The 115,343-nt window shown below is 74.2% G+C and carries 92 protein-coding genes and 1 riboswitch (1 of these 93 running past the window's edge); of the genes, 55 read left to right on the top strand and 37 right to left on the bottom strand.

Translation table 11 applies throughout. The features are described from left to right. Positions 1-531: the beginning of a phenylacetic acid degradation protein PaaN gene (gene paaN / locus ABZ719_RS11730; protein ID WP_366725039.1), read on the bottom strand. It extends 1,161 nt beyond the left edge of the window; only the first 531 of its 1,692 coding nucleotides appear in the window; it begins with the start codon at positions 529-531; the stop codon falls past the left edge of the window. 195 nt (positions 532-726) lie between these two features. Between paaN and ABZ719_RS11725 the strand changes: the two genes are divergently transcribed. The 3 genes from ABZ719_RS11725 (at position 727) to ABZ719_RS11715 (ending at position 3,256) form a co-directional block, all read left to right on the top strand. Continuing rightward, complete coding sequence (locus ABZ719_RS11725; RefSeq protein WP_366725038.1) at positions 727-2,241, top strand: 3-hydroxyacyl-CoA dehydrogenase; 1,515 nt, start codon at positions 727-729, stop codon at positions 2,239-2,241. Continuing rightward, complete coding sequence (locus ABZ719_RS11720) at positions 2,238-2,828, top strand: TetR/AcrR family transcriptional regulator (protein ID WP_366725037.1); 591 nt, start codon at positions 2,238-2,240, stop codon at positions 2,826-2,828. The genes ABZ719_RS11725 and ABZ719_RS11720 overlap by 4 nt, the downstream gene beginning before the upstream one ends. Before the next feature lie 119 nt (positions 2,829-2,947). Next, a complete protein-coding gene (locus tag ABZ719_RS11715; protein WP_366725036.1) occupies positions 2,948-3,256 on the top strand; it encodes a hypothetical protein in 309 nt (102 codons plus the stop codon). A gap of 12 nt (positions 3,257-3,268) precedes the next feature. Here the strand turns inward: ABZ719_RS11715 and ABZ719_RS11710 are convergent, their stop codons facing one another. Further along, entirely contained in the window at positions 3,269-3,862 is a 594-nt protein-coding gene (locus ABZ719_RS11710; protein WP_366725035.1) for an Lrp/AsnC family transcriptional regulator, read from the bottom strand. 176 nt (positions 3,863-4,038) lie between these two features. Here ABZ719_RS11710 and pdhA (ABZ719_RS11705) point away from each other — a divergent pair, with 176 nt between their 5' ends. From pdhA (ABZ719_RS11705) to ABZ719_RS11675, 7 genes are all read left to right on the top strand, one after another. Next, entirely contained in the window at positions 4,039-5,178 is a 1,140-nt protein-coding gene (pdhA, locus tag ABZ719_RS11705; RefSeq protein ID WP_366725034.1) for a pyruvate dehydrogenase (acetyl-transferring) E1 component subunit alpha, read from the top strand. Further along, complete coding sequence (locus tag ABZ719_RS11700; RefSeq protein ID WP_366725033.1) at positions 5,175-6,179, top strand: alpha-ketoacid dehydrogenase subunit beta; 1,005 nt, start codon at positions 5,175-5,177, stop codon at positions 6,177-6,179. The genes pdhA (ABZ719_RS11705) and ABZ719_RS11700 overlap by 4 nt, the downstream gene beginning before the upstream one ends. Next, positions 6,179-7,714, top strand: coding sequence for a dihydrolipoamide acetyltransferase family protein (locus ABZ719_RS11695; RefSeq protein ID WP_366725032.1), 1,536 nt, complete (start codon positions 6,179-6,181; stop codon positions 7,712-7,714). Before ABZ719_RS11700 ends, ABZ719_RS11695 begins: the two co-directional genes overlap by 1 nt. Positions 7,715-7,930: 216 nt before the next feature. Then, entirely contained in the window at positions 7,931-8,797 is an 867-nt protein-coding gene (locus tag ABZ719_RS11690; RefSeq protein ID WP_366725097.1) for an NTP transferase domain-containing protein, read from the top strand. Further along, positions 8,797-10,260 carry a molybdopterin molybdotransferase MoeA gene (locus ABZ719_RS11685; RefSeq protein WP_366725031.1) on the top strand — a complete coding sequence of 488 codons (1,464 nt, stop codon included), beginning with the start codon at positions 8,797-8,799 and terminating at the stop codon, positions 10,258-10,260. The genes ABZ719_RS11690 and ABZ719_RS11685 overlap by 1 nt, the downstream gene beginning before the upstream one ends. Next, a complete protein-coding gene (locus tag ABZ719_RS11680; protein WP_366725030.1) occupies positions 10,257-11,354 on the top strand; it encodes a potassium channel family protein in 1,098 nt (365 codons plus the stop codon). The genes ABZ719_RS11685 and ABZ719_RS11680 overlap by 4 nt, the downstream gene beginning before the upstream one ends. Positions 11,355-11,456: 102 nt before the next feature. After that, positions 11,457-12,437: an NAD(P)H-quinone oxidoreductase gene (locus ABZ719_RS11675; RefSeq protein WP_366725029.1), complete on the top strand. Its 981-nt coding sequence runs from the start codon at positions 11,457-11,459 to the stop codon at positions 12,435-12,437. Between the two features lie 593 nt (positions 12,438-13,030). On the opposite strand, the gene ABZ719_RS11670 is transcribed toward ABZ719_RS11675, so the two are convergent. Next, the gene (locus tag ABZ719_RS11670; RefSeq protein WP_366725028.1) at positions 13,031-13,642 is read right to left on the bottom strand and encodes an NAD(P)H-dependent oxidoreductase; all 612 of its coding nucleotides are present in this window, start codon (positions 13,640-13,642) and stop codon (positions 13,031-13,033) included. A 158-nt stretch (positions 13,643-13,800) separates the two neighbouring features. Between ABZ719_RS11670 and ABZ719_RS11665 the strand changes: the two genes are divergently transcribed. After that, entirely contained in the window at positions 13,801-14,199 is a 399-nt protein-coding gene (locus tag ABZ719_RS11665) for a helix-turn-helix domain-containing protein (RefSeq protein ID WP_366725027.1), read from the top strand. A gap of 41 nt (positions 14,200-14,240) precedes the next feature. Here the strand turns inward: ABZ719_RS11665 and ABZ719_RS11660 are convergent, their stop codons facing one another. Then, entirely contained in the window at positions 14,241-14,915 is a 675-nt protein-coding gene (locus tag ABZ719_RS11660; protein WP_366725026.1) for a hypothetical protein, read from the bottom strand. Positions 14,916-15,052: 137 nt separating this feature from the next. Here ABZ719_RS11660 and ABZ719_RS11655 point away from each other — a divergent pair, with 137 nt between their 5' ends. Together ABZ719_RS11655 and ABZ719_RS11650 are read left to right on the top strand one after the other, a co-directional pair. Next, positions 15,053-15,661: a helix-turn-helix transcriptional regulator gene (locus ABZ719_RS11655; protein WP_366725025.1), complete on the top strand. Its 609-nt coding sequence runs from the start codon at positions 15,053-15,055 to the stop codon at positions 15,659-15,661. A 27-nt stretch (positions 15,662-15,688) separates the two neighbouring features. Further along, entirely contained in the window at positions 15,689-16,228 is a 540-nt protein-coding gene (locus ABZ719_RS11650) for a bacterial proteasome activator family protein (protein WP_037861578.1), read from the top strand. A gap of 138 nt (positions 16,229-16,366) precedes the next feature. Here ABZ719_RS11650 and ABZ719_RS11645 read toward each other — a convergent pair whose 3' ends face one another. Beyond that, positions 16,367-18,040: a protein kinase gene (locus tag ABZ719_RS11645; RefSeq protein ID WP_366725024.1), complete on the bottom strand. Its 1,674-nt coding sequence runs from the start codon at positions 18,038-18,040 to the stop codon at positions 16,367-16,369. 398 nt (positions 18,041-18,438) lie between these two features. Here ABZ719_RS11645 and ABZ719_RS11640 point away from each other — a divergent pair, with 398 nt between their 5' ends. Beyond that, positions 18,439-20,082, top strand: a complete 1,644-nt coding sequence (locus tag ABZ719_RS11640; RefSeq protein ID WP_366725023.1) for a protein kinase — start codon at positions 18,439-18,441, stop codon at positions 20,080-20,082. A 169-nt stretch (positions 20,083-20,251) separates the two neighbouring features. Here ABZ719_RS11640 and ABZ719_RS11635 read toward each other — a convergent pair whose 3' ends face one another. Then, the gene (locus ABZ719_RS11635; RefSeq protein WP_366725022.1) at positions 20,252-21,268 is read right to left on the bottom strand and encodes a phosphotransferase; all 1,017 of its coding nucleotides are present in this window, start codon (positions 21,266-21,268) and stop codon (positions 20,252-20,254) included. 528 nt (positions 21,269-21,796) lie between these two features. On the opposite strand from ABZ719_RS11635, the gene pdhA (ABZ719_RS11630) reads away from it, so the two are divergent. Genes pdhA (ABZ719_RS11630) through ABZ719_RS11620 form a run of 3 tightly spaced genes read left to right on the top strand, consistent with a single transcriptional unit; the run spans position 21,797 to position 25,498 of the window. After that, a complete protein-coding gene (gene pdhA, locus ABZ719_RS11630; protein ID WP_366725021.1) occupies positions 21,797-23,080 on the top strand; it encodes a pyruvate dehydrogenase (acetyl-transferring) E1 component subunit alpha in 1,284 nt (427 codons plus the stop codon). Continuing rightward, positions 23,080-24,057, top strand: a complete 978-nt coding sequence (locus ABZ719_RS11625; protein ID WP_366725020.1) for an alpha-ketoacid dehydrogenase subunit beta — start codon at positions 23,080-23,082, stop codon at positions 24,055-24,057. Before pdhA (ABZ719_RS11630) ends, ABZ719_RS11625 begins: the two co-directional genes overlap by 1 nt. A gap of 10 nt (positions 24,058-24,067) precedes the next feature. Continuing rightward, positions 24,068-25,498 (top strand): dihydrolipoamide acetyltransferase family protein, encoded by a 1,431-nt coding sequence (locus ABZ719_RS11620; RefSeq protein ID WP_366725019.1) that lies wholly within the window; start codon positions 24,068-24,070, stop codon positions 25,496-25,498. A gap of 903 nt (positions 25,499-26,401) precedes the next feature. On the opposite strand, the gene ABZ719_RS11615 is transcribed toward ABZ719_RS11620, so the two are convergent. Beyond that, entirely contained in the window at positions 26,402-27,304 is a 903-nt protein-coding gene (locus tag ABZ719_RS11615; protein WP_366725018.1) for a D-alanyl-D-alanine carboxypeptidase, read from the bottom strand. 198 nt (positions 27,305-27,502) lie between these two features. Between ABZ719_RS11615 and ABZ719_RS11610 the strand changes: the two genes are divergently transcribed. Then, the gene (locus tag ABZ719_RS11610; protein ID WP_366725017.1) at positions 27,503-28,153 is read left to right on the top strand and encodes a GntR family transcriptional regulator; all 651 of its coding nucleotides are present in this window, start codon (positions 27,503-27,505) and stop codon (positions 28,151-28,153) included. After that, positions 28,150-29,466 (top strand): MFS transporter, encoded by a 1,317-nt coding sequence (locus tag ABZ719_RS11605; RefSeq protein ID WP_366725016.1) that lies wholly within the window; start codon positions 28,150-28,152, stop codon positions 29,464-29,466. The genes ABZ719_RS11610 and ABZ719_RS11605 overlap by 4 nt, the downstream gene beginning before the upstream one ends. Before the next feature lie 28 nt (positions 29,467-29,494). Here the strand turns inward: ABZ719_RS11605 and ABZ719_RS11600 are convergent, their stop codons facing one another. After that, on the bottom strand, positions 29,495-30,319 hold the full coding sequence (locus ABZ719_RS11600; protein WP_366725015.1) for a maleylpyruvate isomerase family mycothiol-dependent enzyme: 825 nt from the start codon (positions 30,317-30,319) through the stop codon (positions 29,495-29,497). A 220-nt stretch (positions 30,320-30,539) separates the two neighbouring features. On the opposite strand from ABZ719_RS11600, the gene ABZ719_RS11595 reads away from it, so the two are divergent. Continuing rightward, the gene (locus ABZ719_RS11595) at positions 30,540-31,313 is read left to right on the top strand and encodes a carbon-nitrogen family hydrolase (RefSeq protein WP_366725014.1); all 774 of its coding nucleotides are present in this window, start codon (positions 30,540-30,542) and stop codon (positions 31,311-31,313) included. A gap of 37 nt (positions 31,314-31,350) precedes the next feature. Here ABZ719_RS11595 and ABZ719_RS11590 read toward each other — a convergent pair whose 3' ends face one another. From ABZ719_RS11590 to ABZ719_RS11575, 4 genes are all read right to left on the bottom strand, one after another. Further along, positions 31,351-31,845 carry an LURP-one-related family protein gene (locus tag ABZ719_RS11590; RefSeq protein WP_366725013.1) on the bottom strand — a complete coding sequence of 165 codons (495 nt, stop codon included), beginning with the start codon at positions 31,843-31,845 and terminating at the stop codon, positions 31,351-31,353. A gap of 48 nt (positions 31,846-31,893) precedes the next feature. After that, positions 31,894-32,148, bottom strand: a complete 255-nt coding sequence (locus ABZ719_RS11585) for a DUF6458 family protein (RefSeq protein ID WP_037861605.1) — start codon at positions 32,146-32,148, stop codon at positions 31,894-31,896. A 178-nt stretch (positions 32,149-32,326) separates the two neighbouring features. Further along, a complete protein-coding gene (locus ABZ719_RS11580) occupies positions 32,327-33,625 on the bottom strand; it encodes a M18 family aminopeptidase (RefSeq protein ID WP_366725012.1) in 1,299 nt (432 codons plus the stop codon). Between the two features lie 320 nt (positions 33,626-33,945). Next, a complete protein-coding gene (locus tag ABZ719_RS11575) occupies positions 33,946-35,772 on the bottom strand; it encodes an acyl-CoA dehydrogenase (protein WP_366725011.1) in 1,827 nt (608 codons plus the stop codon). A 144-nt stretch (positions 35,773-35,916) separates the two neighbouring features. On the opposite strand from ABZ719_RS11575, the gene ABZ719_RS11570 reads away from it, so the two are divergent. The 4 genes from ABZ719_RS11570 to ABZ719_RS11555 all read left to right on the top strand — a co-directional run bounded on the left by ABZ719_RS11570 (position 35,917) and on the right by ABZ719_RS11555 (position 39,150). Beyond that, positions 35,917-36,393, top strand: coding sequence for an SseB family protein (locus tag ABZ719_RS11570; protein ID WP_037861608.1), 477 nt, complete (start codon positions 35,917-35,919; stop codon positions 36,391-36,393). A 39-nt stretch (positions 36,394-36,432) separates the two neighbouring features. Next, positions 36,433-36,921: a DUF3592 domain-containing protein gene (locus ABZ719_RS11565; protein WP_366725010.1), complete on the top strand. Its 489-nt coding sequence runs from the start codon at positions 36,433-36,435 to the stop codon at positions 36,919-36,921. A 123-nt stretch (positions 36,922-37,044) separates the two neighbouring features. After that, complete coding sequence (locus ABZ719_RS11560) at positions 37,045-38,022, top strand: pirin family protein (protein WP_366725009.1); 978 nt, start codon at positions 37,045-37,047, stop codon at positions 38,020-38,022. Positions 38,023-38,124: 102 nt separating this feature from the next. Next, a complete protein-coding gene (locus ABZ719_RS11555) occupies positions 38,125-39,150 on the top strand; it encodes an AI-2E family transporter (protein WP_366725008.1) in 1,026 nt (341 codons plus the stop codon). A 169-nt stretch (positions 39,151-39,319) separates the two neighbouring features. Here the strand turns inward: ABZ719_RS11555 and ABZ719_RS11550 are convergent, their stop codons facing one another. Beyond that, positions 39,320-41,476 (bottom strand): SpoIIE family protein phosphatase, encoded by a 2,157-nt coding sequence (locus tag ABZ719_RS11550; RefSeq protein WP_366725007.1) that lies wholly within the window; start codon positions 41,474-41,476, stop codon positions 39,320-39,322. Between the two features lie 229 nt (positions 41,477-41,705). Between ABZ719_RS11550 and aspS the strand changes: the two genes are divergently transcribed. Next, positions 41,706-43,469, top strand: coding sequence for an aspartate--tRNA ligase (aspS, locus tag ABZ719_RS11545; protein WP_366725006.1), 1,764 nt, complete (start codon positions 41,706-41,708; stop codon positions 43,467-43,469). An 87-nt stretch (positions 43,470-43,556) separates the two neighbouring features. On the opposite strand, the gene ABZ719_RS11540 is transcribed toward aspS, so the two are convergent. Next, a complete protein-coding gene (locus ABZ719_RS11540) occupies positions 43,557-44,102 on the bottom strand; it encodes an ATP-binding protein (protein WP_366725005.1) in 546 nt (181 codons plus the stop codon). 156 nt (positions 44,103-44,258) lie between these two features. On the opposite strand from ABZ719_RS11540, the gene ABZ719_RS11535 reads away from it, so the two are divergent. Further along, positions 44,259-45,137, top strand: a complete 879-nt coding sequence (locus ABZ719_RS11535) for a helix-turn-helix transcriptional regulator (protein WP_366725004.1) — start codon at positions 44,259-44,261, stop codon at positions 45,135-45,137. Next, a complete protein-coding gene (locus ABZ719_RS11530; RefSeq protein ID WP_366725003.1) occupies positions 45,134-45,346 on the top strand; it encodes a DUF397 domain-containing protein in 213 nt (70 codons plus the stop codon). The genes ABZ719_RS11535 and ABZ719_RS11530 overlap by 4 nt, the downstream gene beginning before the upstream one ends. Positions 45,347-45,538: 192 nt before the next feature. Here the strand turns inward: ABZ719_RS11530 and metG are convergent, their stop codons facing one another. The 4 genes from metG to ABZ719_RS11510 all read right to left on the bottom strand — a co-directional run bounded on the left by metG (position 45,539) and on the right by ABZ719_RS11510 (position 50,980). Next, on the bottom strand, positions 45,539-47,254 hold the full coding sequence (gene metG / locus ABZ719_RS11525) for a methionine--tRNA ligase (RefSeq protein ID WP_366725002.1): 1,716 nt from the start codon (positions 47,252-47,254) through the stop codon (positions 45,539-45,541). 168 nt (positions 47,255-47,422) lie between these two features. After that, positions 47,423-48,994, bottom strand: coding sequence for a VWA domain-containing protein (locus ABZ719_RS11520; protein ID WP_366725001.1), 1,572 nt, complete (start codon positions 48,992-48,994; stop codon positions 47,423-47,425). A 295-nt stretch (positions 48,995-49,289) separates the two neighbouring features. After that, positions 49,290-50,276, bottom strand: coding sequence for a hypothetical protein (locus ABZ719_RS11515; RefSeq protein ID WP_366725000.1), 987 nt, complete (start codon positions 50,274-50,276; stop codon positions 49,290-49,292). 251 nt (positions 50,277-50,527) lie between these two features. After that, positions 50,528-50,980: a hypothetical protein gene (locus ABZ719_RS11510; RefSeq protein WP_366724999.1), complete on the bottom strand. Its 453-nt coding sequence runs from the start codon at positions 50,978-50,980 to the stop codon at positions 50,528-50,530. A 319-nt stretch (positions 50,981-51,299) separates the two neighbouring features. Here ABZ719_RS11510 and ABZ719_RS11505 point away from each other — a divergent pair, with 319 nt between their 5' ends. The 4 genes from ABZ719_RS11505 to ABZ719_RS11490 all read left to right on the top strand — a co-directional run bounded on the left by ABZ719_RS11505 (position 51,300) and on the right by ABZ719_RS11490 (position 57,213). Beyond that, the gene (locus tag ABZ719_RS11505) at positions 51,300-52,397 is read left to right on the top strand and encodes a hypothetical protein (protein WP_366724998.1); all 1,098 of its coding nucleotides are present in this window, start codon (positions 51,300-51,302) and stop codon (positions 52,395-52,397) included. A gap of 118 nt (positions 52,398-52,515) precedes the next feature. Further along, positions 52,516-52,878 (top strand): hypothetical protein, encoded by a 363-nt coding sequence (locus ABZ719_RS11500; RefSeq protein ID WP_366724997.1) that lies wholly within the window; start codon positions 52,516-52,518, stop codon positions 52,876-52,878. Between the two features lie 4 nt (positions 52,879-52,882). Continuing rightward, on the top strand, positions 52,883-55,759 hold the full coding sequence (locus ABZ719_RS11495; protein WP_366724996.1) for a substrate-binding domain-containing protein: 2,877 nt from the start codon (positions 52,883-52,885) through the stop codon (positions 55,757-55,759). Then, the gene (locus tag ABZ719_RS11490; protein WP_366724995.1) at positions 55,759-57,213 is read left to right on the top strand and encodes an extracellular solute-binding protein; all 1,455 of its coding nucleotides are present in this window, start codon (positions 55,759-55,761) and stop codon (positions 57,211-57,213) included. The genes ABZ719_RS11495 and ABZ719_RS11490 overlap by 1 nt, the downstream gene beginning before the upstream one ends. Before the next feature lie 57 nt (positions 57,214-57,270). Here ABZ719_RS11490 and ABZ719_RS11485 read toward each other — a convergent pair whose 3' ends face one another. Then, the gene (locus tag ABZ719_RS11485; protein ID WP_366724994.1) at positions 57,271-57,453 is read right to left on the bottom strand and encodes a hypothetical protein; all 183 of its coding nucleotides are present in this window, start codon (positions 57,451-57,453) and stop codon (positions 57,271-57,273) included. Between the two features lie 232 nt (positions 57,454-57,685). Here ABZ719_RS11485 and ABZ719_RS11480 point away from each other — a divergent pair, with 232 nt between their 5' ends. Next, entirely contained in the window at positions 57,686-59,029 is a 1,344-nt protein-coding gene (locus ABZ719_RS11480) for a helix-turn-helix transcriptional regulator (RefSeq protein WP_366724993.1), read from the top strand. 34 nt (positions 59,030-59,063) lie between these two features. On the opposite strand, the gene ABZ719_RS11475 is transcribed toward ABZ719_RS11480, so the two are convergent. Next, positions 59,064-59,909, bottom strand: a complete 846-nt coding sequence (locus ABZ719_RS11475; protein WP_366724992.1) for a hypothetical protein — start codon at positions 59,907-59,909, stop codon at positions 59,064-59,066. Positions 59,910-60,087: 178 nt separating this feature from the next. Here ABZ719_RS11475 and ABZ719_RS11470 point away from each other — a divergent pair, with 178 nt between their 5' ends. Then, positions 60,088-61,071, top strand: coding sequence for a nucleoside hydrolase (locus tag ABZ719_RS11470; protein ID WP_366724991.1), 984 nt, complete (start codon positions 60,088-60,090; stop codon positions 61,069-61,071). 71 nt (positions 61,072-61,142) lie between these two features. Here the strand turns inward: ABZ719_RS11470 and ABZ719_RS11465 are convergent, their stop codons facing one another. Beyond that, positions 61,143-62,276 carry a HoxN/HupN/NixA family nickel/cobalt transporter gene (locus ABZ719_RS11465; protein WP_366724990.1) on the bottom strand — a complete coding sequence of 378 codons (1,134 nt, stop codon included), beginning with the start codon at positions 62,274-62,276 and terminating at the stop codon, positions 61,143-61,145. A gap of 29 nt (positions 62,277-62,305) precedes the next feature. Then, positions 62,306-62,490, bottom strand: a riboswitch (cobalamin riboswitch). A gap of 80 nt (positions 62,491-62,570) precedes the next feature. Between ABZ719_RS11465 and ABZ719_RS11460 the strand changes: the two genes are divergently transcribed. From ABZ719_RS11460 to ABZ719_RS11445, 4 genes are all read left to right on the top strand, one after another. Continuing rightward, entirely contained in the window at positions 62,571-62,930 is a 360-nt protein-coding gene (locus ABZ719_RS11460) for a metalloregulator ArsR/SmtB family transcription factor (protein ID WP_366724989.1), read from the top strand. Positions 62,931-63,237: 307 nt separating this feature from the next. Further along, entirely contained in the window at positions 63,238-64,905 is a 1,668-nt protein-coding gene (locus ABZ719_RS11455; protein WP_366724988.1) for a glycoside hydrolase family 13 protein, read from the top strand. A gap of 489 nt (positions 64,906-65,394) precedes the next feature. After that, positions 65,395-65,550 carry a hypothetical protein gene (locus ABZ719_RS11450; RefSeq protein WP_366724987.1) on the top strand — a complete coding sequence of 52 codons (156 nt, stop codon included), beginning with the start codon at positions 65,395-65,397 and terminating at the stop codon, positions 65,548-65,550. Between the two features lie 60 nt (positions 65,551-65,610). Next, positions 65,611-66,519: an NAD(P)-dependent oxidoreductase gene (locus ABZ719_RS11445; protein WP_366724986.1), complete on the top strand. Its 909-nt coding sequence runs from the start codon at positions 65,611-65,613 to the stop codon at positions 66,517-66,519. Positions 66,520-66,526: 7 nt separating this feature from the next. On the opposite strand, the gene ABZ719_RS11440 is transcribed toward ABZ719_RS11445, so the two are convergent. Further along, positions 66,527-67,489: a hypothetical protein gene (locus tag ABZ719_RS11440; RefSeq protein WP_366724985.1), complete on the bottom strand. Its 963-nt coding sequence runs from the start codon at positions 67,487-67,489 to the stop codon at positions 66,527-66,529. Between the two features lie 189 nt (positions 67,490-67,678). Between ABZ719_RS11440 and ABZ719_RS11435 the strand changes: the two genes are divergently transcribed. Both ABZ719_RS11435 and ABZ719_RS11430 read left to right on the top strand, forming a co-directional pair. Continuing rightward, positions 67,679-68,980, top strand: a complete 1,302-nt coding sequence (locus tag ABZ719_RS11435; protein WP_366724984.1) for a serine hydrolase domain-containing protein — start codon at positions 67,679-67,681, stop codon at positions 68,978-68,980. Positions 68,981-69,036: 56 nt separating this feature from the next. Beyond that, positions 69,037-70,272 carry a hypothetical protein gene (locus tag ABZ719_RS11430; RefSeq protein WP_366724983.1) on the top strand — a complete coding sequence of 412 codons (1,236 nt, stop codon included), beginning with the start codon at positions 69,037-69,039 and terminating at the stop codon, positions 70,270-70,272. Here the strand turns inward: ABZ719_RS11430 and ABZ719_RS11425 are convergent. The 9 genes from ABZ719_RS11425 to ABZ719_RS11385 form a co-directional block, all read right to left on the bottom strand. Beyond that, entirely contained in the window at positions 70,245-71,129 is an 885-nt protein-coding gene (locus tag ABZ719_RS11425; protein WP_366724982.1) for a hypothetical protein, read from the bottom strand. The genes ABZ719_RS11430 and ABZ719_RS11425 overlap by 28 nt on opposite strands. A gap of 189 nt (positions 71,130-71,318) precedes the next feature. After that, a complete protein-coding gene (gene narI / locus ABZ719_RS11420) occupies positions 71,319-72,068 on the bottom strand; it encodes a respiratory nitrate reductase subunit gamma (RefSeq protein ID WP_366724981.1) in 750 nt (249 codons plus the stop codon). Next, positions 72,068-72,706 (bottom strand): nitrate reductase molybdenum cofactor assembly chaperone, encoded by a 639-nt coding sequence (gene narJ / locus ABZ719_RS11415; RefSeq protein ID WP_366724980.1) that lies wholly within the window; start codon positions 72,704-72,706, stop codon positions 72,068-72,070. Before narJ ends, narI begins: the two co-directional genes overlap by 1 nt. After that, the gene (gene narH / locus ABZ719_RS11410; protein ID WP_366724979.1) at positions 72,703-74,331 is read right to left on the bottom strand and encodes a nitrate reductase subunit beta; all 1,629 of its coding nucleotides are present in this window, start codon (positions 74,329-74,331) and stop codon (positions 72,703-72,705) included. The genes narJ and narH overlap by 4 nt, the downstream gene beginning before the upstream one ends. A gap of 1 nt (position 74,332) precedes the next feature. Beyond that, positions 74,333-78,007: a nitrate reductase subunit alpha gene (locus ABZ719_RS11405; protein ID WP_366724978.1), complete on the bottom strand. Its 3,675-nt coding sequence runs from the start codon at positions 78,005-78,007 to the stop codon at positions 74,333-74,335. Between the two features lie 227 nt (positions 78,008-78,234). Then, positions 78,235-80,499, bottom strand: a complete 2,265-nt coding sequence (gene secD / locus ABZ719_RS11400; RefSeq protein WP_366724977.1) for a protein translocase subunit SecD — start codon at positions 80,497-80,499, stop codon at positions 78,235-78,237. 43 nt (positions 80,500-80,542) lie between these two features. Further along, entirely contained in the window at positions 80,543-81,103 is a 561-nt protein-coding gene (locus ABZ719_RS11395) for a hypothetical protein (protein WP_366724976.1), read from the bottom strand. Positions 81,104-81,313: 210 nt separating this feature from the next. Further along, a complete protein-coding gene (locus ABZ719_RS11390) occupies positions 81,314-82,081 on the bottom strand; it encodes a response regulator transcription factor (RefSeq protein WP_366724975.1) in 768 nt (255 codons plus the stop codon). Positions 82,082-82,083: 2 nt separating this feature from the next. Then, a complete protein-coding gene (locus ABZ719_RS11385; protein WP_366724974.1) occupies positions 82,084-83,214 on the bottom strand; it encodes a HAMP domain-containing sensor histidine kinase in 1,131 nt (376 codons plus the stop codon). 468 nt (positions 83,215-83,682) lie between these two features. Here ABZ719_RS11385 and ABZ719_RS11380 point away from each other — a divergent pair, with 468 nt between their 5' ends. The 5 genes from ABZ719_RS11380 (at position 83,683) to ABZ719_RS11360 (ending at position 93,517) form a co-directional block, all read left to right on the top strand. After that, positions 83,683-84,009, top strand: coding sequence for a TraR/DksA C4-type zinc finger protein (locus ABZ719_RS11380; RefSeq protein WP_366724973.1), 327 nt, complete (start codon positions 83,683-83,685; stop codon positions 84,007-84,009). A 140-nt stretch (positions 84,010-84,149) separates the two neighbouring features. Next, entirely contained in the window at positions 84,150-84,485 is a 336-nt protein-coding gene (locus tag ABZ719_RS11375; protein WP_366725096.1) for a TraR/DksA C4-type zinc finger protein, read from the top strand. Continuing rightward, the gene (locus ABZ719_RS11370) at positions 84,482-85,306 is read left to right on the top strand and encodes a rod shape-determining protein (protein WP_366724972.1); all 825 of its coding nucleotides are present in this window, start codon (positions 84,482-84,484) and stop codon (positions 85,304-85,306) included. Before ABZ719_RS11375 ends, ABZ719_RS11370 begins: the two co-directional genes overlap by 4 nt. Before the next feature lie 845 nt (positions 85,307-86,151). Then, complete coding sequence (locus ABZ719_RS11365) at positions 86,152-88,257, top strand: flotillin family protein (RefSeq protein ID WP_366724971.1); 2,106 nt, start codon at positions 86,152-86,154, stop codon at positions 88,255-88,257. 97 nt (positions 88,258-88,354) lie between these two features. Continuing rightward, positions 88,355-93,517, top strand: a complete 5,163-nt coding sequence (locus ABZ719_RS11360) for a DNA repair ATPase (RefSeq protein ID WP_366724970.1) — start codon at positions 88,355-88,357, stop codon at positions 93,515-93,517. Here ABZ719_RS11360 and ABZ719_RS11355 read toward each other — a convergent pair. Both ABZ719_RS11355 and ABZ719_RS11350 read right to left on the bottom strand, forming a co-directional pair. Further along, positions 93,505-94,134: a phosphatase PAP2 family protein gene (locus tag ABZ719_RS11355; protein WP_366724969.1), complete on the bottom strand. Its 630-nt coding sequence runs from the start codon at positions 94,132-94,134 to the stop codon at positions 93,505-93,507. The two genes, ABZ719_RS11360 and ABZ719_RS11355, sit on opposite strands and share 13 nt — an antisense overlap. Positions 94,135-94,461: 327 nt before the next feature. Then, positions 94,462-94,848, bottom strand: coding sequence for a MerR family transcriptional regulator (locus tag ABZ719_RS11350; RefSeq protein ID WP_366724968.1), 387 nt, complete (start codon positions 94,846-94,848; stop codon positions 94,462-94,464). Between the two features lie 65 nt (positions 94,849-94,913). Between ABZ719_RS11350 and ABZ719_RS11345 the strand changes: the two genes are divergently transcribed. Then, positions 94,914-96,161 (top strand): MFS transporter, encoded by a 1,248-nt coding sequence (locus ABZ719_RS11345; protein WP_366724967.1) that lies wholly within the window; start codon positions 94,914-94,916, stop codon positions 96,159-96,161. A gap of 68 nt (positions 96,162-96,229) precedes the next feature. On the opposite strand, the gene ABZ719_RS11340 is transcribed toward ABZ719_RS11345, so the two are convergent. Further along, positions 96,230-97,594, bottom strand: coding sequence for an alkaline phosphatase (locus tag ABZ719_RS11340; protein WP_366724966.1), 1,365 nt, complete (start codon positions 97,592-97,594; stop codon positions 96,230-96,232). Positions 97,595-98,014: 420 nt separating this feature from the next. Continuing rightward, on the bottom strand, positions 98,015-99,442 hold the full coding sequence (locus tag ABZ719_RS11335; protein ID WP_366725095.1) for a hypothetical protein: 1,428 nt from the start codon (positions 99,440-99,442) through the stop codon (positions 98,015-98,017). A gap of 123 nt (positions 99,443-99,565) precedes the next feature. Between ABZ719_RS11335 and ABZ719_RS11330 the strand changes: the two genes are divergently transcribed. The 4 genes from ABZ719_RS11330 (at position 99,566) to ABZ719_RS11315 (ending at position 106,785) form a co-directional block, all read left to right on the top strand. Continuing rightward, positions 99,566-102,289, top strand: a complete 2,724-nt coding sequence (locus ABZ719_RS11330) for an ATP-binding protein (RefSeq protein WP_366724965.1) — start codon at positions 99,566-99,568, stop codon at positions 102,287-102,289. Then, positions 102,286-104,649, top strand: coding sequence for a benzoate transporter (locus ABZ719_RS11325; RefSeq protein WP_366724964.1), 2,364 nt, complete (start codon positions 102,286-102,288; stop codon positions 104,647-104,649). Before ABZ719_RS11330 ends, ABZ719_RS11325 begins: the two co-directional genes overlap by 4 nt. Before the next feature lie 501 nt (positions 104,650-105,150). Continuing rightward, positions 105,151-105,789, top strand: a complete 639-nt coding sequence (locus ABZ719_RS11320) for an RES domain-containing protein (RefSeq protein ID WP_051813816.1) — start codon at positions 105,151-105,153, stop codon at positions 105,787-105,789. Positions 105,790-106,383: 594 nt separating this feature from the next. Further along, the gene (locus tag ABZ719_RS11315; protein ID WP_366724962.1) at positions 106,384-106,785 is read left to right on the top strand and encodes an XRE family transcriptional regulator; all 402 of its coding nucleotides are present in this window, start codon (positions 106,384-106,386) and stop codon (positions 106,783-106,785) included. Positions 106,786-106,841: 56 nt separating this feature from the next. On the opposite strand, the gene ABZ719_RS11310 is transcribed toward ABZ719_RS11315, so the two are convergent. Then, the gene (locus tag ABZ719_RS11310) at positions 106,842-108,701 is read right to left on the bottom strand and encodes a glycoside hydrolase family 2 TIM barrel-domain containing protein (RefSeq protein WP_366724961.1); all 1,860 of its coding nucleotides are present in this window, start codon (positions 108,699-108,701) and stop codon (positions 106,842-106,844) included. A 223-nt stretch (positions 108,702-108,924) separates the two neighbouring features. Here ABZ719_RS11310 and ABZ719_RS11305 point away from each other — a divergent pair, with 223 nt between their 5' ends. The 6 genes from ABZ719_RS11305 to ABZ719_RS11280 all read left to right on the top strand — a co-directional run bounded on the left by ABZ719_RS11305 (position 108,925) and on the right by ABZ719_RS11280 (position 114,546). Then, positions 108,925-110,001, top strand: coding sequence for a LacI family DNA-binding transcriptional regulator (locus ABZ719_RS11305; protein WP_366724960.1), 1,077 nt, complete (start codon positions 108,925-108,927; stop codon positions 109,999-110,001). Between the two features lie 63 nt (positions 110,002-110,064). Continuing rightward, a complete protein-coding gene (locus ABZ719_RS11300) occupies positions 110,065-110,499 on the top strand; it encodes an antibiotic biosynthesis monooxygenase (RefSeq protein WP_366724959.1) in 435 nt (144 codons plus the stop codon). Positions 110,500-110,889: 390 nt separating this feature from the next. After that, positions 110,890-112,233 (top strand): extracellular solute-binding protein, encoded by a 1,344-nt coding sequence (locus ABZ719_RS11295; RefSeq protein WP_366724958.1) that lies wholly within the window; start codon positions 110,890-110,892, stop codon positions 112,231-112,233. An 11-nt stretch (positions 112,234-112,244) separates the two neighbouring features. Further along, complete coding sequence (locus tag ABZ719_RS11290) at positions 112,245-113,192, top strand: sugar ABC transporter permease (RefSeq protein WP_366724957.1); 948 nt, start codon at positions 112,245-112,247, stop codon at positions 113,190-113,192. 12 nt (positions 113,193-113,204) lie between these two features. Beyond that, the gene (locus ABZ719_RS11285) at positions 113,205-114,077 is read left to right on the top strand and encodes a carbohydrate ABC transporter permease (RefSeq protein WP_366724956.1); all 873 of its coding nucleotides are present in this window, start codon (positions 113,205-113,207) and stop codon (positions 114,075-114,077) included. A gap of 97 nt (positions 114,078-114,174) precedes the next feature. Beyond that, positions 114,175-114,546: a hypothetical protein gene (locus tag ABZ719_RS11280; protein ID WP_366724955.1), complete on the top strand. Its 372-nt coding sequence runs from the start codon at positions 114,175-114,177 to the stop codon at positions 114,544-114,546. A gap of 224 nt (positions 114,547-114,770) precedes the next feature. On the opposite strand, the gene ABZ719_RS11275 is transcribed toward ABZ719_RS11280, so the two are convergent. Then, positions 114,771-115,343: helicase-related protein (locus ABZ719_RS11275; protein ID WP_366724954.1), on the bottom strand; the 573-nt coding region annotated here is incomplete at its 5' end.

The raw sequence follows: 115,343 nt of genomic DNA, 5'->3' as shown, positions 1-115,343 counted from the left end.
CGGGGTGCGCACCTGCTCCGCGTACGCGTACGCCACCGCTTCCAGGCCGCGGTCCTGGGCGTGCGGGCCGCCCGCCTGGAACGCCATCAGGAAGGCCTGGCCGGAGGTGTGCATCACGGTGTGCGCGAACTCGTGGGTCCGGTCGGAGATCCGCTTGAGGATCTCCAGGCAGACCGCCGCGCGGGCCTCGGCGCCGGCGTCGCGCCAGGCCCGCTGTCCGGCCCTCATGGCGGGCAGCAGGACGTCGATGTCCGCGTGCGGGTAGGTCACGCCCAGGTCGATGCCGTAGGGCGAGACCTCGCCGCCCACCCAGTCGTCGGTGCCGGGCTGGCCGAGGTCGAGGCGGGTGCCCAGCAGGGCGTCGAAGGCGGCTTTGCCCGCGGCGGCGTCCAGGCTGCCGTGCGCGCCGTAGGCCTTGGGGTGCTCGGGGTGGGGCGACCAGTACGCGCGCGTGCGGATCGCCTCCAGCGCCTGGTCGAGAGTGGGCCGGTGGCGGGCGATCAGCTCGTGCGTCGTCGGTTCGGCGGCCATGCGGGACCAACTCCTTGTCTCGAGAGCTCCTCGTCGAGCTCATGACCTGGCGGAAACATGGGCAGGGACAGCCGGTCAGAGTTAGAGTAACCGAACGATCGGTCGGGACAAGGGGATCCGCCGTATCTGTGGAGAAGTCGGGCCAGGGGGGGTCCGCCGCGTCTGTGGAAAACGCCGTGCGGGAGGATCGCGCACATGACAGCACTGGACCTCAGCAGCCCCGTGGCCGTCGTCGGCACCGGCACCATGGGCCAGGGCATCGCCCAGGTCGCGCTGGTCGCGGGTCACGTCGTACGCCTGTACGACGCCGTGCCCGGGCGGGCCGCCCAGGCGGCCGCCGCGATCGGCGCCCGCCTCGACCGGCTCGTCGAGAAGGACCGCCTCACCGGGGCCGGTCGGGACGCGGCCCGCGCCCGCCTGAAGCCGGCCGAAAGCCTCGCCGAGCTGGCCGACTGCTCCCTGGTCGTCGAGGCCGTACTCGAACAGCTGGACGCCAAGCAGGAGCTGCTGAAGGACCTGGAGGGCATCGTCACCGACGACTGCCTGCTCGCCACCAACACCTCCTCCCTGTCGGTCACCGCGATCGGCGGCGCGCTGCGCAACCCCGGCCGCTTCGTCGGCCTGCACTTCTTCAACCCGGCGCCGCTGATGCCGCTGGTGGAGGTCGTCTCCGGGTTCGCCACCGACGTCACCTCCGCCACGCGCGCGTACGAGACGGCCCGTGCCTGGGGCAAGACCCCGGTCGCCTGCGCCGACACCCCGGGCTTCATCGTCAACCGCATCGCCCGCCCCTTCTACGCGGAGGCGTTCGCCGTCCACGAGGGCCAGGCCGCCGATCCGGCCACCATCGACGCGGTGCTGCGCGAGTCCGGCGGGTTCAGGATGGGCGCCTTCGAGCTGACCGACCTCATCGGCCAGGACGTCAACGAGTCCGTGACGCACTCCGTGTGGCGCTCCTTCTTCCAGGACGTGCGCTTCACGCCCTCGCTCGCCCAGCGGCGCCTGGTGGAGTCGGGCCGGCTCGGCCGCAAGAGCGGCCGCGGCTGGTACGACTACGCCGACGGCGCCGAGCGCCCCGAGCCGCACACCGCCGAGCCCGCCCAGCCGCCCGCCCACGTCGTCGCCGAGGGCGACCTGGGCCCGGCGGCGGAGCTGCTCTCCCTCATCCGCGAGGCGGGCATCCCCGTCCGCGAGGAGGACGAGGACCACGGCACCCGCCTGGTGCTGCCGAGCGGTGGCCAGCTGGTCCTCGCCGACGGGCAGACCTCGGTGGAGTTCCGGGACGTCGTCTACTTCGACCTGGCGCTCGACTACCGCCGCGCCACCCGCATCGCCCTGTCCGCCTCCCAGGACACCGCCCCGCAGACCCTCGCGGAGGCCACCGGCCTCTTCCAGGCGCTCGGCAAGGACGTCAGCCTCATCGGCGACGTGCCCGGCATGATCGTCGCCCGCACGGTCGCCAGGATCGTCGACCTGGCGCACGACGCCGTGGCCAAGGGCGTCGCCACCGAGGAGGACATCGACACCGCGATGCGCCTGGGCGTCAACTACCCCCTGGGCCCCTTCGAGTGGAGCCGCCGGCTCGGCCGCACCTGGGCCTACGGCCTCCTGGACGACCTGCACCTGCGCGACCCGTCCGGACGCTACGCCCCCTCGCTCGCGCTGTACCGCCACGCGTACGCCACCGACAAGCGGGAGTCCGCCTCATGACCACCGCCCGACGCGACACGTACACGCCGCAGACGCTGCTCTCGGTGGCCGTGCGGGTCTTCAACGAGCGCGGCTACGACGGCACCTCCATGGAGCACCTGTCCAAGGCGGCCGGCATCTCCAAGTCGTCGATCTACCACCACGTCGCCGGCAAGGAGGAGCTGCTGCGCCGGGCGGTCACCCGGGCACTCGACGGCCTCTTCGGGATCCTCGACGAGGAGCACGCGCGCGCGGGAAGTGCCGCCGCCCGCCTGGAGTACGTCGTGCGGCGCATGGTCGAGGTGCTCATCGCCGAACTCCCCTACGTGACGCTGCTGCTGCGGGTGCGGGGCAACACCGAGACCGAGCGCTGGGCGCTGGAACGGCGCCGCGAGTTCGACCACCGGGTGGCCGCGCTGCTGAAGGCGGCGGCGGCCGAGGGCGACGTGCGCGGCGACGTGGAGGTGCGGCTCGCGACGCGGCTGGTCTTCGGGATGATCAACTCGATCGTGGAGTGGTACCGGCCCGACGTGCGGGGGGCCGGCGAGCGCGAGGTGGGCGACGCGGTCGTCCGGCTGGTCTTCGGCGGGCTGCGGCACTCCGGCTGACCCCTGGGGAGGACGAGTACGGGGGCGGGGCGGGGTGAGTACGGGGGCGGACGGGGTGGCGGGAGGGATGAGCACGGCGTCCGATGTCCCGGCCGGCCGCCCGGTGATGAGCTGGACGCATGCTTCGCGACGAACCGCGGCCGGGAGCCGCGCACCCCACCTGGTGGAAGGCGCCGTTCGCGGCCACCGTGACCGGCCTGCCGTTCCTCGTGTGGGAGTACCACTGGTTCTCCTCGGGTGACGGCGTCGGCTCCTTCGGCGGCATCCTCTACTGGGCGTGCGGCCTGCTGGCCCTCGCCTGGGTGCTGCCGCACCGCCGGTCCGTGCGGACCGCGCGGGTGCTGACCGCCGGTGCGGGACTGGGCTGCGCCCTGCTGCCGGGGGTGATGGCCGTGCTGCTGGTCGGGGCGGCGGTCGCCTCGTCCTGACGTGCCGCACCGTCACCCCTGCGGTTCGAGGTCCTCCTCCTCGAACACCAGCAGTGTGCGGGTGCTGAGCACCTCCGGGATCGCCTGGAGCCGGGTCAGCACCACCTCGCGCAGCGCCCGGTTGTCCGGCGTGTGGACCAGCAGCAGGACGTCGTAGTCTCCCCCGACCAGGGCGATGTGGGAGGCGCCCGGCAGCCGGCGCAGCTGGTCGCGCACGGTGCGCCAGGAGTTCTGCACGATCTTCAGCGTGATGTACGCGGACGTGCTCTGACCCGCGCGCTCGTGGTCGACCCGGGCGCCGAAACCGCGGATGACGCCGTCCTCGACGAGGCGGTTGATACGGGCGTAGGCGTTGGCGCGCGAGACGTGGACCCGTTCGGCGACCGACCGTATCGAGGCCCGGCCGTCCGTCTGGAGCATCCGCAGGATGTCCTGGTCGATGGCGTCCAGCGGGCGCGGCGGCGGGGCGGTGTTGCCGCCGTCCTCCGGACGCTCGGCGCTCTCCGCCCTGCGTTCGCTCTCGGGCCTGCGTTCCGCGTTCTCCGTCCTGCGCTCGTCGTTCTCCGTCCCTCGCCCGGCGTTCTCGGCCATTCGTTCAGACGGCATGTCCCCCCGCCTCTCCACCATGGACGTACTGCATCCATCCCAGGCTGTGGAGAACCGTTTGTCCACAGCCTGGGGCCGCCTGTAGCCAAAATGTGCCGACGACCGAACAATCGGTAGGTGGGGCGCGTCACAGCCGACGCGCCTCCCGTAGCCACTCCCACGAGGAGGTGCCCGCCATGACGGTCATGGAGCAGCGGGGTGCGTACCGGCCATCGCCGCCGCCCGCCTGGCAGCCCCGTACCGACCCCGCGCCGCTGCTGCCCGACGCGGAGCCCTACCGCGTCCTGGGCACGGAGGCGGCCGCGAAGGCCGACCCGGAGCTGCTGCGCCGTCTGTACGCGCACCTGGTGCGCGGACGCCGGTACAACACGCAGGCCACCGCCCTCACCAAGCAGGGCCGTCTGGCCGTCTACCCGTCCAGCACCGGCCAGGAGGCCTGTGAGGTCGCCGCGGCCCTCGTCCTGCAGGAACGCGACTGGCTCTTCCCGAGCTACCGCGACACGCTCGCCGTGGTGACCCGCGGCGTCGATCCCGTCGAGGCCCTGACGCTGCTGCGCGGGGACTGGCACACCGGCTACGACCCGCGCGAGCACCGGACCGCCCCGCTGTCCACCCCCCTGGCCACCCAGCTCCCGCACGCCGTGGGCCTCGCCCACGCCGCCCGGCTCAAGGGCGACGACGTGGTCGCGCTGGCGATGGTGGGCGACGGCGGCACCAGCGAGGGCGACTTCCACGAGGCGCTGAACTTCGCCGCCGTCTGGCAGGCCCCGGTCGTCTTCCTGGTGCAGAACAACGGCTTCGCCATCTCCGTCCCGCTCGCCAAGCAGACGGCGGCGCCCTCCCTGGCCCACAAGGCCGTCGGGTACGGCATGCCCGGCCGCCTGGTCGACGGCAACGACGCCGTCGCCGTCCACGAGGTGCTCACCGACGCCGTACGGCACGCGCGCGCGGGAGGCGGTCCGATGCTGGTCGAGGCGGTGACGTACCGGATCGACGCCCACACCAACGCCGACGACGCCACCCGCTACCGCGGCGACGCCGAGGTCGAGGCCTGGCGCGACCACGACCCGGTGAAGCTGCTGGAACGCGAGCTGTCCGGGCGCGGCCTGCTCGACGAGGACACCGTCACGGCCGTGCGCGAGGACGCCGAGGCGATGGCCGCGCGGCTGCGCGAGCGGATGAACCAGGACGCGCCGCTCGACCCCATGGACCTGTTCGCCCACGTCTACGCCGAGCCGACCCCGCAACTGCGCGAGCAGCAGGCCCTGCTGCGGGCCGAGCTGGCCGCCGAGGCCGAGGAAGGCGGCGCCCGATGACCACCGTCGCGCTCAAGCCGGCCACCATGGCGCAGGCCCTCACGCGCGCGCTGCGCGACGCCATGGCCGCCGACCCCGCCGTGCACGTCCTGGGCGAGGACGTCGGCACGCTCGGCGGTGTCTTCCGCGTCACGGACGGGCTCGCCGAGGAGTTCGGCGAGGACCGCTGCACCGACACACCGCTGGCCGAGGCGGGCATCCTCGGCACCGCGGTCGGCATGGCGATGTACGGGCTGCGCCCGGTCGTCGAGATGCAGTTCGACGCGTTCGCCTACCCGTCGTTCGAGCAGCTCGCCAGCCACGTCGCGAAGATGCGCAACCGCACGCGCGGGAAACTGCCCCTGCCGCTGACCGTCCGCATCCCCTACGGCGGCGGCATCGGCGGCGTCGAGCACCACAGCGACTCCTCCGAGGCGTACTACATGGCGACTCCGGGGCTCCATGTCGTCACGCCCGCGACCGTCGCCGACGCCTACGGGCTGCTGCGCGCCGCCATCGCCTCCGACGACCCCGTGGTCTTCCTCGAACCCAAGCGGCTGTACTGGTCGAAGGACTCCTGGAACCCGCAGGACCCGCGGCCGGTGGAGCCGATCGGCCGCGCGGTGGTGCGGCGCACCGGCCGCAGCGCCACGCTCATCACCTACGGCCCGTCCCTGCCGGTCTGCCTGGAAGCCGCCGAGGCCGCCCGCGCCGAGGGCTGGGACCTGGAGGTCGTCGACCTGCGCTCGCTGGTGCCGTTCGACGACGAGACGGTGTGCGCGTCGGTACGGCGCACCGGGCGCGCGGTCGTCGTCCACGAGTCGGGTTCGTTCGGCGGGCCGGGCGGGGAGATCGCCGCCCGCGTCACCGAACGCTGCTTCCACCACCTCGAGGCGCCGGTGCTGCGGGTGGCCGGGTTCGACGTCCCCTACCCGCCGCCCATGCTGGAGCGGCACCACCTGCCCGGCGTCGACCGGATCCTGGACGCCGTCGCGCGGCTGCAGTGGGAGGCGGAGGGCTGATGGCACAGGTGCTGGAGTTCCGGCTCCCCGACCTCGGGGAGGGGCTCACCGAGGCGGAGATCGTCCGCTGGATGGTCGAGGTGGGCGACGTCGTCGCCGTGGACCAGCCGGTCGTCGAGGTCGAGACGGCCAAGGCGATGGTCGAGGTGCCCTGCCCGTACGGCGGCGTGGTCACCGCCCGCTTCGGCGAGGAGGGGGCCGAGCTTCCGGTGGGCGCACCGCTGCTGACCGTCGCGGTGGGGGAGTCCGCGGGGAGCCCCGGACCGGCCGCCGGGGAAGGCACCGGCGGGAGCGCCGGCGGCTCGGGCGGCGGCAGTGGCGCGGGCGGGGGCGGCGGATCCGGCAACGTCCTGGTGGGATACGGCACGGCGGAGGCCCCGGCGCGCCGCCGCAGGGTCCGGGCTGTGCCCGGCGCCACGTCCGCCGCCGGCGGGCGGTCCGCCGCTGCCGGCGCGTCCGCTGCGGGCGCCCCCGGTGCCTCGCCTGCGGCTTCCGTCCCCGACACGGCCGTGTCCGGCCGGCCGGCCGACGGTCCGGTCCCGGTGATCTCCCCGCTCGTGCGCAGGCTCGCCCGGGAGCACGGACTGGATCTGCGGCAGTTGCCGGGATCCGGCCCCGACGGGCTCATCCTGCGCTCGGACGTCGAAGCAGCCCTCGAACAGGCCTCCAAGGCCCCGGCCGCCGCCCTCACGGGCTCGGTGGCGGACCCCGCGGGCCCGTCCGCGTCCGGTGCCTCCGTGTCCGCTGCCGCGGGGAGCGGTGTCTTCGGGACCGCTGCCTCCGGGACCGGTGCCTCCGCGTCCCCCGCGTACCGGCCCTCCGCGACCGCTCCCGCGCCGGGAGCCGCCGAAACCCGCGTCGCCCTCAAGGGCGTGCGCGGGGCCGTCGCCGACAAGCTCTCCCGGAGCCGCCGCGAGATCCCCGACGCGACCTGCTGGGTGGACGCCGACGCCACGGAACTCCTGCGCGCCCGGGCGGCGATGAACGCCGCGGGCGGTTTGAAGATCTCCCTGCTCGCCCTCCTCGCCAGGATCTGCACCGCCGCGCTCGCCCGCCACCCCGAGCTGAACTCCACGGTCGACACGGAGGCCAGGGAGATCGTCCGGCTCGGCCACGTCCACCTGGGCTTCGCCGCGCAGACCGAACGCGGGCTCGTCGTACCGGTCGTACGGGACGCGCACGCGCGCGGTGCCGAGGCGCTGACGGCCGAGTTCGCCCGGCTCACCGAGGCGGCCCGCGCCGGCACCCTCACCCCGGGGGAACTCACCGGCGGCACCTTCACGTTGAACAACTACGGCGTGTTCGGCGTGGACGGCTCGACACCGATCATCAACCACCCCGAGGCGGCCATGCTCGGCGTCGGCCGGATCGTCCCCAGACCCTGGGTGCACGAGGGCGAACTGGCGGTCCGGCAGGTCGTCCAGCTCTCGCTCACCTTCGACCACCGGGTGTGCGACGGCGGCACGGCGGGCGGATTCCTGCGCTACGTGGCCGACTGCGTGGAACAGCCGGCGGTGCTGCTGCGCACCCTGTGAGCGCGCTCCCCCGGGGCGCTCCCGCCGGGCGAGTCCCTGGGACACGCGTCGGGTGACGCCCCCCTGCGACGGCAGGGCGACGGGCGGGCAGGGGACCGCCCGTGTTCCCCGGCCCGGCGGGGAGGACATACTCGGGGGGTGACCGCCTACGAGCACCCCGGCGACCGGGACACCCCGGCCGGCGACCCGGCGCCGGACCCGGCCCATGACGCCGTCGTGCTCGCCGGGGGAGCCGCGCGGCGGCTGGGCGGCGCGGACAAGCCCGGCGTGCGCGTCGGCGGCCGGGCCCTGCTCGACCGGGTGCTCGGCGCCTGCGCCGACGCGCGCACCACCGTCGTCGTGGCCGACCCGCGGCCCACGGCGCGTCCCGTGCGATGGGCGCGCGAGGAACCGCCCGGCGGCGGCCCCCTCGCCGCGCTCGCCGCGGGGCTGCGGCACACCACGGCGGACCTGGTCCTCGTCCTCTCCGCGGACCTGCCCTTCCTGCGGCCCCGGACGGTACGGCGGCTGCTCACAGACCTGCGCGCGAGCCGAGCCGACGGCGCGCTGCTCACCGACGCCGACGGCCGCGACCAGCCGCTCGTGGCGGCTTACCGCGCACCCGCGCTGCGCCGGCGGCTGGCCGCGCTCACCCGCGAGAACGGCACCCTCACCGGCCTTCCGCTGCGCCGGCTGACCGCGGCGCTCGACCTCACCCGGGTCCCCGACTTCGTCGCCTCTTTCGACTGCGACACCTGGGACGACATCGCCACCGCCAGAGCACGCATCAGGGAGCATGGGCACGTGCTGGATGAATGGATTTCCGCAGTCAAGGACGAACTGGGCATCGACCTGGACGTCGACACCGGCGTACTGCTCGACCTCGCGCGCGACGCCGCCCACGGTGTGGCCCGGCCCGCGGCGCCCCTGACCACCTTCCTCGTCGGCTACGCGGCCGCCCGCGCCGGAGCCGGCCCCGAAGCGGTGGCCGAGGCCGCCCGCAAGGCCGCGGCGCTGGCCCTGCGCTGGGCGGAGGAGGACAGCGCGGGGAAGGAGCCCGACCTGGCTCCCGACGCCACGCCCGACACGCGGCCGGACGCCTGATGACGGCCCGCGGCGTGCAGGCCGGCGAGGACGCCGAGGACCTCGACGTCGAGGAGGCGCTCGCGCTCGTGAACCAGGGCACCGGCCACTTCCCCGGCGACAGCCCCCACTTCCCCGGCACCGGCGCCACCCCGGCCCCCGGCACGCCCGGGCCCGCCACCGGCGGCCGCGTCTCCGGGCAGGGCGGGGACGCCGGACCCGGCTCCGGCGCGGCCCCGCACGGCGGCCCGCACGCCGCGCACACCGGCCCGCAGGGCCACGCGCACGCCACCCCCTGGCCCCGGGCCCGCGACATCGCGGCCCGTGCCGTCCGCCCCGCCGCCCGTGCCACCGCCGTCCCGGTCCCCCTGCACGCCGCCCTCGGCCTGGTCCTGGCCGAGCCCCTCGCCGCCCTCACCGACCTGCCCTCCTTCGACACCTCCGCGATGGACGGCTGGGCGGTCGCCGGGCCCGGCCCCTGGGACGTCCGCGAGGGCGGCTCCCTCGCCGGGCACGCCCAGGCCGCCCCGCTGACCGACGGCGAGGCCGTGGGGATCGCGACCGGCGCGCGCATCCCGCAGGACACCACCGCGGTGCTGCGCACCGAGCACGGCCGGACGGACGCCAAGGGCAAGCTGCACTCCGTCCGCGACCTCGGCCACGGCCAGGACATCCGCCCCCGCGGCCAGGAGTGCCGCAGCGGAGAGCAGCTCCTTCCCGCCGGCACGCTGGTCACACCGGCGGTGCTGGGCCTCGCCGCGGCCGCCGGGTACGACACCCTCACCACCGTGCCCCGGCCACGGGCCGACGTGTTCGTCCTCGGGGACGAACTGCTCACCGAGGGGCTGCCGCACGACGGGCGGATCCGGGACGCGCTCGGCCCGATGCTGCCGCCGTGGCTGCGCGCGCTCGGCGCCGAGGTGGCCTCCGTGCGCCGTGTCGGCGACGACGCCAAGGCCCTGCACCGGGCGCTCACCCGGTCCGAGGCCGACCTCGTCGTCACCACCGGCGGAACCGCTGCCGGCCCCGTCGACCACCTGCGCCCCACCCTGCGCCGTATGGAGGCCGACCTGCTGGTGGACGGCGTCCGGGTCCGCCCCGGCCATCCCATGCTCCTGGCCCGCACCAAGGAGAACCAGCACCTCGTCGGCCTGCCGGGCAACCCCCTCGCCGCCGTCTCCGGTCTGCTCACGCTGGCCGAGCCACTGCTGCGCGCCCTGGCCGCGCGCCCCGCTCCGGAGCCGTACACGATGCCGCTGCGGGACGGGGTGCACGGACATCCGAGCGACACCCGGCTCGTCCCCGTCGTCCTGCGCGGCGACCACGCGGCCCCGCTGCACTACAACGGGCCCGCCATGCTGCGCGGTGTCGCGGCGGCCGACGCCCTGGCCGTCGTACCGCCGGGCGGCCTGCGCGCCGGGCAGGAGGCCGAACTGCTCGATCTGCCGTGGGCCGCCGCCGGAATCGGAGTGTGTTTCACGTGAAACTTCCGGGCCATGACGCGATCGCCCGTCAGGCGGACGAACACCTCGTGACCCAGCGGGTGAAACTCCCGAGGAAACTGGTGGACCGCCCTATACGCCAGGTCGGAAAGCGACTGGCCATGGCGCTGCTGGTACTGGTGGTGACGGTGGTGGTCGTCTACGCCGACCGTGACGGCTACCACGACAACGCCGACAGTTCCGTCGACCTCCTCGACGCGGCCTACTACGCGACGGTGACCCTCTCCACCACCGGGTACGGCGACATCACGCCCGTCAGCGACAGCGCCCGCCTCACCAACATCCTCGTCATCACGCCGCTGCGCGTGCTGTTCCTGATCATCCTCGTCGGCACCACGCTCGAAGTCCTCACCGAGCGCACCCGGGAGGAATGGCGCCTGAGCCGCTGGAGGGCCACCTTGCGCGAACACACCGTCGTCGTCGGGTTCGGTACGAAGGGGCGGTCGGCGATCCAGACCGTGTGCGCGACCGGGCTGAAGAAGCAGCAGGTCGTCGTGGTCGACCCGAGCGCGAAGGTGATCGACGCCGCCACGGCGGAGGGGTACGCGGGCATCGTCGGCGACGCCACCCGCAGCGAGGTGCTCAAACGCGCCGAGGTCCACCGGGCGCGGCAGATCATCATCGCCACGCAACGGGACGACACGGCGGTCCTGGTGACCCTGACGGCCCGGCAGCTCAACCGGGCCGCGAAGATCGTCGCCGCGGTGCGGGAGGAGGAGAACGCCCCGCTGCTCAAGCAGTCCGGCGCGGATGCCGTGATCACCAGCGCGAGCGCGGCGGGAAGGCTGCTGGGACTCTCCGTGCTCAGCCCCGCCGCCGGCATGGTCATGGAGGACCTCATCCAGCAGGGCAGCGGGCTGGACATCGTCGAACGGCCCGTCATAAAGGCCGAGGCTGGCCGCAGTCCGCGGGAGGTCGACGACCTGGTGGTGAGTGTCGTCCGCGGACACCGGGTGCTCGGCTACGACGATCCGGCCGCCGCCGCGCTGCAGCTGACGGACCGCCTGATCACGATCGTCCGGGCCACCCCCGGCTCGCAGGTCGCCCCGGACACCCGTCCCCTGCCGATGGACTGACCGCCGGGCCCCGGGAGCACCGCCTCGCGCGGGCCGGCCCGCGGCACGCGTGTGTGCGGCGGCCCGCGGCCGCGGCGGCGGGTGAGGAGTAGCGTCGGCCCCATGCATGCGATCACGATTCCCGAACCCGGTGGACCCGAGGCGCTGGTGTGGGACGAGGTGCCCGATCCCGTGCCCGGCGAGGGCGAGGTGCTCGTCGAGGTGGTGGCCGGCGCCGTCAACCGGGCCGACATCATGCAGCGGCAGGGGTACTACGAGCCGCCGCCCGGCGCCTCCCGCTACCCCGGCCTGGAGTGCTCCGGCCGGATCACCGCCCTCGGCCCCGGAGTGTCCGGCTGGGCGGTCGGCGACGAGGTGTGCGCGCTCCTCGCGGGCGGCGGCTACGCCGAGAAGGTCGCCGTCCCGGCCGGCCAGCTGCTGCCCGTCCCCCAGGGCGTGGACCTCGTCCAGGCGGCGGCACTGCCCGAGGTGACCTGCACCGTATGGTCGAACGTCTTCATGGTCGCCCACCTCCGCCCCGGTGAGACCCTGCTCGTGCACGGCGGCTCCAGCGGCATCGGCACCATGGCGATCCAGCTGGCCAGGGCCGCGGGCGCCCGGGTCGCGGTCACGGCGGGCACCAAGGAGAAGCTGGACCACTGCGCCGAGCTGGGCGCCGAGATCCTGATCAACTACCGCGAGCAGGACTTCGTCGAGGAGATCCGCCGGGCCACGGACGGGGCCGGCGCCGACGTCATCCTGGACAACATGGGCGCCAAGTACCTGGACCGCAACGTCCGGGCGCTCGCCGTCAACGGCCGGCTCGCGATCATCGGCATGCAGGGCGGCGTCAAGGGCGAGCTGAACATCGGCGCCCTGCTGAGCAAGCGGGGCGCGATCAGCGCGACCTCGCTGCGGGCCCGCCCGCTCGACGAGAAGGCGGCGATCGTCGCGGCCGTCCGCGAGCACGTGTGGCCGCTGCTCGCGGACGGGCACGTCCGGCCGGTCGTCGACCGGCAGGTGCCCCTGCGGGACGCCGCGGACGCCCACCGGCTCGTGGAGGAGAGCACGCACGTCGGCAAGGTGCTGCTGGTGACCTCCTGACCCGTGCCACGCCGTCTGCGGACCGGGTACGGACCCGGCCGCGGGCCGCACGGACCATGGAAGACCCGGCCGCGCCGGGACGACACGGGACGACGTACGTGCCCGGGCGCCCTGGGACGACGTACGGATCCGGCCGCCCGGGGACCACATACGTGCCGGGCGCCCCGGGACCGCGTACGTGCCTGCCGCCCGGGGACCGCGTACGTGCCGGCCGCGCCGGGACGAGCCACGGACCCGGCCGCCCCCGAGCCGGGCGCCGGGTCCGTGCCGCCGGGGCGCGGGGGCACCGCAGGGGGAGGTTCTCCAGGGTGGCCACGGGGGCACCGCAGGGGGAGGAACTCCAGGGTGACCACGGAGTTCGTCCGCGGAACGCCGTACAGGAACGTGTCGAACCGGGGGTCGGTCACCGGCAGCCGGCCCTGGCTCACGGCGGGACCGGTGGATGTGCCGGCCCCCGGGCAGGTGCGTCCGGAGACGAGGGCGGCCCGTGGCGGCGTCGCCGAGGGGCCGCGCAGGGGTGATCTCGTTCTCCTCCCCCGTGTGGCCCCCGGGCCGGTCCCCCGTGTCGCCCCGGGGCCGGCCGGGACCGCGTGTCAGGACACGAGCGCGGCGTGCTCCCGCGCGGACTCGGCGGCCCGCAGCAGCGACTGCCGTGCCGATTCCTCCGCCTGCGGTATCAGGGCGGCCATGGCCGGGGTGACCGGGGCCAGCGTCAGCTCGCGCGTGATGACCTCGACCCGCAGGCCGAGCGCGTCGCCCAGGACCTTCTCCAGGTAGTTGGTGTCGAACTCGAAGCCGGCCCGGGGCGTGCCGGGACGGTAGGAGCCGCCGCGCGAGGACGCGACCACGACGCGCTTGCCGGACGCGGGCACGCCCTCACCGAAGGTCCGCCCCGCCAGGATGATCTGGTCCAGCCACGCCTTCAGGGTGGACGGCACGGTGAAGTTGTACATGGGGGCGCCGATGAGGACGACATCGGCCTTCTCGAACTCGGCGATGAGCTGCCGGCGTAGCGGCGGCAGGGTGTCGGCGGCGACGGTGGCGGCGTCCAGGTGCGGCACGCGGTCGGCGGCCAGGTCCCGGTAGATGACGCTGCCCTGCGGGTGCGCTTCCTGCCAGGTCCTGCGGAAGGCGTCGGTGAGCTGACGGGAACCGGAGTTCTCCAGGGGGAAGAGGGACGAGTCGAGGTGCAGCAGGACGGCCACGGAGGAACTCCTCGGAACGGGCACGCCGGGGCGTGCGGAGGGGCGGCGGGCGGGCATGCGGAAGCACCGCCGCCGTACGTCAGTTTCATAAGTGACTTACAGAGTCACAGTAACTTACTTTTCAGAAGCGACTCAGGGGCGGACGGTAGCATGGGCGCATGGATCAGGGGCGGCACGACGCGGGGCAGTGCACGGCGGTGGGCGGCGCGGTCGAACGCGTCTTCGTCCTTCTGGGCAAGCGCTGGAACGGCGTCATCCTGGCCAGCCTGATGGGCGGTCCCGGCCGGTTCGCCGAACTGCGCCGCGCCGTCAGCGGGATCAGCGAACGCATGCTCTCCGACCGTCTCGCCGAACTCGGCGAGGCCGGCCTGGTCAGCCGCGAGGTGGACGCGGGGCCGCCCCTGCGCGTCTCCTACCGGCTCACTCCCGCGGGTGAGGCCCTCCGGCCGGCCCTCGATGAGCTGGGCACCTGGGCCGAGAAGTTCCTGGGGGTGTCCGGGCAGGACGGCTGCCCCTCCCTGCGGCAGGCGGAAGCGGCGGATTCCCGCAACGGCTGAAACCCGGCCCGGTCCGCGCCGGCGGGAGGTGACGGCAGGGCTCAGACCCGGCGCACCCGCAGCGCGATGAACGCCAGCCCCAGGCCGAGACCGATCAGGACCAGTCCGCTGCCGAGCGGCAGCAGCTCCAGCACCGGTCCGGTCGCGGGACCGTCGCCTGCCGCGGGCCGGGGGACCGGTGGCGTGTCAGGCGCCGAGGGTGAGGGGGAGGCGGTCGCCGGTTCCTCGGCGGCAGCCGTCGGCGGGCCGGTCATGTCCGAGTCCGGGCCGCCGTGCCGGTCGTGCCGCGGCCGGCCCCGGTCGTCGCCCTCCCCCTCGCCCCCGTGCCGGTGGGGGTGGCCCGGCCGCTGCCGTCCCTCCCCCGCCGGGCTGCCGGCCCCGGACGGCTTCTTGGGGAGGAGGAGGGCGGCCGGGGGCGCGACGGCGGCGGCCACCGGGGAACGGGACGAGGCGGGGGACGCGGAGGCGGGCGGCGCGGGCGGCGCCTGCGAGGAGGTGCGCGACGGACCGGACGGGTGCGGCGGGGCCGGCGAGGAACCGGTGCCCGGGCGGACCGCCGTGGCGGAGGGTGACGACGTGGGGGCGTACGGCGACGCGGACGCGGAGGGCCCCTGCGCGGCGGCGCACGCCGCGGCGGGGCCGCCCGGCAGGGCGAGCGCGCCCAGCAGGAGCAGCGGTCCCGCGGTACGCGGCAGGGCGCGCAGCCATGGAGTCACCCGGGGACCCCCTCACGGTGGCCGATCAGTGGTGCGGTGCGGGGAAGCGGTCGTCTGGTGCAACAACAGTCACATCAACGGACCCATCCGGCATTCCGGGTTCGTCCGCCAGGCCGAATCCGCTGCACAATCCGGGTATGGCGCTACCGCACGGGCTGCTGGCACTCCTGGAGGCCGGTCCCCGCTCCGTCTCCGGGCTGCGGGCCGAGTTCGAGGCCCGCACCTCGGCGGCGTGGGCGCCGGACCTCGGCGCGGTCTGCGCGGCACTCGGCCGGCTGGAACGGGACGGCCTGGTCGTCCGCGAGGCGGGGGACGCGGCCGGACGGGCGCTCTACGCGCTGACCGGGGCGGGCCGCGCCGAACTGCGGTCCTGGTACACGCGGCCCGTGCGGCCCGGGCCCGCCGCGCCGGGCGGGCAGCCGCCGGACGAACTGGTCACCAAGCTGGTGCTGGCCCTGGGAGCGCCCGGCGTCGACGTACGCGACATCGTCGACCGGCAGCGCCGGTACGTGTCCGAGGCGCTGCAGGACTGCGTACGGCAGCGGGCGGAGGTCCTGGCGCGGCTGCCCGAGCACGCCCGGGAGGTGGCCCGGCTGCTGGTCCTGGAGCGGTCGATCTGCCGGGCGGAGGCCGAGTCCCGCTGGCTGGACCACTGCGCGGCCCGCCTGGAACGCCTGGGCCGTCCGGGGGACACCCCGGCCGCGCACACGGTGGATCACTCTCCACGGGGGGCACCAAGGAGATGACACGTACGGGTACGAGAGAATGGCGGCATGGAGATGCCGAGGAACGAACGGTCGCCGGAGAATCCGCAGATCCTGGTCGTGGGCCAGGACGGCATGGCGCTCGGGGGCGGCGGGGACGACGACTCGCGCGAGACCCCGGTCACCGAACAGGTGGAGCAGCCGGCCAAGGTCATGCGGATCGGCAGCATGATCAAGCAACTGCTCGAAGAGGTGCGTGCCGCTCCTCTCGACGAGGCCAGCCGGGCCCGGCTCAAGGAGATCCACGCCAGCTCGGTCAAGGAGCTGGAGGACGGTCTCGCGCCGGAGCTGGTCGAGGAACTGGAGCGGCTCTCGCTGCCGTTCACCGACGAGGGGACTCCCAGCGACGCGGAACTGCGCATCGCGCAGGCGCAGTTGGTGGGCTGGCTGGAAGGACTCTTCCACGGGATCCAGACGACGCTGTTCGCGCAGCAGATGGCCGCCCGAGCCCAGTTGGAGCAGATGCGCCGCGCCCTGCCGCCCGGGGTCGGCATCGAGGGCGGCGACGACCCCCGCACGGGCGGGCGCTCCGGGGGGCCGTACCTGTAGGGCGTACCTCAAGGCCGCACACGCGGAAGGTGACACGAGGGCCCGGCAGCAGTGCTGCCGGGCCCTCACCCGTCACAAGACCGCGGCCGGGCCGGCCGGACCTGTCCGCCGGTGATCAGGTCGCCCGGGGCCGTCCGGTCAGGACGAGACCGGGTCGCCCGTGGACACGTTGAGCTGGATCACCGGCATCTTGTGCGGGTCGACGTCCGTGTCGGCCGCGGGGAACTGGCTCATGACCGTGTCCTGGCCGTACGTGTTCTCGTCCACGTAGTCGACCTTCAGCTGCCAGCCCGCCGCCTGGAGGCACTCCTTGACCGAACCCAGGTACTTGAACTGGAAGTTCGGCACCTTGATCAGCTTCGGGTCGTTGTACGACTCCTGCGGTTCCTTGCACTCGCTCTGGCTGATCGTCTTGGAGGTGTCCGGACCGCGGTGGCCCTCGACGGCGGCCGGGGAGGAGCCGCGGCTCGGGCCGGTGCTGGTGCCCCCGCCTCCGGCGGTGTCGTCCCCGCCCTTGTTCAGCAGGAGCGCGGCGATCAGGCCGACGACCGCGATCACGGCGACGGCCGCCGACGCGATGATCACCGTCTTGTTGTTCCTGCCACCGCCGGACGCACCCCCCGCCGCGGCGGTGCCGGACGACTGCGGGGAGACGCCGTACGGGGGCGGGGTCGAGGCCTGCTGCGGGGCGGCGTACGGGGAGGGGGCGGGCGGGGTCTGGTACCCGGCCTGCTGCTGCGGGTAGCCGTACGCCGGTGAGGGGGCGGCCGGGGCCGGGGTGCCGTAGGGGTTCGGCGCCGGGGCCGGCTGGTACGGCGTCTGCACGCTGCCCGCCACCGGCGGTGTGGCGTCGACCGGCGGGAACACCGCGGAGCCGACGCCCGCGCCGCTCGGCGTCTGGGCGCCCGGCACGATGCTGGGCGGCGCCGCCTGGAAGGAGGCCGCCACCCGCAGGCACTCGTCGCGCATGGACTCGGCGCTCGGGAAACGCTCGTTGGGGTTCTTCTTCAGCGCGCGGGCGACCAGCGCGTCCACCGCCGGGGGCAGCGCGCGGTTGACCGCGGACGGCGCGACCGGCTCCTCCTGCACATGCGCGTACGCGATGGCCAGCGGCGAGTCGGCGTCGAACGGCAGCCGCCCGGTGACGAGCTGGAACAGCATGATGCCGACGGAGTACAGGTCGGAGCGCGCGTCCACGCCCCGGCCGAGCGCCTGTTCGGGCGAGAGGTACTGGGGGGTGCCGACGACCATGCCGGTCTGCGTCATCGAGGTGACCCCGGACTGCATGGCGCGGGCGATGCCGAAGTCCATGACCTTGACGACGCCGCGCTTGGTCACCATCACGTTGCCCGGCTTGATGTCGCGGTGGACCAGGCCCATCTCGTGGCTGATCTCCAGCGCGGCGAGCACGTCCGCGGTGACCTTCAGGGCCTTGTCGGCGGGCATCGCGCCGTGCTGCCGCACGTCCTCGTCGAGCACGGAACCCAGCGGCCGGCCCTCGATGTACTCCATGACGATGTACGGCGTCGTCATGCCGTCGACGTCGTCCTCGCCGGTGTCGAAGACGGAGACGATGTTCGTGTGCGTGAGCTTCGCCACTGCCTGGGCCTCGCGGCGGAACCGCTCGCGGAACGCGGGCTCCCGGCCCAGCTCGGTGTGGAGCGTCTTGATCGCGACGTGGCGGTCGAGCACGGAGTCGTGGGCGAGGTGCACCGAGGCCATGCCGCCCTCGCCGAGCAAGTCACGCAGCTGGTAGCGGCCGCCGGCCAGCGACCGCCCCGCGAACCGGCTGTGCGCGCCGTCCTGGCTCATCTTCTGCGTCCCCCATGTGCGCGGCGCCGGCGGCTGCTGCGCCCGCGCGATCGGCTGTCCTCGACGGTCCCGGGACCGGACCTGACCTGACCGCGTGTCCGGATCTCGATGATCGAAAGTGTCATTCCCGGCCAAGTCTGCCCCAGGGCACTGACACGTCAAGCTCGGTGCCCGTTCCGTGACCGTACGCGAAGGAAGCGTCGCGCAAGCGTTACAGCCGGCGTACGGCCGGCCCACGGGATTTGCACGACGACGGCCGCTCGCGGTTTGATGGCCGGTCCGTCCCGGACCGGTGCCCGCGACGAACCGGGACCGGCGGCCCCCGCCGAACCTGTAGCGTGGCCGACGGAGACCGTGACAACACCGCGCACCGCGGGCAGAAACGACGGCGAGGACTGATGGCACAGACGCAGCGCGCCCAGGGCCCGTCCGACCCCGAGGCGTCTGGCGGCGGCATGTCGGACGCGCCGGAGCTGTGGGGCAACGGCGGCCTGGTCGGCGACGGCCGCTACCGGCTGACGCACCGGCTCGGCCGGGGCGGCATGGCCGAGGTGTTCGCGGCCGAGGACGTGCGCCTGGGGCGCACCGTCGCGGTCAAGCTGCTCCGCGCCGATCTGGCCGAGGACCCGGTCTCCAAGGCCCGCTTCACCCGCGAGGCCCAGTCGGTCGCCGGCCTCAACCACCATGCCATCGTGGCCGTGTACGACTCCGGCGAGGACGTCGTCGGCGGTCAGTCCGTGCCGTACATCGTCATGGAGCTGGTCGAGGGCCGCACCATCCGTGACCTGCTGCTCAACGCCGAGGCGCCGGGCCCCGAGCAGGCGCTGATCATCGTCTCCGGTGTCCTGGAGGCCCTCGCCTACTCGCACCAGCACGGCATCGTGCACCGCGACATCAAGCCCGCCAACGTCATCATCACCGACAACGGTGCCGTGAAGGTGATGGACTTCGGCATCGCGCGCGCCCTGCACGGCGCGTCCACGACGATGACGCAGACCGGCATGGTCATGGGCACCCCCCAGTACCTCTCCCCCGAGCAGGCCCTGGGCAAGGCCGTCGACCACCGTTCCGACCTGTACGCAACCGGCTGCCTGCTGTACGAACTCCTCGCGCTGCGGCCCCCGTTCACCGGCGAGACCCCGCTGTCGGTGGTCTACCAGCACGTCCAGGACCTGCCGGTGCCGCCGTCGACGACCTCTCAGGGCGCCTGCCCGCCCGAACTCGACGGCCTGGTCATGCGGTCGCTCGCCAAGGAGCCCGACGACCGTTTCCAGACGGCCGAAGAGATGCGCGGCATGGTCCAGTACGCGCTGCAGATGCTCTACGACCAGGGCGGCCACACCGGCACCTGGCACACCGGCCCGGTGGCCGCGCCCCACGGACGGCACACCCCGGCGGCCGGTTTCGCCGGCACGACGGTGATGCCGCACCACGGCGACGGCCAGGCCGGCACCACGCAGATCCCGCAGCCGATCCTGCCCGCCGGGTACGGCAACGGCGACGACGGCGGCTTCGAGGGACACGGCAACCAGGGCAGCGGCCGGGGCAAGCTGTGGATCCTCGCCGTGCTGGCCGTGATCGCCATCGCGGCGGGCGTGGCGCTGGCCCTGCACGAGACCAGCGGCAAGAGCGGTGGCGGGGACACCGGCACCACCCAGTCGCCGTCGGCCACCCAGTCCACCCAGGACGAGCAGCCCACGTCCTCGCCGACCGACGAGTCGACCGGCCGGCCCTCGGACACGTCCACGGAGACGGGCTCGGGTTCGGGCGGCTCCGGCTGGCAGGACCCGCCCTCGCACCGGCCGTCGTGGACGCCGTCCCAGTCGCCGACGGACGACACGTCCGACGAACCGTCGGGGGAGCCCAGCTCGCACGAGGTGTCCAGCCCGCCGGCGCAGACGCAGTCCCCGGGCACGGGCGGCGGTCCGGGCGGCGGCGGCTCCCCGACCCAGGGGACGAACGAGGGCACCAGCAGCGGCACCGGCGACACCACCGGTACCGCGGCCGGTGCGGCCGGTGCCGGTGACGGCGGCGGCAACTGATCGCCCTCCCGATCACCCTTCACGCGCGCGTGGAGCCCGTCCGGGCACCACGCGCGCGTGCGTGTGTCCGCCCGCTCCCGCCGGACGGCGCACGGCTTCCCGGGCCGTCCCGCCCCGCCTCACGGCCCCCTGCTGCCCTGCCTGCTCCTGCTCCGCCCGCCGGCCCGTCCTACTCCGCGAACGCCCCGCACACCGCGTCGTACTCGCGGGTCCACCACACCACCAGGGCCGAGGCGGCCGGGAACTGGGGATCGGCGCGGGTGTCGCCGCGCTCGTAGTGCCAGCGCAGCATCCAGAAGTCGTTCAGGCGTTCCCACCACACCCGGTGCACCGCGGCGGCCAGCTCCGAGGACGTGACCCCCGCGGCGCGCCGGTACGCGCGCGCGTACGCCGTGATCTTCGGCAGGTCCAGGGTGCCGCCGGGCCGGAGGAAGAAGATCGCGGCGGCCCGCACGGCCTCCTCCGCCCGCGGCTGGACGCCGAGCCGGTCCCAGTCGACGATCGCGGCGGGCACGTCCCCCTGGTAGAGCACGTTGTAGGGGTGGAAGTCGCCGTGCACCCAGCCGACCGGGCCGCCGGGCGGCGGCCGGCGGCCGGCGTGCTGCTCCAGGAGGGTGCGGCGCTCCAGGAGCCGGTGCCGGGCCAGCTCGTCGAAGGCGTCCGGCGGGTGGTGACGGCGGACGTGGCCGAGCAGGTCGTCGATCAGGGCGAGCGTGTCGGCCGGGTCCGCGCTGCGCACGGGATGCGGACTCGTGGCCGGGCGGGTGCGCCCCTTCGGGGGCATCACGCGCTCCAGGCAGGCGTGCACGGCGCCCAGGAGGGCGCCGAGCCGGGCGCACTGCCCGGTGGTGAGCTGGCCGCCGTGCCGGTGCCGGCCGTCGATCCACGGGTAGAGGGCGTAGGCGTGCCCGCCGACGACGGCGACCGTGCGCCCGTCCCGGCCCGCGAGCGCCGGCGCCACGGGGACCCCGAGGTCGGCGAGGCGCTGGGTGGCGCGGTGCCGGCGGGCGATCGAGGCCGGGTCGGCCGTGTCGGGGTCGAAGTGGTGCTTGAGGAAATAGCGGCCGCGGGTGGTGCACAGCCGGTAGCCGCGGTTGAGCAGCCCCTGATCGACCGGCTCGCAGGTGACGGCGGAACCGGCGGCGAACTGGCGCAACAGGGCACCCAGAGGGGGCGCGTGGGGCACAGAGGGTGGTACACATGAGCGCGGCACGCGCCAGATGTTAGGGCACCGGCCGAGCCTGTGAGCTGGGGCTTGTCACAGACAGTCGTCGGCAGTCGCTTTCGGTCACACAAGATCACCGTGCCGTTCTCCCTTCGTCCCGGTTTCGGGGCCCTCGGCCGCCCGGGGGAGGACGTGGTCAAGAGCGGTTCCGGCCAGTCGTGAACTCTTCCCGACCAAGGGGTGACCGGGATAACGTGCCGGTGTTCCGGCCCCCTGCAAGGCTGTGACCAGCGGCTGCCCCGAACGCCCGGCGAGGTACTTGGACGTCCAAGCGAAAATACTTGGAAATCCAAGGAAACACGCAGGTCAGGAGGGGTTTCCCAGAAATGTGGAGCACTGGGTAACGTGGCTGTTGCAGGGCGCTCGCCGGGGCACCTGTCACGCCTGTTCCCGGCCGAGTGGCACCCACCCCGTGCCCGGTGGTCCAAAACAGGTGAGCCGCACTGGCCTACCGGCAACCCCGGGGGCCGGACCGACGGAGGAGCACACGTGACCGAGGAGAGCACTGCCGCGCGCACACCGCGACGCAGCGCCGGGAGCAAGGCCGGGACGTCCGGCACGAAGGCGGCCGGCAGCAAGACGGCCGCCGGCAAGGCGGCCGGCACCAGGACGGCCCGCACGAAGGCGGCCGGCACCAAGCGCACCACCGGCACCACCGCGCAGAAGGCCGCGGCAGCCGCCGCGAACGGCGCCGAGCCCGGCCTCGTACAGCTGCTGACGCCCGAGGGCGAGCGCGTCGTGAACGCCGAGTACGACCGGTACGTCGCCGGCATCACCGCCGACGAGCTGCGCGGCCTGTACCGCGACATGGTGCTCACCCGGCGCTTCGACGCCGAGGCGACCGCCCTGCAGCGCCAGGGCGAGCTGGGCCTGTGGGCCTCGCTGCTCGGCCAGGAGGCCGCCCAGATCGGCTCCGGCCGTGCCCTGAACGACGACGACTACGTCTTCCCGACCTACCGCGAGCACGGCGTCGCCTGGTGCCGCGGCGTCGACCCGGCCAACCTGCTCGGCATGTTCCGCGGCGTGAACAACGGCGGCTGGGACCCCAACGGCAACAACTTCCACCTGTACACGATCGTCATCGGCTCCCAGACGCTGCACGCCACGGGCTACGCGATGGGCATCGCCAAGGACGGCGCGGACTCGGCGGTCATCGCCTACTTCGGCGACGGCGCCTCCAGCCAGGGCGACGTCGCGGAGTCCTTCACCTTCTCCGCCGTCTACAACGCCCCCGTGGTGTTCTTCTGCCAGAACAACCAGTGGGCGATCTCCGAGCCGACCGAGAAGCAGACCCGGGTGCCGCTCTACCAGCGCGCCCAGGGCTACGGCTTCCCCGGCGTCCGCGTCGACGGCAACGACGTGCTCGCCTGCCTCGCGGTCACCAAGTGGGCGCTGGAGCGCGCCCGCGCCGGAGAGGGCCCGACCCTGGTCGAGGCGTACACGTACCGGATGGGCGCCCACACCACCTCCGACGACCCCACCCGCTACCGCCACGACGACGAGCGGGCCGCCTGGGAGGCGAAGGACCCGATCCTGCGCCTTCGCCGCCACCTGGAGGCCGCAAACCACGCGGACGAGGGATTCTTCGCGGAACTCGAGGCCGAGAGCGAGGCGTTGGGAAGGCGAGTGCGCGAAGCGGTCCGCGGCATGCCCGACCCGGACCACTTCGCCATCTTCGAGAACGTGTACGCGGACGGGCACGCGCTCGTCGACGAGGAGCGCGCTCAGTTCGCCGCCTACCAGGCGTCGTTCGCGGATGAAGGGGGTCACTGATGGCCGAGAAGATGGCGATGGCCAAGGCCATCAACGAGTCGCTGCGCCACGCCCTGGAGGCGGACCCCAAGGTCCTGGTCATGGGCGAGGACGTCGGCAAGCTCGGCGGCGTGTTCCGGGTGACGGACGGCCTGCAGAAGGACTTCGGCGAGAGCCGCGTCATCGACACCCCGCTGGCCGAGGCCGGCATCGTCGGCACCGCGATCGGCCTGGCCCTGCGCGGCTACCGCCCGGTGGTCGAAATCCAGTTCGACGGCTTCGTCTTCCCGGCCTACGACCAGATCGTCACCCAGCTGGCGAAGATGCACGCCCGCTCGCTGGGCAAGGTCAAGATGCCGGTCGTCGTCCGCATCCCCTACGGCGGCGGCATCGGCGCGGTCGAACACCACTCGGAGTCCCCCGAGGCCCTCTTCGCGCACGTGGCGGGCCTGAAGATCGTCTCCCCGTCCAACGCGTCGGACGCCTACTGGATGATGCAGCAGGCCATCCAGAGCGACGACCCGGTGATCTACTTCGAGCCCAAGCGGCGCTACTGGGACAAGGCCGAGGTCGACACCGAGGCCATCCCCGCCCCGCTGCACAAGGCGCAGGTCGTCCGCGAGGGCACCGACCTCACCCTGGCGGCCTACGGGCCGATGGTGAAGCTGTGCCAGGAGGTCGCCGCCGCGGCGGCCGAGGAGGGCAGGTCCCTGGAGGTCCTGGACCTGCGCTCGGTCTCCCCGCTGGACTTCGACTCGGTCCAGGCGTCGGTGGAGAAGACCCGCCGCCTGGTCGTGGTCCACGAGGCCCCGGTGTTCTTCGGCTCCGGCGCGGAGATCGCCGCCCGCATCACCGAGCGCTGCTTCTACCACCTGGAGGCCCCCGTCCTGCGGGTCGGCGGCTACCACGCGCCGTACCCGCCGGCGCGCCTGGAGGAGTCCTACCTGCCGGACCTGGACCGCGTGCTCGACGCCGTCGACCGCTCGCTGGCGTACTGAGGGAGAGGTCGTGACGACGATGACGGATGTTGCGTCCGTACGCGAGTTCAAGATGCCGGATGTCGGCGAGGGCCTGACCGAGGCCGAGATCCTCAAGTGGTACGTCCAGCCCGGCGACACGGTCACCGACGGACAGGTGGTGTGCGAGGTCGAGACGGCCAAGGCGGCCGTGGAACTGCCCATCCCCTACGACGGCGTGGTCAGTGAGCTGCACTTCCCGGAGGGCACCACGGTCGACGTGGGCACGGCCATCATCGCGGTGGCCGTCGCGGGTGCGGCCCCCGCCGCCCCGGCCGAGGTCCCGGCCCAGGCCGCACCGGCGGCCGCGGCGCAGCCCGCCGAGGAGGAGCAGGAGCCGCAGGGCCGTCAGCCGGTCCTGGTGGGTTACGGCGTCTCGACGTCCGCCACCAAGCGCCGCCCGCGCAAGGGCGCCGGGGCGCCGGCGGACCAGGCGGCCGACGCGCTCCGCCCCGAGCTGAACGGGCACGCGGCAGCGCCCGCCCCCGCCGTGCAGGACCGCCCGCTGGCCAAGCCGCCGGTGCGCAAGCTGGCCAAGGACCTCGGGGTCGACCTGACCACGGTGGTCCCGTCCGGCCCGGACGGCATCGTCACGCGCGAGGACGTCCACGCGGCGGCGGCACCGGCTGCCGCACCGGAACCGGTGACCGCACCCGCCCCGGCGGCCGCGCAGACCCCGGCGGTCCGGGCGGCCCCGGCGCCGGTGGCGTCCTACGACACGGCCCGCGAGACCCGCACCCCCGTCAAGGGTGTCCGCAAGGCCACGGCGGCGGCGATGGTCGGCTCCGCGTTCACCGCCCCGCACGTCACGGAGTTCGTGACGGTGGACGTCACGCGCACCATGCGGCTGGTGGAGGAGCTGAAGCAGGACAAGGAGTTCGCGGGCCTGCGCGTCAACCCGCTCCTGCTGATCGCCAAGGCCCTCCTGGTCGCCGTCAAGCGTCACCCGGACATCAACGCGTCCTGGGACGAGGCGAACCAGGAGATCGTCCTCAAGCACTACGTCAACCTGGGCATCGCCGCGGCCACCCCGCGCGGCCTGATCGTCCCCAACATCAAGGACGCCCACGCCCAGACGCTCCCGCAGCTGGCCGCGTCCCTGGGCGAGCTGGTCTCCACGGCCCGCGAGGGGAAGACCTCCCCGGCGGCGATGCAGGGCGGCACGATCACGATCACCAACGTCGGTGTCTTCGGCGTCGACACCGGCACGCCGATCCTGAACCCCGGCGAGTCCGCGATCCTGGCGGTCGGTGCGATCAAGCTCCAGCCCTGGGTCCACAAGGGCAAGGTCAAGCCCCGCCAGGTCACCACCCTCGCCCTCTCCTTCGACCACCGCCTGGTCGACGGCGAACTGGGCTCCAAGGTCCTGGCGGACGTGGCCGCGATCCTGGAACAGCCCAAGCGGCTGATCACCTGGGCCTGACGGCCACGACTCGCCGTTCGCCGCGCCTGGGAGGGGCCGGCCGCGACTTCGCGCCGCGACCGGCCCCTGCGCGCGTGCCCGGCGCGCCCCCGGCCGAGCCCGCACACGGGGCGCCGTCCTGCACCGCGCGGGCGCGGACGGGTGCGGGTGTCCTCGTACGGCACGCTCCGGCCCGGCGCACCGGCAGGCCCGTGCCGCGCCGCGCTCGATGCGAGCGGCCGGCGCGGTCCGCCCTCCTCGACGAGCACCGGGGCGATCACCACGGCCACCCCCCCGGCACGTCCCCTGGGTGCTGGCGCGTGTAGGGCTGAGGCGATCGGGGAACGTCCCGCCGCTCCCGCCCCTCCGGTGCCTTCCGGGCCGGGGGAAGGCGTCGGCCCCCTGGAGGAACAGGGTGAAGCGGCCACGTCACCGCCGATGACGGGCCTGTCCGGCAGGCAGCCGACGACGGTGTCGTGGGCGAGACCTCGAAGTCGGACCACCAGCCGGCCCCGGTGGTGTCACGGTGTCCGGTCCCCTTCCCCGGGGCCGTGGCCGGCCCGCGGAAGGGTGAGCCGTTCAGCCACCCGCGCGATCCAGCCGCTGGTGGACCAGGGGGCCGGCGGATCGACCTCCATGCCCAGTTCGGCGACGGCCAGGGCGTAGTCTGGTCAGATCCTCACCGGACACCCGCAGGTCAGGCCCGTCGGTCTGCCCGGCACCGTGTTTGCGCGCCTCCATGCTGTTCCCCCCGGGTCGCCTCGGCATCGCACGCCCGCTGTGCGGAAGGGTCATACGACCGGCGGTTCCCCACCCGCAGGAGCCGAGGTCGCCGCAAGTGCCTCGGTGTCGGCGGTGTCCGGGACGCGCGAGGGGCCTGCCGCTGTACCGCAGCGGCAGGCCCCTCGGCTTCGTGGGTTCCTGTCAGTGCAGGCGCGAGAAGCCGTAGTTCAGGATGCGCGTGGCGTCCGTGGCGCGCTGGTTGACGGAGGTGGAGGCCAGGACCGTGCCGATGACGGTCTTGTTGCCCTTGGTGGCGGCGAAGACGAGGCAGTACTTGGCCTCGGGGCCGGAGCCGGTCTTCACGCCGATGGCGCCGCGGTAGCTGCCGAGCAGCGTGTTGGTGTTCGTCCACGTCGCCATCGTGCGGGTGCTGCCCGTGCGGGTGACGGTCTTGGCGCGGTACGACTTCGTCTTCACGATCGAGCGGAACGTGGAGTTCCGCATCGCGCTGCTCGCGATCTTCGTCAGGTCGCGCGGCGTCGAGTAGTTGTTGCCCCGGCCGATGCCGTCGAACGAGTCGAAGTGCGTGTTCTTCAGCTTGAGGTCCTTCGCGGCGGCGTTCATCTTGCCGACGAAGGACTTCACGCGGGCGTCCCGGGTCTTGCCCGAGCCGAACTTGTCGGCCAGCGCGTAGGCGGCGTCGCAGCCCGAGGGGAGCATCAGCCCGTACAGCAGCTGACGCACGGTCACCTTGTCACCCACGATGAGGTGGGCCTGGGAGGCGTTGTTGCGCACGACGTAGTCGCTGTACGCCTTCTGGATGGTGACCTTGGCGTCTAGGTTCAGGTTCCGCTGGGCCAGGACGACCTTGGCGGTCATGATCTTCGTGGTGGAGCCCGTGGACAGCCGGGTGTCCGCCTTCTTCGCGAACAGCGTCGAGCCGTTCGCGTTGTTCATCGCGTAACCGCCCTTCGCCGCGATCGACGGCGTGGCGAGGGCCTGGGCGGGCGCCGCGGTCAAAGCTCCCGCGGCGAGCACGGCCCCGGTGGTCAGGGCGACGGCTGCGGCTCTGCGGAGGCGATTGGCCTGGATGCCGGTTTTCAAGTGAGATACCCCGATTATGTCGAATGCCCCTATGGTGCGGCCGAGTTGATAACCCGCGAAAGGGGGGCCGCGTCTATAGGACACGTAAGTAGCACAGTTGGTTGTCCACGGGGTGCGGGAATTGCGTGGAGGCCGGGGCGCCGTCCGCATACTGGACAGGGACGCGTCATGCGTACGTGTTGTATCTATGCTGTGGCCATGAGCCTGGCAGTGAAGCAGCCCCCCGCCGCCGACCGCGTGTACACGCACGTCAAGCAAGCGGTCCTGGACCGTCGTTACGAAGGCGGCACCCTCCTGACCGAGGGGGAGCTGGCCGAGGCCGTCGGCGTGTCGCGCACCCCGGTGCGCGAGGCGCTGCTGCGGCTGGAGGTCGAGGGGCTCCTCAAGCTCTACCCGAAGAAGGGAGCCCTCGTCCTGCCGGTCTCCGCCCAGGAGATCGCGGACGTCGTGGAGACCCGTCAGCTCGTGGAGGAGCACGCCGCGCGCAAGGCCGTACCCGCCCCGCCCGCGCTGATCGCCCGGCTGGAGGAACTGCTGGAGCAGCAGAAGGAGCAGGTGGCGGCCGGCGACCTGACCGCGGCCTCCGTCACCGACCGCTGCTTCCACGCCGAGATCGTCCGCAGCGGCGGCAACGAGATCCTCTCCCGCCTCTACGACCAGTTGCGCGACCGTCAGCTGCGCATGGGCGTCGCCGTCATGCACGCTCACCCCGACCGGGTCGCCAAGACGCTCACCGAGCACGAGGAGATCCTCCAGGCGCTGCGGTCCGGGGACGCCGAGGCGGCCGTCGGACTCGTCCACCGGCACGTCAGCTGGTTCTCCCACCTGGCACGGGGTGAGGTGCGATGAGTTCCTCCTCCACCTCGACCGCACCCGTGACGCTGCCCGGGGATCCCCCCGGCGGACGGCGGGCCGTCGCCGTCTGGAGCATCGGCGTCGCCGTCTACTTCGTCGCCGTCATCTTCCGTACGTCACTGGGCGTCGCCGGGCTCGACGCCGCCGAGCGCTTCCATGTGGGCGCCTCCGCGCTGTCCACGTTCTCGATCCTCCAGCTCCTCGTCTACGCCGGCATGCAGATACCCGTCGGCCTGCTCGTCGACCGGCTCGGCACCAAGAAGGTGCTGGGCATCGGCGTCGTGCTGTTCACGGCCGGTCAGCTCGGCTTCGCCTTCTCGCCGTCGTACGGCACCGCCCTCGCCTCCCGGGCGCTGCTCGGCTGCGGGGACGCCATGACCTTCATCAGCGTGCTGCGGCTGGGCACCCGGTGGTTCCCCGCCCGGCGCGGACCGCTGGTCGCGCAGCTCGCCGGGCTCGTCGGCATGGCCGGCAACCTGGTCTCCACGCTGGTGCTGGCCCGGCTGCTGCACGGGCTGGGCTGGACGCGGGCGTTCGCGGGCAGCGCGCTGGCCGGCGTGGTGGTGGCCGTCCTGCTGGTCCTCTTCCTGAAGGACCACCCCGAGGGCCACGCGCCGGCGCCCGTGCGGCACCGGGGCGCCGCCTCCGTGCGCGGGCAGATCGCCGCCTCCTGGCGCGAGCCGGGGACCCGGCTCGGCATGTGGGTGCACTTCACCACCCAGTTCCCGGCGATGGTGTTCCTGCTGCTGTGGGGGCTGCCGTTCCTGGTGGAGGCGCAGGGCCTGTCGCGCGGGACGGCGGGGGAGCTGCTCACGCTCGTCGTCCTGTCGAACATGGCCGTCGGCCTCGTCTACGGGCAGATCGTCGCCCGGCACCACGCGGCCCGGCTGCCGCTGGCGCTCGGCACGGTCGCGGCGACGGCGGTGACGTGGGCGGCGACGCTGCTCTGCCCCGGCGAGCGGGCGCCGATGTGGCTGCTCCTGGTGCTGTGCGTGGTGCTCGGCGCCTGCGGGCCCGCCTCGATGATCGGCTTCGACTTCGCCCGCCCGGCGAACCCGGCCGAGCGGCAGGGGACCGCCTCCGGCATCACCAACATGGGCGGTTTCGTCGCCTCGATGACGACGCTCCTCGCGATCGGTGTGCTGCTGGACGCCACGGGGGACGACTACACGGTCGCCTTCTCCGCCGTGTTCGTGCTCCAGGCGCTCGGCGTCAGCCAGATCCTGCGGCTGCGCGGGCGGGCCGCCCGCAGGGAACGGGAGCGGCTGGTGGCCAGCCGGGTGGAGGCGGTGCACGTGCCCGCGTGAGGCGCGGCCCGGCCCGGGCGGCGGATCCTCAGCGCGTCACCGTGAAGTTCCGCAGGATCGCCGCCGTCAGCTCCGGGTCGCCCTCCGTCTTCACCCGGTCGGCCACCGCCTCCGGGGAGACTCGGCCGCACGCCAGGCGGACGTACGTCTCCCAGTCGAGGGTGAGGGCCGCCGCCGGGCCCAGGGCGGGCGCCGTCTCCAGGGTGCCGCGGCCCTGGATGTCGACGCGGATCGTGCGCAGGAACTCCACGGGCCCGTGCACGTCGAAGACGATCGCCGAACTGCGCGGGGCGTCCGCCCGCACCGCCACGACCTCCGGCAGCGCGTCGAGCAGGTGGTCGCGGGCGACGTACGCGCCGGGCGAGTCGAGGTTGCCGGGGCGGCCCAGGGCGGCCCGCAGGTCCTGCTCGTGCACCCAGATGTCGAACGCCCGGTAGCGCATCGACTCCTCCAGGGTGATCTCCGCGCCGAGCGGGCCGCGCACCTTGGTGCCCGGGTCCCTCGACTCGTTGCGCAACTGGCGGTTGCGGCGGATGACCGTGTACTCCAGCTCGGACGTCATCTCCGGCGCCGTGTGGTGGCGGCGGACGTCGACCTGCATCTCCATGTAGCGCTGGTGTTCGTCGGTGACGTGGAACAGGTCGCGCGGCAGGGAGTGGATGGGGCGCGGGTCGCCGAGCGCCTCGCAGTCCATCCCGATGACGTGCGAGACGACGTCGCGCACGGACCAGCCGGGGCACGGGGTCCGCCGGTTCCACTCGCCCTCCACGAGCGGCTGCACCAGCTCGGTTATCGCCTCGACGGAGTGGGTCCAGGCATCGGCGTAGGGCTGGAGGGTGGGATGCAGACTCACGGAACGGGACCCCTCGGCGGTCGGTACACGGTCAGGTTGTGGCGGCATTGCCAGTGGGGAGTGGCGGCGGTCGGCGGCGGCTTGGGACTCCCCCCGGACTCTCGCTCCGCTTCGAGCAGGGGGGATCCCCAAGTTACGCTGCTGTGAGGCACCCCGGCAGTGCTTTCGTGTGACGATCGTAGGCCCGCCGGGACAACTCGATTGCCAGGACGGTGGTAGTGTGCGCGCCTCGCTGATCCAGATCGCCGTGGACGAGGGCGAATCGGTCGTGTCGCGGCGGCGGCGGGCGGCCGCTCTGGTGCGCGAACAGGCCGCTGCCGACCTCGTCGTCCTGCCGGAGCTGTGGACCACCGGGGCCTTCGCCTTCGAGCGGTTCGCCGGTGACGCCGAGCCGCTGGAGGGGCCGACGTACGAGGTGATGGCCGAGGCGGCGAGCGAGGCGGGCGTGTGGCTGCACGCGGGCTCGATCCCGGAGCGGGACGCCGACGGCACCCTCTACAACACCTCTCTGGTCTTCTCCCCCTCCGGCGGCCTGGCCGCCGCCTACCGCAAGATCCACCGCTTCGGCTTCGACAGGGGCGAGGCGGTGCTGATGGGCGCGGGACGCGATCTGGTGACGGTCCGGCTGCCGGACACGGTGCTGGGCGTGGCCACCTGTTACGACCTCCGTTTCCCCGAGCTGTTCCGCGGTCTCGTCGACGCGGGCGCCGAGACCCTGGTGATCCCGGCGGGCTGGCCGGAGCGCCGCCGGGCGCACTGGACGCTGCTGGCCCGCGCGCGGGCGGTGGAGAACCAGGCGTTCGTGCTCGCCTGTGGAACGGCCGGGACGCACGCGGGAGTTCCGCAGGCGGGTCACTCGATCGTGGTGGATCCGTGGGGCGAGGTGCTGGCGGAGGCCGGGCCGGGCGAGGAGGTCCTGAGCGTCGCGATCGACCCCGGCAGGGTCGCGGCGACCCGGGAGCAGTTCCCCGCCCTCAAGGACCGGGTTCTCTGAACCGCCCCGGCCCGGGGCGCGGGGTTCTGACCGGGGCTCAGGCCTCGTCCCGTTCCTTCTCCGCCAGGTGGATCACGCACACCGCCACCGCGATCAGCAGCGCCGGGTCCGCGTCGTCCCGTACGACGTCGACGCCGTAGGTGTCCACCAGGCTCAGCCACCGCCGGGAGATCACCGCCAGCAGTTCGCCGTCGTACTCGACGGCGAACTCCCGGTCGAGGATCTTGCCGCTGACGTCCAGCTCGGTGCCGTCGACCAGGGACACCCGGTAGTGGTTGCGCAGCAGCGACAGCCGTTTGCGCCGGATCTTCGCCAGCGCCTGCCCGTCCCGCTCGATCACCATCGTCTCCCGCAGGGAGAGCATCTTCTGGTGGATGTCGATCAGGACCCGGCCCTGGGCGTCCTTCAGCTCGAAGGTGTCCCGCAGCCGCATCGCCTTGCCGTCGACGAGGAAGACCTTGGTTCCGTGCTCGTCCTCGATCCAGTAGTCGTCACCGATGCCGAGGATCCGGTCGCGTACGAGGAATCTCATGCCCTTACCGCTTCCCCGGGCGAGCCCGCGCGTACCGCGTCCGGCCGATCACACGCCGTAGCCGTCGGTGTACCCGTCGCGGGGCCCGTGGTGATGGCGCTCCTCCTCGACGACGGTCGTCGAGGGCGGCACCATGACGCGCCGGCGCCGGGCGATGCTGCTGAACGTCGTGACGCCGATCAGTCCGACGATCATCAGGATGACGCCGACCATGTGCAGGTTGACCCCCTGCATGTGCCAGTCGGTCGCGAACGTGAGGATGGCTCCCACGGCGATGAGGATGATGCACCCGCCGAGGCCCATGAGTGTCGCCTCCCAATCCGGTGTCAGGTCCGGTGGTTCCGGCCTGTCCGGTCCCTTCCGGTCAACTCCGGGTACCCGCAAGCCGGGTGGACATGCGGGGGGCGGCTCGCACGGGGTGTTCGCGCGGGCTCGGCGGCGGCGCGGATCGCCGGGCCCCGCGGCCGGGGCCCGGGTCGCCTCAGCCCTCCAGGAACGCCACCAGCGCGTTGGCCAGCAGGAACGGGTCGTCGGCGGCGCACAGTTCGCGGGCGCTGTGCATGGACAGGATGGCCACGCCGATGTCGACGGTCCTGATGCCGTGCCGGGCCGCGGTGATCGGGCCGATCGTGGTGCCGCACGGCATGGAGTTGTTGGAGACGAAGGACTGGAAGGGGACGCCCGCCTTCTCGCAGGCCGCCGCGAACACCGCCCGGCCCGTACCGTCCGTGGCGTAGCGGTTGTTGACGTTGACCTTCAGGATCGGACCGCCGCCCGCGCGCGGGTGGTGCGTCGGGTCGTGCCGCTCGGCGTAGTTGGGGTGCACGGCGTGGCCCGTGTCGGAGGACAGGCAGACGGTGCCCGCGAAGGCACGCGCCCGGTCCTCGTACGACCCGCCGCGCGCGAACACCGAACGCTCCAGGACGCCGCCGAGCAGCGGGCCGTCCGCGCCGGTGTCGGACTGGGAGCCGTTCTCCTCGTGGTCGAAGGCGGCCAGGACCGGGATGTACGGCAGCTCCTGGCCCGAGGTCGCCACGGCGGCCAGGGCGGCCGTGCCCGCGTGCACGGAGAGCAGGTTGTCCATGCGCGGCCCGGCCACCAGCTCGCGGTCGCGGCCCAGGAAGGCGGGCGGCTCCACGGAGTGCGTCATCAGGTCCCAGCCGGTGACCTCGCCGGCCGGCAGGCCCGCCTCCTGCTCCAGGAAGGCGATGAGGTCGCCGTCGCGGACGTCGTCGCCGAGGCCCCACACCGGCTGGAGGTGCCGCTGCTTGTCCAGCTTGAGTCCCTCGGTGGAGACCGAGCGGTCCAGGTGGATGGCGAGCTGGGGGACGCGCAGCAGCGGGCGGTCGACGTTCACCAGGCGGGTGGAGCCGTCGCGCAGCGAGAGCCGCCCGGCCAGGCCGAGGTCCCGGTCGAGCCAGGAGTTCATCAGCGGCCCGCCGTAGATCTCCACGGCGACCTGGCGCCAGCCGTGCGCCCCGGTGTCGGGCCGCGGCTTGACGCGCAGGTTGGGCGAGTCGGTGTGGGCGCCGACGATACGGAAGGGGGTGTGCGGGGCGGCGTCCTCGGGGACGTACCAGGCGATGATCGCGCCGCCGCGCAGCACGAACCTGCCGCCGGCCGTGCCGTCCCAGGCGTCCGTCTCGGCGACCTGCCGGAAGCCGGCCTTCTCCAGGCGCTCGGCGGCGTTCGCCACGGCGTGGTACGGCGACGGGCTCGCCGCCAGGAAGGACATCAGGTCGTCGGTGTGGCCGCGGTCGAAGGGCCGGTTCGTACTCATGGCTTCACCTTAGAGCGGCGGACGGGAGCGGGCCCCGGGGGGCGGCGCCCGGCGCGCGCCCTCGCCGCGGTGCCGGAAGGCCCTGGCAGGGGAGCTGCCAGGGCCTTCCGGCACCTTGCGATCGCCCGCACCGGACACCGCCCGCCGATCGGGACCCCCTTCTGTCCGCGGCTCTCAACGACGCCGAAGGGTCCGCTCCCGGCGGCGGGAGCGGACCCTGGTACGGACGGACGGCGGGACGGCCGGGCGGAGGGCCGCGAGGGCGGAGTGCCGGTCGCAGGCCGGGCCGCCGACGGGCGGAATGCCGGCCGGGGGCCGGGCTAGAACGCGGCCTCGTCCAGCTCCATCAGGTCCAGGTCGACGTTCTGGGCCAGCTTGCGGGCCAGGGTGACGCCGGGCAGGACGTTGGCCGCGAAGAACTTCGCCGCCGCGATCTTGCCGGTGTAGAAGGCCCGGTCCCTGGCGGAGGCGGTCTGGAGCTTCTCGGCGGCGACCGCCGCGCCCTTGAGCAGCAGGTAACCGACGACCACGTCACCGGAGGCCATCAGCAGGCGGGTCGTGTTCAGGCCCACCTTGTAGATGTTCTTGACGTCCTGCTCGGTGGCGGCGAGGTCGGTCAGCAGCAGGCCGACGACGGCCTCCAGTTCGACGGCGGCCTTGGCCAGGTGCTCGCGGGCGCCGGCCAGCTCCTCGCCGCCGGTGCCGAGCGCCAGGAACTTCTTGATGTCCTCGGCGAGGGAGTTCAGCGCGGCGCCCTGGTTGCGGACGATCTTCCGGAAGAAGAAGTCCTGGCCCTGGATCGCGGTGGTGCCCTCGTACAGGGTGTCGATCTTGGAGTCCCGGATGTACTGCTCGACCGGGTACTCCTGGAGGAAGCCGGAGCCGCCGAAGGTCTGCAGCGACTGGGCGAGCTGCTCGTAGCCCTTCTCCGAGCCGTAGCCCTTGACGATCGGCAGGAGCAGGTCGTTCAGCGCGATCTCCGCGGAGGCGTCCTCGTCGTTCGCCTCCTTGATCTGGATGGCGTCCTGGATCGAGGCGGTGTAGAGCACCAGGGCGCGCATGCCCTCGGCGTACGCCTTCTGCGTCATCAGCGAGCGGCGCACGTCGGGGTGGTGGGTGATGGTGACCTTCGGCGCGGTCTTGTCCATGAAGTTGGCCAGGTCCGGGCCCTGGACGCGCTCCTTGGCGTACTCCAGGGCGTTGAGGTAGCCCGTGGAGAGGGTGGAGATCGCCTTCGTGCCGACCATCATGCGGGCGAACTCGATGATGCGGAACATCTGGCGGATGCCGTCGTGCTTGTCGCCGATCAGCCAGCCCTTGGCGGGGTGGCGGTCGCCGAAGGTCATCTCGCAGGTGTTGGAGGCCTTCAGGCCCATCTTGTGCTCGACGTTGGTGGCGTAGACGCCGTTGCGCTCGCCCAGCTCGCCGGTCTCGAAGTCGAACTCGTACTTCGGGACGAGGAAGAGGGACAGGCCCTTGGTGCCGGGGCCGGCGCCCTCGGGACGGGCGAGCACGTAGTGGAGGATGTTCTCCGACATGTCGTGCTCACCGGAGGTGATGAAGCGCTTCACGCCCTCGATGTGCCAGGAGCCGTCCTCCTGCTGCACGGCCTTGGTGCGGCCGGCGCCCACGTCCGAGCCGGCGTCCGGCTCGGTGAGGACCATGGTGGAGCCCCACTGCTTCTCGACGGCGATCTTGGCGATGTGCTTCTGGACCTCGTTGCCCTCCTCGAAGAGGATGCCGGCGAACGCGGGGCCCGAGGAGTACATCCACACGGCCGGGTTGGCGCCCAGGACCAGCTCGGCGTAGGCCCAGATCAGGGAGCGCGGCGCGGTGGTGCCGCCGATCTCCTCGGGCAGGCCGAGGCGCCAGTACTCGGAGTCCATGAACGCCTGGTAGCTGTTCTTGAAGGACGCCGGGACGGGCGCGGTGTGGGTCTCCGGGTCGAAGACCGGCGGGTTGCGGTCGGCGTCGGCGAAGGACGCGGCCAGCTCGTTCTCGGAGAGGCGGGTCAGCTCCTCCAGGACGCTCTTGGCGGTGTCGAGGTCCATCTCCTCGAACGGGCCGGTGCCGTACACCTTGTCGCGCCCGAGCACCTCGAAGAGGTTGAACTCGATGTCACGCAGATTCGACTTGTAGTGCCCCATGGCGACGGCTCCCGTTGAGGACTCGGCGAGGCACTGGCTCCTCGCATCCGGTTCACGTACCAACTAGTAACTCCGATGATGCTACCCGTCGGTAATAAGAAGCAACCCCGGGCGGGCCATCTGTGACTCAGTAGTCTTTAGCCCATGTACGGCTACGACCAGAGCGCGGGCGCGGGTGCACAGCAGGGATACGTCCCGCCGCAGCAGCAGATGCCCACAGGCGGCGGGTACGGCCAGCAGCCGCCGCTGTACCCGGAGCCGTCCCCGCCGTCGCTGGCCGACGCGGTGCGTGCCTTCACCACCGGGCAGATGGCCGCCGAGGACTTCCAGCAGATCTTCGCCACCTCCAAGGTGTACTGCCCGCGCGGCGACACCCCCGGCTTCCTCGCGCTGCACAACACCCAGCAGCCGGTGATCCCCATGTTCACCTCGCTGAAGGAACTGCGCCGGTACGCGGGCAAGGAGTCGAAGTACTTCGTGATCACCGGCGCGGAGGTGATCGACCTGCTGCCCACCGGGTACGGCTTCGTGCTCGACATGGAGGGCGAGCACCGGATGGTCTTCGACGCGAAGGCGGTCGAGCAGATGGTCGACTTCGCGATGCGCCGGATGTACGGCTGAACCCCTCCTTCCGCCCGGGGGCGCTTCCAAGGTGCCCCCGTGACCTCCTCCGAGACCGCGCCGCCGGCCCTGTACGGACGGCGGCGCAGCGCCGCCCGGCTGTGCGCCGGTGAGCTGCTGCTGGACGCGCGCCTGCTGCGCCGCCGGATCCCCCTCGCGGTGATCGGCCGGGTGGCCGTCGGCGGGGCGGGCGGGCGCACGCTGACGGTGGTGCGGGCGCGCGGGGTCGCGGCACCGGCCCGGCTCAGGCGCTCCTGCGCCGGGCACGGCTCCGACGAGCCCTCCGGGCACCACGTGTACACCTACGTCGACGCCGACGGGCTGACCCGGGAGTGGCGCGGGGCCCGGAGCGGGGCGGAACGGGCGGAGATCCTCTACGACCCGGCGGACCCGGAGGTCGCGGTCTTCGGCCGGGACACCGCCGGCCGTCTGGCCGGCGGGTTCGCCTTCGCGCTGGGTCTCGGGGGCGCCCTGCTGTTCATCGCGGCGATGCTGCTCGCGCCCGCCGTGCGGGCGCTGGCCGGGTGAGCGGCCGGCCGGTGCCCGCGCCGGGGTGCTCCGGCGGTCGGGGAATGTCCTCGCGCCCTCCTCCGTTGTGGCTGGCAGAAAGTTGAATGCTCAACTAGAGTGAGCGCACAAGGAGGTACCGACATGCCTGCAGTGACCGTCGAGAACCCGCTCACGCTGCCCCGTGTGGCCGCGCCGGCCGACGCCGTGGCACGTCCCGTGCTCACCGTCACGACCGCGCCGAGCGGTTTCGAGGGCGAGGGCTTCCCGGTGCGCCGGGCGTTCGCCGGGATCAACTACCGCCATCTCGACCCGTTCATCATGATGGACCAGATGGGCGAGGTGGAGTACGCGCCGGGCGAGCCGAAGGGCACGCCCTGGCACCCGCACCGCGGCTTCGAGACCGTCACCTACATCATCGACGGGGTCTTCGACCACCAGGACTCCAACGGCGGTGGCGGCACCATCACCAACGGCGACACCCAGTGGATGACGGCGGGCTCGGGCCTGCTGCACATCGAGGCGCCGCCGGAGTCCCTCGTCATGTCCGGCGGCCTCTTCCACGGCCTCCAGCTGTGGGTGAACCTGCCGGCCGAGGACAAGATGATGGCCCCGCGCTACCAGGACATCCGCAGTGGCAGCGTCCAGCTGCTCACCTCCCCCGACGGCGGCGCGCTGCTGCGCGTCATCGCCGGTGAGCTGGACGGCCACGAGGGCCCCGGCATCACGCACACGCCGATCACGATGGTCCACGCGACGCTGGCTCCGGGCGCGGAGGTCACCCTGCCCTGGCGGGAGGACTTCAACGGCCTGGCCTACGTCCTCGCGGGCCGCGGCAGTGCCGGCGCGGAGCGCCGGCCGATCCGCCTCGGCCAGAGCGCGGTCTTCGGCGCGGGTGGCTCGCTGACCGTCCGCGCGGACGAGAAGCAGGACTCGCACACCCCGGACCTGGAGGTCGTCCTGCTGGGCGGGCGGCCGATCCGGGAGCCGATGGTCCACTACGGGCCGTTCGTCATGAACACCAAGGACGAACTCATGCAGGCGTTCGAGGACTTCCAGAAGGGCCGTCTCGGCTCCGTCCCGGCCGTCCACGGCATGACCGGCAGCGGCCCGCAGGACTGAGCCGCCACCCGGCACCGGCACCCGGCCGCCACCCCGGCAGCGGGTCACCCGGGCGGGCCGTCCGTGCAGGACAGCCCGCCCGGCGCGTGGTCCGCTGGTGGGGTGCGACTGCTGCCCGAGCCCGTCCGGCGCCTTGCCGCCTGGTGTGCCGTCGTGCTGCTCGTCTCCGGTGTGGTGTGGATCGTGGTGCGGCTGTGCGTGGCGTTCCGTACGACGGTCACGCCGGTGCTGCTCGCGCTGCTCGGGGCCGCGCTGCTGCGGCCGCTGTTCCTGCGGCTGGCGCGGGCCGGGGTCAACCGGTCGCTGGCGGCCGGGATCACCTGTGCCGCCGTCCTGGTCGTCGTCGGCGGCGTCGGCTACATCGTGGCCCTCGCGCTGATCGACAGCGGGCCGCAGATCCTCTCCTCGCTGCAGAACGCGGCGAAGTCGCTGACCGCCCACTTCGGCGCGGCCGGCACCTCGCTGCAGGACCTGGCCGCCCACGGCAGACAACTGCTGTCGAAGTTCGGCGGGACGGCGGTCTCCAACGTCATCAGCGGGGTCAGCGTGGTCGCCGAGTACCTGGCGATGGCGGTGCTGGCGCTGCTGCTCGTCTTCTTCTTCCTGCGCGACTCGGGGCGGGCGCTGCGGGGCCTGCGGTCGATGGCTCCGGGCAGCAGCGCCGACCTGGCCGAGGCCATGGCGCGGCGGGCGTTCTCCGCCGTCGAGGGCTTCATGCGCGGGACCACGCTCATCGCGCTCATCGACGCCGCCTGCATCACGGTCGGGCTGCTGCTGCTCGATGTGCCGGGCGCCGTCGGACTCGGTGCGCTGGTCTTCGTCGGCGCCTACATCCCCTACCTGGGGGCGTTCATCTCGGGCGCGGTGTCCGTGCTGGTCGCGCTCGCCGACCGGGGGTTCGTGGTCGCCCTGTGGGCGCTGGGAGTGGTGCTGGCCGTGCAGGTGCTGGAGGGGCACGTGCTGCAGCCGGTGATCCAGAGCCGGACCGTGCAGCTGCATCCGGCGGCGGTGCTGCTGGCCATCACCGCGGGCGCGTCGGCCGCCGGGATCGTCGGGATGCTGCTGGCGGTGCCGCTGACGGCGGCGGCGTCCGGGGTCGCGCACGAACTGCGGCAGCGGTACCCGTGACCGAGCCGCGGGCCGGCCCGCGGCTTCCGGTGCGTCTTTGCCCGCCTCCGTCACGGCCCGCACAACGGCCCGTCCGGCGCGGCCCGTCCGCGCCCGGCCCGGACGTCATGGCTCGTCCGGCCCGGACGTCATGGCCCGGACGTCATGGCTCGTCCGGCGCGGCCCCGCGTCACGGTCTGCCGCGCGGTGGCTCGTACAGCTCGAACCAGATGCTCTTGCCCACCCCCCGCGGCTCCACCCCCCAGGCGTCCGCGAGCAGCTCGATCAGCACCAGGCCCCGTCCGGAGGAGGCCAGCTCGCCCGGCCTGCGCTTGTGCGGCAGGTCGTCGCCGGCGTCGGTGACCTCCACCCGCATCCGCCGCTCGCCCGGCTCGCCGCTGACCTCGGCGAGCAGCAGGGCGTCGGTGTCGGTGTGCACGAGCACGTTGGTCAGCATCTCCGACAGCAGCAGCACCGCCGAGTCCACCTGGTCGGCGGAGGCCCAGTCGTGCAGCAGCTCCCGCAGTTGCTGGCGGGCCACCGCGATCCGCTCCGGTTCGGCCTGGGCGACCGTCAGCAGGGTGCGCCGCATCTCCGGACGGGCGGTGACGGCGCCGCCGTCGCCGTCGCAGAGGCGGTTCAGCAGCAGGACGGCGATGTCGTCCTCGCGGCGGTCGGCGAGCGGGCCGGTGGTGTGGTGCGAGGACGGTCCGTGCACGGCCTGGACGAGCGCGTCGGCCAGCTCCTCGGCGTCGCCCTCGTGCCGCTCCAGGATGGTGCGGATGCGCTGCCAGCCGGTGTCCAGGTCGTGGCCGCCGGTCTCGATGAGGCCGTCCGTGCAGAGCATCATGGTCTCGCCGGGCTCCAGGACGAACCGGGTGGTGGGGTAGTCGGCGTCCGGGTCGACGCCCAGCGGCAGCCCGCCCGCGGTCGGGCGCAGCAGCACCGTGCCGTCGGCCATGCGGATGACCGGGTCGGGGTGTCCGGCGCGGGCGACCTCCAGGGCGCCGGTGCTGGGGTCCACCTCGGCGTACAGGCAGGTCGCGAAGCGCAGGTCGGCGAGGTCGTCGTCGGCGCTGTCGTCGACGATGCCGTGCAGGAACCGGGAGGCGCGGGTCAGGACCGCGTCCGGGGGGTGGCCCTCGGAGGCGTAGGCGCGCAGGGCGATGCGCAGCTGGCCCATCAGGCCCGCGGCGCGCACGTCGTGGCCCTGGACGTCGCCCATGACCAGGGCGAAGCGGCCCGCGCCGGGTTTCGCGGGGCTCCGGGAGGGACCGCCGGGCAGCGGGATGACGTCGTACCAGTCGCCGCCGACCTGGAGACCGCCGCCGGTGGGGACGTAGCGGGCGGCGACGTCCATGCCGGGTACGGCGGGGCCGGTCGTGGGCATCATGGAGCGCTGCAGGCCCTCGCTCAGCTCCCGCTCGGTCTCGGCGGTCCCGGCCCGCGACAGGGCCTGGGCGAGCATGCGGGCCACCGTGGTCAGCACCGAGCGCTCGTCGGGGGTGAAGGCGACCGGATAGGTGAAGGCGGCCATCCAGGCGCCCATGGTGTGGCCCGAGGCGGTCAGCGGCAGGAACGCCCAGGAGCGGCGGTTGAAGCGCTGGGCCAGTTTCCAGGTGAGGGGGTAGCGGGCGCGGTAGTCCTCCGGCGAGGAGAGGTAGACGGCCCGCCCGGTGCGGATCACCTCGGCGGCCGGGTAGTCCGTGTCCAGGGACATGTGCACGAAAGGGACCTCGTCGCCCTGCTGCTGCCCGTGGTGGCCGATGATCGTCAGGTGGTCGGCCTCCACGCCGAAGACGGCCAGGCCGTCGGGCGAGAAGCCGGGCATCGACAGGCCGGCCGCGACCCGCAGCACCTCCGCGGTGGAGCGCGCCTCGGCCAGGGCGCGGCCGGCGTCCAGCAGGAACGCCTCCCGTGAGCGCCGCCAGTCGCCGGTGACCGCGCTGCGCCCGGCCGGGGAGCCGGGGGTCGGTTCGGTGACCTCCTGGAGGGTCCCGATCAGCTCGTAGGCCTTCTTGCGGGAGTCGTAGGCGGGCCGGGAGCGGCTGCGGACCACCCGGATGATGCGGCCCCGCTCGTCCATGATCCGGATGCGCACCTCGGCGAGGGTGCCCTCGGCGGCGGCGAGCCGCACCACGCCGGTGATCTCGTTCCAGTCGACCGGGTGCAGCCGGGCGCGCACCTGCGCCTCGGTGAGGGTGACGTCCTGGGCGGGCAGCCCGAGCAGCCGTGCCGCCTCGGCGTCGACCGCGACCAGCCCGGTGGAGGTGTCCCAGTGCCACAGCCCGGTCGCGAGGGCGGCCAGGACGTCCCCCACGGCGGGCAGGGGCTCACCAGTGCGCATTGCCCCACTGTAAGAAGAGGCTCTCGGACACTGCCACCGAAGGCGGACGGGCGTGCGGACCTCACGGCGGTGGGGCGGGCCGGGGCCGCGCCGCGGACGCGGTCGCCGCGTCCCGGGTGTTTCCCGGCGTGATATGGGGAGAGGCGATCTCCCGGTGGCCGGTAGGCTGGGTGGGTCCGGGCCGTGCCCGCCCGGTGATCCCCGATCCGCGAAGACTGGATGAACGACGATGCATCGGTACAGGTCCCACACCTGCGGCGAGCTCCGCGCCTCTGACGTCGGCACCGACGTCCGGCTGAGTGGCTGGCTGCACAATCGGCGCGACCTGGGCGGCATCCTCTTCATCGATCTGCGCGACCACTACGGCATCACGCAGCTCGTCGCCCGTCCCGGCACCCCCGCGTACGAGGCGCTGGACAAGCTCTCCAAGGAGACGGTCGTCCGGATCGACGGCGGCGTCGTTTCACGTGGAACCGAGAACGTGAACGCCGACCTGCCCACCGGCGAGATCGAGGTCGAGGTGGGCGAGGTCGAGGTGCTCGGCGCCGCCGCCCCGCTGCCCTTCACGATCAACGCGGAGGACGGCGTCAACGAGGAGCGGCGCCTGGAGTACCGCTTCCTGGACCTGCGCCGCGAGCGCATGCACCGCAACATCATGCTGCGCACGGCCGTGATCTCCGCGATCCGGCAGAAGATGGTCGCGCTCGGCTTCAACGAGATGGCGACGCCGATCCTGTCCGCCACCTCCCCCGAGGGCGCCCGCGACTACGTCGTCCCCTCCCGGGTGCACCCCGGCCGGTTCTACGCGCTGCCGCAGGCGCCGCAGCAGTTCAAGCAGCTGCTGATGATCTCCGGCTTCGACCGGTACTTCCAGATCGCGCCCTGCTTCCGTGACGAGGACGCGCGCGCGGACCGTTCGCCGGGCGAGTTCTACCAGCTCGACGTCGAGATGAGCTTCGTCGAGCAGGAGGACGTGTTCCGTCCCATCGAGCAGCTGATGACCGAGCTGTTCGAGGAGTTCGGCGGCGGCCGGCACGTCACCTCGCCCTTCCCGCGCATCCCGTTCCGCGAGGCGATGCTCAAGTACGGCTCCGACAAGCCGGACCTGCGCGCCAAGCTGGAACTGGTGGACATCACGGATGTCTTCGCGGGCTCGGAGTTCAAGGCGTTCGCCGGCAAGCACGTGCGGGCGCTGCCGGTGCCGGCGGTCCAGGACCAGCCGCGCAAGTTCTTCGACCAGCTGGGTGACTACGCGGTCTCGCTGGGCGCGAAGGGCCTGGCCTGGGTGCGGGTGGCCGAGGACGGTTCGCTGACCGGCCCCATCGCGAAGTTCCTCACCGAGGAGAACGTCGCCGAGCTGACCAAGCGGCTGTCCCTGGCCGCCGGGCACGCGGTGTTCTTCGGTGCGGGCGAGTTCGACGAGGTCTCGAAGATCATGGGCGCGGTGCGGGTCGAGGCCGCCAGGCGCGCCGGGCACTTCGAGGAGGACGTCTTCCGCTTCTGCTGGATCGTCGACTTCCCGATGTACGAGAAGGACGAGGAGACCGGGAAGATCGACTTCTCGCACAACCCGTTCTCGATGCCGCAGGGCGGCCTGGAGGCCCTGGAGTCCCAGGACCCCCTGGACATTCTGGGCTGGCAGTACGACATCGTCTGCAACGGCGTCGAGCTGTCCAGCGGTGCCATCCGGAACCACGAGCCGGACATCATGCTCAAGGCGTTCGAGATCGCGGGTTACGACCGCGAGACCGTCGAGGACAAGTTCGCCGGCATGCTCCGCGCGTTCCGCTTCGGCGCCCCGCCGCACGGCGGCATCGCCCCGGGTGTGGACCGCATCGTGATGCTCCTCGCGGACGAGCCCAACATCCGCGAGACGATCGCCTTCCCGCTCAACGGCAACGCCCAGGACCTCATGATGGGCGCTCCGACCGAGCTGGACGAGTCCCGTCTGCGCGAACTGCACCTGACGGTGCGCAAGCCGCAGCCGAAGTAGGCGGCACACGGATCGCGACGGCGCCCGGGACCGAGGAGGTCCCGGGCGCCGTCCGTCGTTTCGTCACCGACCTTCACTTGGGCATATTCACTCGCTGGGGTGAGTTCGCCCGGCGGGAGGGAGGGGTGGGGCCTGGCGGGGTTCTTTCTCCTCAGTGGGCAGTGCACGGGGAGCGCGGGCCGGACCGGGGCGTGGGCGTTCGGACTCCGGTGACTGCGGGGCGGCGAATGTCAGTTCGGCCCAGACCGTCTTGCGGGGCGGCAGCCCGGGGATCACTCCCCAGCGGTCGGCAAGAGCGGCGACGAGGGCGAGTCCGCGGCCGGACTCGGCGGTCGGATCGGCGGGGTGCCGGTGCGGGAGCCGCTCACCGCGCGTGTCCGTGACCTCGATGCGGAGGGTCCGGCCGACCACGTACAGCAGGAGCTGGAAGTTCCGGCCGGGGACGCGGCCGTGGGTGGCCGCGTTGTTCGCCAGCTCGGCCACGACGAGCCGCGCCGGGTCCAGGGGCAGTCCCCAGGTGCGCAGTTGCTCCGTGGCCAGCAGACGGGCGAGGCGCGCGCCGCGCGGGGTGGGGGACAGCAGGACGTCGAAGTGGCGCAGGGGGCTGCCGGGGCGGGGGAGTTTCTGGTTCACGTCACTCAGCGTGGCCTGATGCGCCTACCGTGGGGAGTGACGTCGTGGTTGCGTACGGTGACTGTCCGGTCGTTGTCCGGTGGTGTCCGGGCCTGTCGGGGCCGCGTGTACGGGCAGGGCGTCGCTGGCACGAGGCGGTACGACGGAGGGGCGCGCATGTCGGTGGACGGCGAGGTTCGGCAGCAGCTGAGGACCGAGGCTGACGAGCCGGGCTGGGAGGTGGACCCGGACGACGAGTGGGGCGTGGCCGTGGTCGCCACCGTGGGGCGGCAGGTGAAGCTGCGGCGCGAGGCGGTGGGGATGCGGGCCGGCGAGTTCGGCAAGGCGGTGGGGTACGGCGAGGACCTCGTCTACAAGATCGAGAGCGGCAAGCGGATTCCCCGGCCTGAGTTTCTGGACAGGGCGGACGAGGTGCTGGGGGCGGGTGGGCTGCTCGCCGCGATGAAGGAGGACGTGGCCAAGGTCCGGTATCCGAAGAAGGTGCGGGACCTGGCGGACATGGAGGCGCGGGCCGTCGAGATCGGGGTGTACGAGAACAGCAACATCGCCGGTCTGTTGCAGACCGAGGAGCACATGCGGGCGCTCTTCGGCGCGTGGCTTCCCGCTTACTCGGACGAGGAGACGGAGCGCATGGTGGCCGCGCGCATGGCTCGTCGTTCGATCTTCGAGCGGTCTCCCGCGCCGACGCTCAGCTTCGTCCAGGAAGAGGTGACGCTCCGGAGGCCGGTCGGGGGCAAAATGGTGTGGCGTCAACAACTCGAACACCTGCTTGAGCTGGGGGAGTTGCGGAACGTGTCGATCCAAGTGATGCCGACAGACATCGAGGATCACTTCGGCACGGGCGGGACGATCGAAGTGCTGAAGTTCCCGGACGGTACGGCGGTGGGGCGTTCCGAGGGGGCGTTCAACGGCCGGCCCGTGACCGATCCGAAGCAGATCCGCATCCTTGACCTTCGCTATAGCATGATCCGGGCCCAGGCGCTCACGCCCCGAGAGTCGCGGGCTTTCATCGAGCAGATGCTTGGAGAAGCATGAGCGGCAATCCCACCACCAGTGACGACTCCACGCTGGCGTGGTTCAAGAGCAGCTACAGCAGCAGTGGCGACGGCAACTCCTGCGTCGAGGTCGCCACCACCCCCGGCACCATCCACGTCCGTGACTCCAAGCACCGGGACGTCGGCCCCCGCCTCGCCCTCGCGCCGCAGGCGTGGGGGGACTTCGTGGCGTACGCGTCCGGGAGCTGACCCCGCAACCGGCATGCCCCGCGCCTGGTCGTCACCGGGCGCGGGGCATCGCCGTACGGCTCGGAAGAGCGCGTCGCGGTGGTACGCGGCCTGAGCGGCCGAGCGGAACGGGCGAGGCCCGGAACCCGCCCCGAAGGGGGCCGGTTCCGGGCCTCGTCGCCGGCTCGGGCGCTCGGCGTCACGCGGGCCGCGTCACGCCGGTTCGCCGCCGAAGCGCTCCTTGTAGGCGGCCAGGTCGTCCTCGGTGAGCTTGGCGAACAGGACCGGCGGGACCGTGAAGGGGGTGCCCGCGGGCAGGGCCGTCAGGGACTTCGCCTCGTCGGGGGTGACCCACGTCGCCGTGTCGTCGGCGAGGGCGAACGCGGCGCGCATCGCCTTGGCCGTCGTCGGGATGAGGGGCTCGGAGACCACCGCGTACAGGTGGATCAGGTTCATCGCCGTGCGCAGCGTCAGGGCCGCGCCGTCCTGGTCGGTCTTGATCTCCAGCCAGGGGGCCTTCTCCTCCAGGTAGGAGTTGCCGGCCGACCACAGGGCGCGCAGGGCCGCGGCGGCCTTGCGGAACTGGAGCGCCTCCATGTGCTCCTCGTACTCGGCGAGCAGCCGGGCGATCTCCTCGCCCAGACGCGCCTCCGCCTCACCCGGCTCGCCGCCGGCCGGGACCTCGGCGCCGAAGCGCTTCTTGGAGAAGGACAGCACGCGGTTGACGAAGTTGCCCAGGGTGTCGGCCAGGTCCTTGTTCACCGTGGCCGTGAAGTGCTCCCAGGTGAAGGAGGAGTCGTCCGACTCGGGCGCGTTGGCGATGAGGAAGTAGCGCCAGTAGTCCGCCGGGAGGATCTCCAGGGCCTGGTCGGTGAAGACGCCCCGCTTCTGCGAGGTGGAGAACTTCCCGCCGTAGTACGTCAGCCAGTTGAAGGCCTTGACGTAGTCGACCTTCTTCCACGGCTCGCGCACGCCGAGTTCGGTCGCCGGGAACATCACCGTGTGGAAGGGGACGTTGTCCTTCGCCATGAACTCCGTGTAGCGGACGGTGTCGTCGGCCTCGTACCACCACGACTTCCAGTCGTGGCCCGCCGGGTCCTTGTCCGCCCACTCCTTCGTCGCGCCGATGTACTCGATGGGCGCGTCGAACCAGACGTAGAAGACCTTGCCCTCGGCCGCCAGCTCCGGCCAGGTGTCCGCCGGGACCGGGACGCCCCAGTCCAGGTCGCGAGTGATCGCGCGGTCGTGCAGGCCCTCGGTCAGCCACTTGCGGGCGATGGAGGACGCCAGCTGCGGCCAGTCGGCCTCGTGCCGGGCGACCCACTCCTCGACCTCGTGCTGGAGCTTGGACTGGAGCAGGAAGAGGTGCTTGGTCTCGCGGACCTCCAGGTCCGTCGAGCCGGAGATGGCGCTGCGCGGGTTGATCAGGTCCGTCGGGTCCAGGACGCGGGTGCAGTTCTCGCACTGGTCGCCGCGCGCCTTGTCGTAGCCGCAGTGCGGGCAGGTGCCCTCCACGTACCGGTCCGGCAGGAAGCGGCCGTCGGCCGGGCTGTACACCTGGCGGATCGCGCGCTCCTCGATGAAGCCGTTCTCGTTCAGCCGGCGCGCGAAGTGCTGGGTGATCTCCACGTTCTCCGGGGAGGAACTGCGCCCGAAGTAGTCGAAGGCGAGCGCGAAACCGTCGTACACCGCCTTCTGCGCGTCGTGCGCCTGCGCGCAGAACTCGGCGACCGGCAGGCCCTGTTCCTTGGCGGCCAGCTCGGCGGGCGTGCCGTGCTCGTCGGTGGCGCAGATGTACAGCACCTCGTGGCCGCGTCGGCGCAGATAGCGTGCGTAGACGTCCGCCGGGAGCATGGACCCCACCATGTTGCCCAGGTGCTTGATCCCGTTGATGTACGGAAGGGCGCTGGTGATGAGGTGACGAGCCATCGCGGGCTGCTCCCAAGTCGCTACGTGGGGTGACGGTGGGCGGCCTCCGGGGCCGTCCGATTCGTCTACGAACCTTGAAATCGTAGCCGACACCACCGCGCCGCCCGCTTCCCGTTTTACTGGCTGGGAAGCGGGCGGCGCGGGGGGTCGTGCCGTGGCTGCGGTGCGTTACGGGCGCCAGGACGCCAGGACGCCTTCGTACAGTTCCTTGTCCGTCAGCTCGCGGGGGGCGGGGCCGGCGTGGAAGAAGGCCGCGTTGCCGGTCTTGAGCCTGCGCAGGTAGTCGAACGCCTTGTTGTCGTGCTCGCCGAAGGCGACGAAGGAGAAGAAGACGCCGGGGTGGGTCTCGGCCGCCTCGGTGAGGGAGCGGGTGGCGGGGGTCTTGGCGTCCGGGGCGCCGTCCGTCTGGAAGATCACCAGGACGGGGGGCCGGGGCCCGGCGTCCGGCGTGGCCTCGGGTGACGTGCGGTGCTCGTCGAGGTGGGCCAGGACCGCTTCCACCGCCGCGTGGTAGCTCGTGCGGCCCATGCGGCCGAGGGTGGCGTGCACCTCGTCGATCCTGCCCTCGTGGTCGGTGAGGGTGAGGTCGGTGGTGCCGTCCACGTCCGTGGAGAAGAACGTCACGTGGACCGTGGCCTCGGGGTCGAGGTGCGCCGCGAGCGCGAGGGCCTGGTCGGCGAGGGCCTGGGCGGAGCCGTCCTTGTAGTACGGGCGCATGGAGGCGGAGCGGTCCAGGACGAGGTGGACCTGGGCGCGGGTGCCGGTGAGGTCGTTCTTCTTGAGGGCGGCGGTGGCGGCCTTGTAGGCCGTGGCGAGGCCGGGGGCGCGGGATTTGAGACGGGCGAGGGGGGTGGCGGGTTTGCCCTCCGGGCGGGGGGTGGGGGTGGTGGCCTCGGGGCGGGGATCGGCCTCGGGGTGGGGGGTGGTGCCGGTCGTGGGGGTGGGTGCGGCCTCGGCTTCGCCTTCGGCCGGGGATTCGTTCCCACCCGCACCACTCGTGCGGCTTTCGTCGTCGGGTGCGGGTGGCCCCTGTGGGGCTTGCTCGCCGTCGGCGGGCTGCGCAGACGTCGGGGTTTCCCGGGCTTCGCCGGTCTCCGGAGCCTCGGCAGCCTCAGTGGGCTCCCCCGGCTCGTCAGCCTCAGCTGTCTCAGAGGTCTCGCTGGGCTCGACCGCCTCGGCGGGCTCAGAGGTCTCGCTGGACTTCATGGCCTCGGCAGGCTCAGAGGTCTCGCCGGACTCCGCGGCCTCAGCGGGCTCGGTGGCCTGCTGCCGCTCGTCGGCCTCCCTGGCCTGTGATGGCTCTGAGTCGGCCCGGGCCTCCCCGTTGTCCCGGCTCTCCGAAACCTCCGCGGGTTCGGTGGCCCCCGGAGCCTGCGGGGACTGGGCCGGGGTGGGCTCCGCCGCTGACCGCAGGTCCTCCGGGTGGTCCCGTTCCTCCGGTTCCCCCGGCCGCTCGTTCCTCGGCCTCGGCGGGACCGTGACGTTGTCGAAGGCCGCCGCGACCAGTTCGTGTTCGTCGCCGGCGGGAGTGCGCTGGTCGGGGACCTGGGCGGCGGGGGCGGGCTCCGGTTCCGCGGCCGGGGCCGGGATCTTCGGCGCCGGCTGCTGCGCGTCGGCCGGGGCGGGGTCCGCGGATTGCGGGGTCGCCGGAACCCGCTCGTGCTCCGCACCCTCTGCTTCGGCCGCACGCCCCTTGCGTGACCGGCCGAACGCGTTCCGCAGGCGAGTGAGAATGCCCATGTGCGCAACCCTTCGCGTGAGTTGATCCCGTCGATCCCTGGCCAGGACGGACACGTAAGGTTAGCGGCCCCTGGTGGCGCTCCAGGCCGGGGGAGAGGGACCCGGGCCGGGCCGTGTCAAGACGGGGCCGGGCGTGGCCCGCGGCGCGTGCGGCCACACGGCCCGAGAGCCCGAGCCCCCGGTGAGCACCGAGCGCCCGAGACTTCGGTGAGCACCGAGCGCCCCGGAACTCCAGAAGCCCCGACAGCCCCGGTCCGCCCGCAGGCGTGGACGGGACCCGGTCGGGTCCGTCCGTTCAGGCCTCCACCCGGGTCGGTTCCTGCGGCGGTGCCGGGGGCGGCGTCTCGGGGGAGCGTCCGCGCCGGAGGGGGCGCAGCCGCGGGAGGCGGCCGCGGGGGCGCGGACCGGCGCCGGGCCCGGGGCGGTCGCGGCCCGCGCGGCGCCGGGTGAGCCAGGTCAGGGCGGCCACGGTCAGACCCAGCGCGACCAGCAGCCAGGACGTCGTGCGCAGCGGGGCCGTGAGCGCGTCGTAGACGGCGCCCACGGCGGGCTGGGAGACCTCCGGGGGCAGGTCGGACAGGGTCAGGCCGCGGCCCACGGCCAGGGCGAGGGCGAGCAGCGCGCCGCCGAGCGCGGTGCCGAGCGCGGTGGCGGTGACCGCGCGACGGCGACGGGCGGCCAGGCCGATGCCGGCGACGGCGAACGCGACGGCCGAGACGGGCAGCCAGAAGCCGGCGACTTCGAGCACGTGGAACCCCTTCCGCATGCGGCCCAGGTCCTGGGCCGGGAGCAGGGCGACCTCGGTGTGCTCGACGGGGATGCGGTCGGCGAGCGGCACGTGGTCCTGGGCGAGCTGGGCCTTGACCTGGGCGGTGACCGGGGCGAGGTCGACGGTGACCGGGCGGCCGCCGTCGTCGTTCCCGTCGCGCAGGGCGCGCAGGACGGCGTCGTGGGCGACCCGGTTGCCCTCGTTCCAGGCGGTGCGGAAGGCCGCGGTCTGCGTGAACGAGCGGACCGCGTCGTGCACGAAGGGCGCCACGGTCGCGCGCAGCACCCGGGAGTCCGTCTCCTGCCCGATCGCGTCCACGATGCCGTTGCCGACCGTGTCCACGATCGCGTCGCGCACGTCCGGGTCGCCGGCGAGCGGCGCCATCGTGGTGACGTAGTGGCCGGTGTCGGCGAGCCCGTACGCCGCCCAGGCCGTCAGCGCGCCGAACGGCACGAGCAGGCACGAGAGGGTGATCAGCACGGCCGACAGGCCGCTGCGCAGGCGTCGGGTCACCCTCCCCAGCGAAGTCTCCCGGGGACGGCCGCGCGAGTGGACGCACGGCATTCGGGTGACCGCGCCGCGTACGCGGGGAGGGGCGGGTGAGCGGCAGGAGCCGGGCGAGGCGCGGCGCGGGGGAGGGCACGGCGGGAGCGGCCTCCCCCGCGCGGTGGGCGCCGGAGGGGAAGCGGAACGGCACGGCTGCGGCCGCGGGTCCCGGTGTGCTGCCGGGGCCCGCGGCCGGGGTGCCTGCCCGGGCGGCCGGGTCAGCCGATGCGGTGGCCCCTGGCGTCCTCGTGCGTGTAGACCCAGTAGAAGCAGATCAGCCCCACGGCCACGCCGAAGGCCAGCGACAGGCCGATGGTCAGCAGGACCGATTCGCCGGACTGGACGTAGAGGAACCCGAAGGCCGCGCCGGCGAAGAGGAACCACAAGAAGGCGTGGAGTTCGCGCGGCAGCCGCGAGGCCAGGGTCAGCACGCCCGCCGTGACCAGCGTGAACACCACGGCGGTCACGAAGCCGAACACCAGGTTCCCCACGGTGATCGGGCCGCCGGCCCGCCGGTTGGCGGCGGCCCAGTAGCCGTAGACGAGGCCGATCGCGAACGGGGCCGCCCACCGGGCGATGCGGTGGGTCCGGGCGCTGAAGATGTCGGGTGACCGGGGATGCCGGGCGCGGGGGTCCGCGGTGCGGCCGGACACGGGTGCCGCGTGAGCCATGAGAGCGCTCCTCTCTGTCCTCGCCCCCGCCTCCAGAGCACACCTGGGCGACGGCCCTGGCAAGTCGGCGGCCACGGACGTGCCCGGGACCCGCACGCCGGGCCCGTACCCGAGGGCCTCCGGGCCCGTACCTCGGCCCCCCGGGGCCGCACCCTGACCCGCACTCCGGGCCCCGGGCCCGCACTTCGGACGCCCGGGGCCGCACCCGCTCCCCGCTCCCCCGGCCCCGGATGTTCCACGGTCCGGCACCCGCACGCGCACCAGCAGCGGTTACGGTGCTGAGGTACGCGAACGACGACCGGATCACCGCGGGGGGACCATGCCCGGAACCGTGCTGCTGCTCGCGGCCTCGCCCGTGGGCAAGGGCCGTCTGGTCGACGCGGCGTCCGTGCTGCCGGTGCTGGCGGCCGTGGAGCCCGCCGTGCTGTCCGGCACCCGCACCGCGAGCGTGGTCGAACTCGCCGACCCGCTGGAGCCGCAGGCCGTCCTCAGCCGGCTGCGCGCCGCCGCGGCCGCCCCGGGACCGCTGACCGTCTTCGTCACCGGCCAGCTCCAGTTCGACCGCCGCCAGAACCTGCCGCACCTGGCGCTCGCCCGCACCACCCCGGCGACCGTCCGCTACACCGCCCTGCCCTGGCACTGGCTGCGCGAGGAGCTGCGGCTGCGCCCGGACGGCACGACCACCGTCGTGGCCGACCTCTACGCGGACCAGGAGAGCTGGCGGCGACTGGGCGAGCGCCCCCTGGACACCGGGCCCAACATCGCCGTGTACGGCCGTGTCGCCCCGCCGCCCGCCCGGCGCGCGGTGGCCGCGCCCGCCTACATGAAGGCGGTGGCGACGATCCTGCGCAGCGGGCACCGGCCGCCGGTGGACGAGCTGCACGAGCAGGCGCTGGCCCGGCTGGCCGTGGAGGAGGGTGACGGGGGGCGCGGGGCGTACGGCGGCCCGGGCATCGTGCTCGCCGCCGGGCGGCCGGCGGCGGCCGACCCGCACGCGTCCATCGCGGCCTGGGTGGAGTCCGGGCGGCACGGTGACGCGGACGTGCTCGCCGCGCGCTGGGAGCAGGCCGCCGTGCGCGAGCACGGAGCGGCGTCCGAGGAAGCCCTGCACTGGACCGAGGTCCGGGCCGACCTCGCGATGTTCGCGGGGGACCCGGCCCGCAGCTGTCGTGCCTGGCTGTCCGTCGCCGCGACCCGGCTCGCCCTGGGGCAGAGCGCCGGCGCCCCGCAGGTGGAGGCGGCCGTGGACCGGGCGCACCACCAGTGGGGACAGATCCGCGAACCGGAGCGCGCCCGGGAACTGGGCCCGCTGCTGGCCGAGTTGCGCGGCCGGGTACCAGGCCGCCGGCAGGGTGCGCTGGATCATCTGCGGCGGCAGTTGCGGCAGTTGGAGGACGCGGGGCTGACGGCGGGCTGACGGCGCGCCGCGCCTGACGGGCGGTCGGCGGGCGAGGTGGCGGGCGCGGGCAGGGGATCGTGGCCTGTTGTGTCCGCCCCCTCCCCAGGGCGTGCGCCCGGTGCCAGAATGGTGAGTTATGGCTGAGGGGGAGGGCGTGGCCGGCCGAGGTATCCGGGTCCGGCTGGACGGAAATGCGAGCAACCGGGACATCGACGCGCTGAAGGCGTGGCTGGAACGGGAGAACCCGCTGGAGGAGCTGGTCGCCGACGGGCGGCTGCGGATCCTCGAACGGCCGCGGTCCGACGCGCCGCCCGGCCACATGGGCGCGGGCATGGAGATCCTGCTGGTCCTGGCCGGCGCGGGCGCGGAGGTGCTGTTCGGCGAGCTGCTGGAGCAGACCAGGCGGGCGGTGGCGGCCTGGCGCGAGAACCGCCGCCGGGTGGAGCCCGGCCCGCCCCCCGAGGAGAGCGTCGATCCGGTGAACACCGGCGGGGAATAGTGCCGTGAGCCGTTTCGACCCGCGGGGGCGGGTGAACCGGGCACTGCTGGTCGGCGTATCGGAGTACGAGCACACGCAGCCGGCCGCCTGGGACGGGGTGGCCGGTCAGCTGCCCGCCGTCCGGCACAACGTCAGCCGGCTGCGGCAGGCCCTGCGGGGCGGGGTGTTCGAGGACCGGGAGATCACCGAGCGCCGCTCGCCCTCCCACGACGACTTCGGCGAGGACCTGCGCAAGGCCGCCCACGAGGCCGAGGGGCTGCTGCTGTGCTACTTCGCCGGGCACGGTGCCGTGCCCAGCGCGGGCAACGAGCTGTTCCTCCAGATGCGCAACGCGCGCGTGGTCGCCGGCGCCCAGGCGGTCTTCCCGAACGCGACCTCCTTCACGGAGGTGCTGACCGTGCTCGCCGGAAGCGGCGCGGAGCGGATCGTGGTGATCCTCGACTGCTGCTACGCGGGCAACGCCGCCAAGGTGTGGCACGACTTCCCCGGCCGGCAGAAGATCCTGCTGCTGATGAGCGTCCAGGCCAACCGGCTGATCGACTCCGGTGACGGCACGGGGCCGACCCCGTTCACCGACGCGCTCGTACGGCTCCTGGGGACGGACGACGGGGAGCTGTCGCTGCTGGAGGCCTTCGCGCACCTGCGGGGACGGATGCTGGCGGCGGGTCTCACGACCGCCTTCGGGGACCCGTGGGAGCCGCAGCTCGCCGCCGCGCCGGACACGGACGTACTGCTGGCGGGGGGCCGCCCGGCCGAACCCGACCCGGTGCCCGGTCCGTCCCGCCCGGTGCCGTCCGATCCGCCCCGGCCGCCCCGTCCGGTCACGCAGGATCCGCCCCCTCCGGTCACGGTCACGCAGGATCCGCCCGTGCCGGTCCCACCCGAGCCGACGGTCACGTCCAGCCCGGCGGTCACGTCCATCCCGCCGGTCACCTTCATCCCGCCGGTCGTCCCCGACCCGCCGGACACACAGGGACCGCTGGACCCGCCCGGGCCGCCCGGGCCGCCGGGCCCGCACCCCGGGTCCTCGCCCGGTCCGGGTCCAGGCCCGTCCGGCGAGCAGGAGGGCGGGGAGCCGCCGGAACCCTGGGTCCGGCGCGCGCTCGCGGCCCTGGCCGGGGCGGCCGGGGCGGCCGGAGCGCTGCCCGGCGCGCTGGTGCGGTGGGCCCGGCGCCTCCGGTTACCGGGCCGCGTCGCCGTGGCCACCGCCCTCGTCCTGGCGCTCGCCGGTGTCGGCTACGCCGGGCACCGGTTCCTCACCACCGGCGGCGGAGCCGAGTGCGGGCCGGCGCTGGAACTGCGGGTGCTGACCGACCCCGACCTGGAGCCGGTGGTCCGCACGGCCGCGGACACCTACCTCACCTCGGACGCGAACACCGACGGGCACGGCTGCCGCCGCACCGGCATCACCGTCTACAGCGCGGGCGCCGGCGCGGCGCTCACCGCGCTGCGCGAGCAGACCGACGCCTGGCAGGAGCCCCACGAGGAGGACACCAACCCGCAGCGGGACGTCGGTCCGCAGCCGGACGTCTGGATCCCCGCCTCCGCCACGGACGTGGCCCGCGTCACCACCGACCCGGGCGGGCGCTCCTTCGTCGAACTGCATCCGGACACCCGGCCGTTCGCGTACTCGCCGGTGGTCCTGGCCGTGCCGCGGGACATCGCCGGCGAGCGGGCGCAGCAGCGCTCCGGGCTGCCGCTGGCCCGGCTGGTGGCGGACCTGCGCGAGCGGGACGCGGGCGCGGGCGTGCTGCGCGCCGACCCGGAGGTCACCGACTCCGCGCTGCTGGCGACCATCGGCCTCTACGGCGGCGGCGCCGACCCGCGCGGCGCCGAGCAGAGCGTGCGCGGCACCGGACCGCCCGCCGCGACGGCGGCCGCGCTGCTGTGCTCGCTGCCGGCCGACCCCGCCGCCGACCGCCGTACGGCCGTCCTCGTCCCCGAGTTCCTGCTCGACAGCGGGGTGGGCTGCGCGCAGCGCACCCGGGTGCCGCGGACCGGGGAGTACCCCTCCGACGTGCCGGCCCTGACGCCCACCTTCGTGCGGGTCGGCTGGGACGGCGGGGACCGGGACGCCGCGGCGCGGCAGGACGCCGTGGAACGCTTCCGCGCGTGGCTGACCGGCGGGGACGGGCTCGCCGCGTTCGCCGGCGCCGGTTTCCGCTCCGCCGCGGGCGCCGGGCACCCGCTGCTGGATCCCGGTCCCGCGGCCACCGGTGTGCTGCGCGAGGCCGGGCCGCTGCCGGAGGCCGCCGGGCGGGCGGCGATGGACACGGCACTCGCCCGCTACCGCAGCGCCGACGGCCCCGGCCGGGTCCTCTACCTCCTGGACAGTTCCGGCTCGATGCACAAGTGGTGGCCCGGGCCCAGCGGCGGCCCCGGCATCCTGAAGCAGTCCCTGGGCGGGCTCGGCACCCAGGACGAGTACGGCGTGTGGGGCGTCTACGAGGGCTCCGGCGGGCAGCACCACGACGAGGTGCTGGACTTCGGCCCCCACCGCCGCGCGGACGCCGAGCGGCGGGTCGGCGCGGCGGCGCGGGTGCGGGACGCCGAGTCCGATCCGCACGCGGCGCTGCTGGCCGCGCTCGACTTCATGGCGCAGCGCGGCGCCGACGACAAGCGGCCGCAGCTGATCGTGTACATCACCGACGACGAGGACGACAACCGGCTGACCGGGAAGAACCTCTCCCAGGTGCTGGACCGGGCCCGGCACCGGGGGGTGCCGGTGGACATGGTGTCCCTGGTCGGCGGCTCCTGCGACCAGGGCCGTCCGGCGGCGACGGTCGCCGCGGCGAGTCACGGCCGCTGCCTGGACGTCGGCGACGACCTCGGCACCGTCCTGCACGACGAGGTCGCCCGGGTGGGGACGGGGGAGGACTGATGCGGCGAGGGACCGACCGGCGCGCGCGGCGGCCGGGACGCCTGCCCGGCACGCGTCCGCGGGGCCGGTGCGGGGTGTTCGGGCGGGCCGGTGCGCTCGCGGGGGCGGTGCTGTTGCTCGGTGCCGCCGCCTGTACCGGCGGGGACCGCGACCCGGACGCGGCGCAGTCGTCCGCCGCCGACGTGCCCGGGGAGATCGTCGTGGCCAGCGGCCGGGACGTGACCGGCAAGAACGGCATCCGGCAGCAGCTCATCGACGCCTGGAACCGGCAGCAGGACAAGGAGAACACGGGCTACCACGCCCGCCTCGTCGAGCTGCCCGGCTCCGCCGACGAGCAGCGCAGCCAGCTGCTGGGCGCCCTGCAGTCGGGCAGCGCCGACTACGACGTGGTCAACCTGGACGTGACCTGGGTCCCGGAGTTCGCCGAGGCGGGACTGATCGCACCGCTGCCGCAGGACACCCTCGACGGTGACGTCATCGGGCCGGTCGCCGCCACGGCGTACTGGAAGGACCAGGTCTACGCGGTGCCGTTCAACACGGACGTGGGGCTGCTGTACTACCGGCGCGACTACCTGCGGGCGGCGGGGATCCAGCAGACCACGCTGGAGGCGGGCACCACCTGGACGGACCTGCGCGACCTCGCCGACACCCTGGACGCGCACCCGCCCAAGGGCTTCGAGAAGGCCTGGACGACCCAGCTCGCCGCCTACGAGGGCCGCACGGTCAACGCGGTGGAGGCGTTCGCGTCCGCCACCAAGGACTTCGCGCTCACCGACGGCTCCGGTCACTACACCGCCAGCCGCCAGGAACTGGCCGACGGCATCGCGGAACTGCGCCGGCGCACGGAGAAGCCGTACACCCTGGACCACGCGTTCACCTCCGACGAGGCCGCCTCGCTCAGTGACTTCGCGAGCGGGCGCACCGCCTTCCTGCGGCAGTGGCCGTACGCCTACGGCACTCTCCACCAGACCTTCTCGGCCGACCAGGTGGGCGTGGCGCCGCTGCCCGGCCGGGCGGTGCTCGGCGGGCAGAACCTGGCGGTGGCCCGCTCCTCGAACCGGGCCGGGAAGGCCGCCCAGCTCATCGCCTACCTCACCGACGCGCAGAGCGAACGGTGCCTGCTGGACGCCGGGTTCGCCGCGACCCGCACGTCGGCGTACACCGACGACCATGTGAGGTGCGCGGTGGGCGGGGGCGCGCCGGCGGCACCCACCGGGGAGAGCACCGACCGGACACCGCGCGACGCGGCCGGCCGGCCGGACTACGCCCGCCGCATCCTCTACCCCGCCCTCACGCACGCGGTCCCGCGCCCGCGCACCCCCCTGTACGGCGCCTTCACCCAGACCTTCACCACCGAACTGGGCCGGCTCTTCACCGCCGACCCGCCGAGCGACGCGGCCCTGGCCGGCAGCCTGGACGAGGCCCTGCGCAAGGTGCTGCCGGGCCGTTCCTAGCAGTGCCCGGTCAGGGCGGCGGACCCCGTCGTCCGCTCCCGGCGGCCTGCCTCGCCACTAGCGGTCCTGGACGGCGGCCTGCTGGACGGGGGCGGGGGCGGGGGCGGGGTCGGTGGCGGCCGGGGCGGGGTTCGCGTTGGCCGCCGCGACCAGGGCGGCGACGGCGACGAGGGCCGCGCCGAAGCCCCTGACGTGACGTCCACGGATGTGACCAGGGCGCGCGACAGGGCGTCCGAGCACGGCGACCGACCTCACAGCGACAGGGAACGACAGTGGGGGGTTAAGCAGGTTTAACGTACTCCCCAACCTAGGGGGTGGGAGCGCTCGGCCGGAAGAGGGGCAGGGCCGGAACGAAGGGCGGAACAGGACCATGGGCAGCGGGAGTTGAGGCCAGACGGGCGGATCGTCCCGGTGGCGGGGAGGAGGCGGTGCCGGCCGCTCGGCAAGCCCGCTTACTGGCATGATGAACCGCATGGCGAAGCGGGACGACCCGGAGACCATCGGGCGCAGGGTGCAGCGGCTGCGGCGCGAACGGGGCATGACACAGCGGCAGTTGGCCGAGCCCGCGTACACGCCCGCCTACGTCTCCACCCTGGAGGCCGGCCGGGTGCGCCCCTCCGAGGCCGCGCTGCGCCACCTCGCCGAACGGCTCGGCGTCGCCTTCGAGGAACTGGCCACCGGCCGCCCCGCCCACCTCGCCACCGACCTGCGCCTGCGGCTGACCGAGGCGCAGCGGACCCTGGCCACCGGGGAGACCGGCAAGGCGGCCGGCCTGTACGCCCGGCTGCTCGCCGAGGCCGAGGACCACGAACTCACCGACATCCAGGCCGACGCGCTCCTCGGACTCGGCGAGTGCGCCCTGGAGACCGGGGAGCTGGAGAGCGGGCGGCAGTACTTCGAACGGTCGGAACGGGTGCTGGCCGACGCCCCGCTGACCGCGCGCGTCCCGGCCCTGCGCGGCCGTGCCGTCTCCCACTACCTCACCGGCGAACTGCGGTACGCCGTCTACCTCTTCGAGTCCACGCTCGACGAACTCAACCGCGCCGGGCTGCACGATCCCGACGCCCTGCTGCTGCTCTACGCGAGCGTCATCGGGCCGTACATGGACATGGGCGCGCACGCGCGGGCCGCGCAGGCCGCCGAGTTCGCCCTCGCGCTGGCCCCGCAGGCGGGCGATCCCGCGCTGGTGGCCCGTATGCACCGGTCGGTGGCCCGCACCCTGCTCGCCGAGGGCCGGATCGCCGAGGCGGACGCCTCGCTCGCCAAGGCCGCCGAACTGTACCGGCACCTCCAGCTGCGCACCGAACTCGCCAACTGCCACTGGATGCGCGGCTACGTCTGCGCGCAGAACGGCGAACTGGAGCGGGCCGAGAGCGAGTTGCGGGCAGCGCTGGACATGCTGACCGCCAAGCGGGCCGCGCTCTACACCCGGCAGGTCGCCGTCGAGCTGGCCGACGTCCTGCACCGGCGCGGCCGGTCGCGGGAGGCCGCGGACCTGCTGCGGGACGTGCTCGGCGACCTCTCCTCGGAACGGGGCGCGATGCACGCCGCCGCCGCGCACCGCCTGCTCGGCATCATCGCCGAGGATGCCCGCGACGCGGAGGCCGCCGAGGAGCACTACGTCCGCGCGCTGAGCCTGCTGGAGCGGGCCGGCGCCGCCGGTGACCTGGCCGACCTCTGCCGTCTCCTCGGTGACCTGCTGCGCCGCACCGGCCGGGTGGAGGCGGCCCTGGACGCCTACCGCACCGGTCTGGGCCACCGGACGGCACCGGGCACGACCACCCTGGGCCCGGCACCGGCGCAGCCGCTGCTGTGACCCCGGGGGCGCCGGCCCCCTCCCTGGCCGGTGCTCAGGCCTGGGCGCGGCCGGCGCGGCGGACGGCCTTCAGACGCTCGACGCCCTTCTGGACCGCCTGGACGGTGGCGTCGGAGGCGAGGGCGCCGGGGGCGCCGTCGGTGAGGGTGAGCGCGTCGCCGCCGACGCGCACGGCGACGATGTCCAGCGTGAGCGTGGTGACGTCCGCCCCGTCGGAGCCGTCCGAGCCGTTGCCGTCCGTCTCGTCCGTGCCCTCCGCGCCGTCCGCCCCGTCCGGCGGTCCGGTGAAGGTGACCCGCAGTCCCTGCCGGGCGTCGCCGGCGGCGGGCAGGGCCAGGTCGCCGACCCGCACGGTCTGCTCGCCCGCCCGGGGGGTCGTCGCCGTGAACCGGGCGCACGTCCTCGGCAGCGTCCGCAGCCACGCCAGCGCGCGGTCCACGTCCGCCGGGCGCGGTGAGAGGACCTGGTGGCGCAGTTGGGCGCCGTCGTCGCCGTCGTCGAAACCGGTCACCGCGTACGTCCCGGTGGGAGCGCCGAGCGGCTGGTCGGCGTAGAGCGCGTCGAGCAGCCGCCGGCAGTCCGCCGGTGCCGCCTCGGCCCGCGCCTTGAGGATGCCGTCCCGCCAGGTCGCGGCGCCGTCGGTCGGCTCCCAGGGGACACCGAGGTCGGCCACGGTGAGCAGCGCGGCCTGCGCCTGGGCGGCGGTGAGCGCGGCGGCGGACGGCGAGGCGGGGGCGGCGGGCCGGGTGGCCGCGGCGGCGGACGGCGAGGCACCGGCGGCCCGCTCCGCCGGTCCGGAGCCGCAGGCGGAGACCGCCGGCAGGGCGCCCGCGCAGAGCACGGCGGCGGCAAGGGCACGGACGGCCGGGGGACGGGGCATGGGCGGATCCTCCACGGGAACGGGCACGACGTGAACCGGACGGTCCTCCCACGGCACCACCGAGCCGGGCTCCCCACCACCGCGCCGGTCCGTCCGGGTGAGGCCCGCCCGCCGCACAGGCATAGGGTCGGTACGAAGGAGCGCACGCACGTTTCCGACGTTTCCGAGGGAGCCCGCCGTGACCGAGCAGTCCGCCTCCGACGCCACGCCCGTGATCATCGACTGCGACACCGGTGTCGACGACGCGCTCGCCCTGCTGTTCGCCGTGCGCCACCCGGGGCTCGACCTGCGCGCGGTGACCTGCGTGGCCGGGAACACGGACGTGGACCAGGTGGTGCGCAACACGCTGACCGTGCTGGAGCAGGCGGGCGCGCCCCGGATCCCCGTCGCGCGGGGCGCCGAACGCCCGCTGATCGAGCCCCTGCGCACCGCCCACCACGTGCACGGCCGGGACGGCATGGGCGACCTCCGCCTGCCCGCTCCGGTCCGCCGGCCCGCCGACGTGGACGCGGTGACGCTGCTGCGGCGCGAGATCCTCGGCTCGCCCCGCCCGGTCACCCTGATCCCCACCGCGCCGCTGACCAACATCGCCCTGCTGCTGCGCACCCACCCCGAGGTGACGCGCAACATCGAGCGGATCGTGTTCATGGGCGGCGCGGTGGCCACCGGGAACGCCACGGCGGTCGCCGAGTTCAACGTCTGGCACGACCCGGAGGCCGCCGCGGTCCTGCTCACCGCCGGGGTGCCGGTCACGATGTACGGACTCGACGTGTTCGAGCGGGTGATCGTCCCGGCCGCTGACGTGCGGCGGCTGAGCGGCAGCGGCGAGGCGGGCGCGCGGCTGGCCGGCCGGCTGCTGTCCCACCGCGACCCGGTGACGAGCGAGGAGGACCCGGCGGGCGGTCTCGGTGACGCGGGAGCGGTCTGCGCGGTCGCCGACCCGGCGGGCCTGACCACGCGCCGGCTGCCGGTCGAGGTGAACCTCGCACCCGGCCCGGCGCGCGGGCAGACGGTCGTCGACCGCCGCGCGCGCCCCGGCGAGGCGGAACTGCACGGCGAGGCGCGCGAACAGCAACTGGTGGACGTCGCCCTGGACATCGACGTGGAGCGGTACGTGAAGCTGTACCTGGCCACCGTCGAAGCGGGCGGCGCGGGAGCCTAGCCCGGCCCCGCCGGGCGGGCCCGGCCCCGGCCCCGCCCGGCGGGTCCTCGCCCGGTCCGGCCGGGCGGGTCCTAGTCGGTCTCCGCGGTCCCGACCCGCACCGCCCAGCGCTGTTCGACGCGGGCCACCTTCCAGTACGCCAGCGCGGCCGCCCACACCACCACGAACAGTCCGACGATGACGTACCCCACGTGGTCGAGGTCGAGGCCGGCGATCCAGCCGGTGACCGTGTCGCTCAGGTCGAGCTTGTCGTGCAGGACGCCGACCAGCTCGATCGTGCCGATGAAGAAGGCGACCGCGATGGACAGGCCGGTGATGGTCAGGTTGTAGAACACCTTGCGGACGGGGTTCGAGAACGCCCACTGGTAGGCGAAGTTCATGAACGTGCCGTCCAGGGTGTCGAACAGGCTCATGCCGGCCGCGAACAGCAGCGGCAGGCAGAGGATCGCGTACCAGGGCAGTCCGGCCGCCGCGCCCGAACCGGCCATCACCATCAGCGTGACCTCGGTGGCGGTGTCGAAGCCGAGGCCGAAGAGGAAGCCGAGCGGGTACATCTGGCCGGGCCGGGACACCGACTTGGTGAGGCGGCCCAGGATCCGGTTCATGAACCCCCGTGAATCCAGGTGGGCCTCCAGCTCCCGCTCGTCGTACGTGCCCGCGCGCATCGCCCGGAAGACCTTGAGGATGCCGACGAGGGCGACCAGGTTGAGGGCGGCGATGAGGTAGAGGAAGGAGCCCGAGACGGTGGTGCCGACGATGCCGAGCGTCTGGTGCGTACGGGAGTCGTCGTTCATCAGCGTGCCGGCGAGCTGGGCGCCGCCCGCCACCAGCGCGGCCATGGCCACCACCACGCTGGAGTGGCCCAGCGCGAACCAGAAGCCCACCGACACCGGCCGCTTGCCGTCGGCCATCAGCTTGCGGGTGGTGTTGTCGATGGCGGCGATGTGGTCGGCGTCGAAGGCGTGCCGCATGCCGAGGGTGTAGGCGGTGACGCCGAGGCCGATGCCGAAGGCCTTGGTGCCGACCTGGTAGTGCTCGGGGACGACGAGCAGGAACAGGATGCCGAAGGCGACGATGTGCAGGGCGGCTATCACCGCCAGCAGGCCCGCGGTCTTGAGGGTGTCCTCACGGCGCCAGCGGAAGGACGCCCGCGGGGGCCCCGTGGGGGCGGACGTCGGCGTCGGGACAGGCTCGGGCAGGGTCATCCGGTATCACGCTCCAGCACCTCGTGGATCACTTCGTGAGCTGCCGTGGCCGGTCTCCTGGCTTAGGGTCCGTACGTTCTCCCCTCCTGCCTTCCCGGTCGTGCGACCAGTGGCCCGGCGGATGCCGGACGGAAGGGGAACTCCCCGATCACAGTGGCGAGGGCCGCGTCGGCTTCGCACCGACTTCCCGAGCACCACGGCCCGCCCACGGTAGAGGGACGGACCGTCGCCTGCATAGCTGCATACCTGCGCAGGTGCCGAAGATCACCCGCGGGTGCCTGCGAGGATGGGGGCATGCATCTCGTCCCTGCCGACCGCGCGGAGCGTCGCACCATCGACGGCCACCGGGTGTGCGACGCCATCGCGGCGATCGGGGAGCCCGGTCACGTCCGCGCGTGGGCGCAGCGCTTCTCGCTGCTGGCCGACCCCAAGCGGCTCGCCCTGCTGCTGGCCCTGCACCGCACCGGCCCACTGGCCGTCTCCGACCTCGCCGTCGCCACCGGCATGAAGGACCCGGCGGTCTCCCAGGCCCTGCGGCTGCTGCGCGCGGCGGGCACCGTGGAGGGCGAGAAGGAGGGCCGCGTGGTGCGCTACCGGCTGGTGGACGAGGACGTACGGCACCTGCTGGAGCACTGCGCGGCGGACACGGACTGACACCGCGGCGCCGGCCCGGCGGCCGGAGGGGCGCCGGGCCCGGGCACACGGCGCCCTCACCCGGTGCGACGGTGCCCCGCCCGGTGCGACGGCGTCCCCGCCCGGTGCCGCGCCCGTTCGGTGTCACGGTGCTCCCGCCTGGTGCGGGGCCCGTTGGGGGGCAGGGCGCCCCCGCCAGGCGCGCGCCACGCCGTCACCCCACCCCGCCCGGTCGTTCCCCTGTGCGCCGGTACGGCACGGCGTGTTGGCTTTTCCGGTGATCTGGACAGATTCTCTGTGTCGCTCCGCCGCACACAGAGGAGACCGCGTGACCGACCGCACCGACGACACGCCGCCCGACCTGTCCTCCCGAAGTCCCGACTGGTGGCGGCAGGCCGTCGTCTACCAGGTCTACCCCCGCAGCTTCGCCGACGCCGACGGCGACGGTCTCGGCGACCTGCGGGGCATCACCCAGCGGCTGACGCACCTCGCCGCCCTCGGCGTGGACGCCGTGTGGCTCAGCCCGTTCTACCCGTCCGAACTGGCCGACGGCGGCTACGACGTCGCCGACCACCGGGACGTCGACCCCCGCCTCGGCACCCTCGACGACTTCGACGCGCTGGTCACCGAGGCGCACCGCCTGGGTCTGAAGGTGATCGCCGACATCGTCCCCAACCACAGTTCGCACCGGCACCGCTGGTTCCAGGAGGCGCTGCGGGCCGGGCCGGGCTCGGCCGCCCGCGACCGGTACGTCTTCCGGGACGGGCGCGGCGCCCACGGCGAACTGCCGCCCACCGACTGGCAGTCCGTCTTCGGCGGCAGCGCCTGGCAGCGGGTGCCCGACGGACAGTGGTACCTGCACCTGTTCGCGCCCGAGCAGCCCGACTTCAACTGGGCCCACGAGGAGGTCCGCGCCGACTTCCGCACCACCCTGCGCTTCTGGTCCGACCGGGGTGTGGACGGCTTCCGCGTCGACGTGGCGCACGCCCTGGTCAAGGACCTCGACGAGCCGCTGCGCGACGTCGGGAACCTCGGCGCCACCGGCGAGGACGCGCTGCCGCGCGTCGAGCCGGGCAGCCACCCGTACTGGGACCGCGACGAGGTCCACGAGATCTACCGTGACTGGCGCAAGATCTTCGACGCCTACACACCGCCCCGCACGGCCGTCGCCGAGGCCTGGGTGCCCGACGCGCGGCGCGCCCTGTACGCGCGCCCGGACGAACTGGGCCAGGCCTTCAACTTCGAGTACCTGCAGACCGGCTGGGACGCGGACGCGCTGCGCCGGACCATCGCCGCCTCCCTGGACACCGCCCGGGCCGCCGGAGCCTCGGCCACCTGGGTGCTGTCCAACCACGACGTGGTCCGCCACGCCTCCCGGCTGATGCTGCCGCCGGGCACGGACGAGAACGCCTGGCTGCTGTCCGGCGGCCGCGCGCCCGCCCTCGACGCGGAGGCCGGACTGCGCCGCGCCCGCGCGGCGACCCTGCTGATGCTGGCGCTGCCCGGTTCGGCCTACCTCTACCAGGGTGAGGAACTGGGCCTGCCCGAGGTGGCCGACCTGCCCGCCGAGGTGCTCCAGGACCCGGTCTGGGAGCAGACCGGCCACGTCCGCAAGGGCAGGGACGGCTGCCGTGTGCCGCTGCCGTGGACGACGACCGGGCCGTCGTACGGCTTCGGTCCGGCCGGGGCCTGGCTGCCGCAGCCCGCGCACTTCGCGGCGTACGCCGTCCAGGCGCAGGACGGCGTGGCGGGCTCGACGCTGGAGCTGTACCGCACGGCCCTGCGGCTGCGCCGCAAACTGCTCGCGGGCGAGTCGCTGACCTGGGCGGAGGACACCCCGGCGGGTGTGCTGGCGTTCGCCCGCCGTGACGGCTGGCGGTGTGTCACCAACCTGTCGGACACGGAGGTCGCGCTGCCGCCCGGTGAGGTGCTGCTGAGCAGCGCGCCGCTGAGCGGACGCCGGCTCGCCCCGGACACCACCGTGTGGCTCGCCTAGCCCCGGCCCACGCACCGCCCGCGCGGGCCGGCCTCCGCCCGGCCCCCTCGTGTCCGGTCGGTCTCCGCCTGGTCCGCTCGTGACGGGCCGGTCTCTGCCTGGCCGTCCGCGCGGGGCGGTCTCCGCCCGGTCCGCTCACCCTGCCAAGGGGCCGGGGTCGGGCGCCGGTCCGCCGCCGTGCGGCGGGGCCCGGACGCCGGTGTGCTGTCGGGGGCTGGGCGCACGAGGTGGTGTCCGGCGGCGGGGGCCGGGGGCACGAGGTGGTGTCCGGCGGCGGGGGCCGGGGGCACGAGGTGGTGTCCGGCGGCGGGGGCTGGGGGCGTGGGGTGGTGTCCGGCGGCGGGCAGGGTGATGCCGCGCACCCGGGGCGGTCCCGCGGCGGCTCGCGTCCGGCGCGGGCGGTGGCCGAAGCGGCCCCCGGCTCCGGGCCGCCGGCCGCGGTGAGGACAATGTGCGGGCAAGCAGGTCCTCCGGCTGCCGCACGGCCTCGTGAGCACGCAGACGATCCCCTTCACCGTGGTCGTCGACCCGGAGGGCAGGGCCGCGGCCGTCCGGATCGGCACGACGTCCCAGGCGCGGACGGCGGAGATCCTCACGCCGCTGCTGCCGGGCACGGCGAAGGCGGCGGGCGGGCCGGAACACTGAACCGGGCGGACAATGACCGGGTGCACGGCATCCGTCCACAGGCCTCGTGAAGGGAACGACATGGCTGACCTGACCACCGGGACCCGGACCGTCGGTGTGCTGGGCACCGGCATCATGGGCGCCGCGATGGCCCGCAACCTCCTGCGTGCCGGACACACCGTCCGGGTCTGGAACCGCACCCCCGCCAAGGCCGGCCCCCTGGCCGCCGACGGCGCGCAGGTCGCCGGCTCCGCCGCCGACGCGGTCCGCGACGCCGACGTGATCCTGACGATGCTGTACGACGGCGGCACGGTGCTGGAGGTGATGCGCGAGGCCGCGCCGGCGGCCCGCGCGGGCGCCGTCTGGGCGCAGTCGACCACCGCCGCGGTGGAGTCGGCCGGCGAACTCGCGGACCTGGCCCGCCGGTACGGCCTGCTCTTCTACGACGCCCCCGTGCTCGGCACCAGGCAGCCCGCCGAGGCGGGGCAGCTCACCGTGCTGGCCGCCGGACCCGCCGAGGGCCGCGAGGCGGTGACGCCCGTGTTCGACGCGGTCGGCGCGCGCACCGTGTGGACCGGCGAGGACGGCGCTGCGGCCGGTGCGACCCGGCTGAAACTGGTGGCCAACAGCTGGGTCGTCGCGGTCACCGCGGCCGCCGGCGAGACCCTGGCGCTGGCCAAGGGGCTCGGCGTGGACCCGGCGGGTTTCTTCGACCTGATCTCCGGCGGCCCGCTCGACATGGGCTACCTGCACGCCAAGGCCGGGCTCATCCTCGACGGCGGGCTGCTGCCGCCGAGCTTCGCCGTGAGCACCGCGGAGAAGGACGCCCGTCTGATCGTCGAGGCCGGTGAGCGGCACGGTGTGCGCCTCGACGTGGCCGCCGCGAGCGCGGAGCGCCTGGCCCGCGCGGCCGCCCAGGGGCACGGCGGCGAGGACATGGCCGCGGCCTACTTCGCCAGCTTCGACGAGCCGGGGCCCGCCGCCGGCTGACCGGGTGTCAGCCCAGGCAGAGGACCAGCAGGCAGAGCTGCGGGGACGAGGGGGAGGACGGGGACGCCGGGTCCGTGGCGGCGGGGCCGGCCGGCGCGGTGCCGGAGGAGGAGCCGCCCGCCGTGCCGGAACCGGACGACGGATGCTGCGCCGTCGTGCCCGAGGAACCGGCCGGGGCCGCACCGCCGGTGCCCGAAGCGGAGGACGATCCGGAGGAACCGGAACCGGAACCGGAACCCGAGCCCGAGCCCGAGCCGGGGGCCGTGGCCGTGGACGTGCCCGCCCGGTGGTCCTGGCCGGTCGCCGGGTGCGTGGAGGGCGGCCCGGCCGGGTCCGCCGCCGCGTGCGGGGCGGCGGTGTAGGGGCGGACGCCCTGCTGCGCGGTGGCGTCGCGGGAGGTCCCGGCGGACGCGGACCGGGTGGGCGCGGGGCCGGCCGCGGAGGTCCGGGCGGAGGATGCGGGCTTCGCGTGCCGGGCGCCGGGGGAAGGGACCGTCCCGTCCGGCCGGGCGGGCTGCACGGCCAGGCTGTCCGGGTGCAGGTCCTTGGGCGCGGGGGCCGCCTGGGCGCGGTCGGCGGTGTGCCGGTCCATCGAGGCGACGGTCAGACCGCCGCCGACCAGGGCCACCGCGGTGGCGACCAGAGCCCGGCGCTGGGTCTTCTTCCAGCGGGCCCGCTGCCGGCGCCGCGCCGCCCGTCCCGGCCGCTCCCGCACCGGCGCCGGCGACAGGTCCTCCGTCACCGGCAGGTCCAGGGAATCAGGGCCGCCATGAGCGGCCGGGCCCTTGGCGGCGAGGGGCGCGCCGGGCTCCGCGAACGGCTCGTGAGCCGGGTCCGCCGCCGGGCCCGGGGCGAACGGGACCGCCGCGTCGGCGGTGGCGTTCGGGGCTATGTCCGGCGCGTACGCCCCGCAACCGGGGCAGACCAGAGCACCGTTGAGGTGCCGTCGGCATGTGGAGCAGTAGTCCATGCGGGTCTTCCTGGGTCGGCTGCCGGGCGGCCAGTCACGCTAACAAGCGTCCCGGGGCCCTGTGTGGAGCCTGTGTGACACTCCTGCGCGGATTCGGCGCCCGGTCTCGTCCGCCGGAAGGATGTGACACCCCCTCATGATCCCCGAGGATGACGGGGACATGCTCGGACCCGAGGGAAGGGAAGCCCCTTGCGCATCCGCAGGATCGCCGCAACCGCCGTCGCCGCCACCGTCCTGTCACTGACCCCCGCCGCCGCCCCCGCGGCCTTCGCCCACACCTTTGCCGCCGCGCCCGCCGCCTCGGCACCGGCCGCCTCCGCTCTGGACCCCGCCGCTCTGGGCGGCGCGCTCGGCGCCGTGCACGACGCGGGCATGTACGGCATCTACTCCTCCGTCCGCGACGGCGGCCGGCGCTGGGCCGGCGCGTCCGGCGTCGCCGACGTGGACACCGGCCGCCCGGTCCGGCCGGACATGCGGCACCGGGTGGGCAGCATCAGCAAGTCCTTCGCCGCCGTCGCCCTGCTCCAGCAGGCCGAACGCGGCCGGATCCGGCTGGACGCGCCCGTCGGGGACTACCTCCCCGGCCTGATACCGGGCGAGCGCGGGCGGCGGATCACCGTCCGCATGCTGCTGAACCACACCAGCGGCATCGGCGACTACGTCGTGGGGGCCTTCCCGTCCCTGGCCAAGGGCTCGACGGCCAGCCTCGACGAGGAGCGGTTCCGCTCGATCAGCCCCCGGGAACTGGTCCGCCTGGGCCTCGCCGCGCCCGCCACCGGAGCGCCCGGCTCGCTGCCCGGCCACTACTCCAACACCAACTACGTCATCGCCGGACTGCTCCTGGCCAAGGTCACCGGCCAGGACCCGGAGGCGTACATCACCCGCCACGTCATCGACCGGGCCGGCCTGCGCCACACCTCCTACCCGCGCACCCCCGCGCTGCGGGGCCCGCACGCGCGGATGTACGAGAACTTCTACGGGCTGATCGACCCGCCCCGCGACTACAGCGTCTACGACATGTCCTGGGCGTACACGGCGGGCGCGGTGGTCTCCACCACCGACGACCTGAACCGCTTCTACCGCGCCCTGCTCACCGGCCGTCTGATCGGGCCGGCCGCGCTCAAGGAGATGCAGCGCACGGTCCCGGTGGACGGCATGGCCTACGGCCTCGGTCTCTACGCCGTCGACATCCCCGGCTGCGGACGCTTCTGGGGCCACGACGGGGCGGTGTTCGGCGCCGGGACCATCGCGCTGTCCAGCCCGGACGGCCGGCGGCAGGTCGCGGCCGGCTGGAACCTGATGAAGTACGAGCGCCTGAACGCCGACGGCACCGGCTTCGAACCGAGCCCCGTCGACGACGCCCTCAACCGTTACGTCATCGGCGCCCTGTGCGGGCCGTCCGCGTCCGCGCCGCAGGTGAGGGCCGCCGCCCGCACCGTCCTCGACGGCGCCGACCTCTCTTCACCCGCCTGGGCTAGGGTGCTGCGCTGAACCGCACCCGGCCGATCCGCATCTGACGGGGCGGGCAGGTGACGGAAGGACGGAACGTGCGGAACGGCGAGAGAGCGGCGAGCACGGCCGGCGGCGGTGGGCGGCTCGGCCGCTTCGGCCGCTACCCCCTGCGCCGGCACACCGCTCTGCTGACCGGGTGGACGGTCTTGTGGTTCCTGGTGGCCGAACGGCACGGGGCCGTGTCCTGGCACTATCTGAGGAGCGGTGAGGAACTGCTCTTCAACCAGGTGCCGGGCGGCGGCCTCGCGCTGTACGCCCACCACCCGGAACTCCAGATCGGCCCGGTCTCCTTCCTCGTCGCCGCGCTGTTCGGGCCGTTCCCGCCCGCCCTGGGCGAGAACCTCGCCGAGGCGTTCATGTCCGGCCTGGGCCTGTACATGCTGGTGCTGATCGGCCGGACGGCCGCCGACTACGGCCTGGGCACCGGGACCAACCACAAGCGCCTCCAGCAGCGCGTCCTGGTCGCCGGTGCCGCCTTCATCCCCATGTGGGTGGAGGTCTCGGTGCGGTTCGCGCACCTGGACGACGTACTGGCGCTGTTCTTCACCACCCTGGCGGTCCGCGCCCTGGTGCGCGGCAACGCCACCGCCGTCGGGGTGTTCCTCGCGCTGGCCGTGGACTCCAAGCCGTGGGCGGTGGGCTTCCTGCCGCTGCTGCTCGCCCTGCCCCGGCCCGCGCGGCTGCGCGCGGCGGCCTGGACGGTGGGTCTGGTGGCCGCCGCCTGGCTGCCGTTCTACCTGACCCACCTGGAGACGTTCGCCGCCGCCCGGTTCACCATCCCCAACCAGCCGGCCTCCGCGCTGCGCTGGTTCGGGGTGAACGACCCGGCCACGCCCTGGTGGGACCGGCCCGCCCAGATGGGCCTCGGGATCGCGCTCGGCGCGCTGGCGGTGCGCCGGGGCCGCTGGGCGGCCGTGGTGGTGCTGGCCGCCGACGCGCGGATCGTGCTGGACCCGAGCGTGTACACGTACTACAACGCCTCCGTGCTGCTCGGCACGCTCATCTGGGACTCGGTGGGGCAGCGGCGGCTGGTGCCGTGGGTCAGCTGGATAGCGCTGATCTCGCTGTACGGCAGCGCCCTGCTGGTGCCCTCGGACTCCGCGCAGGGCCTGATCCGGCTGGCGTTCGCGGCCGGTTCCGCGCTGTACGTGCTGTTCTGGCCGCAGCGCAGGCCGCGCCGGGGGCAGGGGTCCGCGGCCCGCCCCCCGCACCTGCCGGGCCAGCGCCGCGCCCCGGACGGCTCTCAGGCCCGGTCGGTCAGCTCCTCCTGAACGGGACGGGCACCCGCCGCGTCCCGTTCGTCCCTCACCCGGCCTCCCCCGGCGCGGCCGCCCGGCACCCGCTCGCCGTGGAGTGCCGGTGCCGTGTCCGCGTACCGCGGCACGGGCCCGGGACGGACGACGGCGGCCCGCGGGGCGGCGGGCGCGGCGGGGGCGGCGGCGCGCAGGCCGCGCGGCGACCGCAGGCGGCGCCAGGCGCGTTCGTGGACCAGGGCCAGGACGATCGCGGCGGCCACGGCGATGAGGTGCTCGCGGCCGGCCAGGTTGGGGCGGACGACCGACTCGACGACCATCGAGCCGCCGGTGAGGAAGAAGACGACCGGGGCGCGGCGGACCACGGAGAGGTAGGTGAACAGGCCCACGACGGCCGCCGACGGGCCGGTGTCGAGGACGTGGCCGGTCTCCGGGGGCAGGCCGAACCCCCACCAGCCCGGCCCGATCGCGATCATCACGCGCACGGTGAAGGTGCCGGCGAGGGTGGCGGCGTAGGAGATGAACAGGGTGCGGGCGCGGCCCAGGGTGAGTTCGGCGAGGGCGAAGGCGAGGAAGAGCTGGGTGATGCCCGCCCAGACCGGCAGGTCCAGGGCGGGCACGTAGAGGGAGACGGGGGTGCGGGCCAGGGCCAGCCACAGCGGCAGGTCGGCCTGGACGCCGCCGGCCGCCCGGACCGCCGCCTCACCGGCCGGGTGCTGGGCGACCGCGTGGAAGAAGATCACGCCGAAGGCGGCCACGAAGGCGAGCACCAGGCCGGACAGGCCGCGGCGCAGCAGCTGCCGCACCGGGTCGACGACCATGGCGTGCCACTCGCCGCGCAGGGTGCGTACGACGAACAGCGCGAGCCGGGACACCGTGTCCCGCCCGCGCCGTCGGGCGTCCGGCCCGCCGGGTCTCACATCATCGCCCTGTCCGGCTCCACCGGGCTTCCGTTCCGTTGCACCACCGCTCGGCTCCTCGAAGCAGTTCCCACGCAAACGTGCGCACAACCGTATGGACCGGAATCCGGCCCCGCGCGTTGCCCGGCGCCGGGGTGATGTGTCTCAGCGCACGGGCGCCCGGCCCGGCCGGCGCCCGGCCAGTGTGCCCCGGCCGGCCCCGCCCCGGGAGCGGTACACGACGTAGGGGCGGGCCAGATAGCCGAGCGGGGCGGCGAAGGCGTGCACCAGACGGCTGAACGGCCACAGCGCGAACAGGGCCATGGCCAGCAGCGCGTGGATCTTGTAGACGAGCGGGGCGTGGGCCATGGCGGTGACGTCGGGGTCGAGGGTGAACAGGCTGCGGAACCAGACGGAGACGCCGAGCCGGTAGTCGTAGGGGTTGGCCGCCGAGGAGACGGTGGCGGTCAGCCCGGCGAGCAGGACGAGGGTCAGCAGCGGGTAGGTCAGGCGGTCGCCGCGGCTGGTGGCCTGCCGCACGGGACGTACGCGCAGCCGCCGGTACAGCAGCAGGCCGAGTCCGGCCACGGCGGCGACGCCCGCGGTGCCGCCCATGGCCAGGGCGACCGCGTGGTACTGCTCCTCGCTGACCCGCAGCCGCCGGGTCAGCGCCTCGGGGACGAGCAGGCCCATGACGTGGCCGCCGATGACCAGGAAGAGGGCGTAGTGGAAGAGCGGTCCGCCGACCTTGAGCATGCGGGACTCGTGGAGCTGGCTGGAGCGGGTGGTGAAGCCGAAGCGGTCGTAGCGGTAGCGCCAGGCGGTCCCGGCGACCAGCACGACCAGGGCGAGGTAGGGCAGCACGCCCCACAGGGCGATGTCCAGGTGCTGCGCGTGCAGGCGGGGAGGGTTCATCAGCGGCGTACTCCTTCGTCGCCCGGCGCGTGCCGGACGGGGTACGGCACGGGCAGGAGCGGGGAGTCGGGCGGGGGGAAGGGCAGCAGGTGCGGCCCGGCGGCCGGGTGCGCGGGGCGCGCCGGCGCGGGCGCGCCGGCGGGCAGGGTGGTCAGGACCGCGCGGACCACGTCGGCGTAGGGGCTGTGGTGGGTCTCCAGGCCGTGGGCGAGCAGGGCGATGGCCGGGCGGTGCTCCCGGAGGAGGCCGGTGCCGGGGTCGGGGCAGCGGGCGGCGAACTCCAGCAGGGAGGGCAGGTGGTCGGGGAGTTCGCCGGGCGGCGGCTCCCAGCCGTGCTCGCGGTAGACGGCCTTGAGCGCGGCGAGGGCGGCGCCCCGGCGGCGGGTGTCGCCGTCGGTGTAGTGGGTCAGGTGCAGGGTGCGGCGGCGGGTGCGGTCGAAGGTGGCGACGTAGCCGGCGGCCAGGTCCATCGGTGCGGTGCCGGCCGCCCACCGGCAGAAGCGCAGCAGCAGGGCCGGGGCCTCGCCGGGCAGCGGGCCGATCGCGCCGGCCACCGTCTCGCGCCGGTGCGGCCAGTCCTCGCCGGGGTGGTCCAGGAGCAGGGCGGCGGCCTGGTGGACCGCGCGGTGCAGGTTCATCCCTCGGCGCTCCCGGTGGCGGACCGGTCGGGGAAGAGGCCGCGGGGCCTGCCGCGCCCGTTCCAGTTGAGCAGGTTGACCCGGCCGCGCAGCGCGGACCGCTCGGCCGGGGCGGCGGCCGGGACGGGGGAGGCGTGGAAGGCCCCGGCGCCGTCGGTGCCGTACATGCCGGGTCCGCCGTCGCCCTCCAGGCTGCAGCCCGCCTCGTGCGGGCCGCCGGCGCCGCCGTCGGCGACGTACGTGGTGGGGATGACGTACCGCTCCTCGTACTTGGCCAGCGCGAGCAGCCGGTACATGGCCTCCAGACCGCGTTCGTCCATGCCGACGCCGCGGGCGATCGCCGGGTCGCGGTCCTCGCCGAGGTTGACGCGGCGCATGTGGGCGCGCATCGCGGCCAGCCGGCACAGGGCGGCCTCCACGGGGGCGGTGTCGCCCGCGGTGAACAGCCCGGCCAGGTACTCCAGCGGGATGCGCAGCGCGTCGATGGCGCCGAACAGGGGGGCCGGGTGCTCGCCGTCGTGGCCGCTGCGGGTGAGCGCGTCGACCACCGGGGAGAGCGGCGGGACGTACCAGACCATGGGCATGGTGCGGTACTCCGGGTGCAGGGGCAGGGCGATGCGGTACGTCGTGATGAGGTCGCGCACGGGGGAGCGGCGGGCCGCGGTGATCCAGTCGTGCGGGATGCCGGAGTCCTCGGCGGCGCGCACCACCTCGGGGTCGTGCGGGTCGAGGAAGCAGCCGAGCTGGGCCTCGTAGAGGTCCTTCTCGTCGGCGACGGAGGCGGCCTCGCCCACCTTGTCGGCGTCGTACAGCATCACGCCGAGGTAGCGCAGCCGGCCCACGCAGGTCTCCGAGCAGACGGTCGGCTCGCCGGCCTCGATGCGCGGGTAGCAGAAGGTGCACTTCTCGGCCTTGCCGGTGCTGTGGTTGAAGTACACCTTCTTGTACGGGCAGCCGCTCACGCACATCCGCCAGCCGCGGCAGCGGTCCTGGTCGACGAGGACGATGCCGTCCTCGATGCGCTTGTACAGCGCGCCGGAGGGGCAGACGGCCACGCAGCTCGGGTTGAGGCAGTGCTCGCAGATGCGCGGCAGGTGGAACATGAACGCCTGCTCGTACTCCAGCCTGACCCGTTCGTTCATCGACTTGAGCACGGGGTCGGCGGACAGGTGCTCGGGGCCGCCGCCGAGGTCGTCGTCCCAGTTGGGACCCCAGGTGACGTCGGTGGGGCGGCCGTCGATCAGGGAGCGGGGGCGGGCGGTGGGCAGGTCGTCGCCGAGCGGGGCGGAGATGAGGGTGTCGTAGTCGTAGGTCCAGGGCTCGTAGTAGTCCTTCAGGGAGGGGAGTTCGGGGTTGGCGAAGAGGCGGGCGAGGCGGCGGGCGCGGCCCCCGGAGCGCGGGACCAGCCGGCCCCGCCCGTCCAGCCGCCAGCCGCCCTTCCACCTGTCCTGGTCCTCGTGGCCGCGGGGGTAGCCCTGGCCGGGGCGGGTCTCGACGTTGTTGAACCAGGCGTACTCGGTGCCGGTGCGGTTGGTCCAGGTCTGCTTGCAGGTGACCGAGCAGGTGTGGCAGCCGATGCACTTGTCGAGGTTCATGACCATGGCGACCTGACTCAAGACGCGCATGTCAGTACTGCACCTCCTGGGCGCGGCGGCGGATGACGGTGCGGGCGTCGCGCTGGTTGCCGGTGGGCCCGTAGTAGTTGGGGGCGAAGGAGAGCTGGGCGTAGCCGCCGATGAGGTGGGTGGGTTTGACGAGGATGCGGGTCAGCGCGTTGTGCACGCCGCCGCGCCGGCCGGTGGCCTCCGAGCGCGGCACGTTCACCAGGCGTTCCTGCACGTGGTACATGAACACCGTGCCGGCCGGCATGCGGTGGGAGACGACGGCGCGGGCGACGACGACACCGTTGGGGTTGACCGCCTCCACCCAGTCGTTGTCGGCGGCGCCGATCGCCTCGGCGTCGGCGACGCTCATCCAGATCACCGGGCCGCCGCGGGCCAGGGTCTGCATGAGCAGGTTCTCCTGGTACTCGGAGTGGATGGACCACTTGGAGTGCGGGGTGAGGTAGCGGACGCCGACCTCGCGCTCGCCCGCGACCGATTCGGCGCTCAGGTCCAGCGGCGGCCGGTAGACGGGCAGTTGCTCGCCCAGTTCGGCCATCCAGTCGTGGTCCAGGTAGAAGTGCTGGCGGCCGGTGAGGGTGTGCCAGGGCTTCTTGTGCTCGGTGTTGACGGTGAAGGGCGCGTAGCGCCGGTCGGGTGCCTCCTTGCCGGACCACTCGTAGCTGGTGCCGACCTGGACGGGCCGCTGCTGGGTGTCGGAGAAGACCACGCGCCGCTCGTGCACGGACTCGGCGAGCGTCTCGAACCCGGCCTCGGGCCCGCAGCGTTCGGCGAGGCGTTCGAAGCCCTCCGCAGCGATCCGGCCGTTGGTGGTGCCGGACAGGGCGAGGATCGCCTCGCACAGCTTCACGTCCGTGTCGAGCAGCGGGCGCCCCCCGGCCGGCCCGGGGCCCGCGGCGGTGCCGCAGCGGGCGCCGAGCCAGCGCACCTCGGGACCCGGCCGGACGGTGACGCCCTTCACGGTGACGCCCTGCTCCTCGCACAGCGGTCCGAGCGCGGCCAGCCGGTCGGCCACGGCGGTGTAGTCCCGCTCCACCACGGTGAACTGCGGCAGGTCGCGGCCGGGCACGGGGGAGCGCCCTTCCTCGCGCCAGTCCCGCACGGTGCCGCCGGGCTGGGCGGTCTCGCCGGGGGTGTCGTGCTGCTGCGGGGTGGCCACCAGGTCGTAGGCCACGCCGAGGCGGCCGGCGGCCAGTTCGCTGAACCTCTGGGCCAGGGCGTGGAAGATCTCGAAGTCGGTGCGGGCCTGCCAGGGCGGACTGATCGCGGGCGAGAAGGCGTGCACGAAGGGGTGCATGTCCGTGCTGGACAGGTCGTGCTTCTCGTACCACGTGGCGGCGGGCAGGACGAGGTCGGCCATCAGCGTGGTCGAGGTCATCCGGAAGTCGAGGGCGAGCAGCAGGTCGAGCTTGCCGCGCGGCGCCTCCTCGTGCCAGGTCAGGTCCCGGGGCCGGGCCTGCGGCGGTGCCTCGGCCGCGTGCGCGTTGTCGCTCGCGCCGAGCAGGTGGCGCAGGAAGAACTCGTTGCCCTTGGCGGAGGATCCGATGAGGTTGGCCCGCCACACGGTGAGCACGCGCGGCCAGTTCTCCGGGGCGTCCGGGTCCTCGCAGGCGAACGACAGCTCCCCGGCGGCCAGCCGGGACGCCACCCACTCGCCGGGCTCGTGCCCGCTCTCGCGCACCGCGCGGCCCAGGTCGAGCGGGTTCGCGGAGAAGGCGGGCGCGGACGGCATCCAGCCCAGCCGCGCCGACTGCGCCACCAGGTCGGCGGTGTGCCGGCCGGCGAACAGGCCCTTGCCGGTGGACGCGGCGAGCGTGTCGGCGCCGTGGCCGTCGTAGCGCCACTGGTCGGTGTGCAGGTACCAGTACGGGGTGCCCGCGACCTGCCGGGAGGGGCGGACCCAGTCGGCGGCGGACTGGAGCTGCTGCCAGCCCGCGTAGGGCCGCACCTTCTCCTGGCCGACGTAGTGCGCCCAGCCGCCGCCGTTGACGCCCTGGCAGCCGGTGAGCAGCAGCAGGGTGAGGAAGGAGCGGTAGATCGTGTCGGAGTGGAACCAGTGGTTGGTGCCCGCGCCCATGACGATCGTGCAGCGGCCCCGGGACTGCTCCGCCGTGCGGGCGAACTCCCGAGCCACCCGCACCACCGCCGCGGCCGGCACCGACGTGATGGCCTCCTGCCAGGCGGGCGTGTGCGGCTGGGAGGCGTCGTCGTAGCCGTCGGGCCACTCGCCGGGCAGTGACTCGCGGGCGACGCCGTACTGGGCGAGGAGCAGGTCGAAGACGGTCGTCACCCGGCGTCCGCCCACCTCCCGCACCGGCACGCCGCGCACCGAGCAGCCACCGGACCCCTGGCCGTCGAAGCGCGGCAGCAGCACGCGGGCGCTGTCGCCGCCGCCCCCCGGCCGGTGGAGGGTCAGTTCGGGCTCGACGTCCCCGAGGTCCAGGTTCCAGCGGCCCTCGCCCAGCTTGGACCAGCGGTCGCCGAGGGTGCCATGGGGGACGACGGGCCGTCCGGAGACCGCGTCGAGGAGCACCGGCTTCCACCGGGCGTCCTCCCCCGACTCCTCGTCGAGGCCGAGCATCGCCGCGGTGACGAACTTGCCCGGCACGAAGGACCCCGGCCGGCGCGGGTCCTCCTCCAGCTCGATCAGGAAGGGCAGGTCGGTGAAGCGGCGGACGTAGTCGGTGAAGTACGGGACCCGGCGGCGCACGAAGAACTCGGTGAGGATCACGTGCCCCATGGCCATCGCCAGCGCCCCGTCGGTGCCGGGGTGCGGGTGCAGCCACTCGTCGGCGAACTTGGTGGCGTCCGCGTAGTCCGGCGAGACCACGACGACCTTCTGGCCGCGGTAGCGGGCCTCGGTCATCCAGTGCGCGTCCGGGGTCCGCGTCACCGGCACGTTCGATCCCCACAGCATCAGGTACGCGGCGTCCCACCAGTCCCCGGACTCCGGTACGTCCGTCTGGTCGCCGAAGACCTGCGGGGAGGCGATCGGCAGGTCCGCGTACCAGTCGTAGAACGACACCATGGGCGCGCCGATCAGCGACATGAACCGGGCGCCGACCGCGTGCGAGGCCATCGACATCGCCGGGATCGGGGAGAACCCGGCGATCCGGTCCGGCCCGTGCGCGGCGATGGTGTGCACATGGGCGGCGGCGGCGATCTCCAGGGCCTCGTCCCAGCCCACGCGCACCAGGCCGCCCTTGCCGCGCGCCGCCTGGTAGCGGCGCCGCTTGTCCGGGTCCGAGGTGATCTCGGCCCAGGCGGCCACGGGGTCGCCCAGCCGCTCGCGGGCCTCGCGGTACATCTCCAGGAGCACACCGCGGGCGTGCGGGTAGCGCACCCGGGTCGGCGAGTACGTGTACCAGGAGAACGAGGCGCCGCGCGGGCAGCCGCGCGGCTCGTACTCGGGCCGGTCGGGGCCGGTGGAGGGGTAGTCGGTCTCCTGGGTCTCCCAGGTGATCAGCCCGTCCTTGACGTACACCTTCCACGAGCAGGAGCCGGTGCAGTTCACGCCGTGCGTGGAGCGCACCACCTTGTCGTGCGCCCAGCGCTCCCGGTAGGGGGCGTCGTTGACGCCCTGGTCGGTGCGGAAGACCGCCCGCAGGTCGGGAGTGGTCACGGAGCGTCGCAGTATGCGCCCCGCCTGAAGCAACTGATCGGCGGCCAGGGCCGCCATTCGTTCCGCTTCCTTTCGTGCCGCGCGCCGTCCCACTGCGCTCACATCCCCTATGAAGTCGGCGGCACACCGGCCGCGGGTGGTCATGCCCGGACGACCGGTGCTGGTGGGGCCAGCCTTACGCATCGGAACGGTGCGTTCCCATAGGGCTACGCAGAGTTGAGCATAGCTATACAGGGGCTTTCTTTGCCTTTTGCAATAGTTGCACCCAGCAAGGGTCCGGAAAGCTATGTTTCGGATCGCTTCCGGCCGGGCATGCTCCGCCGACCACGGCCGTGCAGCGCGACCGCGGCGGGGACGGCGGTGAACACCGAGGAGTACGTCCCGACGGTGAGCCCGACGAGCAGCGCGAGCGCGAAATCGGCCAGGGAGTCCCCGCCCAGGACGGCCAGAGAGCAAAGAATGAGCAGGGCGCCCGTCCCGGTGTTCACGGTCCGGGGCAGCGTCTGCACGACCGCCAGATCGGCGAGGCGGTCCAGCGGCGCCCGGGGCTCGCGCCGCAGCAGTTCCCGCAGCCGGTCGAAGACCACGACCGAGTCGTTCACCGAGTAGCCGATCACGGTGAGCAGCGCCGCCAGGAACACCGCGTCCAGCGGCTTGCCCAGCCAGGCGAAGACCCCCACGAGGACGACCACGTCGTGCGCGAGGGCCACGACCGCCGCCGTGCCGAACCGCCACCGGAAGCGGACCCCGAGGTACAGCAACTGGGCGCCCAGGGCCACCGCGAGCGCGATCAGGGCGCCCCGGCGCAGCTCCTCGCCCAGGCTCGGCCCGATCAGCTCGTCGCGCACGGGCACCGCGCCCCCGCCCAGCGAGGCGAGGGTCCGCTGCACCCCGGCCGCCTCGGTGTCGGTCAGCTCCCCGGTGCGCACGGTCAGCCCCCGCTCCCCCAAGGACTGCACGACCGCCCCGCCGAGTCCCGCGCCGGCCAGCGCGGCACGGGCGCGCTCGGGATCCACGGCCCGCACGGTCTCGTACGCGATCATCCGGCCGCCGGTGAACTCGACGCCGAGCTGCGGGCCGCGCACCAGGACGCCCGACCCGGCGAGCACCAGCACCACGGCGGACACGGCCAGCCGGCGGCACGGCCGGCGCGTCAGCCGCGGCGCCCGCCGCACCAGCGCGTCGCGCACCCGCCCGGTGGTGGCCAGCCCGGTGGCCGAGGGGCGGCGGCGCACCCACCGGCGGCCGACGGTGAGGTCGGCGAGCGCCCGGGTCACCACCAGCGCGCTCACCATGGACGCCAGGACACCGATGCCGAGCGTGACCCCGAAGCCGCGCACCGGACCCGAGGCCAGGAAGAACAGCAGGCCGGCCGCGATCAGCGTGGTCACGTTGGAGTCGGCGACGGCGCTGAAGGCGTTGCGGAACCCGGCGCTCAGTGCCGAGCGGACGGTGGGCCGCTGCCGGGCGGCGTACTCCTCCCGGGCACGTTCGAAGACCAGCACGTTGGCGTCCACCGCCATGCCGATCGCCAGGACGAAGCCGGCCAGGCCCGGCAGGGTCAGCGTGGCACCGAGCATCGCCAGGGCGGCGTAGGAGATCAACCCGTAGGAGAGCAGGGCCACCGCCGCCAGGACGCCCATCAGCCGGTACGTCACGACGATGAACAGCGCGGTCAGCGCGGTGCCGACGGCCGCGGCCCAGGCGCTCGCCGTGATGGCCCGCGCGCCGAGGGCCGGGCCGACGGTGTGCTGCTCCACCGTCTCGACCGGCACGGGCAGGGCGCCGCCGCTGACCAGCAGGGCCAGTTCGCGGGCCTCGCGGTCGCCGAAGGAGCCGGTGATCTGCGTGGAGCCGCCCGTGATGCCCGTGCCGCAGCCGACCGGGGGACCGACCTGGGGTGAGGAGATGATCCGGCCGTCCAGCACGATCGCGACCCGGCGCGCGGGGTCGCCCGCCGGCCGGCACGCGGCCCGGCCGGTCAGCTCCGCCCAGCGGCCCCGGCCCGCCCGGTCGAAGTCGACGGTGACGTGCCATCCGGCGCCGCTGTCCGCGTCGAACCGGGCGTCGGCGCCCCGTACGTCCTTGCCGGTCAGGGCGGGCGCGGCGAGCCGCAGCCGCTGCCCGGACTCGTCGGGCAGGACCTGTTCGCCGGCGGGGGCCGCGGCGGAGGGGGGCGCGCCGGCGCCGGCGCCGGCCGGGCCGAGGACCGGGTGGAAGGCCAGCTGGGCGGTGCGGCCCACCACACCCGCCGCCTCCTTCGGGTCCTGCACGCCCGGCAGCTCGACGATGATCCGGTGCGCGCCCGAGCGGACGAGGGTCGGTTCGGCGACACCGAGCGCGTCGACCCGGCCGCGCAGCACCTCCAGGGTGCGGTCGGTGGCCGCGCGGCCGGCCTCGGCGGCCGGTGTGGACCGGGTCTCCAGCACGATCTGGGTGCCGCCGCGCAGATCGAGTCCGAGACGGACGGGCACGGTCAGGGTGATGTACAGGGACACGGCGACGACGGCGAGGGCGAACAGCGCCCTCACCCGGGCGGAGCGGATCAACGGATGCCTCCGGCGGCACGGAAGGGGTGAGTGGAGCGAGGGGTCAGGTGCCGGAGGATGCGGGCGGGGCGCGGTCCCGGCCGGGGACCGCGGGGGCGGGGCAGACGGCGGCGGGAGCACGGGACGGCGGGGCGCGTCCCGGGCCCGGCGCGGGGACCGCGGTGACGGGGGCGGCGATGGCCGGGTGGCCGGGTGCGGCGGGACGTTCGCGCTGCGGCTCGGGCCGCGGCCCGGCGTGCGGGACGCAGGCGGTGGGGCAGGGGGTGGTGACGCGGGGGGAGGTGTCGCCGCGGGGGCCGCCGGTGCGCGGGGCGGGGGCGGCGGTGCCGCGAGGGTCGCCGGTGCGCGGGGCGGGGATGTCGCGGGGGGCACCGGTTTGTGGGGCGGGGGCCGGGACGGAGACGGAGCGGGGGGCGGTCGTGCCGTTCGCCGCGCCGAGCGGGACGGAGACGGACACGGAGGGGTGCGCGGTCGTGGCGGCCGGCCGGTCCGCCGTGGCCGGCGCGTCCGCCGCGAAGGCCCGGAGCACGGACGGCAGGAGCAGCAGGGCGGCCGCCAGCAGGACGAGGAGCGCCGGGGCGGCGCTGCGTGCCACGCGGTGCATGCGCCGTTCCCCTTCCTGCGGGCCGGTCGGTGGCGGTCGTACCCGCTTCCGCGGGCGGGGCCGGTGGCGGTCGTTCGTACCCGTTCCCGGGGGCGGGTCGGTGGCGGTCGTACCCGGGACCCCGGCCGGGGAGTGGCGGCCGGGGTCCCGGGTGGTCGTGGGGGTGGCGGCACCCGGCCGTACCGGGACGGGTGCGCACCGGTGCGGCGGTCAGGGTTCGACGAGTCCGGCGCGGATGGCGTACCGCGTGAGTTCGAGGCGGTCGCGCAGGCCCAGCTTGTGCAGCAGGTTGGCGCGGTGCCGCTGGACCGTCTTGACGCTGATGAACAGGATCGCGGCGATCTCCTTGGAGGAGTGGCCCTCCGCCACCAGCTTGAGGACCTCCTCCTCGCGGGGGGTCAGGACCTGGTCGGGGGTCTCCTCGCCGTGCCGGACCCGGTCCAGGTAGTTGCGGATCAGCGCGGTCACCGCGCCCGGGTACAGGAACGGTTCGTCGCGCATCGCGGCCCGGCAGGCGGCGACCAGATCGCGGTCGGCGACCGACTTCAGCACGTAGCCGCAGGCGCCGGCCTTCAGCGCCTGGAAGAAGTACTGCTCGTTGTCGTGCATCGTGAGCATGAGGATGCGCAGGTCCGGCTTGAGGGAGGCCAGTTCACGGGTGGCCTGGAGACCGGTCAGCCGGGGCATGGCGATGTCCAGGACCGCGAGGTCGACGTCGTGCGTGCGGGCCATCTCGATGGCCTCCGCCCCGTCGCCGGCCTCGGCGACCACTTCGAGGTCCGGTTCCTGGTCGAGGATGAGCCGCACGCCGCGCCGGACCAGCGCGTGGTCGTCGGCGAGCAGGATGCGGACGGGCGCCGGGGCCGTCGCCGGGGCGCGGCCGTCGCCGGTGCCGGTACGGGGGCGGGCGGGCCGGTCGCCGGGCACGGGCGCGGACGCGGGCGCGGGAAACCGGTCGTCGGGCAGGGGCACGGGCATGGTCAGGGTCGCTTTCCGGGGACGGGCGCGGTGAGCCGGACACGGGTGCCGGGACCGCTCGCGGGGCCGGCGGCAGGCGCCGGACCGAGGGCGTCCACCGGGCTCGGGAGACCGGCCGGGCGTGCGGCGTCCGCAGTCCCGGCGGTGTTCGCGGGGCGGCGTGCGGTGTCCGCCGGGCGGGCGGTGGCGCCGGCTGCCGGGTCGGCCGCCGGGCCCGCCCCGCTCACCGGGCCGGGGGCGTCGCCGATGTCCAGGGCGGCCCCGATGAGCAGGGCCCGCTCGCGCATCCCGCGGATGCCGGCCCCCTCGCAGGCCGTCCTGATGCCGCGGCCGTCGTCGGTGACGGCCAGCACCACGGCGCCCTCGGTGCGGCGAAGGCTCACCTCGACGCGCTCGGCCTCCGCGTGGCGGGCGGCGTTGGTCAGGCTCTCCTGGGCGACCCGGTAGAGGACCAGTTCCGTCTCGGGCTCCAGGGCGGGCAGGCCGGGGTCGAAGCGGCGTACGACCTCCAGGCCGGTGTGGGTGGCGAAGTCCGAGGTGAGCGAGGTCAGCGCGCTGATCAGGCCGAGGTCGTCCAGGACACCGGGCCGCAGCCGGCGCACCAGCCGGCGCACCTCGTCCAGGCTCTCCCGGGTGATCTCCCGGGCCTGGTGCAGCTCGTCGCGCAGCGGCGGACCGGCCTGGTCGGCCGCCCGCTTGAGCGCCAGCAGGGTCGCGGTCATGCTCTGTCCCACCTCGTCGTGCAGTTCCTGCGCGATACGGCGCCGCTCGGCCTCCTGGGCGAGCAGGACCCGGGCGCTGCTGGTGGCGCGCTCCTGTTCCAGCCGGTCGAGCATGGCGTTGAACGTGCGGATCAGCTCGGCGACCTCGCCGCCGCCCGCGGCGGGCAGCCGCTGGCCCGGCCGCAGCAGGTCGACGGTGGTCATCAGCTTCGTCAGCCGGTCCAGCGGGGCCAGGCCCCAGCGCAGCAGTGCCGCGTTGGCGACGAGCATGACGACGAGTCCGCCGACCAGGATGACGGCCTCGGTCAGCACGACCGGTACGGAGACGGTCACCGGAGCCCACAGCAGCAGCGCGGTCGCCGAACCGAGCACCACGGCGTTGAGCCCGAAGATCCGCCAGAACAGCGACACCGGGGTCGTTCCTCCTCACCTGACGCGGCCCGCGCACCTGACGCGACCGACGTGGCCTGTACTCCTCCACTGTCGGCCATCGCACGTCGCGGTCGGGCCGCGGCCCTGTCCCGGTCGCCCTGCCCTGCCGTACGCCCTGGGCAGGGGCGTACGCCTTCCGTGGTGCCGCACGCCCGTCGTGGTGACGCACGCCCGTCATGGTGACGCGGTGCCGTGGTGCCGTACGCCGTCGAGCCTGCCGCCTCCCGGGCGGGCGCGTCGATGGGTCGTGGCGCCCATTTCGCGGGGCACGCCCCACCCATGTCCGCCCGACCGCCGGTCCGGTCCGACCGGTCCGCCCGGTGTGGATCCCGCGACCCCGCGCAAATGGGTTCCGGGACCGATGGCCGCGGGCCGCCGCAGGCGCCAGGCTGATGAATGCGCGCCCCGTCCCCGCCCCCACCTCCTCCTCCGGAGAAAGGATCCGCCATGCCCTCCGACGCCACCCGGACCGCACCCCGCCTCGAACGCCTCACCGCCGAGGAGGCCCGCCGGCGGCTCGAACACGCCCGGGGCACCCGGCTGGTCCAGCTCCAGGCGCTCACCGACAGCGGGCAGAGCGCGGACGACCACCTGATGTCCGCCCAGCGCGACGCCATCGGGCGGGTGCTCAAGGAGATCGACGCCGCCTTCGCCCGCATCGAGGACGGCACCTACGGCACCTGCGTGGCCTGCGCCGCACCGGTCCCCGCCGAGCGCCTGGAGATCCTCCCGTACACCAGCCACTGCGTCGCCTGCCGGCGCGGGGCGGTCTGACCGCCCGTCGGCAGGCCCTGCCCGCACTCGTCTCCCGCCCTGCCCGAGGGGGGCAACCGGTGAACCACCAGACCATCGCCGACCACGGCACACGACCGCCGCGCCGGACCCCGTCCTCCGGCGCGCCGCACTCCGGCGCGCTGACCGCCGAGGACCTCGCCGCGCTCCGCGAGAACCTGCACGAGCAGCGCCTGTTCCGGCGGGAGCAGTTGCAGCAGATCACGGCCGCAGCGGTCTCCCGCGCGGACGCCCTGCTCGAGCAGCGGGCCGCCGCACAGGTCGAGGTCCGCGTCCAGCTCGCCGCCTCCGCCCGGATGGTCCTGGCCGACGTGGAGGCGGCCCTCGCGCGCATGGACGACGGCAGCTACGGCGCCTGCCACCTGTGCCGGGGGCCGATCGCGCGCGAGCGCCTGGAGATAGTGCCGCAGGCGCGCTACTGCGCCCGCTGCCAGCAGGTCAGGGAGGCGGACCGGTGACGCTGTCCCGCAGGCCGTGGCCGGTGCGCCTCCCGTGGCCGGTACCCCGTCCCTGCTTCGGCGTCGCCCTCGACCTGGGCAGTGCCCGCACCCGGGTCTGGGTGGCCGGCCGGGGCCTGGTCCTGGACGTGCCGACGGTGACCTTCCCCGGTGCCGGGGCCGCGTACCCGATCCAGCGGGGCACGATCGTCGACACCCCGGGCACCGCCCGCATGCTGTCCCGCCTGCTCGCCCACCGGCTGCCCCGCTTCGGCCGCCCGCTGGTCGTGATCACCGCGCCCGTGCTGGACGGCGTCGCCTTCCGTGCCCAGGCCCGTACCGCCGTGCAGGTGCTGCGCCCGCGCGGTGTCCTGACCGTCCCCGGCGCCCGCGCGGTCGCCCTGGGAGCGGGCGCCGACCTGTCCCGGCCGCTGCTCGTCGTAGACGTCGGCGCCCAGCTCACCGAGGTGGTGCTGCTGGCGGACGGCGCGGTCGTCGACGCGCGCCGCACCGCGCTCGGCACCGGTGACCTGGACACCGTCGCCCCGGCGGAGATCGGCGAGGCGGTGGCCGCCATGGTGAGCGCGATGGAACGCCAGGACCGGACCACGCTCACCGCGGACGCCCTGCGCCGGGGCGCGCTGCTGGCCGGCGGCGGCGCCCTGCGCCCCGAGATCGTCCACCGGCTCACCGGCCGCCTGCACACCCCCCTCGTCCCCGTGGCGGCCCCGCACACGGCGGCCGTCCGGGGCGCGGCCACCCTCCTGCGAGCGGCCCGCACCCATCCGTCGGCGGGCGGCCCCGTCCCTCTTCGCACCCCTCTCCGCCGGCTCCCTCGGTGACGTCCCTCGCGGGGGCCCGAGGGGCGGAGCGCCGGCGGTGTCCTCCCGGCCGCCGCCGGCCGCATCGCCCGACGCCCTCACCGGGCCGCGCCCCGGCACCGCTCCCCGAGATCTGGCGGGCAGGGGGTGCCTCCCAGCCGCGTCGTCGCATCGGCCGAGTACGTGCAGTACGAGGGCGGTGCTCCGCCCGGCCACGGGTGCGGTTCCGGCATGGAGGCAGGGGCGAAGACTGCCGGGAACCGGCAATGCGCGACGCGCCTGTACGCGGGCATGATGGCGCCAGGGGAGCACTACGGACGGTTTCCGATGCCGGGACCCGGCAGCGTCGGACCGCGCCGGGAACCGTACGGGGGAGAGGAACGGGGGAGAGGGGGATTCACCTGCGCGGCCGTCACGGCCGCCGGGGGGCCGCGCAGGTGAGGGCCGTCCGGGACCGCACCGCCGGGACAGCCGGCCGCCAGCCGCCCGCAACCGGCCGAGCCGGGCGCGGGAACGGCCACCGGAACCGGTCTTCGTACGCGGGGGACCGGAGCCGGGACCGGTCTTCGTACGCGGGTGCCGGAGCCGGGACCGGTCTTCGCGCTTCGTGCGGGGAACGGACCCCGGAACCGGCCGCCGTACGGGGGGACGTACACCGGAACCGGCCGCCGTACGCGAGGACGTACACCGCAACCGGTGGCGCGGGCGGGCGCCGCGGGAACGGACGCGGAAAGCGGTGCGCGCGGAGCAGGAACCGGGACCGGCGGCCGGGCGTCGATAGCTGACACCGAGACACCGGGCCCGCCGACCGGGTCCGAAGTCGCCGCCCGCACGCCACAACTTCGTTACTCCAGGGGACGTTTGCCATGGTTGTCATCGGCGCGCTCGTCGCGGCCATCCTGATTCTCGTACTGCTCGCGCTGTTCGCCTTCTCCCGGCTGTTCCGCAAGGTGGAGCAGGGCAAGGCGCTCATCGTCTCCAAGACCCGCAAGGTCGACGTGACCTTCACCGGGCAGGTCGTGCTGCCGGTGCTGCACAAGGCCGAGGTGATGGACATCTCGGTGAAGGCCATCGAGATCACCCGCTCGGGGCGCGACGGGCTCATCTGCCGGGACAACATCCGCGCCGACATCCGCATCTCGTTCTTCGTGAAGGTCAACAAGACCGCCGAGGACGTCATCAAGGTCGCCCAGGCCGTCGGCACCGCGCGCGCCAGCCACCAGGACACCCTGCAGGAGCTGTTCCACGCGAAGTTCTCCGAGGCGCTGAAGACCGTCGGCAAGCAGATGGACTTCACCGACCTCTACACCAAGCGCGAGGAACTGCGGTACCACATCATCGAGTTGATCGGTGTCGACCTCAACGGCTACCACCTGGAGGACGCGGCGATCGACTACCTGGAGCAGACGCCGCTGTCCCAGCTCGACCCGGCCAACGTCCTCGACGCGCAGGGCATCCGGAAGATCACCGAGCTGACGGCCGTCGAGCACGTGCGCACCAACGAGGCGCAGCGCACCGAGGAGAAGGAGATCACCCGGCAGAACGTCGACGCGCGCGAGACCATCCTGGAGCTGGAGCGCCGGCAGGCGGACGCCGAGATCAAGCAGAAGCGGGAGATCGAGACCTCCCGGGCCCGCGAGGAGGCCGAGACCGCCCGGGTCGTCGAGGAGGAGCGGCTGCGCGCCCAGAGCGCCTTCCTGCGCACCGAGGAACAGCTCGGGGTGCAGCGAGAGAACCAGGCCCGCGAGGTCGCCGTCGCCGCGAAGAACCGCGAGCGGGTCATCGCCGTCGAGAACGAGCGCATCGAGAAGGACCGCATGCTGGAGGTCATCGCCCGCGAGCGCGAGACCCAGCTGACGAAGATCTCCGCCGACAAGGAGGTCGAGGCGGAGAAGCGGGAGATCGCCGAGGTCGTGCGCGAGCGGGTCGCGGTGGACCGCACCGTCGCCGAGCAGGAGGAGTCCATCAAGAAGCTGCGCGCGGTCGAGGAGGCGGAGCGCGAGCGGCAGGCGGTCATCATCGCGGCCGAGGCGGAGGCGCAGGAGAAGCTGGTCAAGGACATCAAGGCCGCGGAGGCCGCCGAGCAGGCCGCGACGCACCGCGCCGCCGAGTCGCTGACCCTGGCCGAGGCCCGGCTGAAGTCCGCCGACCTGGAGGCCCGCGCCAAGCTGCGGATGGCCGAGGGCATCCAGGCGGAGGCCGCCGCCGAGGGGCTGGCCGCGGTGCAGGTCCGCGACAAGGAGGCCGAGGTCATCGAGAAGGCCGGGCGCGCGGAGGCCGAGGCCACGCAGGCCCGGATGCTCGCGGAGGCCGAGGGCACCCAGGCCCGGATGCGGGCCGAGGCCCAGGGCACCGAGGCGCGGCTGCGGGCCGAGGCCGAGGGCGCGCAGGCCAAGGCGCTGGCCGAGGCGACCGCGATCGGCGAGAAGCTGAAGGCGGAGGCGGCGGGCCTGACCGAGAAGGCTGCGGCGATGGCCGCCCTGGACGAGGCCTCGCGCGGTCACGAGGAGTACCGGCTGCGCCTCCAGGCGGAGAAGGAGATCCGGCTCGCCGGGCTCGACGTGCAGCGCCAGGTCGCCGAGGCGCAGGCCACGGTGCTGGCGACCGGCCTGGAGAACGCCGACATCGACATCGTCGGCGGCGACTCGGTCTTCTTCGACCGGCTGGTGAACGCGATCTCGCTCGGCAAGGGCGTCGACGGGTTCGTCGAGCACTCGGGGACGGCGCAGGCGCTGGCCGGGCCCTACCTGGACGGTTCGGCGAGCCTCGCCGACGACCTGGGCCGGATCCTCGGCTCGGTCTCCACGGCCGACGTGCAGAACCTGACCGTGTCCGCACTGCTGATGAAGCTGATGAACTCCGGCGGCACGCACGCCGGCCGGTTCCAGCAGCTCCTGGACCGCGCGGGCGAACTGGGCCTGGCCGACACCCCGGTCACCGCCCTCGCCGTCAACGGCACCACCCGGGTCTGACGGTCCAGGGGGCCCGGCTCAGCCGCCGTACGGGGGGCGGCGGCTGCGCCGGGCCCGCGCTCCCCACCATCCCGAGCCTTCGAAGGGACGCACGTCCATGGCAACCGCCCAGCAGCCGGGTCCGTACGGCGCCGTGGACAGCGGCACCTACGAGGTGCTGCGCGACCGGCTGGCCGCGCAGGCCGCGGAGCTGGCCCGCGGCGCCGAAGCGCTCAACGCCCGCCGGGCCGCGGAGTTCGGCGCCACCCGGCTCGACCTGACCGGCACCGGGCGGCTGCGCACCGAGCACCCGAGCGTCCCCCGGGACGTCGTCGCCGTCGGGGACCGGCTGCTGTTCGGGTACAACGGCGCGCACGCCGGCCCGGACGACGGCACCCGGCCCGAGCCCCGCGTCGGCGACGTCCTCGCCCTGTACGACCGGGACCTGGAACCGCTGCCCGAGGACGCCGTCCCCGGCCTGCTCGACGACCCGGCGTTCGTACGGGAGTTCGCGGCCCTGCACCGCTACTACCGGCAGGCCCGGCTGCTGCGGCTGCACCGGGTGGAGGGGCGGCTGCTGGCCGTCTTCCGCACCGGTGAGAAGGCCGGTGACATCCGCGTCCTGCGCTGGAACCTGACCGGTGACGGGCGGGCCGCCTTCCTCGACGCGCGCGGCGAACGCGACCACGTGCTGCCGCCCGCCCACGACTTCACCTGGACCGAGGCGACCCGCGAGGACCAGCGCCTCGGCCGCCACCCGCACGTCGCGGTCGCCGGCGAGATCTACGTCTCCACCGTCGGCGGCACCCTCACCGTCAAGACCGAGGACGACACCGAGAGCGGCGAGGGCGTCCACAGCGAGCCGGTGGACGAGCCGCTGCAGGCGCTCGCCGACGCCGAGATCGCGCACGCGCGCGTCGGCGCGCTGATCCTGCTGCGCGTCCGCCCCTACAAGGAGGACGCCCACCGCCACCTGGTCTTCAACACCCTCACCCGCTCGGTCGTCCGCCTCGACGGCATCGGCCGGGCCTGCCGCCGCCTGCCCGAGGACCAGGGCATCGTCTTCCCCGGCGGCTACTGCCTGGCCACCGGGGCGCACAAGACGTACGAACTGGACACGAGCGGCCTGGAGTTCGAGCGCGAGGTGCGCTCGCCCTACGGCGAGGACGTGCTGTACGCCTTCCACGCGCCCGCCGAGGGGCGCGCCCTGCTGCTGTCGTACAACACCATCCGCGAGGAGGCCGCGACCCCGCTGACCTGCCACGGCTGGGCGCTGTTCGAGGACGGCGCGCTGCTCGCGCTGCGCGCGGAGGCGGCGGGCACGGCCCCGGAGCCGGCCCGGGTGCACCCGGCCCAGCGGTGGACCTCCCCGTACGTCTCCGACACGCACGCCGCCGCCACCGCGGGCACCGGCCCCCTGGCCCGCGTCGGCAACGCCGACCTGGTGCGCGGCATCTCCGACTGCCTGTCCATCAGCCGCGCCGTCGCCGAGACCACACCGACCGTGGAGGTCTACGAGGCGCTGGCCGCCGCCTGCGTGCGCGCCGCCGACACCCACCACTGGCTGGGCGAGGCCGGCCTCGGGGACCTGCGCACCCCCCTGGAGGCCGTACGGGCCACCGCCGAGCAGGTGCTGGGCGAGTTCCGCACCGTGCGGGAGCTGACCCGGCGGGCGGCCGAGGCGCTCGAGGAGGCCGCCGAACGGCTCGCCGCCGTGGTGCGGCGGCTGCGCGGCGAGGCACCGCGCGGCGCCGCCGCCTGGGTGAGCGGCCTGACCGAACTGCGCCGGGCCCAGGGGCACCTGCTCACCCTGAAGGAGATGCGCTACGCCGACACCGCCCGCATCGACGAACTCGCCGCCGGGGCCGAGAGCGACCTCGCCGCCTTCGGCAAGCGCGCCGTGGCCTTCCTCGCCCGCGAGGACGCCTTCGCCGACCACCTCCGGGAGGTCGGACAGCTCGCCGCGGACGCCGGGGCGATCGAGTCCGTGGCCGCGGCGCGGCCGGTCGCCGCCCGGCTCGACGACCTGGCCGGCACGCTGCGCACGGTCACCGAGGTCGTCGCGGGCCTCGACATCGGCGACGCCACCGTGCGCACCTCGGTCCTCCAGCACGTCGCCGGGGTGCTCGGCGGGGTCAACCGTGCCCGCGCCCTCCTCGACGCCCGCCGCCGGGAACTGGGCGAACGCGAGGGCCGCGCCGAGTTCGCCGCCGAGTTCGCGCTGCTCGGACAGGCCGTCACCGGCGCGCTGGCCGCCGCCGGCAGCCCCGAGGCGTGCGACGAGCAGCTGTCGGGCGCGCTGGCGCGGCTGGAGGACCTGGAGTCCCGCTTCGCCGAGTACGACGACTTCCTCGGCGAGCTGACCACCAAGCGCACCGAGGTCCACGACGCGTTCTCCGCCCGCAAGCAGGCACTCCTGGACGCCCGCGCCCGCCGTGCCGGACAGCTCGCCGAGGCCGCCGGCCGCATCCTGCTGACGGTCGCCCGGCGCGCGGCCGGCCTCGCCGACGCCGACGCGGTCAGCACCTACTTCGCCTCCGACCCGATGGTCGCCAAGGTCCGCCGCACCGCCGCCGAACTGCGCGAGATCGGCGATCCGGTGCGGGCGGAGGAGCTGGACGGCCGGCTCAAGGCCGCCCGCCAGGAGGCCGGCCGGGCGCTGCGCGACCGCACCGACCTGTACGACGACGGCGGCCGGACCATCCGCCTGGGCAGCCACCGCTTCGCCGTCACGACCCAGCCCCTCGACCTCACCCTGGTCCCCGACGGCGACGGCCTCGCCTTCGCGCTGGCCGGCACCGACTACCGCTCCCCGGTCACCGGCCCGGGCGCCGCCGCGCTGCGCGCGTACGCGGACCGGCAGCTGCCATCGGAGTCGCCGGAGGTCTACCGCGGCGAGTACCTGGCCGCCCGGCTGCTGCGCGAGCACGGGCCGGCCGCGCTCGCGGCCGCCGACGACCTGCCGGGACTGGTCCGCCGGGCCGCCGAGGAGGCCTACGACGAGGGGTACGAGCGGGGTGTCCACGACCACGACGCCACGGCCGTCCTCACCGCCCTGCTCCCGCTGTACGAACGGGTGGGCGTGCTGCGCCACGAACCCGCCGCCCGCGCCGCCGCCCAGTTGTTCTGGGCGCACGGCACCGCGCCGGACGCCCGCGCCGCCTGGACCCGGCGGGCCCGCTCCCTGGCCCGGGCCCGAGACACGTTCGGCCCGGCGGCGGCGGGCGCCGTGACCGAACTGGAGGAGGAACTCGCGGAGGCGATCGTGGGATGGACGGCCGGGGCCGCCGCCCGCACGGACGGGTGGGGGCCCGTCCCGGGCGAGGGCGCCGGGACCGGTGGCGCCCAGGACCGGGGGGCCGGGCTTGCGCGGGCGGCCGGCGGGGGGCCGGGGGCGTCCGGCGGGGGCGGCCCGGAGGCCGCCGGCGAGCGGCCGGACGCGCACCCCGCCGGGGACACGGACGGCGCTCGGGAGGCGGCGCGCGCCGCCGCCGCGTACCTCTTCGAGGAGCTGACGACCGGTCCCGACGGCTTCGCCGTCGCCGCCGCCACCCGCACCCTGCTGGACAAGTTCCGCCGGACCGTGGGCGGGTCGGCCTACGACGAGGACCTGGCCGCGCTCGGTGACCTGGCCGCGCGCCGCCAGCTCGCCGGGGCGTGGCTGTCGGCGTACGCCGACTCCACCGGCAGCGAGGTCACGGCCGGGGACCTGGCCGAGGCGGTGGCCGCCGAGCTGTGCGCGGACCTGCCGCGCTACGAGTGCGACGCCTCCCCGGTGACCGTGGCCGAGGGGCTGCTCGGCACCCACCCGCGCATCCACGGCCGCTCCCTTGCGCTGCGGCTCGACGAGTTCCTGGCCCGCACGGACCGCTTCGCGCGCCGTGACGTCCCCGCCTTCCGGGCGCACCAGCGCCGGCGCGCCGAACTGGTGGCGGCCGAGCGCGCGCGGCTCCGGCTGGACGAGCACCGCCCGCGTTCCCTGGCGGCCTTCGTCCGCAACCGCCTCATCGACGAGGTGTACCTGCCGCTCGTCGGCGACAGCCTGGCCCGCCAGATCGGCACCGCGGGGCAGGACAAGCGGACCGACACCGGTGGTCTGCTGCTGCTCGTCTCCCCGCCCGGCTACGGCAAGACGACGCTGATGGAGTACGTCGCCGACCGGCTGGGACTGATGATGGTGCGGGTCAGCGGCCCGGCCCTCGGCCACGCGGTCACCTCGCTCGACCCGGCCGAGGCCCCGAACGCCACCGCCCGCCAGGAGGTCGAGAAGATCAACTTCGCGCTGGCGGCGGGCAACAACACGCTGCTGCACCTGGACGACATCCAGCACACCTCACCCGAGCTGCTGCAGAAGTTCATCCCGCTGTGCGACGCCACCCGCCGCGTCGAGGGCGTGCGCGACGGCGAGCCGCGCACCTACGACCTGCGCGGCAAGCGCTTCGCGGTCTGCATGACCGGCAACCCGTACACCGAGTCCGGCGAGCGCTTCCGCGTGCCCGACATGCTCGCCGACCGCGCCGACGTGTGGAACCTCGGTGACGTGCTCACCGGCAAGGAGGACGTCTTCGCGCTGAGCTTCCTGGAGAACGCGCTCACCGCCAACCCGGTGCTCGCGCCGCTGGCCGGCCGCGACCGCCAGGACCTCCAGCTGCTGGTCCGGCTGGCGCAGGGGGACCCCGCGGCCCGCGCGGACCGGCTCGCGCACCCCTGCGCCCCGGCCGAGCTGGAGCAGATCACGGGCGTGCTGCGCCACCTGCTCACCGCGCGGGAGACGGTCCTCGCGGTGAACGCCGCGTACATCGCCTCCGCCGCCCGCTCGCAGGAGACGCGCACCGAGCCGCCGTTCCGGCTCCAGGGTTCGTACCGCACCATGAACAAGATCGCGCAGCGGCTGCGGCCGGTCATGAACGAGGCCGAGGCGGCCGCCGTCGTCGTGGACCACTTCACGGCCGAGGCGCAGACCCTCGCCACCGGGGCGGAGGCCAACCTGCTGAAGCTGGCCGAGCTGCGCGGCACGCTCACCGCGGAGCAGGCGGAGCGCTGGGCGGCCCTGAAGGCCGCGTACGCCCGCGGCCGGGCGCTGGGCGGCCCCGCCGAGGACCCGCTGGTCCGCGCGACCGCCGCCCTCGCCCTGCTGGCCGACCGCCTGGCCGCCGTCGAAGCGGCCCTCACGGGCGGGACGGCTCGGCCCGGCGGTGCGGCGCACCCCCGGCACGCGGCGGCCCCGGCCGCGGGGGCCGGGGCCGGGAACGCGGCCGGGGAGGACGCTCAGGGCGTCTGAGCGGCGAGCAGCGGGCGCAGCGCCCCCGCCCGCAGGCGCTGCACCAGCGGGGTGCAGAACCGGAAGGCCAGCAGCACGACGAGGACGGAGACGAGGCTGCCGACCACGGCGCCGACGGCGACGTCGTGCGGGTAGTGGGCGCCGACGTAGACCCGCGAGGCGCCCATCGCCACGGCGGCGAGCAGCGCGATCGAGCCCAGCCACCGGCTGACGATCAGCAGCGCGACCGCGAAGGCGAAGGCGACCGTGGTGTGGTTGCTGGGGAAGGCGTAGTCGTCCACCGGGGGGCACGCCTCGATGAGGAAGTCGTGCGGCAGGGCCCGGCAGGGGCGGGGCTCCTCGAAGACGTCCTTGATGCCGGTGTTGGCGACGTAGGAGATGACGACGGCGAACGGCGTCGCCAGTACGGCGGTCATCACCGAGTTCCCCTGCCGCCGGGCGCCCCACCAGGCCGCCAGCAGCAGGACCACGAAGACGCCCATGCCGACGGAGGAGTAGGCGGCGGCCGTCCCGTTCAGCCAGTGCGTGTGGCGGGCGAAGTCGGTGACGTCGGTGTAGAGGCCGCCGTCGATGGACGCGCCGTCGAGCGCAAGGGCGGTCGGGGAGGAAGTCGTCATCAGGTGGATCTCCGGGCCAGGTTCTCTAGGGCGGGAGCGCCGCGGTGAACGCTCGTGGGTGCAGGAGTGGAATCCTCGTGAAGTCGGGTTGTCCGACAGATGAACGTCTACAGGTTGGTAGACGTTAGCAGCCGGAGGTGTGGTTGCCCGGACGGCCGGGTCGGTGCCGTGAGCCGGGGCACGCTCCGGGGCGGGGAGCGCCGCGGGTGGCCGGGGGCGCGCGGGCCGCGGTCGTGCGCGGGGGGCGCGGAAGAGCGCGGCGGGCGAGGCCGTACGGCGCCCGCACGTGCCGGACGGCGGTGACCCGCTGCGCGGCGGACGAGACCGTCAGGCGGGGGACGGGGCGGCGCCCCGCTGCTCGGCGAGGACGGCGTCCACGTACACGGCGATGGCGTCCCGGCTGCGCACCAGGCACTCGATCCGCCGCGTCATCCGGTCGCGCTCGCGCTCCAGTGTGGCGATCGTCTCCGGGGTGGCGTCGGCGACCTGGATGGACCGGGGCTTCTTCAGGCAGGGCAGGATCTGCTTGATGACCCGGGTGGGCAGCCCGGAGTCCAGCAGCCCCCTGATCTGGAGCACGCGGTCCACGCTGCGCTCGTCGTAGTCGCGGTAGCCGTTCGGGCAGCGTTCGGAGGTGAGCAGCCCCTGCTCCTCGTAGTAGCGCAGCAGCCGGCGCGGGGTTCCCGTGCGGTCGGACAGCTCCCCGATGCGCATGTGACCCACCTCACACCATGTCGCGTTGACCCTCACATACATGTGAAGGTTGAACTCTAACAGGCATGTCGATGTCGCAGATGTCCGAGCCCGGACGCCCGACGGACGTCCCTGCTGCCGGACCCTCCACCGCGCCCCCGCCCGGCCAAGAACGCGGCGGGCTCCCGCTCTCCCCGCTGCTCGCCCTGGCCACGGCGGCCTTCATGGCCATTGTCACCGAGGCCCTGCCGGCCGGTGTGCTGCCCGAGATGGCCCGCGGCCTCTCCGTCGGCGAGTCCGCCGCCGGGCAGACCCTGACGGTCTACGCCGTCGCCACCGGCCTGACGGCGCTGCCCGTGACCGCGGCCACGGCTGCCTGGCGCCGCAAGCGGCTGGTCCTGGCGGCCGTCGTCACCTTCGCCGTGGCCAACACGGTGACCGCGCTCTCCTCCGACTACCTGCTGACCATGGCGGTCCGCGCCGCCGCCGGGGTCGCCGCCGCCGTGGTGTGGGCCGAACTCGTCGGGTACGCCCGCCGGTTGGCGCCCCCGCACCTGGTGGGCCGGGCCATCGCGATCACCATGGCCGGAGTTCCGCTGGCGCTCTCCCTGGGCATCCCCCTCGGCACCCTGCTGGGCGGCCTGGTCGGCTGGCGGGCGACGTTCGTCCTGGTGAGCGCGGTCTCGGCGGGGCTCGCCGGGTGGATCGCCGTGTCGGTCCCGGACCACCCCGGCCGGCGGTCCCGGACCAGGGAGCCGGTGCTGGGGGCGCTGCGGCTGCCCGGAGTGGTCCCGGTGCTGTTCGTCGTCGCCGCCTACGTCCTGGCGCACAACATCCTCTACACCTACGTCGCCGCGTTCCTGGACGCGCGCGGCATGGGCGGCGCCCGGGACACGGTCCTGCTGGTGCTCGGCGTCGCCTCGGTGGCGGGCATCGCCGTCACCGGCGCCCTGGTCGACCGCCTGCTGCGGCCGCTGACGCTGGCGAGCACCGCGGCCTTCCTGACGGCCGCCGCGCTGCTGGCCGTGCCCGGCGGCGGCGCCGCCCTGGTGTACCCGGCGGTGGTGCTGTGGGGCCTGGGCTGGGGCGGGGTGTCCACCCTGCTGCAGACGGCGGTGACCGGGGCCGGCGGCGACCGGGCGCAGCCCCTGCTGGTGACCACCTGGAACTCGTTCATGGCCGTCGGCGGAGCGGCGGGCGGCCTCCTGCTCGACGCGGCCGGGCCGGGCTCCTTCCCGTGGACGGTGCTGGCCCTGCTGGTGCCGGTGCTGCTCGTCGTGGCCGGGGCGCGCAGGCACGGCTTCCCCGCCCTGCGCGCCCCGGAAAAGCGCTGAGGGGTGCGGGGAGAGGAGGTGTCGCTCCTCTCCCCGCACCCGCTCGGGCGGCCGACGGGCCGCGGGACTCAGCGCAGGCGCAGGGCCTCGCGCACGGTGGTGAACAGGTCGGTCTGGTCGGTGACGCCGAGGACGCGGTAGGCCTGCGGTCCCTGGGCGGCGATACGGACCTCGGTGCCGGTGTGCTCCTGGGACTGGCCCGGCGTGTTGGTCGAGTAGTTGACCTTCAGCTGCCGGCCCTCGTCGGTGACCAGGGTGGAGGACAGCCCGGGCGGGGTGGCGTCCACCGGGACGATCTGGCTGCTGTGGCCGTGGTCGGCGGTGGTCACCACGAGCGTGTCGGGGTGCTTGGCGGCGTAGTCGCGGGCCACCTCGACCGCCCGGTCGAAGGCCGCGGTCTCACCGATCTGGCCGCACGGGTCGGCGGCGTGGTCCTGCTTGTCGATCGAGGCGCCCTCGATCTGCAGGAAGAAGCCCTGCTGGGAGTGGCCGTGCCGCTGCTTGGCCTCCAGGAGCTGGATCGCCTTGGTGGCGGAGTCGGCCAGGCTCGGCGTGCTCGCCGGGCGCTGCGGGTTGGAGGTCACGCACCGCTGCGGGGCGGTGCCGCCGACGGCGGCCGCCTTGCCGGTCCACTCCACCGGCACGTTGCCCTGGGCGAACAGGCCGAGGACCGGCCGGCCCGGCTTCGCCGCCTTCATCGACGCGGCGTCGGTGACGACCTGGTAGCCGAGCTTCTGCGCCTGCTGGGTGACGGTCAGTCCCTTGTACTTCCCGTCGGTGACCTTCTGGTCGAAGCGCTGCCTGCCGCCGCCGAAGAGGACGTCCACCTTGTGGTTGACGGACTGCTCGGCGATGGAGCCGGGGCCGCCGGCCCGGAGGGTGTCCGTGGGGCACTTGGCCATGTCGGCCGGTCCCTGGCAGGAACGGTCGGTGGCGTGCGAGGCGAGCACCGCCGGGGTGGCGTCGGTGAGTTCCGCGGTGGTGACGCTGCCGGTCGCGTAGCCGTTCTTCTGCGCCAGCTCCAGGATCGTGGGGACGGCCTTGTCCGTGTCCGGCGTCTTGGAGATGCGGCCGTTGACCGTCTTGCGGCCGGTGGCCCAGCCGGTGCCGCTGGCGGCGGAGTCGGTGACGTAGTCGGGGGTGCCGTCGGCGTGCACCGCGTACGTCGTGTAGGCGCCGGTGAGCGGGAACCGGTCCATGTTCAGACGGCCGGCCGCGCCCACCGTGTAGTCCCGGGCGAGGGTGATCTCGGAGTCACCCATACCGTCGCCGATCAGCAGGATGACGTTCTTCGCCTTGCCGCCCTGGACGGCGTGCCGGGCGTGCTGCGCGGTGTCCGAGGCGCCGGCCACGGTGGTGGCGGTCAGGGCGGCCGCGGTGGCGGCGGCCAGCGCGGTGGCGATCGTGAGCTGGCGACGGGTGGGTCTGTGCATGGGAGCGACTCCTTGGAACGGCCGTACGACGGGTGTGGCGTACGGATGCCTTGCGGCTGCCGACGGAGTGCAGCCCACCAGTCCTTGGTGAACCACGGGGAAAGACCTGACCCGGCCTTGGTTGCGCGGGCATGACGGCCGCCGTGCCCGCAGGGGCGGGACGGTGGCCGTGTCCGTACGGGCGGGACGGCCGCGGTCGCGCGGGCGGGGCGCCTGTTCCTCGGCCGTGAGGTTCTCGGCGAGCGTGACCGGCTGCGGATGCGCGGGTGTGACGACTGCCGGATGTGCGGGTGGACCGGCCGCCGGGGGCGCGTCGGGTGGGCAGGGCGACAGCCGGTCGGGCGGGTGCGAGGGCCGCCGGTCGGGCGGATGTGACGGTCGCCTCCACGCGCGAGCGCGCCGCCCGGCGGCCGTCCGCGGTCAGCCGTCGCGCTCCGGCCCGGTCGGTCCCGCCAGGACGAGCTGGGTCAGCGGCGTGTCGTCGCCCGAGTCGAGCGTGACCCGGTACAGCCCCGGCGACGGCACGGTGACACGTCCGGTGACGACCTCGTCGCCCCACTCCCCGGCGCCCCCCGCGTCCCCCGCCTCCTCCACGTACTCGGCGTACAGAGCGGTGCGCGCGCGGAAGCCGCCCGGCGCGCCCACCTCCTCGACCGTGCACTCCAGCCCCGCCGGGCCGTCCGCGCCGTGCACGTGGACCGGCCACGGCGTGCCGGGCGCGACGAGGTCCGGCACCCGCAGCCCCAGGCCCGCCGCGGCCTGCGGCGGGCCGAGGTGCTCGTCCTCCTCCAGGAACGAGGTGACCGCGTCCAGTGCCGCCTGCCCCTTGGCCAGTGCCCCGTGCTGGAGGGCCAGCGGCACCGTCGCCCGGGTCAGGGAGGCGGACTCCTTGTGCACGGTTCCGTCGCCCGCCACGTCGAAGCGGCGCGGCACACCGTCCGCGTCCCGCATCAGCTCGCCGTCGCTGTGCTGCCGGTAGCAGTGCTCGAAGGGCACCACGACGCCCTGGCGCAGCGCCAGCGACTGCACCGTGCGCTGGCTGATGCCGGCCACCGCCCGGTGCCCGGGCAGCGTCCGGCCGCGCAGCCGCTCGTGGAACGCCCGCGACTGCTCGGCGAGGTCCTTGTCCCCGCCGAGGTCGGCGACGTCGACGGGGGTGAGCGCGCGGACGTCCAGGCCCTCGTCCAGGCACGGGAACGTCGGCAGCAGGTCGTGCAGGCCCGGCAGGGTCGTCGCCAGGTCGCGCAGCCGCCCGTGCGGCAGCGGCACCGGCGTGCCCCGGCCGGTGTTGAGGATCAGCGCGGCGGCGGCCGACCCCTGGAAGGGCGTACCGAGCGTGAACACCCCCCGGGTGTCCGCCGCGAGGTCGCCGTCCGGGCCGTCGGTGAGCGCGGCCAGGGTGAGCAGGCCGCCCATGGAGTGGGCGACGAACACCAGCCGGCCCTCGCGCTCGTCGACGCGGTGCCTGCGCGCCGCCGCGTGCGCCGGGTGCGCGCGCCACCGTTCGAGATGCGCCCGCGCCGCCGCGGCGAGCAGGCGTGCGTTGACGGCCACGGGCAGCCGCCAGTCGTAGGGGAACTCCAGCACCGCCGCCGGGTCGGCCACGCTGCGCGTGACGGTCGCGACCAGGTCGGTGTACGGCTCCACCCCGCGCAGCACGGGACTCCAGGCGGGCGTGGCCAGCAGCCGCCGGGCACGGATGCGGCCCAGCCGCCCCTCGCGCTCGTCCGGTGTCAGGTGCAGCGGGCGCAGGCCCCCGGGCGTGGTCCAGGCGCGCAGCAGCCAGCCGGCGTCCGCCAGCCCCCAGACCACCGCGTCCCGCTCCACGTCGTACAGCTCGCTGCCCATGATGCCGGGGACGACGACCACGGCGTCCTGGGTGGTGTTCGGGGACAGGCCGGGCAGGTGATAGGGCCGTTCGGGTGCCGGATACTGCTGCGACGCTGGGCTCATGACGGAAGAATAGGGAGCATGCAGCGGGGGGCGGGCGCACTTGCCGGAAGAGGGAACACGCCGTCGGGCGAGCCGCCGGGCGGACCGGGCGAGGGCGGCCGCGGCCCGGCCGGAGAGCCGGCCGAGCGCGTGCTGGTGACCGTCGCGGTCCGCGACTACGGCGACGACGCGGGCGAGTTCGCCGACGGCATCGACGAACAGCTCGCCGTCCTCGACGAGTGGTGGTGCCCGCCGGGCGCCGCGGAACCCTTCCACAAGGTGCCCCAGCCCGAACTGCTCGAACGCCACGACGTGGAGCGGTTCCTCCACGAGGCCGGGGTGCGCGAGACCCGGGGCAAGGCACTGGTCCTCTTCGTCACCGGACACGGCAGACTGGGCGCCTCGGGCACGCACTTCTTGCAACTGCCGAGGACGGAACCCCGCCGTCAGCTCGCCACGGCCGTGCGCACCAGCGAGATCGTCGCCGCCGCCCTGGACTCGCACGCCGAACACGTCCTGGTCATCGTCAACACCTGCTACGCCCGGGGCGTCGCCGACGAACTGGTGCGGCTGTGCCGGGAGATCGGCCCGAAGCGGCGCCACGGCGGGTCCCTGGAGGTGATCGCCACCTGCGACCACGACCAGCTCGTCCACGTACGGCGCTTCCCGTCGGTGCTGCGCCGCGTCCTCGACCGGCTGCGCACCACCGCGCAGATCACCAGCCCGTGGCTGAGCGTGGCCCACCTGATGACCGAGTTCGAGAACGAGCTGGGCTCCGACGCGGAGCGGCGCAAGCACCGGCTGCACCGGATCGTCGAGGGCGCCGGGCAGACCACCCTCACGCCGTGCCTGCCCAACCCCGGGTACCGGCCGCCGCGCGAGGTGGTCGCACCGGCGCGCCGCCAGGTCGCCACGCCCGCCGACGACATCGACGTGTGGCTCGCCCGGGCCAGCGGACGCCCCCAGGAGGACGACCCGGGCTGGTACTTCAGCGGACGGCGCCGGCTCAACCGGGAACTGACCGCCTTCCTCGGCCGGCCGGGCGGTGTCCTGCTGCTGACCGGCACCGCCGGGAGCGGGAAGTCGGCGGTGCTGGGGCGAGCGGTGACGCTCAGCGACCCGCTGTTTTGCACCCACCCCCGCTACCGCGACGCCGTCGGTTCGGCGCCGCCGGGGACCGTCCCCGCGCCGGACGCCGTCACGGTCGCCGTCCTGGCCCGCCGGCACTCCGCCGCCGACGTGCTGCGGGAACTGCTCCTGGGGCTGGGCGTCGAGCCGGCCCCGCCCGGCCCCACGGACGACCCGGTGGAGCGGTGGACCGCCCTGCTCGACGCCTACCTCGCCGAGCCGGGCGACCCGGTGACCGTGGTGCTGGACGGGCTCGACGAGGCGGTCGAGCCGTTCCGCATCGTGTACGGCGTCCTCGCCCCGCTCAGCGCCCACTGCGCACCCCCGCCCGCGGCCTCCCTCCCGGCCCCCCGCCGCCCCGCCTCCGCCCGGCGGCGCCTCAGCCTGGTCATCGGCGTACGCAGCAGCCGGCCGCCTGCCGGGGAGGAGACCGCGGAGACGGTCACGGGGGGCGCGGAGACGGAGGGGCCGGGCACGGGCGGCTCGGGCACGGAGGGCCCGGCGGCGGGGGGCGTGGGCACGGAGGGCCCGGTCACCGAGGGCCGGGCCGGGGGCGGGGCGGCGAGGGAGGGTGCGGCCATGGAAGGTGCGGTCGCGGGCGGCGCGGACGCGGCGGACCCGGCCGGCGGCGGGCAGGTCACCGGACAGGCGCGGGCCGGGAGCCAGGACCCGGGGCTGCTCTCCGCGTTGCGCGAGGTCTTCCCCTCGGCGACGGTCCTGCGCACGGACGGGCCCGGCAGCCGTGACGACATCGCGGACTACGTGGAGGCGCTCATCGGTCCGGGCCCCGACGGCACCACTGCCCCCGACGGCACCACCGGCTCCGCCGTCCGGGCGGGCGTGCGCGAGGCCGCCGTGACGGTCGCCGACGAGGTGTGGCCCTCGTTCCTCGACGCCCGGCTCGCGGGCGAGCAACTGCGGACCGCCGCCGATCCGGCGGCACTGGTCGCCAGCCCCCGGTGGCGCGAGCTGCTGCACGCGGGGACCACCGGACTGCTCCGCCGCGACCTGCTGCTGGCGGAGGCGGAGGGCCTGCCCGCCGAGGTGGCCCTCGCCCTCCTGCGCTCCGGCGCGTTCGCCCTCGGCGCGGGCATCCCCTGGTCGAACGTGTGGCCGACGGTGGCCGGCGCGCTGTTGGGCCGGCCGATCGAGGACCCGGACCGCATGATCGCCACCCTGCTGCGCGGCGGCCTCTCGGGCTACCTGGCCCACGACCACGAGGACGACCGCCTCGTCTACCGCCCGGCCCACGAACGCCTCGCCGAGATCCTCCGCGACCCCCGCCAGGACCTCCTGGCCGGCCCGCGGGACGGGGACCCGGCGCCGGGCGGGACGGCCGCGCCGGGCGAGGCGGCCGCGCAGGTGGGGGTCCCCGCGCAGGGCGAGGCGGCCGCGCAGCCCGTGGCCGGCCTGCCGGGTGAGGGTCTCCCCGCGGGGAGCGGCGATCCGTCGGACGAGACCGTGCCGTGGCGCGGGACCGTGCCGCCGGGCGGGACCGCAGCGGGGAGTGAAACCCTTCCCGCCCCTGTGGCCCCGCCACCCCCACCCACCCCGCCGACCCAGCCGGCCCTCCCCGCCCCCGCCGCTCCGGCCGCCTCCCCCGAGCACACGAGCCCGCGGGAGCAGCCGGCATGACCAGTGCTGACACGGGCGCCGGCGCCGGGCGCTGGGGTGCGCCGGGCGAGGCGCACCGGCTCATCGCGAAGGCGCTGGCCAAGCTGGTCGCACAGGACCCGGCCGTCCCGCCGCACCCCTATCTGAGCCGGCACCTCGCCGACCACGCCGCGCGGGGTGACGTACTCGACGACGCGCACGTGCCGCTCGCCGTGCTGCCCTGGGAGTCCAGCCGGAAGGTCCGCACGCTGCTGCGGCGCACGGGCGACGCCGGGCAGCGGCAGGAGTGGCTGGAGGCCTGGGCTGGGATCGAACCCTTCCTCGGCGACGCCGGCCCCGGGGCCCGGCTGACGAGCCTGCACCTCGCGCACCACGCCGCGACCCGCCGCCGTACACCGCTGTCGGCCGTGCCCGCGGCGGCGCGGCGGCTGGCGGGTTCGCGCCTCACCCCGCTGTGGAGCGACTGGAGCGCCCCCGACAACGTCCTGGCGGTCACGGACACCGTCATCGAGTCGCTGGCCCACACCACGACGTCGGACGGCCGGCACCTGCTGGTCACCGGCGACAGCCACGGGACGCTGCGCAGGTGGGAGACGTACGGCGCTCCGGTCGGCGCCCCGTCGCACACCCACGGCGGCGCCCTCCAGCACCTGCTGCCCCTGCCGGACGACCTGCTGCTCTCCGGCGGCACGGACGGCACCGTACGGGTGTGGAACAGCGCCCGGGGCCAGCTGCTCTCCGAGGCCGTCCACCGCCCCCGCACCTGGGTCAGCGGCCTCACGCTGCTCACCCCGGCGGACGGCCCGCCCCGCGTGCTCGTCGCCCACAGCGACGGTCACCTCACGGCACTGGATCCGGTCACCTTCCAGGTCGTCGACGACGGGGCGGCCCGGCTTCCGTCCCTGGAGGCCGCACCGGCGATCGTGACCGGCGTGGGACTGGCGCGGGCGCAGGGCACGGCGCTCGCCGTCGCACAGGGCCGGTCCGTGCGCCTGTGGCGGCCGGGCCGGGACATCGTCGAGGTGGGCGAGCACCCGGACGAGGTGCGGGCCGTCGTCGACCTGCCCGCCCCTAACCAGTTCGTGACCTGCGACGACTCGGGACACATCGGGTTCTGGGACGCGACGGCCGAAGGCGGCACGGTGACGGCGGCGCCGTCCCCCGCCCGGTCGCTCACGGCTCTGGTGGCCGTCCCGGTGGACGGCGAGCCGGCCGTGGTCTCCGCCGGAGCCGACCACGTCCTGCGGGTGTGGAGCACCGGCACCTTCCGCACGGTGGGCGGCCCGCTCGAAGGACACACGGCCGCGCCGCTCGCGCTGACCGCCGTACCGGGCGACGCGCCGCTCGTCGTCTCCGCGGGCGCGGACCGGACCCTGCGCCGCTGGAGACTGGCGGGGCACGGCAGCCGCCCGGCACCGCAGGTCCGCCGGTCGGTGACCGCCGCGGCGCTGCCGGGCCGGTCGGTGACCGCCGGGCCGCTCCTGGTCGCCGTGGCCGACGAGGAGGAGGCCGCGCTGTGGAACGCGGACACCGGCGCGCGCGTGCCCCTGCCCGCCGGCGACACCACCGTGACGGCGTTCGCCTGGACCACGGCCTCGGACGGTCCCCTGCTGGTCACCGCGCACAGCGACGCGGGCGTGCAGATGTGGTCGGTCGGCCCGCGCGCCGGCCTCGATCTCGCCGACGCCCCGGCGCGCCGCGGCACCCTGCTCAGCCACAGCCTGCCCGTGCAGACCATGGTGGCCTTCCCGGACGGCGGCCGGACGCTGCTCGCCACCGGCGGCGCGGACGGCACCCTGAGCCTGTGGGACCTCGGCCGCCAGAGCCGGCTCGCGTGCTGGGACGACCACATGCTGAGCGTCCGGGACCTGGCCGTGCTGGAGACCGGGCGGGGGCCGCTCGTCGTCTCGGCCGGGGCGGACGGGACCCTGCGGCGGTGGGACCCCGCCACCGGGCCGGTGGGCACGCCCGTCCACTGCGGCCAGCAGGGGGTGCACGCCGTGGCCGTCGTACCGGCGGCGCCCGGCGAGCGGGCGCTCGTGGCGTCGGGCGGCGAGGACGGGACCGTACGCCTGTGGGACGCCGGGACGCTGCGGCCGGACGGTGACGCGCTGGACGCCGCCGACGGGCCGGTCACCGCGCTCACCTGCTTCCCCGGGCCCGACGGCCGGCCCCACCTGGCGGCCACCGGGCCCGGCGGGACCGTCCACGTGTGGGACGTCACCGCCCGCGGCCGGGTGACCCGCATCGTGACCGGCAGCCCACTCGGCGTCCTGCAGGCACGGCCGGCCGACGGTACGGACCCGGACGGGCACCCCGTGCTCCTGGTGGCCGGAAAGGCGGGTCTGAGCGTGTTCGAACTGAACCTGGGGGATTACTGAGGTTCGAGCGCCTTTGCCGACCCCCGGCCCACCCCGGCGGCGCTCCCAGGGCGGACGTGCGCCCTCCGGATGCCTCCGCGCCTCCCCCACGCGCCCCCGTGGGCGGGCCGAAAACCGCCCCCGCGGACAGCCGTTGCGGGACAATGATCGCTCGAATGTCCCGTCGGCACATGCACCGGAGCATGGACCGGGCGCGCACCGGAACATGCGCCGGACACCCCCGCAACCTCCGGCGGGCACGCGGGTGGACCACACGGGGCACGTACTGCGCCGGCCGGCGCCCCGCGCACCGGCGGCGCGGCCCGACGGCAATCAGCGGCCCAGCAGCGAGGGTGTAATGAACGGCACTTCCCCGGCGGCGACCACCGCCGCCCCCCGGACGTACCCTCCCGCAGGCCGCCCGCCCCGCCGTACCGCGCCCGCCGGCGGGGGAAGGGCGACCGCGTGACGCGGCACGCCGACGAACCGCCCGTGACCCTCGTCCACGGCCCGGAGCGGGGCATGTGGCGCCTGGGCAAGAGGAGACAGCCGCTGGCGTACAACCGGCTGGAGCCCGAGACGAGCCAGGGCTCCAGCGCCGGCCGGTTCAGCCTGGCCACCTACGGGATGCTCTACTGCGCCACCGACCTGGCCGGCTGCTACGCCGAGGCGCTGGCGCGCTTCCGGGTCCACCCGAGGATGCGCGGCCTGATCGGCAACGACTGGGACCGCCGGCCCAGCACCATGCGGCTGGGACACCTGGCCTCCGGCTGGCGCGAGGACCACGTCCTGGTCCGGGTCGTCCCGCCCAAGGACGCCCGCTTCCTCGACGTCGACGCGACCGCGACCCGCGAGGTCCTCATGAAGGAACTGCACAGCGAACTGAGCGCCTGGGGAGTGGAGAACCGGCTCACCGACGAGCACATCCACGGCGGTGACCGCAGGATCGCCCGCCAGATCGCCGCGTGGACGGTGGCCCAGCGGGACCGGACCGGGCACCGGCTGGCCCAGGGCATCGCGTACCGCTCCGGCTACGGCGGCCGCCAGTGCTGGGCGGTCCTGGAGGACGTCGACCTGGAGGACGCCGAACGCCGGCCCGTCCGCCTGGAGGACCCGGCGCTCCAGGAGATCGCCACGGAGTACGGCCTGAGACTCTTCTGACGGCCGTTCACCCCGGCCCGGGACTGTTCCGACGGCCGTCCACCCCGGCCTTCCCGCCCCGCGGCCGGGCGCGCCCTCACGCCACGTGGCCGTCGCCCGAAGGAGTGGCGCGGACAACACGCAGCGCCCCCCGTCCACCCGCTTCCTACCCACCACCGGACCGGGCAAATCCCCTGGTCACCCCTGAATCCTCCGGCCCCCGGGCGTGCGCACCCCGGTTCTCCGGGACGAGGGGTGGTGGGATTTCCGGGGGGTTTCCGGGGGGAAAGCGGTGGAGTAGCCGGCGGGAGCGAGGGTAGACTTCCCTCAAGACACCCAGGGGGGAGCGATGTTGACCAGGCGTCCGTTACCCACCGACGCGCCGCGGCCGACCGTCGACCGGCCGGTCCGCGTGCCCGCGCCGGCGTCCGCGACCGCCGTCACCTCCTCCCGCTCACCGGTGTCCACCCGCCTGCGTGAGCCCACCGGCTCACGTGTGCCCACGCGCCTGGCCGCACCGCGGCTCGCGTCCGCGTGTCCCGGGGCGGCGTCACTCACCACCCTCCGCCGCGGTGTCCGGAACACCGGCCGGTGTGCCGAGGAATCGAGGAGATCATGCAGACCCTGACCGACCCGGACAGCCGGACCGACCGGGAGACCGAGGCCACCGCCCACGCCGGTACGGTGCAGGCCTCCACCGCGGCCATCGCGCGCTTCCTGCAAGACAACTTCGGTCAGCGGCTCACGGCGTTCATCGCGGGCATCGAGGACCCCAAGCAGGTCGGCAAGTGGTGCAGCGGCCAGAACAGTCCGCGCATCGACTCCGAGCTGCGCCTGCGCGCCGCCTACCAGGTCTTCCAGATGATCACCCTCGCCGAGAACTGTCACACGGCGAGAGCCTGGATGATCGGGATGAACCCGCAGCTGGAGGACGACTCACCGGTCCAGGCCATCGCCGAGGACCGGCACAAGGACGCCATGGCGGCGGCGCGTTCGTATCTCAAGGGCGATCTCTGACCACGCGGGCAGGGGGCAGGTCACCGCGGTGACCTGCCCCCTGCCCCTGCCCCTTGCTACGCCTCCACCTCCTCCTTCTCCTCCTCCTTCTCCGCGGCGGTCTCACCGGCGGCCTCTCCGGTGACGATGCGGCGGATCGTCTCCAGCGGCAGCTTCGGTGAACCGTCCGAGAAGAGCAGGCCGTTGGTCTCCTGCGCGGTGTCCATGTACTGCGTGTAGCAGAAGCCGGCGACGACCCGGCTGGAGCGCAGCGCACCGAACAGGCCGTCCAGCAGCGCGGCGTACTGGGTGTCGGAGCCGGTCCGGGTGTAGGAGAAGTCGCCGTCACCGGCGCGCACCGACAGTCCGCCGAACTCGGTGATCATCAGCGGCGCGTCCCCCGCGGCGTACCGCTCGCTCTGCCGCTCGGTGACCGAGAGCACCCGGCCCTGCGGACCCGGACCGGCCAGCACCGCCTCGAAGGCGGCGGCGTCACCGTAGCGGCGGGTGAGTTCCGCCGGGTCGCCGCAGTAGTCGTGCACGCCGAGGATGTCGCTGTCGGTGTGCTCCCAGCCCTCGTTGGACAGCACCGGCCGGCTCGGGTCGAGGGCACGGGTGAGGTTCGCCAGGGCGATGGAGTAGTGCCGCTGCGCCGGGTCGTGCGGGATGTCCGACGCGCCCCAGCTCTCGTTGACCGGCACCCAGGTGACGACCGAGGGGTGACTGCGGTCGCGCCGGACCAGATCCAGCCACTCCCGGGTGAGCAGCTCCACCGCCTCGGTGCCGAACTCGTACGCGGCGCCCGTCTCGCCCCACACCAGCAGACCGAGCCGGTCGGCCCAGTACAGGAAGCGTGGGTCCTCGGCCTTCTGGTGGATCCGGACCGCGTTGAAGCCCATCGCCTTGATCAGCTCCACCTCGCGGCGCAGCTCGGCGGTCCCGGCGTTCGCGATCAGGGTGTCCGGGCGGTATCCCTGGTTGAGCACGGAACGCACGTAGTAGGGGCGGTCGTTGAGCAGGAAGGCGCCGCGGCCGACACCGGCGCTGCGCAGGCCCACGTAGCTGTCCACCGTGTCGAGGACCGCCGAGGCGGCCGCGTCGCGCACGGTGACCCGCGCGTCGATCAGGGTGGGGTGCTCGGGGCTCCACAGCAGGTCCTCGCGGTCGATCCCGTTGCGCAGGGCGGGGACGGCCACGTCGATGCGGCTGCGCGGGGTGCGGACCTCGGTGGTGCTCCGGGCCAGCACCTCGCCGTCCAGGCTCAGCACGATCTCCACCGTCAGCGGGGTGGCGGGGGGCGTGGCCAGGGTGATCTCGGCGCGGACACCGCGCGTGGGGTCGGGGATCCAGGCCAGGTCGGTGACGCGCTGGGCGGCCACCGTCTCCGTCCACACGGTCTGCCAGATGCCGGTGGTCCGCTCGTACCAGACCGCGTGCGGCCGGTCCTGCCAGTCCTGTTTGCCGCGCGGCTGCGCCAGGTCGGCCGGGTCGTCCTCGGCGCGCACGACGAGCACGTGCGCGTCGGCGCCGGGCCGCAGCGCACCGGTGACGTCGGCGGTGAACGGGCTCTGTCCGCCGACGTGTTCGGCCACCAGGCGGCCGTCGAGCCAGACCTTCGCGCGGTGGTCGACGGCGCCGAAGTGGATCAGGGCCCGCTCGCCGCCGCCGGCGGCGAGGATCTCGTGGGGGATGCGGCGGCGGTACCAGACGACCCGGTGCGGCGCGGTCTCGCCGATCCCGGAGGCGGGCGCCTCGGGCGGGTACGGGACGGTGATCCGCCGGTCGAAGCCGCCGGCCGCCTCCCCGTCGAACCACGCGTCGCGCTCGCCCACGTCACCGTCGTCGTACCCGAAGTCCCAGAGTCCGTCGAGGCTGTGCCACCGCTCCCGCCGCAGGATCGGCCTCGGATACGTCCCGTCCTGCTCGCTCGCCCTCACGGATCCTCCTTCTGCCTTTTCGGCATGCCGCAGGCCTTTCCGGCAGGCCCGGCGTCGGCGTCTTCAGCGTTCCTATAATCGAAGTGCTGCCATCATGAGTGATCGTTTGCATCGATGCAAGAGAGGCAGGAGCCCGGTCGGGGCCCGTCGGAGTGCGGCGTCCGCCCACCGCCGCCCGTGCGGCAGACTCGGGGAGCCGATTCGACGGGAAGGAGCCCCTCCAGTGGCCAGAGTGCGGATGCGGGACGTGGCCGAGCACGCCGGGGTGTCGGTGCGGACGGTGTCGAACGTGGTCAGCGGCTACCCGCACGTGAGCCCGGAGACCCGGGCCAAGGTGCAGCGCTCGCTGGACGAACTCGGCTACCGCATGGACTACATGGCCCGCGGCCTGCGGTCGGGCCGCACCGGGTTCATCGCCCTCGCGGTGCCCTTCCTCGCCGAGCCGTACTTCGCCGAACTGGCCCAGGCCGTCATCCGGGCCGCCGGACGGCGTGGGATCACGGTGCTGGTCGAGGCGACCGCGGGCGACAGCGAGGTGGAGCGGAGGATCCTGGAGGGCGGCCTGACCAACGTGGCCGACGGGGTGCTGCTGAGCGCCCTGACGCTGCCGGCCACCGACGGCGCCGCGGCGGCTTTGGACTTCCCGCTGGTCATGCTGGGCGAGCACAGCGTCGGCGACCAGTTCCCGCGGGTCGGCATCGACAACGTGGCCGCCGCCCGCACCGCCGTGGAGCACCTGCTGGAGCAGGGCTGCCGCCGGATCGTCGCGCTCGGCCGCAACGGCAGCGAGAACGGCCGCCAGCGCACCGAGGGCTACCGGCAGGCGATGTCGGCGGCCCGGGTGCGCCGGGTGAACTGGCTGGTCGCACCGGTGGACGACTGGACCAGGGAGCAGGGCTACGCCGCCGTACGGGAGTTGCTGGAGGGCGACGGCCCGCTGCCCGACGCGATCTTCGCGTTCAACGACGCGCTGGCCGTCGGGGCGCTGCGGGCCCTGGACGCCTCCGGCGTGCGCGTGCCCGAGGACGTCGCGGTGGCCGGCATCGACGACATCCAGGAGTCGGCCTACACCCACCCGCCCCTCACCTCCGTCGCCCCCGACCTGGACGTCATCGCCGAACGCGCGCTGACCCTGCTGGAGGAGCAGACCGGACGGCGGCCCGGGGCCCAGGGCGCCGACCGGCCCGGGCCGGAAGGCGCCGAGGCGGCCGGTGCGGGGCCCGTCACGGCGAGACAGGAGGCGACCCCCTTCAGGCTGGTGGTCCGCGAGTCCTCCCGGCGGCGGCCCCCGGCGCCCTGAGCGGCCGTCCGCGGGGTGGGAAAGACGCTGGATCACCGGGCGGCCCCGCCCTACGGTGGTCCCATGAGCGAGCACCCGCAAGCGCCTGTCCTGCCCGTCGCGGCCCATGAACCCCCCTACTACGTGGCTGTCTTCACGACGGTGCGCACCCAGGACCAGAGTGGCTACCGCGAGACCAACGCCCGCATGGAAGAGCTGGTGAAGGACATCCCCGGGTTCCTGGGGATGGACCACGCGCAGACTCCCGGCGGACTGGGCATCACCGTCGGGTACTTCCGCGACGCCGACGCCCTCACGCGGTGGCGCGGCGACGAGGAGCACCGCGCGGCGCAGCGGCGCGGGCGGGACGAGTGGTACGAGCGGTACACCCTGCACGTCGCGAAGGTGGAGCGGAGCCACGAGTTCACGCGCGCGCAGGGCCCGGAGCGCCGGAACAGCCCCGAGAGCCCGAACAGCCCGCAGAGTCCGGACAGCCCGCGGAACCCGTCGGGAGGCTGACCCGCCCGAGCCGCCCGGCGGGTGCCCTTCGCCCCGCCGGACGCCCTCCTCGTCCGGCGGATGCCGTTCGTCGGGCGGGTGTCCTCCACCCTGCGGGCACTCTTCGCCCCGCCTCGCGCGCGTCCTCGGCCCCCCGCCGGAGGTCTTCGCCCCGCGGGCGTCCTCCACCCCGCGGGCGTCCTCCACTCCCGCCACGCGAGCGTCCTTCGCCCCCGCCGGAGCTCTTCGCCCGGCGGCCGCTCTTCACGGACGTCCTCCGTCCCGCGGGCGTCAGCACCTTGCGGAACCCGTCCGCAAGGCCACTTTCCGCCGATCTATTGCATCGTTGCAAATCGTGTGTCAGGGTCTGCGCCATCGAGTTCACACCGACGTGACGAGGTGAATAACCCTATGAGCGCAGCGATGGCGCGCCGGCGGTTCCTGGCCCTCGGCGGCGGCCTTGCCCTGACCGGAGGGCTCGCGGCGTGCTCCTCCCCGCTCGCGTCCGGGCTGACGGGCTCGCAGCCCGACACCGCGGACGTCATCTTCTGGAACCTCTTCACCGGTGGTGACGGCGCCAACATGGTGCTGATGGAGGACGCCTTCCGCAGGGCCAACCCCGGGACCTCCCTCGAAGCGACCATCCTGGGCTGGGGAAACCCGTACTACACGAAGCTGGCCCTGGCCACGGCGAGCGGTACGCCCCCGGACGTCGGCATCGCCCACCTCTCCCGGTTGCCGCTGCTGGCCGCGGCCGGTCTGCTCGAACCGGTCGAGCACACCGGGATCGGTGAACTGGGCGTCACCTCGGACCGCTTCACCCCGGCGGCCTGGAAGAAGGCCACCGTCGACGGGACGACGTACGCGGTCCCGCTGGACACGCACCCCTTCGTGCTCTTCTACAACGTGGACCTGGCCCGCAAGGCGGGGCTCCTCGCCCCCGGCGGCGACGGCCTCGTCCCGCTCAAGGGCAAGGAGGACTTCCTGGACGCCGTCAAGGCGATGAAGGAGGAGGGCGGCGCCCAGTACGGGGCGGTGATGTCGATCACCGCCGACCCGTCCACGGCGTGGCGGTACTTCAGCATGATCTACTCGGGCCTCGCCGGCCCCCTCGTCACCGACTCCGGCACCCGCATCAGCATCGACGAGGAGGCGATGCGGGAGACGTTCGCCTTCATGCGGAGCCTCACCGCGGGCGGTCTGATGCCCAGCAGCCTCAACGGCTCCGGCGCGAACGCCCTGTTCAGCACCGGCAAGGCCGGATTCCTCTTCGACGGCGAGTGGCAGATCCCCTCGTACCGCATGGTCAAGGGTTTCCGCTTCGACGTCGTGCCGTTCCCGGCGCTGCTCGGCCCGAAACCGGTGGCGTACGCCGACTCGCACGCGCTGGTCGTCCCGCGCAACGCCGGCCGCTCCGCGGCCCGCACCCGCGACGCGGCCCGGTTCATCAAGAGCCTGCTGGACGACAGCGCCGTGTGGGCGCAGGGCGGGCACATCCCCGCGTGGCTGCCGACCCAGCGCAGCAAGGCGTTCCTCGACCAGTCCCCGCAGCGCAACTACGTGCGGGCCGCCTTCGACGCCCAGTACGACCCGGCTGCCTGGTACACCGGCGCCGGCTCGGACTTCCAGTCCACCGTGGGCTCGACGATCATCGACGTCCTCTCCGGGCGGACCAGCCCCAGGGGCGCGGTCGCCGGCATGCGCGCCGACCTCAAGCGGTACACCACGGCCCGACCGCCGGTCACGATGAAGTAGGAGGCAGCCCCATGACGACCGCCGTCCCCACGCGACCGGCACCCACGGCGTCCGCGGTACCCCCGGCGCGTGAGCGGCCGCCCCGCTCCGAACGCCGGGCCGGTGCGCTGCTCAGCGCGCCCTTCCTCGTGATCTACCTGCTGTTCCTGGTCGGTCCGCTGCTCGTGGGCGTGGTGCTCAGTTTCTTCAACACCACCACCGTCAAGGACGGCCTGGGCGACTGGGTCGGCCTGTCGAACTACTCCGAGGTGGTCGGCGACCCGCTGTTCTGGGACGCCCTGTGGCACTCGGTGCTCTTCACCCTGCTGACCACCCCGCCGCTGGTCGTCCTCGCGCTGGCCGTCGCCGTCCTGGCCGCCCGCATGCCGCGCGGGCGCACCTTCTACCGCCTGGCCTTCTTCGCGCCGTACGTGGTCCCGTCGTCCGTGGTCGCGCTGATCTTCCTGTGGATGTACACCCCGCAGATCGGACTGCTGCCCAAGCTGTTCGGCGCCGTGGGGCTGCCGGTGCCCGACTTCATCGGCAGCACCGCCGGCGGCTGGACCGCCGTGACGCTGATGACGCTGTGGTGGACCTTCGGGTTCAACTTCGTCCTCTACACCGCCGCGATCCAGGACGTCCCACCGGAGGTGTACGAGGCGGCGGCGATCGACGGGGCGGGGCCCTGGCAGCAGATCCGGCACATCACGGTGCCGCTGCTCGGCCGGACCACGAGCCTGGTGCTGATCCTGCAGATCCTCGCCTCGCTCAAGGTCTTCGACCAGATCTACCTGCTCCTGGGGGGCGGCCCGAGCCAGTCCACCCGGCCGGTCATCGAGTACATCTACGACACCGGTTTCACCTCCTACCGGGGTGGCTACGGCGCTGCCGCCACCATGGTCTATTTCGTCATCATCGTCGCGGTATCGGCGGCCTGGTACGGGCTGCGGCGGCGCCACGCGTCCGGCTCCGCGGCCTGAGTGGAGGACCCCTTGAGCAGCATCACCCAGCCGCGGGCCACCACGACGGCTCCCGCGCCCGCGCTCGACCGCGGGAAACTCTTCAACCGGCTCTGCGCCGTCTGCCTGACCCTGTTCGCGCTGATCTGGCTGGTGCCCTTCGCCTGGGCGCTGATCACCTCACTGCGCTCCGACGGGTCCATCACGCAGGACCCGACCTCCCCGTTCGCCGGCGGCTGGTCCCTGCACGCGTACTCCTACGCGTGGGACCACTACCCGATCGGCAGCTGGTACCTGAACAGCCTGGTCATCTCGTCCCTCGCCGTGCTCTTCACGGTGGGCTTCTGCTCGATGGCGGGCTTCGCGCTGGCGCTGCTGCGCTTCCGCGGCCGGACCGCGGTGCTGGCCCTGGTCGGTGCCGGGCTGATGCTGCCCAGCGAGGCGCTGGTGCTGCCGCAGTTCATCGAGTACCGCTCGCTCCACCTGCTCGGCACCTTCTGGGCCCTCATCCTGCCCTCGGTCGCCGCCCCGGTGTCCGTCTTCGTCTTCCAGGCGTTCTTCCGGGGCATCCCCCGGTCGCTGATCGAGGCCGCCCGCCTGGACGGGGCGAGCTGGTGGCGGGTCTACGCCACGGTCTGCATGCCGCTGTGCCGCCCGGCCGTCTCCACGGTCGCCATCCTCACCTTCATCACCTCGTGGAACGCCTTCCTGTGGCCGCTGCTGGTGCTGAACCAGACCAAGTCGCAGACCATCCCGGTCGGACTGGCCTCCCTGGTCAACAACACCAACATCCAGTACGCCGAGGTCATGGCCTCCTCGGTGCTCGGCTTCCTGCCGCTCGTCGCCGTCTTCCTGGTCTTCCAGCGGCAGATCGTCCAGGGCATCGCCACGACCGGCATCAAGTGACCGGGACGGCGCGGGAGAGAGGGCGGTCCGGGCCCGGACCGGACCACGGCCCGATCCCGGGGTGGGACCGGGCGGTCCGCTGAATACAATCGCCTCCATGCCGAACGCTGATGAGCTGCTCACCGCCGTCGCGGCGATGGTGGAGGCGCAGCCGAGCAACCAGATGTCGCTGACCGTGGTCGTGGACGGTGCCGTCATCACGGGCCGACTGGCCCCCGAGAGCATGTGGCGCGAACGTGTCTCGGAGGTGCTGAGGACGTCGGAGCGGCTGAGCCCGTTCTCCGACGTCTTCACCAGCCACCGGGGAGCGCGGCCCGACCGCGGCGGGGCGCCCACGCACCTGCACTTCCACCTCGCGCGGATCCTGCAGGGCAGTCTCGGTATCCCGGAGACGGGCGGGATGTACCGCGTCGCGATCAAGGACGTCAGCGCGTGGACCGTGGGCGACCTCAGCTACTCGGAGCAGTGACCGGCAGCCACGCGGAGCGGTGACCGGCCCGTTCCCCGGGTGCTGACGGGACTCTCCCCCGGGCCGGGCCGCTGCTACGGGCTGACGGCTTTTCCCCACGCCGGACCGCTGCTCCGGGCGTTGACGACGGGCTCTTTCCCAGGCCCGGCCGCTGCTCCGGGCCCTAGGAGGTTTCCGCCGGGCGCGGTGACCGGGTTTTCCTCCCCCAAGCAGCGGTCCGGCGACTACTCGGAGCGCCGGGCGGGCTTGTCCGTGCGCCGTGCGCCGGTGCCGGGGGCGGACTGCCGCCGGTTGCGGTCACCGCGGCGCGCGGCCTCGCCCGCCGGGCGGCCCTTGCCTGCGCCGCCGCGGCGCCCCCGGGACGAGGAGCCTGCGGCACGGCGCGGGGCGGACTCCGCCGCGGGCTCGGTGATGGTGGTGGGGGTGCCGGGGGGTGTGCGGGCGCCGGTGATGCGGTGGAGTTCGGTGTCGCCGGCGTGGATGGGGGTGATGTGGGGGGTGATGCCGGCGGTGGTCATGAGGCGGTTCATGTCGCGGCGCTGGCTGGGGGTGACGAGGGTGACGACGCTGCCGGACTGTCCGGCGCGGGCGGTGCGTCCGCCGCGGTGGAGGTAGTCCTTGTGGTCGGTGGGGGGGTCGACGTTGACGACGAGGTCGAGGTGGTCGATGTGGATGCCGCGGGCGGCGACGTTGGTGGCGACCAGGACGTTGACGCGGCCGTCTTTGAACTGGGTGAGGGTGCGGGTGCGCTGGGGCTGGGTTTTGCCGCCGTGCAGGGCGGCGGCGCGGACGCCGTT

The organism is Streptomyces sp. NPDC006743 (assembly GCF_040703815.1).
Lineage (GTDB): Bacteria > Actinomycetota > Actinomycetes > Streptomycetales > Streptomycetaceae > Streptomyces.
This window is presented reverse-complemented; position numbering and strand designations above follow the sequence as displayed.

Bases quoted from the DNA above. Each gene is read 5' to 3' on its own strand.
- ABZ719_RS11725 (WP_366725038.1), top strand. From the start codon at position 727: ATGACAGCACTGGACCTCAGCAGCCCCGTGGCCGTCGTCGGCACCGGC.
- ABZ719_RS11720 (WP_366725037.1), top strand. From the start codon at position 2,238: ATGACCACCGCCCGACGCGACACGTACACGCCGCAGACGCTGCTCTCG.
- ABZ719_RS11715 (WP_366725036.1), top strand. From the start codon at position 2,948: ATGCTTCGCGACGAACCGCGGCCGGGAGCCGCGCACCCCACCTGGTGG.
- ABZ719_RS11710 (WP_366725035.1), bottom strand. From the start codon at position 3,862: ATGCCGTCTGAACGAATGGCCGAGAACGCCGGGCGAGGGACGGAGAAC.
- pdhA (WP_366725034.1), top strand. From the start codon at position 4,039: ATGACGGTCATGGAGCAGCGGGGTGCGTACCGGCCATCGCCGCCGCCC.
- ABZ719_RS11700 (WP_366725033.1), top strand. From the start codon at position 5,175: ATGACCACCGTCGCGCTCAAGCCGGCCACCATGGCGCAGGCCCTCACG.
- ABZ719_RS11695 (WP_366725032.1), top strand. From the start codon at position 6,179: ATGGCACAGGTGCTGGAGTTCCGGCTCCCCGACCTCGGGGAGGGGCTC.
- ABZ719_RS11685 (WP_366725031.1), top strand. From the start codon at position 8,797: ATGACGGCCCGCGGCGTGCAGGCCGGCGAGGACGCCGAGGACCTCGAC.
- ABZ719_RS11675 (WP_366725029.1), top strand. From the start codon at position 11,457: ATGCATGCGATCACGATTCCCGAACCCGGTGGACCCGAGGCGCTGGTG.
- ABZ719_RS11665 (WP_366725027.1), top strand. From the start codon at position 13,801: ATGGATCAGGGGCGGCACGACGCGGGGCAGTGCACGGCGGTGGGCGGC.
- ABZ719_RS11655 (WP_366725025.1), top strand. From the start codon at position 15,053: ATGGCGCTACCGCACGGGCTGCTGGCACTCCTGGAGGCCGGTCCCCGC.
- ABZ719_RS11650 (WP_037861578.1), top strand. From the start codon at position 15,689: ATGGAGATGCCGAGGAACGAACGGTCGCCGGAGAATCCGCAGATCCTG.
- ABZ719_RS11645 (WP_366725024.1), bottom strand. From the start codon at position 18,040: ATGAGCCAGGACGGCGCGCACAGCCGGTTCGCGGGGCGGTCGCTGGCC.
- ABZ719_RS11640 (WP_366725023.1), top strand. From the start codon at position 18,439: ATGGCACAGACGCAGCGCGCCCAGGGCCCGTCCGACCCCGAGGCGTCT.
- ABZ719_RS11625 (WP_366725020.1), top strand. From the start codon at position 23,080: ATGGCCGAGAAGATGGCGATGGCCAAGGCCATCAACGAGTCGCTGCGC.
- ABZ719_RS11610 (WP_366725017.1), top strand. From the start codon at position 27,503: ATGAGCCTGGCAGTGAAGCAGCCCCCCGCCGCCGACCGCGTGTACACG.
- ABZ719_RS11605 (WP_366725016.1), top strand. From the start codon at position 28,150: ATGAGTTCCTCCTCCACCTCGACCGCACCCGTGACGCTGCCCGGGGAT.
- ABZ719_RS11590 (WP_366725013.1), bottom strand. From the start codon at position 31,845: ATGAGATTCCTCGTACGCGACCGGATCCTCGGCATCGGTGACGACTAC.
- ABZ719_RS11585 (WP_037861605.1), bottom strand. From the start codon at position 32,148: ATGGGCCTCGGCGGGTGCATCATCCTCATCGCCGTGGGAGCCATCCTC.
- ABZ719_RS11580 (WP_366725012.1), bottom strand. From the start codon at position 33,625: ATGAGTACGAACCGGCCCTTCGACCGCGGCCACACCGACGACCTGATG.
- ABZ719_RS11575 (WP_366725011.1), bottom strand. From the start codon at position 35,772: ATGGGGCACTACAAGTCGAATCTGCGTGACATCGAGTTCAACCTCTTC.
- ABZ719_RS11570 (WP_037861608.1), top strand. From the start codon at position 35,917: ATGTACGGCTACGACCAGAGCGCGGGCGCGGGTGCACAGCAGGGATAC.
- ABZ719_RS11560 (WP_366725009.1), top strand. From the start codon at position 37,045: ATGCCTGCAGTGACCGTCGAGAACCCGCTCACGCTGCCCCGTGTGGCC.
- ABZ719_RS11550 (WP_366725007.1), bottom strand. From the start codon at position 41,476: ATGCGCACTGGTGAGCCCCTGCCCGCCGTGGGGGACGTCCTGGCCGCC.
- aspS (WP_366725006.1), top strand. From the start codon at position 41,706: ATGCATCGGTACAGGTCCCACACCTGCGGCGAGCTCCGCGCCTCTGAC.
- ABZ719_RS11535 (WP_366725004.1), top strand. From the start codon at position 44,259: ATGTCGGTGGACGGCGAGGTTCGGCAGCAGCTGAGGACCGAGGCTGAC.
- ABZ719_RS11530 (WP_366725003.1), top strand. From the start codon at position 45,134: ATGAGCGGCAATCCCACCACCAGTGACGACTCCACGCTGGCGTGGTTC.
- metG (WP_366725002.1), bottom strand. From the start codon at position 47,254: ATGGCTCGTCACCTCATCACCAGCGCCCTTCCGTACATCAACGGGATC.
- ABZ719_RS11520 (WP_366725001.1), bottom strand. From the start codon at position 48,994: ATGGGCATTCTCACTCGCCTGCGGAACGCGTTCGGCCGGTCACGCAAG.
- ABZ719_RS11510 (WP_366724999.1), bottom strand. From the start codon at position 50,980: ATGGCTCACGCGGCACCCGTGTCCGGCCGCACCGCGGACCCCCGCGCC.
- ABZ719_RS11505 (WP_366724998.1), top strand. From the start codon at position 51,300: ATGCCCGGAACCGTGCTGCTGCTCGCGGCCTCGCCCGTGGGCAAGGGC.
- ABZ719_RS11500 (WP_366724997.1), top strand. From the start codon at position 52,516: ATGGCTGAGGGGGAGGGCGTGGCCGGCCGAGGTATCCGGGTCCGGCTG.
- ABZ719_RS11490 (WP_366724995.1), top strand. From the start codon at position 55,759: ATGCGGCGAGGGACCGACCGGCGCGCGCGGCGGCCGGGACGCCTGCCC.
- ABZ719_RS11480 (WP_366724993.1), top strand. From the start codon at position 57,686: ATGGCGAAGCGGGACGACCCGGAGACCATCGGGCGCAGGGTGCAGCGG.
- ABZ719_RS11475 (WP_366724992.1), bottom strand. From the start codon at position 59,909: ATGCCCCGTCCCCCGGCCGTCCGTGCCCTTGCCGCCGCCGTGCTCTGC.
- ABZ719_RS11465 (WP_366724990.1), bottom strand. From the start codon at position 62,276: ATGACCCTGCCCGAGCCTGTCCCGACGCCGACGTCCGCCCCCACGGGG.
- ABZ719_RS11460 (WP_366724989.1), top strand. From the start codon at position 62,571: ATGCATCTCGTCCCTGCCGACCGCGCGGAGCGTCGCACCATCGACGGC.
- ABZ719_RS11445 (WP_366724986.1), top strand. From the start codon at position 65,611: ATGGCTGACCTGACCACCGGGACCCGGACCGTCGGTGTGCTGGGCACC.
- ABZ719_RS11440 (WP_366724985.1), bottom strand. From the start codon at position 67,489: ATGGACTACTGCTCCACATGCCGACGGCACCTCAACGGTGCTCTGGTC.
- narI (WP_366724981.1), bottom strand. From the start codon at position 72,068: ATGAACCCTCCCCGCCTGCACGCGCAGCACCTGGACATCGCCCTGTGG.
- narJ (WP_366724980.1), bottom strand. From the start codon at position 72,706: ATGAACCTGCACCGCGCGGTCCACCAGGCCGCCGCCCTGCTCCTGGAC.
- narH (WP_366724979.1), bottom strand. From the start codon at position 74,331: ATGCGCGTCTTGAGTCAGGTCGCCATGGTCATGAACCTCGACAAGTGC.
- ABZ719_RS11405 (WP_366724978.1), bottom strand. From the start codon at position 78,007: ATGGCGGCCCTGGCCGCCGATCAGTTGCTTCAGGCGGGGCGCATACTG.
- ABZ719_RS11395 (WP_366724976.1), bottom strand. From the start codon at position 81,103: ATGCACCGCGTGGCACGCAGCGCCGCCCCGGCGCTCCTCGTCCTGCTG.
- ABZ719_RS11390 (WP_366724975.1), bottom strand. From the start codon at position 82,081: ATGCCCGTGCCCCTGCCCGACGACCGGTTTCCCGCGCCCGCGTCCGCG.
- ABZ719_RS11380 (WP_366724973.1), top strand. From the start codon at position 83,683: ATGCCCTCCGACGCCACCCGGACCGCACCCCGCCTCGAACGCCTCACC.
- ABZ719_RS11365 (WP_366724971.1), top strand. From the start codon at position 86,152: ATGGTTGTCATCGGCGCGCTCGTCGCGGCCATCCTGATTCTCGTACTG.
- ABZ719_RS11360 (WP_366724970.1), top strand. From the start codon at position 88,355: ATGGCAACCGCCCAGCAGCCGGGTCCGTACGGCGCCGTGGACAGCGGC.
- ABZ719_RS11355 (WP_366724969.1), bottom strand. From the start codon at position 94,134: ATGACGACTTCCTCCCCGACCGCCCTTGCGCTCGACGGCGCGTCCATC.
- ABZ719_RS11350 (WP_366724968.1), bottom strand. From the start codon at position 94,848: ATGCGCATCGGGGAGCTGTCCGACCGCACGGGAACCCCGCGCCGGCTG.
- ABZ719_RS11345 (WP_366724967.1), top strand. From the start codon at position 94,914: ATGTCGATGTCGCAGATGTCCGAGCCCGGACGCCCGACGGACGTCCCT.
- ABZ719_RS11340 (WP_366724966.1), bottom strand. From the start codon at position 97,594: ATGCACAGACCCACCCGTCGCCAGCTCACGATCGCCACCGCGCTGGCC.
- ABZ719_RS11335 (WP_366725095.1), bottom strand. From the start codon at position 99,442: ATGGGCAGCGAGCTGTACGACGTGGAGCGGGACGCGGTGGTCTGGGGG.
- ABZ719_RS11330 (WP_366724965.1), top strand. From the start codon at position 99,566: ATGCAGCGGGGGGCGGGCGCACTTGCCGGAAGAGGGAACACGCCGTCG.
- ABZ719_RS11325 (WP_366724964.1), top strand. From the start codon at position 102,286: ATGACCAGTGCTGACACGGGCGCCGGCGCCGGGCGCTGGGGTGCGCCG.
- ABZ719_RS11320 (WP_051813816.1), top strand. From the start codon at position 105,151: ATGTGGCGCCTGGGCAAGAGGAGACAGCCGCTGGCGTACAACCGGCTG.
- ABZ719_RS11315 (WP_366724962.1), top strand. From the start codon at position 106,384: ATGCAGACCCTGACCGACCCGGACAGCCGGACCGACCGGGAGACCGAG.
- ABZ719_RS11300 (WP_366724959.1), top strand. From the start codon at position 110,065: ATGAGCGAGCACCCGCAAGCGCCTGTCCTGCCCGTCGCGGCCCATGAA.
- ABZ719_RS11295 (WP_366724958.1), top strand. From the start codon at position 110,890: ATGAGCGCAGCGATGGCGCGCCGGCGGTTCCTGGCCCTCGGCGGCGGC.
- ABZ719_RS11290 (WP_366724957.1), top strand. From the start codon at position 112,245: ATGACGACCGCCGTCCCCACGCGACCGGCACCCACGGCGTCCGCGGTA.
- ABZ719_RS11280 (WP_366724955.1), top strand. From the start codon at position 114,175: ATGCCGAACGCTGATGAGCTGCTCACCGCCGTCGCGGCGATGGTGGAG.